This is a genomic window from Mycobacterium saskatchewanense, from assembly GCF_010729105.1.
GTDB classification, from domain to species: Bacteria; Actinomycetota; Actinomycetes; order Mycobacteriales; family Mycobacteriaceae; genus Mycobacterium; species Mycobacterium saskatchewanense.
The window spans coordinates 2453067-2568409 of record NZ_AP022573.1 but is presented as its reverse complement, the minus strand read 5'-3'; the positions used below and the strand labels follow the sequence as shown (position 1 = coordinate 2568409).

Sequence of the window (115343 nt, the reverse complement as noted above, 5' to 3'; positions counted from 1 at the left end):
CGCTCGACTGACGAAATCATCTACGAGCAAAATGATTTAGATGATGTTGACGCAGCGATCGACTACGTTGTGAGGACGATCAGGGAAGATCCAACAGGGTAGTGTCGCCCGTGTGTCACCCCGCTAAACGTGAGAGTCGTTGCGCGACAGTGCTCCACGGCACCTCATTGTTGAGGTGACTCCAGGAGAACCGGAGGGCACCGTCGATGCGCTCCTTCTGGAGCTCTGCGGCGACGAGAACGTGACTCGGTTCGTATTTCTGCGAGGTGCATGCCGACCCATTCGATACCGCGACGACATCCTTGAGGGCGACGATGGCCGCTTCAGCGTCGACGCCCGGCACAGAGAAGTTGAGAGTATGCGGGACCGTGCGCGCTTCGTCGCCGTTGATTTGAATTTGGAGTGGTGACAATGCGGCCAGTGCTTCGCGTTTGATTGCCGCAACCCGCTCTGAACGAGCGTCGCACTCGTCGAGCGCTAGTTCGGAGGCCAGCCCAAGCCCGGCAATCAGTGCGACCGGAAGCGTGCCGGGCCTGAGCCCTCGTTCCTGCCCACCGCCGAACATCAGTGGTTCCAATGGGATACGCCGGAAGCCGCGGCGTCGGGTTACGAGTGCGCCAATACCTTTGGGGGCAAAGACTTTGTGCCCGGAGACGCTGAGCATGTCGATCCGTGGAGACCGCAGGGGCTCACTGAGCTTGCCGAATGCCTGGGCCGCGTCCACGTGGAAGTAGGTGTCGTGCTGATCCAGCACAGCTGCAATGTCGGCGATTGGTTGAATGACGCCTGTCTCGTTGTTGACCGCCATCGCCGAGACCAAGAGCGTGTCTGGGCGGACGGCCTCTGCAATAGCGGCCGGATCGACCCAGCCGCCCCGAGTTGGCGGCACCAATGTGACTTCGAAACCGCGATCAACGAGTGCAGCCAGCGGCTCCAACACCGCTTTATGTTCGATTTGGGTCGACACGATGTGACGTCGATCAGAGGACTTACCTGCCGCCGCCAAGCCGAGGATCGCCAAATTGTTGCTCTCGGTTGCGCCGCTTGTGAACGTCACCTCATCCGGCCGGGCAGCGACCACTGCGGCTACCTGCTCGCGGGCGCGGGCAACCCGTTCTTTGGCGATCTGCCCGTATCCATGCGTGCGGCTGCCCGAATTGCCGAACTCATGGGCCATGTAGGTCATCACCTCGGCCACAACCCGCGGGTCTACCGGCGTCGTGGCATTGCAATCCAAATAGACGGGGCGGCCTTCGGTCCCTGGGACCGAAGATCCCAATTTGGCGGGTCTGTCGGTGGGCGTGTCTACCGTCATGGTCCAAGACGGTACGCGTAGGTTCTGACATGCGTTCGGAGAAACGCGGCCACGTGTACGGATTGTGTTTTCCGAACAAATACGGTAGGAGGGTGAGAGGTGACGCAAACTAACGCCGCCCCGCAACAATCACCCGAATCCGCAGGTCGCGCCCGCACCGCCGGGTTCGAGTATGTCTTCCCCGCTATCCGTGGAGTACAAGCCGGCCGCGAGTACTACGTGACGATGTGTCCGTTACGGCTCATTCCTCGGATGTTCCTGTTCGACGAAGAAGAGCTGACACCCGAGATGCGTGCGCAGCGCACCCTGAACAAGGGGCGGGTGCCCGAGATCGCCCGCTACATCGTTGACAACTCCGACAGCTACGTCTTCTCTGCCCTGACCGCGTCTGTCGATGCCGACGTGCACTTTGAACCGATTGCGAGCGATGGTCCCAGCGAGCGCGTTGGAACACTCACCATCCCGATGTCTGCTCGCTTCGTCATCAATGATGGCCAGCACCGGCGTGCGGCGATTCAGGCCGCGCTCGTCGAGAATCCAGCCCTCGGCGACGAGAGCATCGCTATCGTCATGTTCCTCGACGTCGGGCTCGAGCGATGCCAGCAGATGTTCGCCGACCTCAACCGCTACGCTGTGCGTCCCGCTAAGTCAATCGGTGTCCTCTATGACCATCGAGACGAGATATCCGCGCTCACAAGGCTTGTGGTGATGCGTTCTCCGTTTCTCCGTGATCTGACCGAGATGGAGACGTCGAATCTGGCGCAGCGCTCACGAAAACTGTTCACACTGTCGGCGCTCTACTCAGCCACCAAGGCGTTGCTCGACGGTGTCGAGGAAGACAACTTCGAGCGCCAGGTGGATCTGGCCGCGAAGTATTGGGAGCTGGTGGCAGATCAATTCCCGGAGTGGGAGCAAGTGTTCAACCGGGAGATCACGGCCGGCGAAGTGCGGCAGGACTTCATTCACACGCACGGCATCGTGCTCCATGCTCTGGGCAAGGTTGGCAACAGTCTTTTGGCTGAAGGCAAAGGCGTCCGTGCGTGGTCAACCGCCCTCAGGAAGCTGCGCAACCTGGACTGGCATCGGTCGAGCAGCATGTGGGAAGGCCGCGCGGTCATCGGGGGACGGGTTTCGAAGAGCGCCGCCAACGTTCTTCTAACCACTGCTGCGATGCGCACTGCGATGGGACTCCCACTGCCGCCGGACGAACAACGGGCAGAGGACGCATTTCAAGGAGGAAACAGATGAAGCGCAGCCTGCCTATCTCGCCGAAGCGGCGATCGGCGTTCGACGAAGTGGGGTTCGCTGCGACGATCGAAACGGTCGTCAATAAGACACAGGAGCTATATGCCGCCGATGACGTGCCGTGGGTCGTCGGCTACTCGGGTGGCAAGGACTCGACTGCCGTTCTGCAGATCGTATGGCTTGCTCTGCAAGGACTTCCGGAGAAGCAACGCCACAAGCCCGTCCATGTGATTAGCACAGACACGCTAGTCGAGAACCCGGTTGTCGCCGCGTGGGTAACGCACTCGTTGGAGGTAATGGAGGGGGCGGCGCGCGCCGGGGGACTTCCCATCGCGCCCCACCGATTGACGCCGGCGGTGGCGGATACGTTTTGGGTTAACCTGATCGGCCGTGGCTACCCAGCGCCCAGGCCAAAGTTTCGGTGGTGCACCGAACGGCTGAAAATCAAGCCATCCAACTCTTTCATCCGCGAGATGGTGAAAGCGCATGGCGAAGCAATACTGGTACTGGGAACGCGCAAGGCTGAAAGTTCGGGGCGGTCGCACCGAATGACGGAACTGCAAGCCCGGCGGGTCCGAGATCTCCTGAGCCCGAACAACTCTTTGCCGAACTGCCTCGTCTATTCGCCGATCGAGGACTGGTCCAACGATGACGTGTGGACTTTCCTGATGCAACAGGCCAATCCATGGGGGTACTCCAACAAAGAGCTACTCACGATGTACCAAGGCGCTTCGCCGGACGGCGAGTGCCCATTGGTTGTCGACTCCAGCACGCCGAGTTGCGGCGACAGTCGATTCGGGTGCTGGACGTGCACGCTCGTGGATAAGGACAAGTCGATGTCGGCCATGATTCAAAACGACGAGGAGAAGGAGTGGATGCTTCCGCTGCTTGATCTCCGCAATGCGCTCGACATCGCCGACGACCGGCATCTTCGGGACTTCCGTCGGATGAATGGTGCAGTTCAGCTATTCCATGGTAAGCCGATTCCTGGACCGTACACCCAAGCCTCACGCGAAGATTGGCTGCGCAGACTCCTTGAGGCACAGGCGTTCATCCGTGCAGAGGGACCCGATTACGTCCGGTCCCTCGATCTGATCACACAACCTGAGTTAGAAGAGATCCGTCGCATCTGGGTGGTGGAGAAACACGAGTTCGAGGATCACCTTCCGGGCATCTACGAGCAAGCGATGGGCACGACCTACCCCGGCGGCCCACTCGACGAGCATCTGCCACTGGGACCGGAACTGATTGAGACGCTGCGCGAAGTGGCCGATGGTGACCGGCTGCACTTTGAACTCGTCCGCGAACTACTCGACATCGAACAGCGATATCAGTCTCAGTCTCGCCGTGCCGGACTGTTTGACTCGCTCGAAGGTGCGATTCGACGAAACTTCTACGACGACGAGACCGACGCCACCCTCCGGGCACACCGACGCAAAGCCGCCATGGATCGAAACGCTGATCCGACAGACGAACCAGACCCTCTGGACATTATCGATGGGTACGTCCGGCAGAAATCAGGGGAGGAGGTCGTTCAGTGATTCTTGACTCGCTCGTCTTGGAAAACATCGGCACCTATCGAGGAAAGAACGAAATTCGGCTGACACCGCCATCTTCGAAGAAGCCTGTTGTTCTCATCGGGGGTTTGAACGGTGCCGGTAAGACGACGATCCTCGAGGCCATCCATCTAGCCCTCTACGGAGCGCTGTCGCAAGCGCGTCGCGGGCGCACCGGGAGCTATGACAGTTACCTCAGAAGCCTTATCCACCACGGTGTTCCCGCTTCCGAAGGCGCTGCCGTTGAGCTCACCTTCCATGTCTTCCAGCAGGGAATCAAGCACAGCTACCGCATCAGACGTCGGTGGCAAGGCGGCGGTGCCGCACTGCGTGAGTTCGTTCTGGTGTGGGTCGATGGGAAATTCGATGAATCCCTTGCATCGACATGGAGCGAGTATGTCGAGACCTTCATTCCCCGTGGTATCGCTGGCCTGTTTTTCTTCGATGGCGAGCAAATTGAAGCGCTGGCTGATTTGGAGCAGTCACAACGTGTGCTGCAATCCGCTCTTGCCGCTCTGCTTGGGCTGGAACTGATCGATCGTCTGGCAACGGACCTGGCCGTGATTCGTCGTCGCCACCGGGGCGCCGAGGTGCCCGAGGAACTGCGGCAACTTGTCGAGGCAAATCGCGCCGCGGTCACCTACGCGCGCCAGGCAGCGGAACTCGCCCAAGAGCAGGTCGGCACTGCGAAGGTGGAGGCTGAGCGGGCCGATAAGCGCCTCAATGCAGTCACCGAGCAGTATCGAGCCGCTGGCGGTGGGCTGCTCGAGCAACGTGAAGCGGCTGAGGCGCGGCTGGTGCTCGTTCGTCAGCAGATCACTGATGTTGACGAAGAGCTACGCGCCGAGGCGGCCGAAGCGGCTCCTCTTCTGCAGGCGACCCATCTGCTGGCTTCACTCGCGAATCAGGTTGCGTTGGAACGGGATGCACATCGTGAGTCGCTCGTACTCGATGTCGTTGCAGCACGAGATCAAGTATTGCTAGACCAATTGCAGAAAGCCAAAGTACGCGGGGCGGCGCTGACAGCGCTGGAATCATTCATGTCGACCGACGTTGCCGAGCGCCAGGAGGCATCGGCGCGGGTGCCGATGATCAGTGGGCTTACTGACGGTCGCACTATTGACGCGCTGCGGTCGAGCATCCTGCCTTCATCGCGCAAGCGGCTGCTATCGCTCGTGGACCGGCGGGACAAGCTCGCCGGAGAGTTGGAGCAGGCCGAGCGGACGCTTGTCGCAATTCCGGACCCGGAGGCGTTGACTTCGATCAAGCAAGAACTCGACGAGGCGTCGCAGCACGCGGTGCGCTGCCATGCATTGCTCGTGCAGGCTGAAGACCGGTTGGAGGCGGCGCGGCAGGAGCGTGCGCGTGCTGACACCGCTTACGAGGCAGCGATGGACCAGGCAGCGCGGGCCACACTCGACGCCGACGATGACCGTCGCCTCGTCGAGCATGCCGAACGGGCACGAAAAACCCTGGACGCATTGAAGGTCAAAGCGGCTGAACGTCACGTCGGCCAGATATCGCGGCTGGTGCTTGAAGCTCTCGGTCGGTTGCTGCGAAAGGACCGTCTGGTCACCGACATTCGGATTGATCCGACCACATACGCGGTGGAGCTCGTCGGCTCGGACGGTCAGAGTCTCGCGGCCACCGAGCTGTCGGCGGGTGAACGCCAACTACTCGCCGTCGCGTTGCTTTGGGGCCTTGCGCAAGCTGCTGGACAACCCCTACCGATGGTCATTGATACTCCGCTCGGGCGCCTTGACGGAGAACACCGCGGTCGACTCGTCGAGCGGTACTTCCCCCATGCTGCGCACCAAGTTGTGCTGCTCTCGACCGATACCGAGGTCGACGAAGCGGCGTTGAAGACGTTGCGGCCGTTTGTAGGGCGGATGTATCAGCTGGATTTCGATGGCGCCACCAACGCCACCACGATCCGACCCGGCTATTTCTGGGAGTAAGTATGGGTATCGAGCACATCAGGCTGACAACGACGGGCCGCGACCAGCTGGTCACTCTGAAGCGTCGTACAGGCATCACGCAATGGAATGTGTTGTGCCGGTGGGCGTTGTGCCGTTCGCTAGCCGAAGCAGCACCGCCCCCATCCGCGAAGCTAGTCTTCGACAGCAATGTCGAAATGACGTGGCGGGTGTTCGCCGGTGAGTATGGTGACGAGCTATTCGCGCTGGTGCGCTACCGCTGCCACGTCGACGGTCTCTCGACCGATGAGGACACCGTGGGCCAACAGCTGCGCCTCCACCTTCATCGCGGCATCGGGTACCTCGTCGGGGATCCCCGTGTCACCAACATCGCCGGGCTCGCGGCTGTCGCACTGGACCAACCGCCGGCCGCATGACCCAGCCGGTTGCGCGTCACCGAACGGCGATGACGCGCGCGGCGTTGTCCCGTCCGATTGCGTTGGCGGTGGCCGACGGTGTGCTGAATACCGCTTTGTCCGTGTTCGATTACGGCTGTGGGCGGGGCGATGACCTGCGGAACCTCAGTGCGCTGGGATATCGGAGCGACGGGTGGGACCCGAGCCACCGGCCGGGGACGGCCTTACGCCCCGCCGATGTCGTGAACCTGGGCTACGTCGTCAATGTCATTGAGGATCGGGCCGAGCGCCGCGAGACGTTACAGCGCGCGTGGAATCTCGCTGAGCAGGTGCTGATCGTCTCCGCCAGGCTGGTATGGGAGGCGAGAGACCTTGAAGGCCGACCCCATGCCGATGGGGTTGTAACGCGGACCGGCACGTTCCAAAAGTTCTATGAGCAAGCCGAATTGGCGACGTGGGTTGAAGAGGCGCTCGGTGTCAAACCGATCGCTGCGGCACCAGGTATATTCTACGTCTTCCGCGACACCACCCTCGCTCACGAGTTTCTTGCTACGCGGGCATACACCTACCGGCCTCGTGTGCACGTCGATCCGCACGCGGTGTACGAAGCCAATCAAGAGACTTTGGCACCGCTACTTGACTTCCTTCGCGTCCACGCTCGACCGCCCCGTGCGGACGAACTGGGGGAGGCCTCCGAGGCCGACATTCGGGAGCAGTTCACGAGTATTGCCCGCGCTACCAACCTTATTCGGCAGGTTACCGATGACGGCTACTGGGATCAGGTGGCGCTGCAGCGGCGCCAGGAGCTACTTGTCTACATCGCGATGTCACGATTTGGCCGGCGACCGCGATTCAGTGAACTCGCGAAAACCCTTGCGGCAGATATCAAAGCCCACTTCGGCACGTACAGCGACGCATGCCTCCAAGCCGACCGGCTGCTACTGGCGACCGGCGACCCGGCGATAGTGCTCGTCGCAGCACGCAGCAGCGGCGTCGGTAAGCAGACGCCGTCTGCGTTGTACGTGCACCGATCTGCCCTCGGGCTACTACCGCCGGTGTTACGCGTATACGAAGGTTGCGGCCGCATCCTGGCGGGAACCGTAGAGCATGCCAATATGGTGAAGCTGTCAGTGACCGAACCGCAGGTGTCCTACCTGACCTATCCCGCCTTCGATCGCGATCCCCACCCTACGCTGCGGTCGGCGGTCACCGTGAATTTGCGAAGGCTCAGCGTGGACTGGCGTGATTACAGCCGCTCAGAAAACCCGCCACTGCTCCACCGCAAGGAAGAATTCGTTGCGCCCGACGATCCGCGGCGACAGCTCTATGAGCGATTGACGCGAGCTGAGCGTCGCGCCGGCTTGTACGAACATCCTGAGCGCATTGGAACGCTGCGCGGCTGGCAGCAGGCACTAGCCGAGGCGAGGGTCGAGATTCGGGGTCATCGGCTGTCGTCAAGCCGGTGATGTCGGTATTGCGGCCATCTTGACGTTGAGGTCAACATCGACCATGACGTCTTGCAGCGTCGCCTTCTGCTGCGTGAAGCCCTCGCTACGCTGCAAGGTCGCTTTCAAGGCTCCCTTGTCCTGGAGCGCCGAGAGCCATAAGCGGATCGACTTGAAAACCAATCCCCATACCAGATCCTTCGTCCCGTCGGCGGGGTCCATCAGTCGGGTTCGGATGACTGCCGATCGGTAACCGGCGATAGTGCTATAACGCTTGGTCAGGACCACATGAGCCAGGGCGACTGCATGTGCGCAAGCTAATTTGTGGACGCGCCTGAGGGTCGCGATCTGAGTCGGTGCGCCTTCCTCGGAGGATATAGGCGTACTGAAGCCGGGGACGAGCGCGAGGAGCTGGTCCTGCTGACTTTCTCTCAACAAATCGTAAGCCTGTTTGTACAGGGTATCGGCAAGCATGTATACATGAGCCGACACTGAAGTGTCGAATGCTTCTGCTTCCAATTCCCCGAATATTGAATCCTTCTTTGCGATTGATTCGGCTGGTTTTCCGCGGAATGCGAGATACCGCTGTCCGATCTCTTCCTTGGTGACTTTTCGCGTTTGGTATCGCTGCTTTGATGCCGCATCCAACGAGTACCACTCGCCTCGGCGTCGCTCGTAGAACACCGGGCTGGGCAGCATGTCGAAGGCTTGTTGAAGCGTCTTATGTCGTCGATCGTTTGCGCGCAAATCCCCAGCGCGCACAGGACTTTGGCTGTTGGTGAACTCCGAAATCTTCTCGAGTCGTTTACGGCCATCCTCGTCTTTCGTGACCGCTATGATGCGAGCTTGAACCGATACGTCGCCAGGTTGAAGGTGGGCTCGCCGGTCTTTCAAAACCGAAGTCGTCTGCGCGCCGTTGACGATCTGTGGATTTTCTATTGCAATAACCGTCGTGCCGTTATTCGACTTAAATTCGAAGGTATCTGCGACGATGGTGAGGCCATTATTGTAGAGCCAGAAGGCGGATTTCCCGTCTGGAGTTTCTAGCGTGGTACGCATGGATTTATTAACTCGGTTGGTGCCTCTGAGATAGTACCGAACATTGCTATGAAATAGCCTGGCACCCACTCCGTCCGCGACATCAGCCAGAGATCGCCCGTCGATCGTTGCCACTGCCGCCTTCTCGACACCGCCGAGGGCAATGCTGTCACGCTCGAAGTGTTCATTTGGACCTGCAACAGCGAAGGTGACGGTCTCACCTGCGAGGTCAGCGATCGGCTCATCGGCAAGCCGCACGGACCATAGTCGACCGGTGTCGTAGAAAGTCGCGCTGAAATTCGGGCCAAGCGCGGAGGCCGCTTGCTCCAGCTCTAACTTGGTCTGGTCTGAGACCGATCCAGCGATCATGAAATCGAGCGACACGGCGACCTCATCCAGGAGAGCCTGTTGCAGGTCAATGGCGATACTGGTGAGTTTTGCCCGATGAGGACCTTCCTCGATCTTGCTGGGATCTTGCAGCAGAAGCGCTGCCCTGAGGAGCGGGTCCAGTGCGCCGCCACTGACCTGTCCGTTCGTCGGATCGTCAAGATACTTCGCCTGCATTAGATGGAAGACCCCGCTGTCGAGGTCGAAGTACCAACCGTCAAGCCCGGCGTCGCCCTGTGTGAGGGTGTCGGTTTGGTTGAAGGCGTCATCGTCTTCGACGTCGAACAGGAAGTGCAAACACCAGGCCGGGAATGCGCGCCTGCCGTCCACCCCATACTTATCCGCCCACTCGCCGACCTGTTGTTGCATCCACGGAACAAAATCAGGTCCAACTGCCATGCCTCACCCTCCTGAATGCCGGTCCTACCACGCGCTTGTGCTGAGGCTAATCGCTCAACCCGACAGCTCCGCCGGTCCTCGGCTACCGGGACGCAATATTTACTGTGCCCGGACCCCCTCCGTGAGTGCGGGGTACCGACCTCGTACGGGACGCGACTTACCGCATGGGAGCCGCCACTACGAAGGAGTACAAATTGTCCGATATAGATCTCGCGCGCTCACATGTCGAGCGCTGCCTACAGGACCTCTGGGACGTCCACCACGTGCAGCCTGACTGTGATGGTGACTACCCATACCGAAGTGGAACCGCTGCATGCTGGATCAGCTTGGACGCGCATGAGCCTCCGATTGTCAAGGCGGTCGCCTGCGCAGCTGTCGGCGTGAAGAAGACCTCGAAGCTGCTCGGTGAGCTGAATGAGATCAACATGCGGTGCCGAACAGCTCACGTCTTCTGGTCCGGTGGTTCTGTCATCGTGGAGCAGTCAATGCTTGCTCACGCGGTCGACCGCCGTGCGCTCGCGCAGGCTGGCCAATCAGTTGCAGGCGTGGCCAACGACATCGGTTCGATGATTGCTGCCGTTTTTGGTGGCCAGACGCCCTTGCAAGACCTGGAGGATGCCGCCGGCTAGGTGGTTCAGTCGGCTCGAGCGGCGCAAGTCCGCCCACGGATGCAATAACCGCGCCGCTCGAGCCCCCATAAGAAGTGAGCCTGCCACGGGGAGCTCGACATCAACGATTTGCTAGCTGATTGTCAGCCGCTCGCGGTAAACTCCAACCACAACTGAATATGAAGCTTCCATCCACGGACGTGACCTACCAGACGGGGGTCGCCTCCAGACCGCGAAGGAAACAAAATGCACAGCAATGCTTTGGCTGCCGTGGATCATCTCCAGCAGCGCGCTGCCCGGTTCTACGACATTTACGAGCTTGAACGGATTGACCGGGCTCTCGACGAAATCGTCGAAAACCTCCACCGTACGGATCCGGTGCCCTTCCAGTGCCGCAGTGCGCTGGCGAACGCCGCCAAGGTGATCCGCAAGCGTCGGACGATCCGGCGGTATGACTCCCTGGACAAGCCCTTTGCCGATGGCGCGTTCCCCGACGTTGGCGTGGTTGAGGGGGATCTTGCAGTCGTCGAACTCATCGAGTGGATCGACACGTCACCCTCGCTGAGCACGGGTGAGCGTCGGCTGCTACGTGATCTTGCCGCAGGCGAAGATGCCGAGTCGCTCGCACGCCGTGACGATGTCCCGGTGGCGCGGATGCGTGAACGGATCTCCCGCGCCCGGTCGGTAGGCATAGCCGGTTACCAAAGCGAGGTTCTGTCATGACGACGGATCGCCGATACCGCCTCACCAGCTGGTTGGTGCGGTGCCTGCTGCCGGATGACGTGATCGGTACCTACGTCTTGTGGGACCAAGAGCAGCCGGTCTACGCAGGTCGCAGCGATACGAGCCTCCGACGACGACTTATCGAACATGCACGCGTCTTCGCCGGAACGCACTTCACATTCAACGTGATTCACTCACCGGCGGCGGCCTTCGACCTCGAGTGCAGTTTGTATCACGCGCTTCCTTACACCATCCGAAACCAAATACATCCGGACCGGCCCGAGCGCGTGGCGGCAGAATGCAGCTTCTGCCGCACGGTGCTCGACCAGGTGCGTTCTGCGCGCCTGCCCGCCGGTTTCGGTCTAACCAACTAATCACCACCCACCACACGTCCGAGATGCACTGGGCACCTCCGGCAGATTGAAAGGAAAAGAAAGATGAACACAATCCCTACCTTCAGCGACAGCGACACCAAAGCGGTCGCCCCGCGCGCCGAGCTCATTGAAGTCGACCGTGCTCTTGAGAGCATGCGCGACGCCGGCTTCGATCTCACGGCGGCCGTTGGTGAACCCATCGACAACTCAATCGAGGCGAGCGCGAAGACCATCCGCGTCGCGCCCATCTACAGCAAGGACAAGAAGCACATCACGGCAATTGCGTTTGCCGATGATGGGCGCGGCATCGACTTCGACGGGTTGCCGTCCGTGCTCAAGATGGGCTACTCGACGCGGTACAACCAGCGGAAGGGTCTCGGTCGCTTTGGCGTTGGTCTCAAGCTGGCTGCGCTCAGCGTTGGTACGCGAATCGAGATCTACACCAAGCCAGCTGGTAGCAAGAACTACTACCACGCGTTCCTGGACCTCGACCTGATTAAGAAAGAGCAGCAGCACTTCATCGAAGCGACCGAGGTCTCCGGCTGGCCCGAGGAGTACGCGAACCTGATGGTCGACGAGAAGGGCGTCCCGTTCGAGAGCGGAACATTGGTCATCTGGGCAAATATCGATCGACTGTCAAGCGGCGGCACTTACGGGACATCACTCGAGAACAAGCTGACTGAGCTGCGCAAGTTCATCGCGCGGGCGTACCGAGAGTTTATTGACACCGGCGTGAAGGTGTTTCTTGAAGAGAAGCTCATCACTCTTCATGATCCGTTGTTCCAGAAGGACAACCCGCGGCTTCTGGCACGCTATCGCGGTCGACCCGAGTCCGAGATCAGGGGCCGGGTTATAGAGGAAACCGACATCGAGATCGAGGGCCACAAGGTCCATGTGACGGTGACCTTGGTACCTGAGCTTTTTCGGTACAAGGAGGGTGATGGCGGTGCGCGCGATGCAGACGGCAAAGACATTCGCGAGTTCCAGATCAATAAGGACATGGCCGGCAATATCAGCATCCTGCGTAACGGTCGAGAGATCTACTACGACATCGTTCCGCGCATGCTCCCTTCGGGCGTGGACAAGGTGGATCGATACGTCGGCATCGAGGTGACCTTTCCCGCGGACCTCGACGCCTACTTCCAGGTACGCCACGTCAAGCGAGGCGCCGAGCCCGTCAGCAAGTTGCGCGACGAACTTCGCAATTGGCTCAAGCGGCCGGTCGACAACGCCCGGAAAGAAATTCGGCGGTACTGGCGACAGAACGAAGTTCAAGATCGCGACCCTGAGGGTCGCAACGAGACAGTGATCGACGCGATCGACCGTGCAGAGCAGACCGCGCCTAAAGGGCAAGCGGGACTTGATGTCTCTGAGGAGCGGCAGGATGAGCTCATCTCAGAGCTTCTGGAAGATCTCGATATCGACCCTGAGGAAGACGGCGATAAGGCGGACCGCATCAGGACCTTGATTCAGCAACACCCGATGACGATCGTTGACGGGGCCTGGCCGGGCAAGGAACTCATGGAGATTGACCACCTAAACAATAAGGCGGTCGTCCGTCTCAATCATCGGCATCCGTTCATCCGGGATATCTATGACCGGCTACGCGATGCCGCTGGCAAGCTACCGGACGAGCAGGACGCTGGCGAGCTGTTCGACCTGATTCGGCAGACGTCGAACGCTCTTGATGTGCTATTCCTGGCTTACGCCAAGGCGGAGAACCTGCATCGAGATCCGTCGATCTTCGATGACCTCCGCAGCTACTGGGGACAGCACACGCAGGCGTACATGAAAGAGCTTGCAAAAGAGCAAAGTGCGTAAGGTGCAATGGCTTTCAGCAGTTGGGGTGGGGCGTTGTCCTCACCCCGACTGTTCTTGTTGGTAAGCACGTTATGAACCGCTATAACCGCGTTGAGCGTGCTGCCTTTTCGTAGGTTGCCATCAGTCGGACAACATCATGCGCGCCCACAAGCGAGTGCGCGCAGTGGGACGGGGGAAATATGAGGACCGAATTCTTCGGGCGGACGCCCGAGGAGTGGGATGAGTTGGTGACGGCCGGCATGGAGCTGCTGCTGGAGCACGGCACTCGGATCTACTACAAGCAACTCAACGACACGGTAGCTGAGCGAACTGGACTGCGTCCGTTCGACCTCGAGGACGTTCACGAACGATCGGCGCTTGGTCATGTGCTGGGCGACGTCAACCACCGCACCATTGACGACATCGAGTCCGTCATGGGAAAGCGGGCGATGCTCAGCGCGCTGGTGTGGTTGAAGCAAGGAAGAGACCAGTTCGGCACGGGCTTTTACAAGTGGGCCATAGATAATGGTCTGCTACCGCCGAATTCAGACGACGACGCGCGGCTCGTCTTTGCAGCCGAGCAAACCGGTCTTGCGCAAGGCTATTGCCGCGCCCGCAGGAGGCGGGGAAGAACCTAGCGGATAGTTGGAAAGGAGGTTGTAACTGTGACAACGAAGTTCAAATTCAACGATCTTGAGCCGAAGAACGAACACGGGTGTTGCGCGTCCATCCTGACTTGGCAGGGCCACTCCTACGTAATGGCACGGCTGGAGAACGGATGGTGGGCGGCCACCCACCAGTTCGAGGGTGGCCCGGTCACGGTGCTAACGCCGCCGGGCGGCGTCAAAAGCGGACACCGGGCTTACAACATCGCGCTCGACCACAAGAACGCGTTGCTCTAGCCGGACGGCAAAACGTCCGAGCGCATTTCATCGGCACAGCGCCAATTGACCCCCCGCCATCTTTCTCGCTAGCTCCGCATGAGGACCGGTATCGGTGCAGGCTTTGCAGTACTGAATTAAACAGGCCGACCTCTGTTTCGATGTGCCGATGGCGTTGTTAGAAACGCTATGGTACCTCTACCGTATCCGCGAATTCGATCTTTATTGACTTCGAACGATGATAAAATGATCACAGGCGTGAGATTCGACTTAGAGCGATTCTTTCGGCCCACTATATGGGGCTGTAGCTCATCGGTAGAGCAGGCGGCTCATAACCACTTGGCAGAAGGTTCGACCCCTTCCAGCCCCACCAGATCTTAAGTAATATATAAGCTCTATACCGACAGATGCCTGAATTGAGAACCAACAGTATGACTGATGCCTCCTCCGACGCTAAGCCTGAATATACTGATGCACAAAAAGAGCAGCTCAGGAAGGCGTATCAGAGTCTGACCGCCGGCATGCAGGCCGTCGACTTGTCGAAGCTCATGCCCTCGATCGCGGGGATCCAGCGTGACGCTATGCCGAATCTGGACGCGATAGCAAAATCACTGGCGTCAACGCAAAATTTCGGCGTCGACTTGGCCAAGTCGCTCCAGGCGAATATCCCGAAGTTCAAACTCGAGCTTCCGCCACTTCAACTCGATTACACGCGACTACTTGGCCCCGTGCTCAATTTTGAAAATCTCGGACTCAAAAACCTGATCGACGCATCGAGTCTGAAAGTTTTCGACAAGATTTATGCCGACCAGCGCACGCAATTCGAAGGAATTTTCGAGAAGTTCAGAAAATATATCGAGGGCATGCTTCCGCCAAATTGGCGTGGCGTTCGGGGTCTAAATCAGCTTGAAACGCTCCTGTTGGACGAGGGTCTTGCTCTGGCTTGGGTTCCTCCAGCCGATATTCTCGACGCGTTGTTGGCCGCCTCCTCAAAGCAGGCACGCCGTCGCATTCTCGGCAGACGCTGGAAGCGGGTCGTCGCGGCATGTCGCGAGTCGATCGAATCAGCGTCGGAGGCTGATGTCGCTCAGTACCGCGGGTTCGCGCTCAATGTCATCAAGATGTTGGAGGACGGCCATCCAGAAGGGGCGCAGGCGCTCGCCGCCAACCTGCTCGACACCATGTTGCGCGAAACGCTCGATGGACCCTCTCGTAGGGAAGTCACCGATCAGCGCAACCGACTGTCAATCGACGACCTGCCGATGCGGGCGGCCATGGTGTTCGGCGGGATATGGGGCTCTCACACGGAGTTCTGGCAGAGTCGCGGTGACTCCATCCCTCGTGAGTTCACCCGACATGGCAGCGCTCATGCCGTTTCGCGGATGCAGTATTCGCGGATCAATGCCGTGATCGCTCTGATGCACGTCACTGCATACATAATGCTTCTCGACAGCGGCGATCTGTCCTAGCTTGATAGCCCACCATCGTATGAAGGATCGCCTCAGCTGATTAGGTCGAGCGGCCATGGCTGTCGCGTAACCGCACGCCGGTCTTTCGAAGCGCCGCCCCAATGGTCGTGGAACTGACACCAAACTGCTTGCCAATGGTCGCGAGGGACTGCCCATCGTCATAGAGCTGGGCTGCCTCCTCGACGAGCTGTGGTGTTAGCTTCTGGCGCGACCGCAGCTGCACACCGCCGCGGCGCAAATGGCCAGTGATGGTGTGGCGATCGGTGCCGAACCGGCTCGCCAGCTTGTAGGTAGACAGACCGAGGCGGTAGAGCTCGAGGACTTGGTCGAGTTCATCAGGGGTGAGGCGGCGGGTCATACGGTACTGCGGTGGCGGTATGTCGCTGACCTGCGGTGATGTTGGGCGCGTCGTATCAACAGGGGTCATCGGCAACTTGACAAATGGCGTGTTTTGTTTTGAAAGCGCTTGACGAAAGACCACTCTGTGATGTCTCGACACACAAGTCCACGTGGGTCCACGCTTGGTGGCCGCCGGTGTCGCCTCAGGGGTTCGGCCAGCCCTCCAACGCCAGATCGGCGATCGCATGCAATTCCGCACGGCTGGCGCCGCTGCGGGCCTGGATCGCAATTCCCTGACAGATGGCGCTGATCCAGCGAGCCAGCAGCAGGGTGTCCACGTCGGGCAGTTCGCCCGCGGCCGCCGCCTGGTCGAACCGGCGTGCCAGCTCGCGCGCGGCCGCATCGCGAAAGTCGGCCAGCCCGGCCGCATTTCCGACCAGCAGGCAGCCGTGCGGGTCGCTCGAGGTTGTGTCGGCGGCCCCGTGCACCATGGCTTCGGCAACCTCGCGGGCGGTCGAACGAGCGAGCGCCGTTGCCATGTAGCCGCCCGGGCCGTTGATGTACCGCCGCTTGGCCCGCTCGAAAAGGCCCTCTTTCGAACCGAACTCGCCGTAAATGCTGCGGCGGTTCACGCCGGTCGCCTCGGTCAGATCGCTGATCGACACACCCTCGAAGCCACGATCCCAGAACAGCCTCATCGCGATGTCCTCGACCGTGTCGGGATCGAATTCCCGCGGCCGCCCTACCGCCATCTCCCACCTTCCATGATCCACGTCACACCGGCCGATTCGCACTCGACACGGGAGCTGACCTCATCATAATTTGTAACCAAACGGTTCGAAATAACCTAGAGGAGGAGCGGCATGAGCACCGGACCCCTAGCCGGACGCCGAGCACTGGTCACCGGAGGCTCGCGCGGAATCGGCGCGGGAATTGTGCGCCGGCTCGCCGGCGACGGCGCCGCGGTGGCGTTCACCTACTCGTCATCGGCCGGCGCAGCCGACAAGTTGGTCGCCGAGGTGACCGCCGACGGGGCCAAGGCGGTGGCCATCCGGGCCGACAGCGCCGATCCGGCACAGGTGGCCGCCGCTGTCGAGCGCGCGGTCGCCGAGTTGGGCGGGTTGGACATCCTGGTCAACAACGCCGGGACGGCACACTTGGCGCCGATCGACGAATTCCCCCAGGAGCAGTTCGACCGCGTGGTGGCGATCAACATCGGCGGCGTCTACTCGGCGATCCGCAGCGCGATCGGTCACCTCGGCGCAGGGTCACGGATCATCAACATCGGCAGCATCAACGCCGACCGCGTCCCGATGGCCGGACTGGCCGTGTACGCGATGACCAAAGGCGCGGTCGCGTCCCTGACCCGCGGGCTGGCCCGCGACCTGGGGCCGCGCGGGATCACCGTGAACAACGTGCAGCCCGGCCCGATTGACACCGACATGAATCCCGCCACCGGCGAATTCGCCGACGCCATGCGGCAAGTCATGGCACTTGGCCACTACGGACACACCGGCGATACCGCTGCCGTGGTGAGTTTCCTGGCCGGCCCGGAGTCGGGATTCGTTACGGGAGCGAACTGGAACGTCGACGGCGGGTACACCGCCTGACCCTCACCGGTTGACGGGCCGGATGAGCGGCGGACGGGACCAGGACGATGCCCGCACCTAGCGGGCCGGGCCAGGCCCGTCGTCAACTTCACCGCTTTGGCCGTCGAGTGCCTTGAGCGTCAAGGCAATCAGCCACAGCAGGACCGCGTACGAAAGGATGTAACTGGGCAGCAGCGCCCGGACGGAGTAGCCGCCGAACAGCAGGGCCGCCGCGCTGGCCAACATGTCGCCCACCCAGCCCGACACGACCACCCCGACCACGATGGCGATGTAAGCATGCTCGGGTTTCCGGGAAATCTTCCGCGGCCCCGCCGGGTGACGTACCAGATGCTCAGGGCGGCAACCACTATCGCCGAGGCGGCGAAGCCGGCCACCATCCATGCCGGGGCCGGGTGGCGGGCGCGCAAATGGGAGGCGTGGAATATCGCGTGATGCCGGCGGCGCCGCTGCGCGCAATCCCGGCCGCCTGGCGCAGCTGGTCGGCTTTGCCGCTGACAACGGGCAGGTCGGCGCTGGTCCGTTCCCGCAACCCGTCGCCGCCTGCGCCGTGCCAGGTCATCGCGTAGGACTGGTTGCGAATCTGGAGGAACGCTTCCTCCTAGCGGCCGGCTATCTGGTTCCAGTAGCCGCCAGCGTCGACCAGATGCTCGGTGCTCCACGCTTGGATTTTCGACAGGGTGGCCGGCATCTCACATCACCCGGATCTCCCCCACGGAGGCCATCTCATCTACTGCCGTGACCTCCTGCTGGCCGTAGCGCGCGACGGCCGCCGTCAACTCCGTCCATTGGCCGGCCGCACCGCCCAGCTGTTCGAGAAGTACCTGCAGCTCGTTTGCCCCCCATGGGGCGAGATTGTAGGCATCGCGCTCGATGGGGGGCTGTTCGCGTTGCTGCCGATACGAGATCTACGTCGTCCCGCGCCCGAGGGGTTGCTGTGCGATAACGCTCGCCGGCGCAACTCAATTCGCGTCCGAGCGTTACTGTCTCACGGCCTCGACGTTGATCGTGACAGAGACCTTGTCACCGATCACGGCGCCGCCGGACTGCATCGGCATGTCGATGTCGATCCCAAAGTCCTTGCGGCTCAGCACGACCGAAGCCTCGAATCCCGCGACGGGGCCGCCGCCCATGCCCTCGCTGACGCCGTAGAAGTCCAGGTCCAGGCTGATCGGCTTCGTCACGCCCTTGAGGGTGAATTGGCCGTCGAGCACGTAGCGCTCGCCCTCCGGCCGCAGCGCTGTCGAGATGAACGACGCCTTCGGGTACGCCCCGGCATCGAAGAACTGCGGCGACTTCAGGTGTTCGTCGCGCTGGGCGTTTCCGGTGTTGATCGAGGCGACGTCGATCTCAGCCTCCACCGATCCTGTGCCGTTCGCGCCGACGGTGATCGTTCCGCCGAAGGTCGGGAACAGTCCCCGAACCTTGCTCACGACCAGGTGGCGAACCCAGAACTCGATCGAGGAGTGAGCCGGGTCGATCGTCCACACCCCGGTCTCCAAAGCGGTCGCTGTAGTCATTGGTATGCCTTTCCCGCGCTTTCCCGGATCCGGCGGGATCGCCGGATCCCCGTTGATCAACCGGACCGAAGTCCGGTTGATGCCACATTAACAGGTAATCGGACCGCGGTCCGATTGGGCATGGGTCGTCCGGCACGAGTCGGCCGCGGGCAATCGGGGTACTGGTGTCGTAGCCGACCACGCGCGCCGGAGTGCCGGCCCTCGGAGAAACTGACCACGGAAGGGGCCTGATGGCGCACCGCGATGACGACTCCACCGAGGCGCTGCTGCAGGAACTGCTGCGGAGCTACGGGCCGTGCGGCCAGGAGGACGCGGTTCGTGCGGTGTGCGCGCGGGAGCTCGAACCCCTCGTCGACGACATGTGGGTCGACGCCGCGGGAAACCTGATCGGATACGTCGCCGCCGACGAATCCGCGATGACGGCCGGCCAACACCACCGGTCGACGGTCACGCCGGGGTTGGGCGCCGCGACGCGGGTCATGGCGCACATGGACGAGCTGTCCATGCTGGTCAAGCGGGTCGAGCCCGACGGCACCCTGCACCTGACGCAGCTGGGCACCATGTACCCGGGAAACTTCGGACTGGGCCCGGTCGCCGTGCTCGGGGATCACGAGACACTCACCGCGGTGCTCACGCTGGGCTCGGAGCACACCACCCAGGAGAGCCAGCGCATCTGGCAGACCAAGCCCGATCAAGGGGATAAGGCGCTCGACTGGAATCACGTCTACGTCTTCACCGGGCGCACTCGGGAAGAGCTGGACGCCGCCGGGGTGCGGCCCGGCACCCGGGTGTGCGTCGACCGCAGCAAGCGGTCGTTGGTCGAGATCGGCGACTACCTCGGCTGCTACTTCCTGGACGACCGCGCCGCGGTCACCGCGCTGCTGTGCGCCGCCAGGGCGCTGCGCGAGGGCGGGCAGCGCCCCGCCGAGGACGTCTACTTCGCGTTCACCACCAACGAGGAGATCGGCGGCGTGGGAGGCACCTATGCCAGCGCCACCCTGCCCGGAACGCTGACCCTCGCCCTCGAGGTCGGGCCCACCGAGCAGGAGTACGCGACCACCGTCAGCGGCGGGCCGATCGTCGGCTACAGCGACGCCCTGAGCGTCTACGACAAGGACGTCGCGGATCGGCTGATGCGAATCGCCGCCGACCGGGGATTGTCCCCGCAGGCAGCAGTGTTGGGCGCCTTCGAGTCGGACGCGTCGCACTCGAAGGCCGGCGGGCTGACGCCGCGCGCGGGACTGCTGTGCCTGCCCACCCTGAGCACCCACGGTTACGAGGTGGTGGCCCGCGGCGCGATCGAGGCCATGGCCGCGATCGTGGTCGACTTCGCGATGCGGCCCGCCCAGACTTAGTCGAATAGCCCCGCCCAATCGGACCGGGGGAATCGCGGTCGCACTCCTGTACCAGTCGATTTCGGCGTGTCAAGGAATTCGCACCAGTAATGTGGCGATGCTGGTCACACCGGATCACCACGTTGGAAACCGTTGCGCCGCAGTGCGCGACGCGCGCAGCCGTGCGTGGAGGCCATCCCGACCGATTTACTGATGCCAGCCGGAAAACTGCCTGAATATTGATTAAGACTGGCGTGGCGGGACCAATGTCGCGTCGCGCCGCTTCTACTGTCGGTTCATGCATACCGAGTACTTCTTGCAAAGAATTCCCGTCGAGTCCGTAGAGCCCGGATTTTCCCTCGCGATTCACCGCGACGGCGACTACCGGCTGTTCCAGGTGGAGTGCACGCAGATGTCTCAGCGGGCCGGTCACCCGGTGACGTTCACGCTCACCTCAGAGCCCGTGGACGGCGGCCAACCCTGGGTCTTCGAGTGCGAAGCGGGCACCCCGGTCGTCCGGATCCTCGGCGTCAGCAAGGCCGCCTCCTAACATCATCAGCCGGGCTTGGCCGCGGCGATGAACTGCAAGGCGCGCTGCGTCTGCTGGGCGACGTCGACCAGGCCGGCCGACGAGAAGAGGTCGACAAAGGCGTGTCGGTCGAACATCGTCAGCCCGATCAGGCGGGCGCCGGTGTCCAGCGCGAACCGGACCGGTGGCACGTCGGGGGTGTAGCTGGTGAGGACCGCCACCCGGCCCCCAGGCCGGAGCACCCGCACCATCTCCTGCGCGACGCGAAACGGCTCGGGCATGAGGTAGAGCGCGCCGAAACAGCAGACGGCGTCGAATGTCGCGTCCGCAAACGGCAGGCTGCGGGCGTCGCCGCGGACATAACAGATGCGCGGCGCGCTGTTGTCGTGAACGGCCCGCGTCAGCATCGGCTCAGAGATGTCGAATCCCACCGCCAGGCCGCCATGGGGAAGCCGCTCGGCCAGCGGCCGGGTGAAGTTGCCCGGCCCGCAGGCGACGTCGAGCAGACGTCGTGCGGTGGAAACCTGCAGGGCCGACGCCGCCCGGCGCTGCTCCGCGCCGGTGGTGACGCCGCTGGCCACGTAGAAGGACGTCGGGCGCCACAGCCGCTCGTAGACGGTCGCCACGAACGGGCTGTTCATGGCGCGCTGGGCGAAGGTCGGTGCCGGAGAGCTCATGGATTCGCCCAGCACGTCGAGGAAGCCGTGGCGCAGCACGGCCGGCTCGGTGAGGAGACCGCGGGTGGTCTCGACCGCATCCTGGCTCATGTCCCGGCTTTCGTCGGAGGAAACCGCGCCTGGTGCGCTGATGACCTTCGCAGGCTAGTGGATCGCGGGCCGTGGTCGCGGGCCGCTGGGCCGGGCGTCCAGTCGCGCGCCTCTGCCTATCACTGTCCGCACGTGTGACTGACGCAATCCCCTCGCCGGCCGCGTTGTCCGGCACTCTCGGCTCCGCCGAAGAAGGAGACCGACTTTCCTCTTCGGCCCCATGGCTGTTGGGTGCGGTGGCCTAACCGTTGTCCCCCGTTCTCGGGTGCGAATGATGCAATCCGGTGAGCCGCGGGCTGCGCTCCAACCGATGAGCATGCCGCAGGCCGCTGCTTGCCGAGGCCGGAACATGCGCCATAACCTGGGCAGCATCCGACCGCGTCCAGCAGTGGGGCTGGTGCGGTATACGACGGCAACGCAGGCGGGCGGTTCATGGCACAGCGGCCAGCGCGACGCGCGGACCCGTCCCGCAATTGCACGGTCGGCGGGCTGGTGCAGTGGCCGGAGTGACCGGCGCCCGGGCCGAAGAGCTGGCCGCGATGGACATCTTCGAGGGATGTCCCACAGAGGACTTGGCGCCGTTGGCATCCGCCGTCCAACCGCTGCGGGCCGAGGGCGGCCAGGTGCTGATGCAGCAGGGCGAGCGGGCACTGTCGTTCCTGCTCATCTCGTCGGGCACCGCCACCATCACCCACGTCGGCGAGGACGGTGTGGTGGTGGTCGAACAGGCCCTGCCCGGCATGATCGTCGGGGAGATCGCCCTGCTGCGTGACATCCCGCGGACCGCGACGGTCACCACTGCCGGACCACTGACCGGTTGGGTCGGCGACGGCGACGCCTTCGTCCGGTTGGCGCACGTCCCCGGGATCATGCCGCGGCTGGTCCGCATGGTGCGCCAACGTCTCGCCGCCTTCATCACGCCGATCCCAATCCGGGTGCGCGACGGGACCCATCTGATGCTGCGCCCGGTGCTCCCGGGTGACAGCGAGCGGACCGTGCACGGACACATTCACTTCTCCAGCGAGACGCTGTACCGGCGTTTCATGTCGGCCCGGATGCCCACGCCGGCGCTGATGCATTACCTGTCCGAGGTCGACTACGTGGATCACTTCGTCTGGGTGGTGACCGACGGAAGCGACCCCGTGGCCGACGCGCGCTTCGTTCGCGACGACACCGACCCGACCGTTGCCGAGGTCGCCTTCACCGTGGCCGATGCCTACCAGGGGCGCGGGATCGGGTCCTTCCTGATCGACGCCCTGTCCATCGCGGCCAGCGTCGACGGAGTCGAAAGGTTCTCGGCCCGAATGCTTTCCGATAACGCACCAATGCGCGCGATCATGGATCGCCACGGCGCGGTCTGGCAGCGCGAGGACGTCGGCGTCATCACCACCGTCATCGATGTGCCGCGCAGGAGCGACCTGAAGTTCCGGCGCGACACGGCCGAGCAGATCATGCGCGTCGCCCGTCAGGTGATCGAGGCGGTCGGCTGACTCGGGCGCGCTTGGCGCCGGTTCCCTGGTTCGCGTGGTATGAACGCCCGATGCGGCCATCCTGGCTTGCCTCGGCGGCATGTCTCGTGCTGGCGGCGGCGGTGGCCGCATGCAGCCATTCACCGGCGCCTCGGCCGCCCGTCACATCCACGAAATCGCCAGCGCCGCACGGCGTCGCGGTCAACCCCGCCAACATCAGGCGCGTCGTCGGTGACCTGCCGCCCGGATACGAGACGACCACCGGCATCCCCAGCGGGGTGTCGCCGAGGGCCATCTGGAGCCTGGCCGCCGGCGCGACGGCCGACCCGCCCCAATGCGCCCTGCTGGCCGACCCGGGTGACGGCCGAGACCAGTCCGCACAGGGCGTATCCGGCTCGGGTCCGGGCGGCATTGTTAACGCGGTGGTGGTAGCCGTGCCCGGGTCCGTGGTCCTGGCGCCCGAAGTCGTCGCCGCATGCGGACAGTGGTCTATGAGTTCCGGCCGCGACACCGCCACGGTGCGCCTTGTCGAAGCTCCCCACGTCGATGGCGCCAATACGGTCGGCATGGTGGGGGAAATCAAGTCGTCGGTCGAATCTGGAACCGAAATCGACTCGCGCATCTACACATTCGTTGCCTACCTAGGTTCTTATTACGCGTTCACCACGCTGAGTGCGGACCCAGGTTCGGCGCTGCCGGCGCTGCCGGCGCAGTTCGCCGCGGATTTGCTCGTGAAAACGGTGTCCACGTTGCGCGGGTGAGCGGGTGCCTTGGGTAGATTGGCCCCGGTGTTGAAGGTGTTGCTCGCGATCGCGTCCGGGTGCGCGCTCGCCGGGTGCTCATCGGGTGCGGACAATTCCGGGGCGAAGGCGGATATCGGCAAGGTTGCCGCCGTGAAGTCAAGCTTCGGGCCCGAGTTCAAGGTCACCGACATCGCCGAGCGTGGGATCGACCCCAAGCTGTTGGCCTCCCGCAGGTTGCCCGACGGGCTCACCTTCGATCCGGCGAACTGCGCGAAAGCGGCGGTGGGGCCGGACATGCCGCCGGACCTGCAGGGCAACATGGCCGCGGTGTCCGCCGAAGGTAAGGGCAACCGCTTCGTCATCATCGCTGTGGAGACCTCAAAAGCGCTGCCCTTCAACGATCCCGGGAAGGACTGCACGAAGGTGGCGTTCTCCGGAACGGGGGTGCGCGGCGGCATCGAGGTGGTGGACGCGCCACACATCGACGGGACGCAGACCCTAGGGGTGCACCGGGTGCTGCAGGCGATCGTGCCCGGCGGCGCCCGCACCGGCGAACTCTACGACTATTCCGCCCAATTCGGGGACTACCAGGTCATCGTCATCGCGAATCCGCTGGTGGTCCCCGACCAGCCCGTCGCTCCGGTCGACACCCAGCGCGCCCGCGACCTGCTGGTGAAGGCTGTCGGCGCGGTCCGCGGGTAGCGGGCCATCGGGCTAGCGCACGCCGCGGGGCCGGAACTGGATGCTAACGCGCGGACCCGTGGGCGCCGAGGTCTTGGGCACCGAATGTTCCCAGGTCCGTTGGCATGACCCGCCCATGACCAGCAGGTCGCCGTGGGCCTGCGGCAAGCGCAACGACGGGCCGCCGCCGCGGCGCCTCATGGCGAAGGTCCGGGTGGCGCCCAGGCTGACGATCGCGACCATGGTGTCCTCGGTGCTGCCGCGGCCGATGGTGTCACCGTGCCAGGCGACGCTGTCCGAGCCGTCACGGTAGCAACACAGCCCGACCGTGGTGAAGGGCTCGCCGAGCTCGCCCGCATAGATGTCGTTGAGCCGGCGGCGCAGGCGCGCCAGCATGGGATGCGGCGATTCTTCGACGGTCAGGTCGTGAAAGCTGACCAGCCGGGGCACGTCAACCACCCGGTCGTACATTTCGCGGCGCTCGGTCCGCCACGGCACCGTCGACAGCAGAGCTTCGAGGAACTCGTCGGCGTCGGTCAGCCAGCCGGCGCGCATCTCGATGAAGGCGCCGTCTCCGAGCTGCCGGCGCTCCGTGTGCTGAAACAGGGAGCCCTGGACCGCGATCTCCACACCGCCCAGTTTATCGCACACCCGTTCGATCGTCGGGGCGCGTGGGGTGAGCGGCTACCGTTTCTTGTGTGGGTCATGTCGAACTGGGCACCAATTCCGAAGTGGGCACGCTGCGCGGGGTCATCGTGCACCGCCCCGGGGCGGAGTTGCGACGACTCCACCCGCGCAACGTCGACCAACTGCTGTTCGACGGGCTGCCATGGGTGGCGCGGGCACAAGAAGAGCATGACCGGTTCGCCGCGCTGCTGCGTTCGCGCGGCGTCGAGGTGCTGTTGTTCTCGGATCTGCTGACCGAGGCGCTCAACCACAGCGGGGCCGCGCGGATGCAGGGCGTGGCCGCCGCTGTGGATGCACGTCGACTGGGAATGCCGCTGGCGCAAGAGCTTTCGACCTACTTGCGAAGTCTGGACCCGGTCCGGCTGGCGCAGGTGCTCATGGCGGGGATGACGTTCAACGAGCTGCCCCAGGGCGCCCGGACCGAGGTCTCGCTGGTGCTTCGGATGCACCACGGGGGCGATTTCGTCATCGAACCCCTACCCAACCTGGTGTTCACCCGCGACTCGTCGATCTGGATCGGGCCGCGCGTGGTGATCCCGACGCTGGCTCTGCGGGCGCGCGCCCGCGAGGCGTCGCTGACCGACCTCATCTACGCCCACCATCCCCGGTTCACCGGCGTGCGGCGCGCCTACGAATCGCGCACCGCGCCCGTCGAAGGCGGTGACGTGCTGCTGCTCGCACCCGGCGTGATCGCGGTCGGGGTCGGGGAGCGAACCACGCCCGCCGGTGCGGAGGCGTTGGCGCGCAGCCTTTTTGACGACGACTTGGCGCACACGGTGCTCGCGGTGCCGATCGCCCAGCGGCGCGCGCAGATGCACCTCGACACGGTCTGCACGATGGTCGACACGGATGCCGTGGTGATGTACGCGAACGTCGTCGACACGCTGACGGCGTTCACCATCGAGCGGACGCCGACCGGCGTGACCATCAGCGACGAAGCCCCCTTCCTCGAGGCCGCGGCCAAAGCGATGCGCATTGACAAGCTGCGGGTCATCGACACCGGTCTGGACCCCGTCATCGCCGAGCGTGAGCAGTGGGACGACGGGAACAACACGCTGGCGCTGGCACCCGGGGTCGTGGTCGCCTACGAGCGCAATGTGCAGACCAACACTCGCCTCGAGGAGGCCGGTATCGAGGTGCTGACCATCGCCGGCTCGGAACTGGGCACCGGTCGTGGCGGCCCCCGGTGTATGTCCTGCCCGGTCGCGCGCGATCCCTTGCCTTAATGGCTGTGGCGCTTTGGCGGCAATTTCGGCGCGTCGCGCGTCGCGCGTCGCGCGAGACGCGTGACGCACGAGACGCACCAGACGGGCAGGCGCGAGGTACTCAAACGAAAACGGCACACTCAGCGCCAGCTGGGCAGCCAGATCTCCATGTTCCACGTCTCCTGGGAGATGGGAAGGCCGGTGAGCACCGGAAAGAGCCACGCGAAGTTGGTGACCACCAGAGCCACATAGCAGCAGACGGCGATCAGCCCGAGCGTGCGCCGCTCGGAGTTCTGAGCGAGCCGCGGGCCCCCGGAATACAAGATGTCGCCGCAGATCAACGCGATGGCCATCGTGAGGAACGGCGCCATCGTCGCCGCATAGAAGAAGTACATCTGCCGGTCGATGTCGGCGAACCACGGTAACCACCCGGCGCAATATCCGGTCAGCACTGCCGCGTAGCGCCAGTCGCGGCGCACCAGCGTCCGCCAGGCCGCATACACCAGCACCGGCACCGCCAGCCACCACATGGCGGGGGTGCCGACCATCATCTCCGCTTTGACGCACGACTGCGCACCGCACCCCGGCACGTTCTGCTGATCGATGGCGTAGAGGACGGGCCGCAACGACATCGGCCAGCTCCACGGCTTGGATTCCCACGGGTGGTAGTTGCCGGCGGAATTCGTCAGTCCCGCGTGGAATTCGAACGCCTTGGCGGTGTAATGCCACAACGAGCGAATGGCGTCCGGCAAGGGGACCACGGAGTGGGGCCCGATGGACTGGCCCACCTCGTGCCGGTCGATGGCCGTCTCGGAGGCGAACCATGGCGCGTAGCTGGCCAGGTAGACCCCGAACGGGATCAGGGCCAGCGCGTACGCGGTGGGGACGAAGTCGCGCCGCAGCACCCCCAGCCACGGCCTGGTCACCTGGTACTGGCGCCGCGCCGCGGCGTCGAACGCCAACGACATGGCGCCGAAGAACACTATGAAGTAGAGCCCGGACCATTTGGTGCCACAAGCCAATCCGAGAAGGATGCCCGCCAGGAAACGCCACCAACGCACACCCAGCCGCGGGCCCCAGACGGTTTCGGCGTTGCGGCCCGCCATGAGCGCGACGTGCATCCGCCGGCGGACCTGATCCCGGTCGACGATCAGCGCCCCGAATGCGGCGACCACAAAGAAGGTGAGGATGCCGTCGAGCAAGGCGGTCCGGGCGGCAACAAAGCTCACCCCGTCACAGATCACCAGCACGCCGGCGATCGCGCCGACCAGCGTCGAGCGGCTGATCCGCCGCACGATGCGCATCACCAGCGTCACCATGACCACGCCCAGCAAGGCACCGGTGAACCGCCACCCCACACCGTCGTAGCCGAAGACCGCCTCCCCGAGCGCGATCAATTGCTTCCCCACCGGGGGATGCACGACCAGACCGAAACCGGGGTTGTCCTCGACTCCGTGGTTGTGCAGCACCTGCCAGGCCTGGGGCGCGTAGTGCTTCTCGTCGAAAATCGGGGTGCCGGCGTCGGTGGGGGAGCCGAGGTTGAGGAAACGGGTCACCGTGGCCAGCAGGGTGATCACACCCGTGACCACCCAGCCGCGGATGGTATCGGTGGGCCCGAAATCCGCCACCGGGACCAGCGGCCCGGGACTGACGACGGGCACGACGCGCTCCGCGACGGCATCCTCCGCGTGCACGGAGGTTTCGCTGGGCGGGGCGGTCATCACGTCGATCGTAGGCTGTCCGTCATGACCTCCGGTCGCCTATTGCTGGGCGCGACCCCGTTGGGCCAGCCGCTGGACGCGTCGCCGCGTCTCGTCGACGCCCTCGCCCGTGCCGATGTGGTGGCCGCTGAGGACACCCGCCGCGTCCGAACGCTGGCCAAGGCGCTGGAAGTGCGGATCTCGGGCCGGGTGGTCAGCCTGTTCGACAGCGTCGAGGCCGAGCGGGTGGCCCCCCTGGTCGAGGCGGTCCGCACGGGTGCGACCGTGCTGGTGGTCAGCGATGCCGGGATGCCGCTGATCAGCGACCCGGGCTACCGACTGGTCGCGGCCTGCGCGAATGCCGGCCTGCCGGTCCAATGCCTGCCGGGGCCGTCCGCGGTGACGACGGCGCTGGCCGTTTCCGGCATGCCGTCGGACCGGTTTTGTTTCGAGGGGTTCGCCCCGCGCAAGAAGTCCGCGCGCCGGGCGTGGCTGGCCTCGCTGGTCGACGAGCCCCGGACGTGCGTCTTCTTCGAATCGCCGCGCCGGTTGGACGCATGCCTGCGCGACGCCGTCGAGGAACTCGGCGGGACGCGCCGGGCGGCGGTGTGCCGGGAGCTGACCAAGGTGCACGAGGAGGTGGTGCGCGGTTCGCTCGACGAGCTCGCGGCCTGGGCGGCCGACGGCGTGCTCGGGGAGATCACGGTGGTGCTGGCCGGCGCGACGCCGCGCGCGGACGTGCCGTCCCTGGTGGCGCAGGTGGAGACCCTGGTGGCCGCGGGGGCTCGCGTCAAGGACGCCTGCGGCGAGGTCGCCGCGGCGCATCCCGGCATTCGGTCGCGACAGCTCTACGACGCGATTTTGCAGTCACGCCGCGAGTGAGCGCCGGTTCAGAAGTGGGGAAGGTTCAGCGGGTTCGGCAGCGACGGGAGCGCCGGCGGCGGCAAAGCCGGTAGCGCGGGCGGCGGTGGCAACGCCGGAAGCCCGACCGGGATAGCCGGCAGTGCGGGGGGCGGGGGCAGCGCCGGCAGACCCGGGGCGCCGGACGCGATCATCGGGAGGGCCGCCGCCGCCAGGATCGTGGGATCGATACCCGGCAACCCCGGAACTCCCGGCAGGCCGGGCAGACCCGGCAAGCCGGGAAGGCCGGGAAGACCCACGCCCGGCAATGCGGGCAGGCCAACCGCCGGGACACCGGGCAGGCCGACCGCGGGCAGGGCGGGCAAACCGACCGCGGGGAGACCCACCGCAGGCAGGCCGGGCATGGCCGCGGCTGCGGCCAGCGCGGGCATGCCCACCCCCGACAGGCCGGGCAGGCCCACCCCGGGGACCGTAGGCAGGCTCACGCCGAGGTTCCGCGGCAGGAACCCAATCTGTTGCAGGTAGGCGATCGCGATGGCGGCGCTGGTTACCGTGCCGACGGCGCCGCTCGCCACGCCGATGAGCGTGCCGCCCACGCCGACGACGCCGTTGACGATCGAGAATGCCGCGTTCGCACCGGTGGGGATGCCGGCGACGCCGGCCAGGCCGGGCAGGAGCATATTCGGGTCGAGCATGCCGAGGGCGCCGGCGTCGGGCAGGCCCAGCAGGCCGGGATCCGGCAGGCCGCCCAGGTCCGTGGGTCCGCCCGCGGCGGGCGCCCCGCCGCCCCCACCGCCGACGAAGCTGGGGCCGGCGGCAACGCCGGCCGAGGGGCCACCGGGCGTGGCGGGCTCGGGGGGCGTCACGTTGGCCGCCGGGGTGAACGGTGTCGGCGCCGGCGACACCAGGTCGCCGGACGGCTTCGGCGTCTCGGGCATGAGGACGGAAGCCACCCGCTCGCACTTTGCACCACCGCACGCTCCGCTGGCCTGGATCGGCGTACTGACCGAGGTCAGCGGCGTGACCGCCAGCGTTCCACCGACCAGGGCGGATGCCGCGGCGCCAAGGAGAGCGATTCTCATGACTGGGCCCCCTCTTGCAGTTGACTCGCGATCGGCACGGGTCAATGGTCAGAGCTTAAGCGCAACCTGGCGGTGATGCGGCCGTTATGCCGGAATCCGGCAGTCCGAATCGGCGCTATTCCGGTCGCTGGCCAGCTCAAATGACGCCGAGGTTGCCGCGCGGCGATCTGATCGAAAACATCCCGTCAACCGGGTGAGGCCACGGTCGCGATGCACCTCGCCCCGACGATCGGGGACGCCTTGTGCAGGCACTCGTCCCACTCGGCGTCGGGATCGGAGTCGGCGGTGATCCCGCCGCCCACACCCAGCACGGCTTTACCGGCGGTGTCGAACTCGATGGTGCGGATAGCGACGTTCAGTTCGCATCCTGCCACCGGGGACGCCAAACCGATCGTGCCGCAATAGACCCCGCGCCGATTCGGCTCCCACTGCGAGATCAGTTGGCGCGCCCTCATCTTGGGCGTCCCGGTGACCGACGCCGGCGGGAAAGTGGCGTTGAGCAGCGCCGACGTCGGCAGCTCGACAGGAACGTGCGCCGACACGGTCGACACCAGATGCCAGACGCCGGGCGCCCGCCGCACCACCAACAGCTCGGGCACGGTGACCGTGCCGGTGATCGCGACCCGTCCCAGGTCGTTGCGTACCAGGTCCACGATCATGATGTTTTCCGCGACGTCCTTCGCCGAGGCCCGCAGCGCCGACGGCCAGGCGTCCAGCGGCAACGTGCCCTTGATCGGGCTGGAGGTCACGACCTCGCCGCGGCGCCGCAGGAAGAGTTCCGGGGACAGTGACGCCACGGCGCCCCAGGATCCGGCCAGGTAGGCGGCCCGGGAAGGGGAGGTCCGCGCGACACCATCGGCGAAGAAATCGAGCGGGTCCCCGGTGGCGGTCCCGGTGAGTTGGGTGCACACGCAGGTCTGATAGACCTCGCCGGCCCCGATCGCCTCGAGGCACGCGAGGACTCCGGCGCGGTGGGCCGCGCGATCGGCGGCGCCCCAGTCGATCCGGCATTCGCGCCCCGGCGCCGGCCCGGCCGCGAGCGCGGAGCTGAGCCAGCCCGGCATCGGCGCACCGGACAGGCTTTCGTACCACCAGTCCCCGGCCGCGTCGCGGCGCAGTACGCAGTCGCTCCAACCGCCGGCGGCTTCGGGAATCCGGGCGGACCGCCCGTCCGCGCCCGGATCCGGGTAGGAGAGGTAGCCCAGCCAGCCGCCCCCCACGGCGCCGGCGTGGCGCGAGGTCATCTCAGCCGGGCCCGGCGCGACGGCGAAAACGTCGTCGACGCCCACCGGCCGCACCGCAAGGCTCGGGGCGATCACCGCCAGCGCGCCGAACCACTCGCCGGTCAGCGCGGCCGGCGGCGGGAGTCCGAGCCGGCCGGTCGCATCGCCGACGGCTCGCAGCACCGCGGGAGCGGCGCCGAGGTCACCAAGCCGGTCGATTCGCACTGCCCCAGCTTGACAGAGCACGGGATTTCCGCACGCTGGGCGGCCGACTTCAGCGGCGGCTGATCTCGCGCGCCGCCACCAGGTTGGTCAGCTTGTCCGGGTTGCGCGTCACATAGAAGTTGGTGATCTTGTCGTCGACGACCTCGACCGTGACCACCCCCTCGAGGCGCCCGTCGAGGATGAACAGGACCGCCGGTGCGCTGTTGCAGGTCACCGTCTTCAGGCGCAGGTTCGACCCGGCCTTGCGCAGCAGCCCGGTGACGGCGGCGGCCACCCGTGCGGCGCCGACGACGGGCCTGCGGGCGGCGCTGACCTTGCCGCCGCTGTCGGCCGTCCAGGTGGCGTCCGGGGCGAGCATCGCCATCAACGCCTCCACGTCACCGTCCGCGGCGGTACGTAGGAAACGCGCGGTGATTTCGGCATTGCGTTGCGGGTCCGTCGCGTCGAATCTCTTGCGCCGGGCCCGCACATGCTCGCGGGCCCGGTGCGCGACCTGCCGCACGGTCGGTGCCGGCTTGCCAACCGCGTCTGCGATCTCGCCGTAATCGAAGCCGAACACCTCGCGCAGGACGAACACCGCCCGTTCGTCGGGGCTGAGCGTCTCCAGCAGGACGAGCATCGCCATCGATACCGATTCCGCGAGAACGACATCGGCCGACAGGTCCTGCTCGTCGAGGAGCAGTGGCTCGGGCAGCCATGGCCCGACGTACTCCTCGCGGCGGCGGGCATCGGCCCGCAGCGCGTTGAGCGCCTGACGGGTGACGAGCTGGGCCAGGTAGGACTTGGTGTCGCGCACCGACGCCAGCTCGACGGCCGACCAGCGCAGGTAACTGTCCTGCAGCACGTCGTCGGCCTCGGTCGCCGAGCCCAGGATTTCGTAGGCGATGGTGAACAGCAGCGGCCGCAATACGGTGAACCGTTGGGCGTGTTCGTCGCCGGCCGGCTTCATCGGAGGGCGACCCGCCGGTCGGCCGGCTCGGGCGCGGGCCGGTTGCCTCCTTTGAGCCAGAAGTACGAGCCCGGTTTGGCCGCCTCCCGCCGAATGGACCAGACGGTGCCCTTGCAGATCGTCTCTTTGAGCGAGGCCGCGACGCGTCCGCCCAGAACAAGGTTCATCGGGGTGTCGTCGGTGTGGGCCAGTTGGTAAGCGGCGTCCGATCTGCCCAGGCTGATGCACTGGCCGACGAACGCCTGGTTCAGGGGCGCCGGCGTCCCTCCGGCGATGCGGCTGAGCACGGTGTTGGCGGCCTGGGCGCCCAGCGGCCCGGCGGCCTGGCAGCTCATCCGGAGCGGTCGGCCCGACGGCGCGGCCGCGTCACCCGCGGCGACGATCCGATCGTCGTCGATGCAGGTGAGCGTCTCGTCGGTGAGCAGCCGACCGATGGCGTCGGTCCGCAGCCCGCTGCGGGCGGCCAGGTCGGGCACCGCGAACCCGGCCGTCCACACGGTGACCGCGGCGGGCAGCACGGACCCGTCGCCGAGCACGACCGCGTCCCAGCGGACTTCGCCAGCGCTGACGGACTCGAGGACGTTAACGCCGAGCCGGCGCAGACGCTTGGCCACCGAGCGCCGGCCCCGGTCGCTCAAGGACGGGCCGAGGGTATCCCCGCAAACCAGGGTCACCAGGCGGCCCCGATCGGCCAGCTCGGCGGCCGTTTCGATGCCGGTCAGCCCGCCGCCGACCACGGCGACGGGCGTGCTTGACGGCAGGTCCGTCAGGGCGCTGCGCAGCCGCTGCGCGCTCTCGAGATCCGCCACGGAATAGGCGAATTCGGCCGCACCGGGGACCGCCGGCGGCACGACGCCGGTGCTGCCGACGGCGTAGATGAGGTAGTCGTAATGCAGCTCGGTGCCCGAGCCGAGCACGATCCGCCGGTCGCCGGCCGCGACGCGGGCGACCGTGTCGACCACCAGCCGGATCCCGTCGCCGAGCAGCGAGCCGAAGTCGGCCGTAGCGGCACCGGTGTCGGAGGCCAACTGGTGCAGGCGAATTCGCTCGACGAACACTGGCCGAGGGTTCACCAGCGTGATGTCGATGTCCGGATTCTGCCGCAGCCGGTTGGCGGCCAGGGTTCCGGCGTATCCCCCGCCGACGACGATGACGTGAGTTCTCGGGGCCACCTCGGTCATAGCTCTCTCCTACTCTCTTGGGGTGTGTGCCCTTGAGACACCGCGCGCCCCGCGAGCGTGACAACAGCGGAGGCGACTGTGATCCGTCTCACTGCGCCGTGCGGGTTCGGGGTGATCCTCTTGCAGTCCACCGCGCGGGACGGTGGATGCTACGCTGCGCTACACCGGTTCGGGGGCGTGTCCCCGGCGAGGACTGCCCGCCGGACATTCGCGAAAGACCGAGAAGACGACCATCCGCCTGATTGGGCCGGGCGCCCAGCCGGGACATGTGGCCCACCTGGGAGGAGCCCGTGCCGCGCAGCCTGGATCTCGTCGTCACCTCCGTGGCCACCCAGCTCATGGAAGCCACCGGAGCGACCGCCACGCGGGTGAGTGAACGGGTCCTGGCGCAACTGGTCGAGCAATTCGATCTGGACGCGAGTTTTCTGCGCCACCATGACCACGACATCCGGGCGTCGGTCCTCGTCGCCGAGTGGCCGCCGCGCGAGGACCTCCCCGATCCGGACCCGTTGGCCGTAGTCCACTTCACCAGCGCCGACCCGGTGCTCGCCGAGTGTGAGCACGGAAGAAAACCGGTGATCATCCGGTCCGATCAGCCGCACCGGCCCCTCCTGCGCTGGATGGGCAAGGGCAGGGGGGTGACCCCTCGCTCGGTCGCGGCCGCACCGCTGGTCTCCGGTGAGGTGACCACGGGCGTGCTGGGCTTCGTCAAGACCGGCGCGCGGAGGTGGAAGCAGGAAGAGATCAACACGCTCGAAGTCGTCGCCGCCTTGTTCGCCCAGCTGCAGGCGCGCATCGCGGCCGAGGAAAAGCTGCGCTACCTGGCCGAGCATGACGACCTGACCGGCCTGCACAACAGGCGGGCGCTGGTGGCGCACCTGACCGAGCGGCTCGCCCCGGGCAATCCCGGACCGGTCGCCGTCCTCTACCTGGACCTGGATCGGCTCAAGCCGATCAACGATTACCTCGGTCACACCGCCGGCGACTGGTTCATCCGGGTGTTCGCGCAACGCATTCGGACGTGCGCCGGGAGCGAGAGCATGATCGCCCGGCTGGGCGGTGACGAGTTCGTCGTGGTCCCGGACCAGTCCATGTCGACCGCGACGGCGGAGTCGTTCGCCCGGCGGCTGGGGACGATGCTGCGCGAGCGGCTGGCCATCGGCGGCCATATGATCACGCGCACCGTGAGCATCGGGCTGACGGTCGGCATGCCGGGGCGAGACAACAGCACCGACGTGTTGCGCCGGGCCGACGAGGCAGTCCTGACCGCCAAGCGCGCCGGCGGCAACCAGGTCGCGACGTCCACCGACGACATGTCGCTCAAGAGTGCCTTCCGCAACGACATCGAGCTGCATCTGCAGGGCGACATCGACAGTGAGGCGCTGCTGCTGCACTATCTGCCCGAGGTGGACCTGTGGACCGGCGCGGTGGTGGCGGCCGAAGCGCTCGTCCGTTGGCGGCACCCGATCTGGGGGCTGCTGCTGCCGGATTCGTTCATCGGGGTGGCCGAGTCGACCAACCTCGCCGGGGAGCTGGGCCGGTGGGTGATGCGCAGCGCCTGCGCCGAGTTCAGCCGCTGGCGATCCAACGGCGTGGGTCTAGGTGCCACCCTGCGGATCAACGTGTCACCCGTGCAGCTCATCACCCGGGGCTTCGTCCACAGCGTCGCCGCCACCATCGACGAGTTCGGCATCGACGCCGGGTCGGTCTGCCTGGAGATCACCGAGCGCGCCGTGGTACACGACATCGATACCACACGGAAGACGTTGGGAGAGCTCAAGGACGTCGGGGTCCAGCTCGCCATCGACGACTTCGGCACCGGGTATGCGGTCCTGTCGCATCTGAAGTCGCTGCCGGTCGACACGCTGAAGATCGACTCCGGCTTCGTGCGCGACCTGGGGAACAACGCCAGTGATTTGGCCATCGTCCGGGCGATCATCGGCCTCGCCGAGGCGTTCGGCCTGCAACTGGTCGCAGAAGGGGTCGAAACCCCCTCCGCCGCAATGACTTTGATGCAACACGGGTGTCACCGGGCGCAAGGATTCCTGTTGTCCCGGCCCGTGCCCGGCGACGCCATGGAAGCTCTGCTCGCCGCGCGTTGGATGCCGATGCCGTTCCTCGCTGACCGCGAGGCGTTGCCGTCAGGTGCGATCTAGTCCCGGTGACGATGCCCCGCCTATTGAGGAAAACCGCGCTGCTGGCTGCCTTGCTGCAGGCTGTGGTGTTGAGCGGATGCGGCGGCCACGCGAATCCCGGGCCGCTGTCGGCGATGGTCTTCCCGGCCATCCCGCCCACGGCGCAGGAAATACCCAATCCGCTGCGCGGCCAGTACGAGGACTCGCTGGATCCACTTTTCCCGCAAGGTAACGCGGCGCAGCAGCGGTACCCGGCTTGGCCCGCGTCCGACGATGCCAGCCTCCGCGTCTCGTGGCGGCAGCTGCAGCCGACCGACCCCCGCACGCTGCCCCCGGACGCCCCGGACGATCGCAGGTTCGACTTCGGTGTGATCGACGACGCGCTGACGAAGCTGGCGGACCGCAACATGCGGCTGACGCTTCGCGTATACGCCTACAGCTCCCGTGACTCCCGCTCCGACGACACGAACATCGCGGTCCCCGACTGGATGCGGCCGGCCACCTCCGCCTATCCCGCGCCGCCCAACGGCCGCGCCCCGGCCGTCACGCAGGTCGTTCCGAATTGGAATGACTCCGCCTATCTCAACGGTTTCGGCCAGCTGCTGGCCGCGCTCGGCCGCCGCTACGACGGCGACGAGCGGCTCAGCGTGTTCGAGTTCTCCGGTTACGGCGATTCGAGCGAAAACCAGATCGAGTACCTCCGCGACGTGTTGGGCGCGCCGGGCGCCGCACCCGACGACAGCGTCGCCAAGCTCGGCTACTACAGCCAGTTCCGCGACCAGAGCATCACCATCGCTTCCATCCGTCAGCTCGTCGCGGCCAACGTGGGCGCTTTTCCCCATACGCAGTTGGTGGTCACGCCGCAGAATCCGGAGATCGTGCGTGAGTTGCTCGCCGACGATGTGACCACCCGGCTGTCCGCCCCGGTGGGAATCCGCGCGGACTGCCTGGGGGTCCAGGCGCCGCTGCCCACATGGGCGGAATCCGCGGACTCGCACTTCGTGCGGTTCAACGATCCCGTCGTCAACGCGATCAAACAGCGATTGTCGTCGGCGCCGGTGATCACTGCATGGTGCCGGCCGCCCGACGGAACCGATCCCCGGGTCTACTACGAAAAGGGCCTACACGACGTCATCCGGTATCACGTCTCGATGACGTCGAGCACCGGCTTCCCGGACCGCGATGCGGGTTCGGCGATGGATCCGAAGCTGTATTCGCTGTGGTCCCACGCCAATATCTTCGCCGGCTATCGCTACTCGGCGGAGGCGAAACCGGGGTCGCAATCGATCCAGGGCTCGACCGCGGCGATCTCCGTCGTGTGGACCAACTACGGCTCGGCGGCGGCGACCGAGCACTGGGCGCCCGGCTACCGGCTGGTGGATTTCTCGGGCGCCGTGGTCCGGAGCGTGCCCGCCTCGGTCAATCTCCGGACGCTGGTCCACGACGACTCCAGCCAATCGCGCGACGAGGCGGTTCCGGAGTCGACGACGGAGTCCGTGCACGTCGACATCACCGGGCTGGCGCCCGGGCACTACACGCTGCGGGCGGCCGTGGACTGGCAACAGCACAAGCCCGGCGCCTCACGCGTGGTGAATTACGCGCCCATGGCGCTGGCCCGTGACGGCCGCGACGGATCGGGCTCGTATCCCATTGCCACCCTGGATATTCCGAGTGATTCGGGCCAAAACCAATGAGCCACTACGGGGCCCGATCGCAGCGCCAACGAGGGGAGTAGGACCCACCCTGCGCATGGTTCGACGGTTGCCATCCAGCGCGCGGTGGCCCCGCCGGCGGATGAAACGCTATGGCTCTCCTGACTGCTTCGGTCTTCCCGGAGCTCCGACCGGGGGTTTACTGGCAAACTGCCAGGAGCTAATCCCCGCAGTACGCAAACTGTTAGTTTGAGTCCAAGGCAGAACGCGCACAACAGGTATCGGCAACGGGCCGGGTTAAGTCACGCCGAGTGGCATGTGGGTGCTGATAACCTTGTACGCGGACTATTTGCCTGCCGGGGAACGTCCGAGGGGCTCTCCCTGAAATGGCTGATCGGTCGCAATGTTTGTGCCACGCTTAAAGAAAGACATTGTTGACGTGAAGGCGATCGAATGGACGCATCGCGTGTCGTCCGGAACGGCCCACCGCTTTGCCGCGGCTGAAACGGAGCGCCCCGGTGTTGTGCCGAATTCCGGGACCTCGACCGGAGAGGATCGTCTTCTTTCACCGAAGCGCTGTTCACAATTCCGATGACGCCACAATCCACAGATGGACGGGCGGACGCGACGCGGCGTCAAATTTTGCGCGCCGCGTGTCATCAGTTCGCCCGGCGGCCTTACCACGACGTCGGTCTCGACGATATCCTTGCCGACGCGGAGCTGACCAAAGGTGCGATGTATTTTCATTTCAGGTCGAAGCACGCGCTCGCGGTGGCGATTATTGACAAGCAAATCTCGGCCGGCACCGCCGCCGTTCAGGAACTGGTCACTCGCGGTTTGTCGGGTCTCGAGACCCTCATGGACTTCTCGTATCTGATCGCCGTTCAGGACATCACCACGGATGGTGTCCGGGCGGGATTGAACCTGCTTGGTTCCGTCGGTCGCTCAGAAGGGCTGCAGGAGAGGCTCTTAGACAGGTGGGCCAAGGGCCTGGGCGAGGTCGTCGGGCAGGCGATCGCGGAGGGTGACGTCGATCAGCGGTGCGACCCACGGGATGTGGGGCGCTTGATGGTGTCGCTCCATATGGGGCTGCGTCAGACGAGCAGCCTGGACGATCCGGAACGTTTCCTCCTCGACTTGGAGAACTGCTGGACGCTCATCCTCAACGGCATCCTGCAACCCGAGCGGTCGGATTACTTCAGGCAGTTCCTCAGGCGACGTGCGGCACTCGCCATCAACGCCGGCTCGACCGGTTCGCCGCCGCGGTGACGCACGCCGGACCTGTTCGGCCGGTCGAGGGTTCGGTCGAGCGGCCTGTTACTGTTGAAAGCCCTGTTGCGCAAGGTGACTCGGTACCGAGGAAGCTGCGTGTCAGACGAGGTCCGCGGAGGTGGGGCAGTGGCGCGCCAAGTCCGATCTGAAGCAACCCGGCGCAAGATTCTCGACGCCGCGATCGACGTGTTCGGCGAGGTCGGATATGCGGCCGCCGGATGGGGCACGATCATCGAGCGGACCGGCATGACCAAGGGTGCCCTCTACCACCACTTCGACTCGAAGGAATCTCTGGCGTCTGCCATCATCCAGGAGGGATCCGACACGATCCTCGACGCCGTCCGCAATGTGTGCAAATCATCGTCGCCGGCGCTGGAGAATATCGTGCACGGCACATTCACGATCGCGAAAGTCCTGAATTCGGAGAGATTCTCTCGCGCGGCCGAGCAGTTGACCCACACGTTGGGTGGATTCAATGACGCGGCCGCCCGTTTCTGCACCGGCTTGGTGGAAGTGCTGGCTGCCGAAGCGCGGCGAGCAACGGCTGAAGGAGACCTCCGGGAAGGCATAGACGCCGAAGTGCTGAGCGAGTCTATCGTTGCGGGAATTCTCGGAATCCAATTGCTCTCCAACGCGCTCTCTTCAGATGGCATAAGTGGCGGCGTCGATATCGCCGGGCGATTAAGCGAAATATGGGAACTCATGCTTCCCGGCATCGTTTGCGAAACGTCGCTGCCTTATTTCCAACAATTCCTGCGGCGCGAGGCGATGCGCCATTCTCACAGCGCGGTTCCGCGAGAAGATAACGGGACTCAGCCGGGAATCGGCTAGGGCCCGGTCAAGCTCCCGGGGCCGCGGGCCGAGCCGCCCGGCTCCGCTGGAGCCTCGGTTTCGGAGCCGGCGGCGCGCGCATTCAACACGTGCCTAGTATTCGCCCGGCGTACCGATGGAATGCATACTGTTTGGTTGATGCACCGAAAGTATTTCGTTCGAGGCCTCGCCCTTCTCGGACTTCGCTAACGCCCCTCTTGCCACAGCTGCTCGGTCAGGTCCTGGAACACCGCCAGGGCGAATTGGTCGTCCGCCCGCCGCACCGCCGACCTGCTCATCAGCGCCCGGACGACCGAACCGTCTTTGTGCAGCAACTCGACGACCATGTTCGCGAGGGCGTTGACGACCGACAGCAGCGATTCCGACTCGGGCGCCTCGTGGAAAATCTGCTCGAACCGCAGCGCCAGCACCTCGTCCGGTTCGCACCCGACCATCTCGGCGAAGGCCGAGTTGGTGAACAGGATGCTGCCGTCGTGACCGATGGCGAGCACGGGGACCGGAATCCGCTCCAATACGACCAGGGCGGGAAGCTCCTGCAACGCCGTCATCGGCGATTGAGCAGGCGGGGTTCGTCGACGGTCCACGGCCCGATTATCGCCTATTGCGAGGGCGGTACCGTGCGCCTTCTTATTAACAGACCCGTCGAAGTTCTTTGGGGCGCTTCGCTTGTCTCACCCCGCCTGAGGCTCGGCCGGCTGGTAGCGGGGGAACACGCCCGTCGGCGTGGGCAGCGCGGTGCCGGCGACCAGCCGCGTGCCGATGGCGGAGAAAGCGCGTTGGTCCGCGGCCTGGCCGAGCAGGTCGAGCAGCTTGCCCGCCGACTCCGGCATGACCGGCTGAACCAGCAGCGCCGCGATGCGCACCGCCTCGCATGTCGTGTAGAGGACCGTCCGGAACCGCGCCCGGTCCCGTTCGGACTCGCTCTTGCGCAGCACCCACGGCTGCTGCGCCGAGAAGTATTTGTTCGCGTCGCCCAGCATCAGCCAGACGGCTTCGAGGGCCAGGTGCAGCGCCTGCTCGTCGAAGCTGGCGCGTACCCGCTCCAGCAGCCCGTCGGCCGTCGCGAGCAGGTCGGCGTCGGCGTCGGTGAGCTCGCCCGGCTCGGGCACCACCCCGCCGAGGTTCTTGGCAACCATGGACAGCGACCGCTGCGCCAGGTTGCCCAGTTCGTTGGCCAGGTCGGTGTTGATCCGGGTGACGATGGCTTCCTCGGAGTAATTGCCGTCCTGGCCGAAGGGGACCTCGCGCAGCAGGAAGTAGCGGACCTGGTCGACCCCCAACGTCTCGGCAAGCGCCACGGGGTCGACCACGTTACCCAGCGACTTGCTCATCTTCTCGCCCCGGTGATGCAGGAACCCGTGCGCGAACACCCGGCGGGGCAGCTCGATGCCGGCCGACATCAGAAACGCCGGCCAGTAGACGGCGTGGAACCGAATGATGTCCTTGCCGATCATGTGCAGGTCGGCCGGCCAGAAGCGGCGGTACAGCTCCGAGTCCGTGTCCGGGAAGCCGGCCCCGGTCAGGTAATTGGTCAGCGCGTCCACCCAGACGTACATGACGTGCGCGGGGTCGTCGGGCACGGGGACGCCCCAGTCGAACGAGGTCCGCGAGATCGAGATGTCGGCCAGCCCGCCCGAGACGAAGCTGATCACCTCGTTGCGCCGCACCTCCGGGGCGATGAAGCCGGGGTTGGCGTCGTAGTGCGCGAGCAGCCTGTCCGCATAGGCCGATAGCCGGAAGAAGTAGGACTGCTCCTCGGTCCAGGTCACCGCGGCGCCGGTCTCGGTCGCCACCCGCGAGCCGTCGTCGAGGAGCTGGGTCTCCGACTCGAAGAAGAACCGCTCGTCGCGCACCGAGTACCACCCGGAGTAATTGTCGAGGTAGATGTCGCCGGCCGCCGCCATCCGCCGCCAGATCTCCTTGGACGCCTCGTAATGGTCGGGATCGGTGGTGCGGATGAAGCGGTCGAAGGAGATGTTGAGCGCCTCCTGGACGCGCTGGAACACGTCGGAGTTGCGCCTGGCCAGCTGGGCCGTCGGGACGCCCGCCACCGCGGCGGCCTGCGCGACCTTGAGGCCGTGCTCGTCCGTCCCGGTCAGGAAGCGCACGTCGAAGCCGTCCAGCCGCTTGAACCGGGCGATCGCATCGGTGGCGATGTATTCGTACGCGTGGCCCACGTGCGGCGCGGCGTTCGGATACGCGATCGCGGTGGTGACGTAATAGGGCTTCATGTCGGAGTCCACCCTATTGTGTCCGGGTGAGCTCTGACCGACGTGGTGAACGCGGGATGCCTCCGGCCCCCGAGCCGCTGGTGCCGCTGATCGACGCCCACACGCACCTCGACGCGTGCGGCGCACGGGACGCCGACGGGGTCAGGGCCATCGTGGACCGCGCCGAGGCGGTCGGCGTCGAAGCGGTGGTCACCATCGCCGACGACCTGGAATCGGCGCGCTGGGCGGCGGCCGCGACCGACTGGGATCCGCGCGTGTACGCCGCGGTCGCGCTACACCCGACCCGGGCCAACGCGCTGGACGAGGCCGCCCGCGCCGAGATCGAGCGGCTCGTCGCCGAACCGCGGGTGGTCGCTGTTGGTGAAACCGGCCTGGACCTCTATTGGCCGGGGCGCCTGGACGGCTGCGCCGAGCCAGGCGTGCAACGTGAGGCGTTCGCGTGGCACATCGACCTGGCCAAGCGCTGCCGCAAACCGCTGATGATCCACAACCGGGAGGCCGACGCCGAAGTGCTGGACGTGCTCGCGGCCGAGGGCCCGCCGGAGGCCGTGATCTTCCACTGCTTCTCGTCGGACGCCGCGATGGCCCGCCGCTGCGTCGACGCGGGCTGGTTGCTCAGCCTGTCCGGGACGGCGAGCTTCCGCAACGCCCGCGCCCTGCGCGAAGCCATCCCGCTGATCCCGGCCGAGCTGCTGCTGGTCGAGACCGACGCACCTTTTCTGACGCCGCATCCCTACCGCGGCGCAGCGAACGAGCCATATTGCCTGCCCTACACCGTGCGGGCGGTCGCTGAACTGGTCGATCGTCGTGCGGAGGAATTGGCCGCGATCACCACCAGCAATGCGCGCAGGGTCTATGGGCTGCCGCCGGCGGACCCGTGATTTCCTTAACACCACCGCGCCGGAGTTGCTCAACATTGGCCGGTTCGTTACCGTCTTGTGATCGTACTGCGGGCCCCCGGGCCCATTTGTCTTTTTGCTACCGAATGATTCGTTGACGTGGTTGCTGAGGTCGGGGTAGACGCGCTTTGAATGTATTGACAAAACTTCATCAGACCCCATCTGCATCGTTGCGGCTCGTCGTCGGAGGGCTGCTGTTGGTGCTGGCCTTCGCCGGTGGGTTCGCCGTGTCGGTTAGCAAGACGGTGACTTTGACCGTCGACGGCATCGCGATGCGGGTGACCACGATGAAGTCGCGGGTGATCGACATCGTCCAGGAAAACGGCTTCACCATCGACGAGCGCGACGACCTGTACCCGGCCGCCGACGTCCAGGTCCGCGACGCCGCCAATATCGTGCTGCGGCGCAGCCGGCCCCTGCAGATCTCGCTGGACGGCCACGGCTCCAAGCAGGTATGGACGACGGCGTCGACCGTGGACGAGGCGCTGGCGCAGCTCGCCATGACCGACACCGCGCCGGCCGCGGCCTCACGCGGCAGCCGCGTGCCGCTGGCGGGGATGGCGCTGCCGGTCGTCAGCGCCAAGACGGTCCAGATCAACGACGGCGGCGCCGTGCGGACGGTGCACATGCCGGCGCCGAATGTCGGCGCGCTGCTGAGCGCGGTCGGCGCGCCGCTGCAGGAGAGCGATCAGGCGGTCCCCAGCGCGACGGCGCCCATCGTGGACGGCATGCAGATCCAGGTGACGCGCAACCGGATCCAGCAGGTGACCGAGCGCATTCCGCTGCCACCGAACTCCCGGCGCGTCGAGGATCCGGACATGAACATGAGCCGTCAGGTCGTCGAGGACGCGGGCAGCCCGGGGACGCAGGACGTGACCTTCGCGGTGGCGACCGTCAACGGCATCGAGACCGGACGGCTGCCGATCGCCAACACCGTGATCGCGCCGGCCCGTGATGCCGTGGTACGCGTGGGCACCAAGCCGGGCACCGACGTGCCCCCGGTGACCAACGGGTCGATCTGGGACGCGATCGCCGGCTGCGAGGCCGGTGGGAACTGGGCGGTCAACACCGGCAACGGGTATTACGGCGGTGTGCAGTTCGACCAGGGCACGTGGGAGCGCAACGGTGGGCTGCGGTTCGCCCCGCGCGCAGACCTCGCCACCCGCGAAGAGCAGATCACCGTCGCCGAGGTGACCCGGGAGCGCCAGGGCTGGGGCGCCTGGCCGGTGTGCAGCGGAAGGGCCGGGGCGAGCTGACCATCCGGCTGCTCGGTCGCACCGAGATCAGGCAGCTGGCCAAGGAGCTCGATTTCCGGCCACGCAAGTCGCTCGGACAGAACTTCGTCCACGACGCCAACACCGTTCGGCGGATCGTCACCACCTCAGGGGTGAGCCGGTCCGACCACGTCCTGGAGGTCGGCCCCGGACTCGGGTCGCTCACGTTGGCGCTGCTCGACCGCGGCGCCACTGTCACGGCCATCGAGATCGACCCGGTGCTCGCCGGACGGCTGCCGCAGACTATTGCCGAGCACTCGAACAGCGAGGGCAACCGGCTGGGGGTGGTCAATCGCGACGTGCTGACCCTGCGCCGCGACGAACTCCCCGCCGAGCCGACTGCCCTGGTCGCGAACCTGCCCTACAACGTCGCCGTGCCCGCGCTGCTGCACCTGCTGGCCGAATTCCCGTCGATCCGGGTCGTGACGGTCATGGTGCAGGCCGAGGTCGCCGAGCGTCTCGCGGCGGAGCCGGGCGGCAAGGAGTACGGGGTGCCGAGCGTCAAGGTCCGCTTCTTCGGAAGGGTGCGTCGCTGCGGCATGGTGTCGCCCACCGTCTTCTGGCCGATCCCGCGCGTCTACTCGGGACTGGTGCGCATCGATCGGTACGAGACCTCGCCGTGGCCAACCGACGACGACTTCCGCCGGCGGGTGTTCGCGCTGGTGGACATCGCGTTCGCGCAGCGGCGCAAGACCTGTCGCAACGCGTTCGCCGAATGGGCGGGTTCGGGGAACGCGTCGGCGAATCGGTTGCTGGCCGCCAGCATCGACCCCGCCCGGCGCGGCGAGACGCTGTCCGTCGACGACTTCGTGCGGCTCCTGCAGCGGTCCACCGCGGGTACCGACGGCCCGGACGGTTCGCGTTCGCAGGCGTCCGCGGGCTGACGTGTCGTCGGGCGCCGTTGCATGTGGTCCGGTTGGCGCGGCGATAGTCTGCTGCGGTGGCTGACAGGGCTGACAGGGGCCGATCGTGACTGACGGCAACACCGCCGCGCAGTGGGTGCCCACCGGGTCGGTCACCGTGCGGGTGCCCGGCAAGGTCAACCTCTACCTGGCCGTCGATGACCGCCGCCAGGACGGCTATCACGACCTGACGACGGTGTTCCAGGCCGTCTCGCTCCTGGACGAGGTGACGGTCCGCAACGCCGACGTGCTGTCGCTGGAACTCGTCGGCGAGGGCGCCGACAAGCTGCCCACCGACGAACGCAACCTCGCCTGGCGGGCCGCCGAACTGATGGCCGACCACGTCGGCCGGGCGCCCGACGTCTCGATCTTCATCGACAAGTCCATCCCGGTGGCCGGCGGCATGGCCGGCGGCAGCGCCGACGCCGCGGCCGTGCTGGTGGCGATGAATTCGCTCTGGGAGCTCAACGTGCCGCGGCGCGACCTGCGCATGCTCGCGGCGCGGCTGGGCAGCGACGTGCCGTTCGCGTTGCACGGCGGTACCGCGCTGGGCACCGGGCGGGGCGAGGAGCTGGCGACCGTATTGTCGCGCAACACCTTCCACTGGGTGCTGGCGTTCGCCGACGGCGAGCTGCTCACGCCCAAGGTCTTCGCCGAGCTGGACCGGTTGCGGGAGGCGGGGGACCCGCCACGGCTCGGCGGGCCCGGCCCGGTGCTGGCGGCCCTGGCCGCGGGCGACGCCCAGCAGTTGGCATCGCTGCTGGGCAATGAGCTGCAGGCCGCCGCGGTCAGCCTGCAGCCATCGCTGCGGCGCGCGCTGCGCGCGGGAGTCGACGCCGGCGCACTGGCGGGCATCGTGTCCGGGTCCGGCCCGACCTGTGCCTTCCTGTGTTCCTCGGCCGCCGCGGCGGTGGATGTCGGCACCGAGTTGTCGGGTGCGGGAGTCTGCCGTACTGTGCGGGTCGCCACCGGACCGGTGGCCGGCGCGCGCGTCGTGTCGGCCCCCACCGAGGTGTGAAAATTCGAACTCGGCGCCGCGAAAGTTTGGCGGTTACTTAAGAGGAGTTTAAGATGGCTCGCGGTGACGAATAGCGAAAAGCGGGACCACCCGACTTCGTCCGCCGGGAGTGCCGGGGGGCGGCTGTTTCGTGGGCGGTCGACCACGGTTTTCGCTGAGCCCGCGGTCGCCGACGGGCCGCCGATTCGAGATCTAACCGCCGCCCAACTGTGCTCGCGCGCCTGCTACCACGTGGCAGCCGGCGAGCGGAACATGAGACTTACGGGCCTTGGGACAGCGCCGAAACCGAGGAGGTTTTTGTGAGCAGGTTTACCGAGAAGATGTACCGAAATGCCCGCAACACGACGGCGGGCATGGTCACCGGTGAACCCCACAACCCCGTCCGGCACACGTGGGGCGAGGTCCACGAGCGCGCGCGACGCATCGCGGGCGGTCTCGCCGCCGCGGGCATCGGCCTCGGTGACGCGGTCGGCGTGCTCGCCGGCCTGCCGGTGGAGATCGCGCCGACGGCGCAGGGTCTGTGGATGCGCGGCGCCAGCCTGACGATGCTGCACCAGCCGACGCCCCGCACCGACCTCGTCGTCTGGGCCGAGGACACCATGACCGTCATCGGCATGATCGAGGCCAAGGCCGTCATCGTCTCCGAACCGTTCCTGGTGGCGATCCCCGTGCTCGAGGAGAAGGGCATCAAGGTCCTCACCGTCGGCGACCTGCTGGCGGCGGAGCCGATCGACCCCGTCGAGGTCGGCGAGGACGACCTGGCACTGATGCAGCTGACGTCCGGTTCCACCGGGTCGCCCAAGGCGGTCCAGATCACCCACCGCAACATCTACTCCAACGCCGAGGCGATGTTCATCGGCGCACAATACGACGTCGAGAGCGACGTCATGGTCAGCTGGCTGCCGTGCTTCCACGACATGGGCATGGTCGGCTTCCTGACCATCCCGATGTACTTCGGCGCCGAGCTGGTCAAGGTCACGCCGATGGACTTCCTGCGCGACACGCTGCTGTGGGCCAAGCTCATCGACAAGTACAAGGGCACCATGACCGCGGCGCCCAACTTCGCGTACGCGCTGCTGGCCAAGCGGTTGCGTCGCAACGCCAAGCCGGGTGACTTCGACCTGTCGACGCTGCGCTTCGCGCTGTCCGGCGCCGAGCCCGTCGAGCCCGCCGACGTCGAGGACCTGCTGGACGCGGGCAGGCCGTTCGGGTTGAAGCCCTCGGCGATCCTGCCGGCCTATGGCATGGCCGAGACGACGCTGGCCGTGTCGTTCTCCGAGTGCAACGCCGGCCTGGTCGTCGACGAGGTCGACGCCGACCTGCTGGCCGCGCTGCGGCGTGCGGTGCCGGCCACCAAGGGCAACACCCGCCGGCTGGCGACGCTCGGTCCGCTGCTCAAGGACCTCGAGGCCCGCATCATCGACGAGAACGGCAACGTGATGCCGCCCCGCGGCGTCGGCGTCATCGAATTGCGCGGCGAGTCGCTGACTCCCGGCTACCTCACCATGGGCGGCTTCATCCCGGCGCAGGACGAGCACGGCTGGTACGACACGGGTGACCTCGGCTACCTCACCGAGGATGGCCACGTGGTGGTGTGCGGCCGCGTCAAGGACGTCATCATCATGGCCGGGCGCAATATCTACCCCACCGACATCGAGCGGGCGGCCGGTCGCGTGGAGGGGGTGCGGCCGGGCTGCGCCGTCGCGGTGCGCCTGGACGCCGGACACTCCCGCGAGACGTTCGCCGTCGCCGTCGAGTCCAACGCCTGGCAGGACCCCGCCGAGGTGCGGCGCATCGAGCACCAGGTCGCCCACGAGGTGGTGGCCGAGGTCGACGTGCGGCCGCGCAACGTCGTGGTGCTGGGGCCCGGGACGATCCCCAAGACGCCGTCGGGCAAGCTGCGCCGGTCGAATTCGATCACGCTGGTCAGCTAGGGTCCGTCGGCGCGAGCGTCCGCAAACTGCCGCATTCCGCGGCGTGTCCCCGTACAGACACGGTCGCTCGCCGGGGCTTTACCAGGCGTGGACGCGGTTCTGCGCCGGCTCCAGCCCCAGCTCGATGAGCAGTTCGGTCGCGTCGGCGGCCTGCTCGCAGATGGCCGGAACCTCGGTGCGCTCGGCCGCGGTGAAGTTCTCCAGCACGAACGCCGCGGGGTCCTTGCGTCCGGGCGGACGGCCGATCCCGATGCGGACGCGTTGGAAGTCCTTGCTACCCAACGCCGCGGCTATCGACCGCAGCCCGTTGTGGCCGCCCTCGCCGCCGCCGATCTTGAGCCGGATGCGGCCGAAGTCGAGGTCCAGGTCGTCGTGCAGGACGATGAGGTCGCCCGGCGCCACCGAATAGAACTTCGCCAGCGGCCCGACCTGGCGGCCGGACTCGTTCATGTAGCAGCGCGGTTTGGCCAGCACCACGGCTCGCCCGGCCAGTCGGCCGCCGACGATCTCGGCACCGGACTTCTTGTGCGCCTTGAATTTCGAGCCCAGCCGCGCGGCGAGCAGGTCGGCCACCATGAAGCCGACGTTGTGCCGGGTGCGGGCGTAGTTGTCCCCGGGGTTGCCCAGGCCGACCACCAGCAACGGCTCGGCCATGTCGCGAGCCGCCTACTCGGACTCTTCGGGTGCGCCGGCCTCTTCCGCCTCCGCGGTCTCGGCTTCCTCCGTCGCCGCCTCGCCTTCCAGGTCTTCCGCGGTCGGCGAGGTCACGACGTTCACCACCAGCGTCTCGGGGTCGGAGATGAGGTTGACACCCCGCGGCAGCTCGATCTGGCCCGCGGTGATCTGGGTGCCTTCCGGGGCGCCCTCGACCGATACCGTCAGCTGCTCGGGAATCGACAGGGCCTCGGCCTCGATCTCGATGGCGTTCGTCTCCTGGGTGACCATGGTGCCGGGTGCCGCGTCGCCCTCGACGACGACGCTGACCTCGACGACCACCTTCTCGCCGCGGCGCACGACCAGCAGGTCGGCGTGCTGGATGGTGCGGCGGATCGGGTGGATGTCGAGCGCCTTGGTCAGGGCCAGCTGTTCCTTGCCGTCGATGTCCAGGGTCAGCACCGCGTTGGTGCCCGCGTGCCGGAGGACGGCCGCGAAGTCGTGGCCCGGCAACTCGAGGTGCTGCGGCTCGGAGCCGTGGCCGTAGAGGACGGCGGGAATCTTGCCCTCGCGGCGGGCGCGCCGCGAGGCGCCCTTGCCGGTTTCGGTACGCACCGACGCCTGCAATTGGTTGACTGCTGACTTGGCCATTTGTCGCTCCTGTGTGCTCGATTCGGGGGGCACGGTGAGGTCGCGACGAGAAGTCGGTCTCCGTCGATAACGGTTGCCAGCATGCTGGCCACCCTCGCCGTGACGCCCGGTCAGGGTAACGCATGGGCGCCTTGCGGGAGAAATCGGTCGTCGAGTGTGCATTCCGGGCGTCGGGTGTGCACACACGGCGGCGGATCCGCGAAAATCCCGCCCTGGACGCACAACGAACGCCCAAGCCGCACACTCGAGCGGCCTGGCCGACTCAGAGCGGAAACTTGACGCCGGTCAGGTGCTCGGACAGGTCCCACAGCGTCGCGGCCGTCGCCTCGTCCTGGGCCCGCCGGCTGCGCCCGATCGGCTGTGTGCGCCCGACGTATCCGAACCGCGGCCCGACGAACGTGTCACCCGGCAGGTCCTGCGACGCCGCGTACAGGGTTTGCCGGGCGCCGTAGTCGGCGTCCGTGGCCATCACCCGGGTCGCGGCCGACACCACCGCGTCGGTGAGCTTCCCCGATCGGTGAGTTTGGGCAAGGCGCCCGTCACGACCATGGTGGCAATCTCGCCGAGACGCCTCACGTCCCGGGCCGCCTGACGACGTCGCAATCCCGGGGTTCCACCTGACCGTCGCCCATCACTTCCTCGCGACGACGAATCCCTTGATGATCGCCTCGATGTCGGAGGACTGCGCGACGGCCTGGTCGGCCAGGCCGGTGATGGTCAACTGAACCAGGTACCGCTGGTTGGCGGGCGGCGACCCGGTGGGGATGACCATCCGGTTCCAGCTGTGCAGCCGGGTGCCGTCGAGGTCGTAGCTGCCCTGGATCTCCGACGACGGGAAACCGTTGTAGTCCGCCGTCGAGGCATCCAATTGCCGGAAATTCTCGAACAATTGGGCGTCGTCGTTGCCGTGCTTGATGACCTGCGCCGGGTCGAAATCGCCCTGCAGCTTGAACACGACCAGCCGCGCGGTCGGGTATTTGCCGCCCTTCGAGATCATCACCGTCTCCGGTTTGATGTTCGGGTTGCTCGCCACCGACCAGCCCGGTGGCGTCGGCATCGACACCGTGAGGTCAGGCAGGGCGGACGGCGCCACCTGCTGGCCGGTGACGCCGAGGTCGCGCAGGTACTGCGATAGCGGGACGGGCTTCGCGGTGGTCGTGGGGGTCGCGCTGGTGGTCGAGGTCTTCGACCAAATCGACTGGTAGTCAGGCGCCTTCGGGCCGCAGCCGGCGGCCGAGAGCGCGGCTGCAGCGGCAACGGCCGCCCACGCCCGTCTCACAGAATTTCGCGGACCGCATCGACCGGCCGCGCCAGCCGGGTGCCCTTCGGGGTGATGACGAACGGCCGCTCGATCAGGATCGGGTGCTCGGCCATGGCATCGAGCAGTTGGTCATCGGTCGCGTCGGCGAGCCCGAGTTCGGCATACAGCGGCTCATGCTTGCGCACCGCGGCACGCACGTCGATGCCGGCGTCGCGGATCAGCCGGGCCAACTCGTCACGCGACGGCGGGGTCTTGAGGTACTGGACAACCTTGGGCTGGATCCCGTTGTCCCGCAACAATTCCAGGGTCTTGCGCGAGGTGCTGCATTTCGGGTTGTGGTAGATGACCGAGCCAACAGCCATCTAGGCGTCCCCGTCGAACAGTCCCGTGACGGAGCCGTTTTCGAAGACGGCCCGGATGGTGCTGGCCAGCAGCGGCGCGATCGACAGGACGGTCAGCTGGGGGAAGCGCTTCTCCTCGCCGATCGGGAGCGTGTTCGTGACGATCACTTCCCGGGCGCCGCACGCCGCCAGCCGCTCGGCGGCCGGGTCCGAGAGCACGCCGTGCGTCGCGGCGATGATCACGTCCTTGGCGCCGGCGTCGTGCAGCAGCTTCACCGCGCCGGCGATGGTGCCGCCGGTGTCGATCATGTCGTCGATCAGCACACACGTCCGGCCCGCGACTTCGCCGACGACGCGGTTGGAGACCACCTGGTTGGGCACCCGCGGGTCGCGCGTCTTGTGGATGAACGCCAGCGGGACGCCATCCAGGGCGTCGGCCCATTTCTCGGCGACGCGCACCCGGCCGGAGTCGGGCGAGACCACGACCATGTTGCCGTCGGGGTAGTTGTCGCGGATGTAGCCGGTCAGCAGGTTCTGGCCGCGCATGTGGTCGACCGGCCCGTCGAAGAAGCCCTGGATCTGATCGGTGTGCAGGTCGACGGTGACGATCCGGTCGGCGCCGGCGGTCTTGAGCAGGTCGGCGACCAGCCGCGCGGAGATCGGTTCGCGGCCGCGGTGCTTCTTGTCCTGCCGCGCGTAGGGATAGAAGGGCATGACGGCGGTGATCCGCTTGGCGCTGCCCCGCTTGAGCGCGTCGATCATGATGAGCTGTTCCATCAGCCACTGGTTGACCGGCGCCGGGGCCGACTGCAGCACGAACGCGTCGCACCCGCGCACCGACTCTTGGAAGCGCACGAAGATCTCGCCGTTGGCGAAATCGCGCGCCGTCTGCGCGGTGACGTGGACGTCGAGCTCTTTCGCCACCTGCTCGGCGAGCTCGGGATGCGCCCGGCCGCTGAACAGCATCAGGTTTTTGCGGTTGTCGGTCCAGTCGTGGCTCAACGCACTGCCCTCGCCGTATCGGATCGAAATGGACGCCTCATGGTACGCGACCGGCCTTGATGTGCTCGCGCGCCGACGGTCACGGCGCCGGATCGCCGGATCGCTCGGAGGCCTGCTGGGCCGCCTGGGCGGCCGCGCTGCCCGGCCGCTTGCGCTGCACCCAGCCCTCGATGTTGCGTTGCGGGCCCGCCGACACGGCGAGCGCGCCCGGGGGAACGTCCTCGCGCACGACGGTGCCGGCGCCGGTGTAGGCCCCGTCGCCGACGGTGACGGGGGCCACGAACATGGTGTCCGAGCCGGTCCGCACGTGCGAGCCGATGGTGGTGCGTCGTTTGGATTCGCCGTCGTAGTTGACGAACACGCTCGACGCCCCGATGTTGCTGTGCTCGCCGATGTCCGCATCGCCGACGTAGGTCAGATGCGGAACCTTGGTGCCGGCGCCGATGGTGGCGTTCTTGGTCTCGACGAACGCGCCCAGCTTGCCGTCGGCGCCCAGCTCGGTGCCGGGCCGCAGGTAGGCGAACGGGCCGACCGTGGCGCCGGCCCCGATCGACGACGAGGTGGCGTGGGTGCGGACGACGGACGCGCCGTCACCGACCGCGACGTCGGTGAGCGTCGTGTCCGGCCCGACGTCGCAGCGTCCGCCGATGCGGGTGCGTCCCAGCAGCTGGGTTCCCGGCCGGATCACGGTGTCGCGGCCGATCGTCACGTCGACGTCGATCCAGGTGGTGGCGGGATCGACGACGGTGACGCCGGATAGCTGGTGGGCGGCGACGATCCGCCGGTTGAGCTCTGCGCCCAGCTGGGCCAGTTGCAGGCGGTTGTTGACCCCGGCCACCAGCGCGCTGTCGTCGACGTGCCGCGCGTGGACCGTGAGGCCGTCGCCGCGCAGGATCGCGATGACGTCGGTGAGGTAGAGCTCCTGCTGGGCGTTGTCGGAGCTCAGCCGGCTCAGCGCCGAGCGCAGCGCGGCGACGTCGAAGGCGTAGACACCGGCGTTGACCTCCCGGATCTCGCGCTGCGAGGGCGTCGCGTCGGTGTGTTCGACGATCGCCGTGACTTCGTCGTCCTGCGTGCGCAGGATGCGCCCGTAACCCGCGGGATCGTCGAGCGTGGTGGTCAGCACGGTGGCCGCCGGCCCGGCGGCGGTGTGGCTGGCGACCAGGGCCGCCAGGGTGTCGGCGTCCAGCAGCGGCGTGTCACCCGAGGCGACCACGACGGTGCCGGCATAGTCGTCGGGCAGCGCGGACAGCCCGCAGCGGACCGCGTGGCCGGTGCCCATCGGCCGATCCTGCAACGCGACGTCGATCCCGCGCCCGAGGGTGTCGGCGAGCTCGGCGACCAGCGGCGCGATGCGTTGGTGGTCGTGGCCGAGGACGACGATCAGGTGCTGGGGGGCGACTTTGGCGATGGCGTGCAGCGAGTGCGACAGCATGCTGCGGCCGGCGATGGTATGCAGCACCTTCGGGGTGTCGGACCGCATTCGGGTGCCGGGTCCGGCCGCGAGCACCAGGACCGCGGTATCACCACGAAACGACATTCAACTCTCCTATTGCCCTCGGGGGCGTACGTGCGTGTCGGTACGCCGACACGCCGTTAAGCGTGTCATTTCACGCACGCTCGCGGCAAAGGGCGGTGCCGTTCGGACGCTCCGTCGCCAGGACTCGAACCTGAACTCTCAGAACCAAAATCTGATGTGCTGCCGATTACACCACGACGGATTGCGCCAACAAGACTTTAGACGGTGCGCGGGCCGTCGGCGGCGTCAGGGAAAGCCCGCCCGAGCGGATACCCTGATGGACGTGGCTGCGCTGGACAAGGAGCCGGACAAGGAGGCGCGGGCCCCCCGCGCCCGGATGACCGGGACCGAACGCCGGCAGCAACTCATCGGCATCGCGCGCTCGCTGTTCGCCGAGCGCGGGTACGAGGGCACCTCGATCGAGGAGATCGCGCAGCGCGCCAACGTCTCCAAGCCCGTCGTCTACGAGCACTTCGGCGGCAAGGAGGGTCTCTACGCCGTCGTCGTCGACCGCGAGATGTCGGCGCTGCTCGACGGCATCACCTCGTCGCTGACCAACAACCGCTCCCGCGTGCGGGTCGAGCTGGTTGCGCTGGCGCTGCTCACCTACGTCGAGGAACGCACCGACGGGTTCCGGATCATGATCCGCGACTCGCCGGCCGCGATCAGCTCCGGCACCTACTCCAGCCTGCTCAACGACGCCGTCAGCCAGGTCAGTTCCATCCTCGCCGGCGACTTCGCCCGTCGCGGCCTGGACCCGGAGCTGGCGCCGCTCTACGCGCAGGCGCTGGTCGGCTCGGTGTCGATGACGGCCCAGTGGTGGCTGGACACGCGCGAACCCAAGAAAGAAGTGGTCGCAGCCCACCTGGTCAACCTGATGTGGAATGGCCTGGCCCACCTCGAGGCCGACCCCCGGCTGCAGGACGAATGACGGGCGCTAACCGAGGTCGCGGGCCAGCAGGTCCGCGATCGTTTCGCGGCGGACCAGCTCGCGGGCCCGCCCGTCCCTGACCGCCACCACGGGCGGCCGGCCGACCAGGTTGTAGTTCGACGCCATGCTGTGGTGATAGGCGCCGGTGCAGGCCACCGCCAGCACGTCGCCGGGATTCACGTCGGCAGGCAGCTCGATGTCGCGGGCGATCTCGTCGCCCGCCTCGCAGTGCCGGCCGGCCACGGTGACGCGCTGGCGGGCCGCCCGGGAATGCCGGTTCGCCAGCGCGACGGTGTACCGGGAGCCGTATATCGCTACGCGGGGGTTGTCGCTCATGCCGCCGTCGACGGCCACGAAACTGCGGTCACCCGGCTGCGTCCTCACCGAGCACACCCGATACAGCGTCACCCCGGCCCGGCCGCCGATCGCGCGGCCGGGCTCCACCACGACCGTCGGCCGCGGGAAGTGCTCGGCCGCGCAGGCCTCGTCCAGCGCGTCCTCGATGACGCGTCCCAGCTCGTCGAGGTCGAGCTCCGGATCCCCGGGCATGTAGGGGATGGCGTGCCCGCCGCCGATGTTCAGCTCGGTGAGGATGACGCCGTGCCGGGCGCGGATGTCGGCCATGGCGGCGACCACCCGGCGAATCGCCTCGCCGTAGGGCGCGGCGTCGCTGACCTGCGAACCGAGATGGCAGTGCAGGCCCGCCAGATCGAGGCTGGGATGCGCCAGCACGCGGTTCACGGCCTCGGCGGCGTGGCCGGCAGCCAGTGAGAACCCGAATTTCTGGTCGGCGATGCCGGTCGTGACCGCGCGATGGCCGTGGATGTCGACGTCGGGCGTCACCCGGACGAGCACCGGCTGGCGCCGGCGCGCCGCCCCCGCGAGGTAGGCGATCTCGATCCACGAGTCCACCACGATCCGCCCGACGCCGGCGCGCACCGCGTCGCGCAACTCGTCGGGCGATTTCGCATTGCCGTGCATGACGATGCGCGCCGGGTCCACCCCGCCGGCCACGGCGACGGCCAGCTCACCACTCGAGCAGACGTCGACCCCGAGGCACTCCTCGCGGGCCCAGCGCGCCACCGCGGTCGTCAGCAGCGCCTTTCCGGCGTAGACCACGTCGATGCCGCGCAGCGCCTTGCGGTAATGGCGGGCGCGCCGCCGAAAGTCGGTCTCGTCCAGGACGTAGGCGGGCGTTCCGAACTCGTTCGCGATATCGACCAGGGGTACACCGCCGACGCAGAGGCGGCCCTCGTCGTCGGAGTGGGTGGTGACCGGCCAGACCGCAGGATCGAACCGCCGGGGCACCGCCCGACCCAGGGGCCGCACGAAATCCAGCAATGTCATGGTTACACCGTGCGCCCGAGGAGGACCGGGTGCCGCCCCCCTTGACGAACCTTTGACGGCGCCGGGCCCGATATTGACGTCCTTCGGCGCACCTAGAATGGATTCATCATGACCGCACCGGGGACTGCTCATCCAGAAACCCCGATCGCGGGTCTCGTCGACCTGGCGCTCACCGCGCCGACCTTCCAGCAGCTCATCGATGCGGCGGCGGCCCGGCCCCCCGAGCTGCACCTGGTCGGTCCAGCCAGCGCGCGGCTGTTCGTCGCCAGCGCGCTGGCGCGGTTGGGCCCTTTGCTCGTCGTGACCGCGACCGGGCGCGAAGCCGACGACCTGACCGCCGAGCTGCGGGGCGTCTTCGGTGACGCCGTGGCCGCCTTCCCCTCGTGGGAGACGCTGCCGCACGAGCGACTTTCGCCGGGCATAGACACCGTCGGCACCCGGCTGACCGTGCTGCGCCGGCTGGCCCACCCCGACGACGCCCGGCTGGGTCCGCCTCTGAAGGTCGTGGTGACCGCGGTGCGCTCGCTGCTGCAGCCGATGACGCCGGAGCTGGGCCTGGTCGAGCCGGTCACGCTGACGGTCGGCCAGGAGGTCGCCTTCTCCGACGTGATCGCCCGGCTGGTCGAGCTGGCCTACAGCCGCGTCGACATGGTCGGCCGCCGCGGCGAATTCGCCGTCCGCGGCGGCATTCTCGACGTCTTCCCGCCGACCGCCGAACACCCGGTGCGCATCGAGTTCTGGGGCGACGAGGTCAGCGAGATGCGGATGTTCGCCGTCGCCGACCAGCGGTCGATACCGGAGATCCACGTCGACACGGTCATCGCGGTGGCCTGCCGCGAACTGCTGATAACCGACGACGTGCGGGAGCGGGCGGCCGCGCTGGCCGCCCGGCACTCCGGCGCCGAGCCCGCCATCACCGGGAGCGTCAGCGACATGCTGGCCAAGCTGGGCGAGGGCATCGCGGTCGACGGCATGGAGGCGCTGCTTCCCGTGCTGCGGCCGGGCGAGCACGTGCTGCTGACCGACCAGCTGGCCGAGGGCACGCCGGTGCTGCTGTGCGATCCCGAAAAGGTGCGCACCCGGGCCGCCGACCTGATCAAGACGGGCAGCGAGTTCTTGGAGGCGTCGTGGTCCGTGGCGGCGTTGGGCACCGACGCGCCCGTCGACGTGGCGCAGTTCGGGGGATCCGGGTTCGCCGAGCTGGACGACGTGCGCGCGGCCGCGGCCGGCGCCGGTCACCCGTGGTGGACGCTGAGCCAGCTGTCCGACGAGTCGGCGACCGAGCTCGACATCCGGCCGTCGCCGTCGGCCCGGGGACACCAGCAAGACATCGACGGCATCTTCGCGATGCTGCGCGCGCACGTCACGACCGGCGGCTACGCGGCCGTCGTCGCGCCGGGCACCGGAACCGCGCACCGCGTCGTCGAGCGGCTCGCCGAATTCGAGACACCCGCGGCCATGCTCGAATGTGCCGCGGCGCCCCGCCCGGGCATCGTCGGCGTGCTCAAGGGCCCATTGCACGACGGCGTCGTGATCCCCGGCGCCAACCTGGTCGTCATCACCGAGACCGACCTCACCGGCAGCCGGGCCACCGCCGTCGAGGGCAAGCGGCTGGCGGCCAAGCGCCGCAACACTGTCGACCCCCTGGCGCTGACCGCCGGCGACCTGGTGGTGCACGACCAGCACGGCATCGGGCGGTTCGTGGAGATGGTCGAGCGCACCGTCGGCGGCGCGCGGCGCGAGTACCTGGTGCTGGAGTACGCGTCCAGCAAAAGGGGCGGTGGTTCCGACAAGCTGTACGTCCCGATGGATTCGCTGGACCAGCTGTCGCGGTATGTCGGCGGGCAGGCGCCGGCGCTGTCCAAGCTCGGCGGCAGCGACTGGGCCAACACCAAGACCAAGGCCCGCCGCGCGGTGCGCGAGATCGCCGGCGAGCTGGTGGCGCTGTACGCCAAGCGGCAGGCCAGCCCCGGCCACGCGTTCGCGCCGGACACCCCGTGGCAGGCCGAGATGGAGGACGCGTTCGGGTTCACCGAGACCGTCGACCAGCTCACCGCCATCACCGAGGTCAAGGCCGACATGGAGAAGCCGATCCCGATGGACCGGGTGATCTGCGGCGACGTCGGCTACGGCAAGACCGAGATCGCGGTCCGGGCGGCGTTCAAGGCGGTGCAGGACGGCAAGCAGGTCGCCGTCCTGGTGCCCACCACGCTGCTCGCCGACCAGCACCTGCAGACGTTCACCGACCGGATGGCCGGGTTCCCGGTGACGGTCAAGGGCCTGTCCCGGTTCACCGACCCCGCCGAGTCGCGCGCCGTGCTCGAGGGCATGGCCGACGGCTCGGTGGACATCGTGATCGGCACCCACCGGCTGTTGCAGACCGGTGTGCGCTGGAAGGACCTCGGCCTGGTCATCGTCGACGAGGAGCAGCGCTTCGGCGTCGAGCACAAGGAGCACATCAAGTCGCTGCGCACCCACGTCGACGTGCTCACCATGAGCGCCACCCCCATCCCGCGCACGCTCGAGATGAGCCTGGCCGGGATCCGCGAGATGTCGACGATCCTGACGCCGCCCGAGGAGCGGTACCCCGTGCTGACCTACGTCGGTCCGCACGACGACAAGCAGGTTGCAGCCGCCTTGCGGCGCGAGCTGCTGCGTGACGGGCAGGTCTTCTACGTGCATAACCGGGTCAGCTCGATCGACCGGGCGGCGGCGCACGTCCGCGAGCTGGTTCCGGAGGCGCGGGTGGTCGTCGCGCACGGGCAGATGCCCGAGGAACGGCTGGAACGCACCGTGCAGGGGTTCTGGAATCGCGAGTACGACATCCTGGTGTGCACCACGATCGTGGAGACCGGCCTGGACATCTCCAATGCCAACACGCTCATCGTCGAGCGCGCCGACACCTTCGGGCTCTCGCAGCTGCACCAGCTGCGGGGCCGGGTCGGGCGCAGCCGCGAACGTGGTTACGCCTACTTCCTGTATCCGCCGGACGCGCCGCTGACCGAGACGGCCTACGACCGGCTGGCCACGATCGCGCAGAACAACGAGCTGGGCGCGGGCATGGCGGTCGCGCTGAAGGACCTGGAGATCCGCGGGGCCGGCAACGTGCTGGGCGTCGAGCAGTCGGGGCACGTCGCGGGGGTCGGTTTCGACCTGTACGTCCGGTTGGTGGGCGAGGCCGTGGAGGCCTACCGGGCCGCGGCGGACGGCCAGACGGTCACCACGGCCGAGGAGCCCAAGGACGTGCGGATCGACCTGCCGGTCGACGCACACCTGCCGCCGGACTACATCGCCAGCGACCGGTTGCGGCTCGAGGCGTACCGGCGACTGGCCGCGGCCGCGGACGACGCGGCGGTCGACGCCGTCATCGAAGAACTCATCGACCGCTACGGTCCGCTGCCCGAACCGGCCCTGCGGCTGGTGGCGGTGGCGCGGCTGCGGCTGCTGTGCCGCGCCGCCGGCATCACCGAGGTGTCGTCCGCGTCGGAGTCGACGGTGAAGCTCTCGCCGATGACGCTGCCCGATTCCGCCCAGGTGCGGTTGAAGCGGATGTACCCGGCCGCGCGGTACCGCGCCACGACGGCCACGGTGCAGGTCCCCATTCCCCGGGACGGGGGTGTCGGCGCGCCGCGCATTCGCGACGTCGAGTTGGTGCAGATGGTGGCCAATTTGGTGACAGCATTGCAAGGTGAACCGCAGAAGGACATCGGCATAACTAGTACGGCAACCGCGGCGGCGGGCAGCGAGGGGCGGCGAGCGCCATGATCCGCGGGGGCGACGAGGCAGAACGGAGCGATGAGGTGGAGCGGCGCCGATGATTGTCGTCCTGTTCGACCCCCGCCGCCCGTCGCTGGTCCCCGTCGAAGCCGTCGAGCACCTCGGCGGCGAGGTGGAGTACACCGAGGAGATGCCGGTCGCGGTGCCGTGGTCGCTGCCGGCGGCACGCCTGGTGCACTCCGGGGACCCCGGGTCCCCGGCGCCGGTGCTGCTGTCCTCGGATCCCGAACACCCCGCGGTCACCGCCCGGCTGGCCGCGGGCGCGCGGCTCATCTCGGCGCCGGACACGCCGCGCGGCGACAAGCTGGTCGACGCCGTCGCGATGATGGACAAGCTTCGCACCGCCGGCCCCTGGGAAAGTGAGCAAACTCACGACTCGTTGCGCCGCTTCCTCCTGGAGGAAACGTATGAGCTCCTGGACGCGGTCCGCAGTGGTGACGCCGACCAACTGCGGGAGGAACTCGGAGATGTGTTGCTGCAGGTGCTATTCCACGCCCGCATCGCCGAGGAGGCGCCCCAGCACCCGTTCACCATCGACGACGTCGCCGCCGCGCTGATGCGCAAGCTGGGCAACCGGGTGCCGGGAGTCCTTGCCGGTCAGACCATTTCGCTCGAGGAACAGTTGGCGCAGTGGGAGGAGCGCAAGGCGGCCGAAAAGCCCCGAAACTCGGCCATGGACGACGTCCACACCGGTCAGCCGGCACTGGCGCTGGCGCAGAAGGTGATTGCGCGCGCCGAAAAAGCCGGCATACCCGCCGACCTCATTCCCGCCGACATGACGTCGATCTCGGTGTCCGCCGACGTGGACGCGGAAAGCGCGCTGCGCACAGCCGTTCTGGAGTTCGTCGACACGGTCCGCAACGCGGAGCGGGCGATCGCCGCCGAGCGCCGCGGCGGCGGCGTGCCCGAGGAGTTCGACCTGGCGCCGCGCGGCGCGGTGAGTGAGGAGGAGTGGCGCGCGCACTGGCCGATCGAGAACCAGCGTCCGGTCGACGCAGCGGATGAGGACGGCGCTGCCCCGGGCGAGGAAGCGGATTAAATTGACGGCCCGCGTAACGGTGTGGCAGCGATCAGCGGAATGTTTGCCGCGTTTATGGCACGTCGACGGGTAATATCGCCGGCGAAGTCGGAAATCCAAGCGGTAGAGACCGGTTTGGTTTGCTAGCCAAGGTTGCTGGCAGCTAATCGGCGAGCGGCGCGGGGCGGGGTTCCACCGACGCCTCAGGACCCCGAAGGCGCCGGGCAGGCCCAAATCTCGTGGGACGATGGCGTAGTTGGTGTAGGGGCAGTTTAGGGGAGCTTCAGACAAGCATGGTGTCGCCGAGGCGTTGGTTGCGGGCGGCCGCCGTGGTCGGCGCTACCGCGATGCTGCTGGCCTCCAGTTGCACCTGGCAGCTCAGCCTGTTCATCCCGGAAGGGGTTCCCCCGCCGGCCGGGGATCCTGTGCCGGCCGTGGACACGCACGCCAGCGGCCGGCCCGCGGACCAGCTGCTTGGCTGGGCTCAGCAGCGGTCGACGGCGCTCGAGATTCCGGTCATCGCGCTGGAGGCCTACGCGTACGCTGCCCGGGTGGCCGAGGTGGAGAACCCGAAATGCCACATCGCCTGGACCACGCTGGCCGGCATCGGGCAGGTCGAGAGCCACCACGGCACCTACCGGGGCGCGAAGTTGTCGCCGAACGGAGACGTGAGCCCGCCCATCCGGGGCGTACGCCTGGACGGCAGCGGCGGAACGCTACGCATCGTCGACAGCGAGCAAGAAGTCACCGACACCGACGGTGTGACGCGCGCCATGGGCCCGATGCAATTCATTCCGGAGACCTGGCGGTTGTACGGCGTCGACGCCCACAACGACGGCCGGGTCAGCCCGGACAACATCGACGACGCGGCGCTCGCGGCAGCCGGTTACCTGTGTTGGCGCGGAAAGGATCTCGGGACCGCTAGGGGATGGATAACCGCGCTGCGGGCCTACAACAACTCCGGTGTCTACGCGCGCGCGGTTCGCGACTGGGCGACCGCCTATGCGGCGGGTCACCCGCTGTAGCAGGATGTACCAGGCTTTACGCTAAGGGCGGCCTCGAGGCCGGGACCCAGCTACCAGGCAACTTAGGCAAGGAGAACCCAGTGCCGATTATCGAGCAGGTGGGAGCCCGCGAAATCCTGGATTCCCGCGGTAACCCGACGGTCGAGGTGGAGATAGCCCTGATCGACGGGACGTTTGCCCGCGCGGCGGTTCCCTCCGGCGCGTCGACGGGCGAGCACGAGGCCGTGGAGTTGCGCGACGGCGGCGACCGGTACGGCGGCAAGGGCGTCCGCAAGGCGGTCCAGGCGGTGCTCGACGAGATCGGTCCGGCCGTCATCGGCCTCAACGCCGACGATCAGCGGCTCGTCGACCAGGCCCTGGTGGACCTCGACGGCACCCCCGACAAGTCTCGGCTCGGTGGCAACGCGATCCTGGGTGTCTCGCTGGCCGTCGCCAGGGCGGCCGCCGACTCCGCCGAACTGCCGCTCTTCCGCTACCTGGGCGGGCCGAACGCCCACATCCTGCCCGTGCCGATGATGAACATCCTCAACGGTGGGGCGCACGCCGACACGGCGGTGGACATCCAGGAGTTCATGGTGGCCCCGATCGGGGCGCCCAGCTTCGCCGAGGCGCTGCGCTGGGGCGCCGAGGTGTATCACGCGCTCAAGTCGGTGTTGAAGAAGCAGGGTCTGAGCACCGGTCTGGGCGACGAGGGCGGTTTCGCCCCCGACGTCGCCGGCACGACCGCGGCGCTGGACCTGATCGGTAAGGCCATCGAATCGACGGGTCTGAGGCTGGGCACCGACGTTGCGCTGGCGCTCGACGCGGCGGCCACCGAGTTCTACACCGATGGCACCGGATACAAGTTCGAGGGCTCGACCCGCAGCGCCGAGCAGATGGCCGAGTTCTACGCCGGCCTGCTCGGTTCCTACCCGTTGGTCTCCATCGAAGATCCGCTGTCCGAGGACGATTGGGACGGCTGGGTGGCGCTCACGGCATCGGTGGGTGACCGCGTGCAGATCGTCGGTGACGACATCTTCGTCACCAACCCCGAGCGTCTCGAGGAAGGCATCGAGAAGGGCGTGGCAAACGCGTTGCTGGTCAAGGTCAATCAGATCGGTACGCTGACCGAGACGCTCGACGCCGTGGCGCTGGCCCACCACAGTGGATACCGCACGATGATGAGCCACCGCAGCGGCGAGACCGAAGACACCACGATCGCCGACCTCGCCGTGGCGGTCGGCAGCGGACAGATCAAGACCGGCGCGCCCGCCCGCAGCGAGCGCGTCGCCAAATACAATCAGCTGCTGCGCATCGAGGAAGCGCTCGGCGACGCCGCCCGCTACGCCGGCGACCTCGCCTTTCCGCGCTTCGCTGTGGACGCGAAATAGGGTTGAAATAGCTTGGCGGCCAAGCCCGATCCAAAGCGGCGCTCCCCCGCATCGCGTCCGGGGAAGGGCGGCGACTCGGTTCGGCGCCCGCGTTCGGCCAAGCCGTCGTCGTCGAAGCCCTCGCAGACGGGCGGTCGCGCTCCGACGCGCTCGCTGCAGGAGCATGTCGTCGAGCCCATCAAGCGTCAGGTCGCCGAGTCGGTGGAGCAGCGGTCCGACCAACGGCTGGGCTTCACCGCCCGGCGCGCGGCGGTGCTGGCGGCGGTGGTCTGTGTGCTGACGCTGACCATCGCGGGCCCGGTGCGCACGTACTTCGCGCAGCGCACCGAGATGCAGCAGCTGTCCGCCAGCGAAGCGTCGCTGCGCCGTCAGATCTCCGAACTCGAACAGAAGAAGGGCAAACTCGGCGATCCGGCTTATATCGCGGCCCAGGCCCGCGAGCGGCTGGGTTTCGTGATGCCCGGGGACATTCCATTTCAGGTCCAGCTGCCCCCGACCGCGGCCGTGCCGGCCCAACCCGGTTCGGAGCCGGGCAAACCCACGAAGAACGACCCGTGGTACACCGCCCTGTGGCACACGGTCGCCGACGCGCCGCACCTGCCGCCGGCCCCTCCCGGGGTCCCACCCGCGCCGGCCGAACCGGGCACGCCCGGTTCCGCGCCGCCCGCCGCCCCCGCGCCTGCGGGTCCCGGTGGTTGACCGTGCCGACCTGGAGGCGGTGGCGCGCCAGCTGGGGCGCGAGCCGCGCGGTGTCCTCGACATCGCCTACCGCTGCCCCAATGGCGAACCCGCCGTGGTGAAGACCGCGCCGAGACTACCCGACGGGACGCCGTTCCCCACGCTGTACTACTTGACGCATCCGGTGTTGACGGCGGCCGCGAGCCGCCTGGAGACGACGGGACTGATGCGGGAGATGACCGAAAGGCTGGGCCGGGACGCCGATTTGGCGGCCGCGTATCGGCGCGCCCACGAGTCTTACCTGGCTGAGCGCGACACGATCGAACCGCTGGGTACCACGTTCTCGGGCGGCGGCATGCCGGACCGGGTCAAGTGTCTGCACGTGCTGATCGCCCATTCCCTGGCCAGGGGCCCGGGGTGCAACCCGCTCGGCGACGAGGTGCTGGCAGTGCTGGCCCTTGACCCGGCGATGGACGGGATTCTGGTGCCGGGGCAATGGCGAGCGTGACCAGGCTCGCCGGAATCGATTGCGGCACCAACTCGATTCGGTTGCTGATCGCCGACGCCAGCGACGGGCGGCTGACCGATGTGCATCGCGAGACGCGGATCGTGCGGCTCGGTCAGGGTGTCGATGCGACCGGTCAGTTCGCGCCCGAGGCGATTGAGCGGACCCGCGTGGCGTTGGCCGACTACGCCGGTCTGCTCCGGGTGCACAGCGTCGAACGGGCGCGCATGGTGGCCACGTCCGCCGCGCGTGACGTCGCCAACCGGGACGAGTTCTTCGCGATGACCGCGGACGTGCTGGGTGCGGTGCTGCCCGGGACGGTGGCGGAGGTGATCACCGGTGCCGAGGAGGCCTCGCTTTCGTTCCGCGGGGCCGTCGGCGAATTGAGCGGTGCGGCCGCACCTTTCGTGGTGGTCGACCTGGGCGGCGGCTCGACCGAGATCGTGGTCGGTGGCGATGCCGTGGTGGCGAGCTACTCGGCCGACATCGGCTGCGTCCGGTTGACCGAACGCTGCCTGCACTCCGACCCGCCGACGTCGGACGAGGTGGCGGCCGCACGCGCGGTGGTGCGCGAGCGTCTCGACGTCGCGCTGCGGGTGGTGCCCGTCGAACGAGCACGCACCTGGGTGGGAGTGGCCGGGACGATGACCACGCTGTCGGCGCTGGCCCACAACATGGCGACTTACGACTCTGCGGCGATTCACCTTTCGCGTGTGCCCGGCGGTGACTTGCTGGCGGTGTGCGAGCGGCTGATCGGCATGACGCGGGCCCAGCGTGCCGCTCTGGGACCGATGCACGAGGGGCGGGCCGACGTCATCGCCGGGGGAGCGATCGTGGTCGAGGAATTGGCGCGCGAGTTACGCGACCGCGCCGGCATCGACGAGCTGACCGTCAGCGAACACGACATCCTGGACGGCATCGTGCTGTCTATCTGCGATTAACTGCTCAAGCCCCGGCATACCCCGTGGCGTCCAGCGCCGAGTAGTTGCGCCGACTAGCCACGTCTTGCCGCAACCACTCGACATTCGGCGGGTTCACCTCACGCTTCGAAGCGATATCCCATGCCGGACTCGGTCAGCAGATGCTGGGGATGCGACGGGTCGTCCTCGAGTTTGCGCCGCAGCTGGGCCAAATAAACTCGCAGGTAATGGGTTTCGGTCGCGTACGCCGGGCCCCACACCTCTTTGAGCAGCTCCTCGCGGCCGACCAGCTTGCCGCGATTGCGGACCAACACCTCGAGCATGCCCCACTCGGTCGGGGTGAGGTGCACCTCCACACCGTCCTTGGTGACCTTCTTGGCGGCCAGGTCGACGGTGAACGCGTCGGTTTCCACGACCGGTTCGTCCGTGTCCGACGCGGCCGCGTTGCGCCGCACCGCGGCGCGCAGCCTGGCCAGAAACTCGTCCATCCCAAAGGGTTTGGTGACATAGTCGTCGGCGCCGGCGTCGAGGGCCTCGACTTTGTCCGAAGAGTCGGAGCGCGCCGACAACACGATCACCGGTGCGCTGAGCCAACCACGCAGGCCCGCCAGCACTTCGATGCCCGAAATGTCGGGCAGCCCGAGGTCGAGGATCACCACGTCCGGCTTGTGTTCGGCCGCGGCCCGCAACGCCCCCGCCCCGGTCGCGGCGGTGACGACCTCGTACCCCCGGACGGACAGGTTGATGCGCAGCGCACGCAGGATGTGCGGCTCGTCATCGATCACCAGTACGCGGGTCATGGCGTCCCCTGCGGCGCGGCCAGTTCCACCACCACGGTCAGCCCACCGCCCGGGGTGTCACCGGCCGCGATCGTGCCGCCCATCGCTTCGACAAAGCCCCGCGCAACCGACATGCCCAGCCCGACGCCGGTCGTGTTGTCGTGATCGCCCAGCCGCTGGAACGCCTCGAAGATCTGGTCCTCGGTGCCGTGCGGGATTCCGGGGCCCTCGTCGATGACGTTGATGAGCACGCGATCGCCCACCCGCCCGGCGTTCACCCGCACAACGCAATTGGGGGCGTAGCGCAGCGCGTTGTCGATCAGGTTGGCGAAGACTCGTTCGAGCAGGCCGGGATCGGCCAGCGCCACGGCGTCGCCGACGTCGACCTTGACGCGGTCGATGGCGGACCGGTAGAAGCCGGTGGCGCCCTTGCCGATGCTGACCAACGCGCGCTGCACGGCCTCCTCGAGGTAAACCCGCCGCAGCTCCGGCTGCACGACGCCGGCCGCCAGGCGTGAGGAGTCGAGCAGGTTGCCGACCAGCGCCGTCAGCTGGTCGATCGATTCCTCGATGGTGGCCAGCAGCTCCGCGGTGTCCTCGGCGGAGAAGGCGACGTCCTCGGCCCGCAGGCTGGATACTGCGACCTTGGCCGCCGCCAGCGGCGTCCGAAGGTCGTGGCTCACCGCCGACAGCAGGGAGCGCCGCAGCTCGTCGGCCTGCACGATCGCCTGAGAGCGACTGGCTTCCTTGGCGAGTTCCTCCTGCCTGATCAGACCCGCCGCCTGCTTGGCGACCGCGCTGAGCACCCGCCGGTCACGCGCGAACAGCTTCCGGCCGGCCAACAGCATCCAGAACTCGTCGTCCCCGACCTCGATCGCGGTGTCGGCCGAATCGACGGTGTCGCACGGATCGTTGCCCACGCAGGCGACGACGTAGCTCTTCTGCCCGTTGGCCCGCTCCTCCTCGCTGGGCTCGCGCAGCATGGAAACGGCCCGCTGCGAGTACGTCTCCCGCACCCGCTCGAGAAGCGTCTCGAGGTCGGCGCCGCGCAGCACGGACCCCGCGAACAGCGTTAGCAGTTCGGCCTCCTGCGAGGCACGGCGGGCCTCCCGCGTGCGTTTGGATGCGCCGTCGACCAGGACGGCGACCGCGACCGCGATGAGCAGCAGGACGACTTCGGTCACGGCGGCGTCGGGTTCGGCGATCGTGAAGGTGTATCTCGGGGCGGTCAGGAAGTAGTTCAACAGCAGGCTGGACAGCACCGCCGAAAGGATCGCCGGCGCAACGCCTCCCAGGAGCCCCACGAGCAGCACTCCGACAAAGAACAATGCGCTCTCGCCGGCCGTTTGCAGATACGGATCCAGCAGGGTCACCGCGACGGCGCAGATCGCGGACGGCACGACGACGGCCGCCACCCACGAAACCACCCGCCGCTCATGGGGGGACGGCGCCGCCGCCCTGAACCCGCGCTTGGATTCCTCGTGGGTGACCATGTGCACGTCGATCTTCCCCGACCGCTCGACGATGGTCTGGCCGATGCCCTCCTCGAAGATGCGCGCCCACCGGGGCCGGCGGGAGGTGCCGATCACCAGCTGGGTCGCGTTGTTCTCACGCGCGAAATCCAGCAGGGCGGCGGGCACGTCGTCGCCGACGACGGTGTGCAGTGAAGCGTCGAGGCTATTGGCCAGCTCGCGGATCTTGCTCATCCTGCGTTCGGACAGCCCCGCCAGGCCGTCGCCGCGGACCACGTGCACCACCATCAGTTCGGCGCTGGACTTCGACGCGATGCGAGAAGCGCGCCGCACCAACGTTTCCGACTCAGGCCCGCCGGTGACGGCGACCACGACGCGTTCGCGAGCCTCCCAGACGTCGGTGATCTTGTTCTCCGCGCGATACTTCGACAGCGCGGTATCGACCTGGTCGGCCAGCCACAGCAGCGCCAATTCCCGCAGCGCGGTGAGGTTCCCGCGACGGAAGTAGTTCGACAGGGCCGCATCGATGCGCTCGGGAGCATAAACGTTGCCGTGAGATAGCCTGCGGCGCAACGCCTCGGGCGTGATGTCGATGAGCTCGACCTGGGCCGCCTGGCGGACGATCGAGTCGGGGATCGTCTCCTTCTGCTCGATGCCGGTGATCTGCGCGACGACGTCGTTGAGGCTTTCCAGATGCTGGACATTGACGGTGGAGATGACCGTGATGCCGGCGTCGAGCAGCTCCTCGACATCCTGCCAGCGCTTGGCGTTCTTGCTTCCGGGGGTGTTCGTGTGGGCCAGCTCGTCGACCAGGACGACCTGGGGGTGGCGCGCCAGCACGGCCGGCACGTCGAGTTCGCGGAAGGTGCTGCCCCGATAATCGATGAAACGCGGCGGGATGATCTCGATACCCTCAAGCAGCTCAGCGGTTTTCGTCCGCCCGTGGGTTTCGATGACGCCCGCCACCAGGTCGGTGCCGCGCTCCAGCCGTCGGTGCGCCTCGCCCAGCATCGCGTACGTCTTGCCGACACCCGGAGCCGCACCGAGGTAGATGCGCAGCTCGCCGCGCTTGGGATGGTGGTCGATGGGGCTCACGTCAACCATCATCCACCCTCGCGTCAGCCGGTAACCGGATACTGATGGTCGAGTTGCAGGTTGAGCTGCAGCACGTTGACCGTCGGCTCGCCCAAGAATCCCAGCGCGCGGCCGGTGCGGTACTGAGCCACGACCGCCCGGATCTGATCGGGGCTGACGTGCCGGGCCTTGGCGACGCGGGCGACCTGGATGTCGGCATAGGCCGGTGAGATGTTCGGATCCAGGCCGCTGCCGCTGGTGGTGACCGCGTCGGCGGGCACGGCCGGGTTGGCCGGTGCGGCGCCGCGGATCGGTACGATTTGGCCGATCGAGTAGTCGTCGCCGTACTTGGCGCACTCGACCCGCACTCCCTCGTAGATCGCCAGGAACGGCGTTTGTGTCGACTGGCACGGCTCGTTGACGCTCACAACGCGGGTGGGGGCGACGACGTTGCCGCGGGAGTCGCGGGTGCCGATCACCGACAGCACCGCGCCCACGCCGCCACCGGTGCAGAACGGCCGTGACCCGCTGACGCCCTCGAGTTGTCCCACGGCCGCGCTGCGCGTGCACACCTGCGTCAGCAGGCTCGGCTTGAAGCCCGCGTCCGACGCGGACTTGCCGGCGGCCAATTGCGCCGGGTCGGCGGCGGTGTCGACGATGTTCTCCGGACCCAGGTTGCTCGCGCTCGAGGACAGCGGGTCATAGCCGGTGCCGGCGGCCGACGGACGGCTCTGGAAGTACTGCGGCAGCGGGTTGCCGCTGGAGTCGGTGAACAGCTGGCCGATCAGCCGGCTGCCTACCGGCTTACCGTTGGCCGTCAGCATCGATCCCTCGGCCTTGTCATGCAGGCCCGGCAGCTGCGCGACCAGCCAGATCACCAGCGGGTAGCCAAGCCCGGTGACCACGGTCAGCACCAGCAGGGCGCGCAACGCCGCCCAGTGCAGGCGAATGAAATTGGAATACTTCATGTCAGGACATCCCGGGGACGAATTGGACGATGAGGTCAATGAGCTTGATGCCCACGAACGGGGCGACGATGCCGCCCAGACCGTAGATGTAGAGGTTGCGGCTCAACAGTTTTGACGCGCTGCTCGGGGTGTAGCGTACGCCGCGCAGCGACAGCGGGATCAACAGGACGATGATGATGGCGTTGAAAATCACCGCCGACAGGATCGCCGACTGCGGGCTGTGCAACCGCATGATGTTGATCATGTCCAGCCCGGGGAACAGCGCGACGAACATCGCCGGGATGATCGCGAAGTATTTCGCGATGTCGTTGGCGATCGAAAACGTGGTCAGCGCACCGCGGGTGATCAGCAACTGCTTGCCGATCTCGACGATCTCGATGAGCTTGGTGGGGTCGGAGTCGAGGTCGACCATGTTGCCGGCCTCCTTGGCGGCCGACGTGCCGGTGTTCATCGCCACGCCGACGTCGGCCTGGGCCAGGGCCGGGGCGTCGTTGGTCCCGTCTCCGGTCATCGCGACCAGCTTGCCGCCCTCCTGCTCGCGCTTGATCAGCGCCAGCTTGTCCTCGGGTGTGGCCTCGGCGAGGAAGTCGTCGACTCCGGCCTCGTCGGCGATCGCCTTGGCGGTCAAGGGGTTGTCGCCGGTGATCATCACGGTCCGGATGCCCATCTTCCGCATCTCGTCGAAGCGCTCCCGCATGCCCTGCTTGACGACGTCCTTGAGGTGGATGACGCCGAGCACGGCCGCCTTGCCGCCGCGGGTCTCGCCCACGACGAGTGGGGTGCCCCCGCCCGCGGAGATGCCGTCGACGATCTCGCCCAATTGCATGGGGACGTCACTGCCTTGCCCGCGTACCCATTCGGCGACCGAACTGGCCGCGCCTTTGCGCAGCAGGTGGCCGTCGAGGTCGACACCAGACATCCGGGTCGTGGCGGAGAATTCCACCCAATGGGCATGCGCGAGTTCGCCCGGCGTGCGGGCGCGCAGCCCGAAATGTTGCTTGGCGAAGACGACCACCGATCGCCCTTCCGGTGTTTCGTCGGCGAGGCTTGACAGCTGAGCGGCGTCGGCGAGCTGCTCGGGGGAGACGCCGTCGAGAGGGATGAAGGCGGCAGCCTGCCGGTTGCCCAGGGTGATGGTGCCCGTCTTGTCGAGCAGCAACGTGTTCACGTCGCCGGCGGCCTCCACCGCGCGCCCCGACATCGCGAGCACGTTGCGCTGCACCAGCCGATCCATGCCGGCGATGCCGATGGCCGACAAGAGCGCCCCGATGGTGGTGGGTATGAGGCAGACGAGAAGGGAGACCATGACGATCCCGGTGACCCCATTTGCGTTGAGCGCCTGGGTGTCCGGGACGCCGGGGTTGTTGAGCTTGGAGTAGATCGCCAACGGCTGCAGGGTCGCGACGGCGAACACGAAGATGATGGTCAACGCGGCCAGCAGGATGTTCAGCGCGATCTCGTTGGGGGTCTTCTGCCGGTTGGCGCCCTCGACCAACGCGATCATCCGGTCGATGAAGCTTTCTCCAGGCTTCTGCGTGATCTTCACGACGATCCGGTCGCTGAGCACGGTGGTGCCACCGGTGACCGCCGAACGGTCGCCGCCGGACTCGCGGATCACCGGCGCCGACTCCCCGGTGATGGCCGACTCGTCCACGGAGGCAATGCCTTCCACCACGTCACCGTCGCCCGGGATCACTTGGCCGGCCTCGACCACGACGACGTCGCCCTGTTGCAGCAGCGGCGCCGCTACCTCGTCCTCGACGACCGGGCCGCCCGGTTTCCAGTCCTTGAGCCGCCGAGCCAGGGTTTGAGTCTTGGCTCTACGCAGCGTTTCCGCCTGGGCTTTGCCGCGCCCTTCGGCCACCGCCTCCGCGAGGTTCGCGAAGAGCACCGTCAGCCACAACCACACGACGATCAGCCACGCGAACCATGTTTCGTTGATGATCGCCAACGCGGTGCTCCAGGCGGCGCCGATCTCGACGATGAACATGACCGGGTTGCGCCACAGGGTGCGCGGATCGAGTTTGCGCAGCGCGTCCGGCGTCGACTTCCACAGCATCTTCGGGTCGAGCAAGCCGCCCTGCACGCGTTTGGCGCTGGAAGCGGCTTCCGGCTGCAGCGTCTGCTCAGCCGGATCGATGGTGGTTGCGGTCATGAGTGGATTCCTTCAGCGAGAGGCCCCAGCGCGAGCATGGGCAGGAACGTCAGGGCAACAAGAATCACCGTGACGCCGGCGACCATGCCCACGAACTGCGGCCGATGGGTGGGCAGGGTGCCCGCAGATTCCGGCGTGTGCCCTTGCTTGGCGAGTGAACCGGCCAGGGCCAGCGCGAGGACGATCGGCAGGAACCGGCCGAAGACCATGGCCAGCCCGAGGGCGGTGTTGTACCAGTTGGTGTTCACGCTGATCCCCGCGAAGGCGGAACCGTTGTTGTTGGCCGCGGAGGTGAACGCGTACAGCACCTCCGACAGTCCGTGCGGACCGGTGTTCAGCATCCCCGCTCGCTCGCCGGGCAGCGCCATCGCTATCGCGGTGCCGGTCAACACGATGAGCGGCGTGACCAGGAAATAACTGCCGGCAAGCTTGATTTCGCGGGGATTGATCTTCTTGCCGAGGTATTCGGGCGTGCGCCCGACCATCAGTCCGGCGACGAAAACGGTTATTACAGCGAGGATCAGCATGCCGTAGAGGCCGGAACCGGTACCGCCGGGGGCGACCTCGCCGAGTTGCATGTTGAACAACGCCATCATCCCGCCGAGGCTGGTGTACGAGTCGTGGAACGAGTCGACGGCCCCGGTGGACGTGAGCGTCGTGGAGTCGGCGAACACCGCGGAGTCCGCGATGCCGAACCGCTGCTCGACTCCCTCCATCGCCGAGCCGATCGACGTGGGCACCGTGCCGTGGTGTTGCAGCTGGAACCAAAGCATGCACGTCACGCTGATCGCATAAAGCGTCGCCATGACCGACGCGATTGCGTAGCCCTGCTTGGTGTTGCCGACCATGCGCCCGAACGTCCGCGGCAGCGAGAAGCTGATCACCAAAAGCAGGAAGATTTCCAGCCAGTTGGTCCATCTCGTCGGGTTCTCGAACGGATGCGCCGAGTTCGCGTTGTAGAACCCGCCACCGTTGGTGCCGAGCTCCTTGATGACCTCCTGGCTGGCTACCGGACCGCCGGTGATCGTCTGTTGGGAACCCCCCAGGGTCGTGACGACCTGGTCGTGCAGATGGAAGTTCTGAATGGCGCCACCGGCGACCAGAACGATCGCGCCGATGACTGCAATCGGCAGCAGGATCCGGAAAGTGCCGCGGACCAGGTCGACCCAGAAGTTGCCCAGGTCGCCGGTGCGCTTCCTGACAAACCCGCGCACCAGTGCGATGGCCACGGCGATGCCGACGGCCGCCGAAACGAAGTTCTGCACCGCCAGGCCGGCCATCTGCACGAGGTGGCCCTCCGTCGATTCACCGGAGTACGCCTGCCAGTTGGTGTTGGTGACGAAGCTGACCGCGGTGTTCCACGCCAGCCCGGGCGTCATCTGCGTAGCCGGATCGTGCAGATGCAACGGCAACTTGCCCTGTACCAGCTGCAAGCCGAACAGGAACAGGATGCTGATCGATGAGAACGCCAGGACGCTTCGGGCGTAGGCGCCCCACGTCTGCTCGGAGCGCGCATCGACACCGATCAGTCGGTAGATCGTCCGCTCGACATAGGAGTCCTTCTCCGACGTGTAGACGCGGTACATGTAATCGCCGAGGGGCACATGGACCGCGGCCAGCGCCAAGACGAGAGCGGCGAGGAAGACGATCCCCGCTGTGGTTGTGCTCACTAGAACCTCTCCGGGAACAGCAGGGCGCCCGCCAGGTACAGCGCGAGAACGATGGAAAGCGCCAAGCCGACAATGTTTTCGTAGCTCACAGCCGCTCGACCAACTTCTGAGCCAGCCCGAGCACGGCGAACACCGCGATCGTGAGCACGATGTACACCAACACGCCCATCTTGTCTCCGTTCCGTGCAAGTGGCGGTATACGAAAAGGCCTCGTCGAGTCAGGCCACAGTGCCGTACTCGGAGGCAAGGTCAGCTTGAAACTAGACACGGTTTGTCGGATAGGGCCATTGGTTGACAGTTTCCTAACGGCGGCGACGTGTGCATTTACGCTTCCTTTACGCCTTAGTCGCCGGTCCCGCGGCCGGCCGGTTGAGTCGTTCGTAGAGGGCACGCAACGCGGTGTGCCGACGATCGACGTCGGCGCGATCCGAGTGCTCGGGAACCGATTCAACATTCGCCCGGTGGTTCATGGCCGCTTGATGGATCGGAACCCGCCCGCGTTGGGGATCCGTCGTCTGTTCCATGCTGGTCGTCGAGGCTTCGGGCTGACGGATCATCATCGCCGGCACACCACTGCTGGCTTGGCGAACCTTTTCGCAAGCTCGCTGAACCAGCCGGTCATGGCTGACTTGGTCGGAGCTGACGCCGGTTATGCCGCGATGGTCGCGATGGACTGGGTGGGCGTCCAGACCGGGCGCCATTTTGCGAAGGCAGTCGCCGAGCCAGTCGATGCACGTTAGCGCGGTGAAGGTGTCGTTGTCGGCCGGCGACGGCACCAGAATGGTGATCTCGACGAGTTGGTCTCGAAGGCCACGTCCTGTGTCAGGATGCGGTGCGGTCCGGTCGCCTGGGCGGCGGCCAGATAGTTGGCTACCCGCTCGGCGGCGGTGGCAGGCGGGATCACCGCGTGGGCCTGGGTGGCGACGCGGACCGGCGTCTGATGTCTAATGAACTGCAACTAACCGGTTTTGGAGCCCGGGCGACGGGCCTCGGGTGGCCCCATGGGATATCCGACTGATCGGCACTGATTAGCACGACTGTTTCTGCTGATCGGGTCAGCTGGGACGCCCCGCTCATGGCCGCCGTGTCGACAAGGTGACGTAAATGGTCGGCCGTGGAGCGTATAGATGTTGTTTGGATTAGTTCCGTGCGTCGTGAATCGGGCGTAGACCCAGATTTGTGCGAATAATTGTGCCGCGACACCGTGAACCGGTTGTCCGACAGCCCACCAAGACCCTACCGGCGCTCCCCCGGTGGTGGTCGCGGCTGCTCGACGGCGCCTATCAGTGGGGATCCTTCGATGCCACGGTTGGCAGATACGATGTTCGGCACTACCGGTTGATCGTTTATCCCCCGGGAACCACGACCGCCGATCGGCGGCTGGCGCGGATGTGGCGGGGATGGCCGGCAACCGGCGCCGCGCTGGGATTGCTGGCGATCCTGCTCCTTGGCGGCGCCGCGGCCCCTCCCGATACGGTGCTGAGGTATGCCGTGCTCACCTACATCTCGATTGGGGCGCTGCTCTTCCTGCGGGCCGGGCCACCCCGCGTGCACGTCAGATCCTTGTCGGCCATCCTCTTGCCCGGCAGCGCCGACGCCGGCGAGCGACGCAAATACGCCGAATGGACGCTCGTAGTCAGCATGCTGACCCAAGCCGACCGTGCTCTTAGCAATGGTGCGATTTCGTTGGTCGAACGTGAGGCCGTCTGGTGGGAGGCGTACGACCGTCTCGGGAGGATCGCGCGCGGCTGAAGGGCTTTTCCAGATTCGGCGGGCGCGCAGCACGGCAGCGATTCTGCTGAACATTTGTTCCTACGACGTCGAGATACGGCGCGTCATCTGCAGCACAATGCCGTGGAGTCGATCAATGCCCGCTACCGCCGCGCCCGCGGGCACTTCCCGACTGAACAGGCCCCGATGCAATGCCTGTATCTGGTCACCCGGTCCCTGGACCCGACCGGACGAGGTAAGCCACGATGGGCAATGAGGTGGAAGCCTGCCCTAAACGCGTTCGCGATCACCTTCGCCGACCGATTCCCGGCAGCCGAAACCTACTGATGGAAACCGCCGGAAACACCGTTAGCGAGATAGTCCCGACAGCGGGGTTGACGGCGGCTCAAGTCGAGTGAGGTCTTCGGTCGGACCGTCCGAAATCTATTCATAGCAGTCCAAGTCGGTGCAGGTTGGTGATGTATTTGATGATGATCGCTGCTGTGATGTGCGGGATGTCTTTGTCGGGGCCGATTTTCGCGTCGCGTACGGCGGCGCGGAATCGTTCGGTGGGTGCTAGAGATCCGCACAACGGCTGTTCGGGGCGCCGGTAGTTGTGTAGCAGCGGCAGAAGCGAATGCTGACGTTGACGATCCGGCAGGGCACGCAGTGCGGTCTCGAAGCGTTGCAGCCAGGTTTGATAGTCGGGGATCCGCTGGATCGGGTAGCCGGCGTCGACTATCCAGTCGACGTACTGGTCGAGGCCGATCCCATCGTCGTGGGGGTTCATCGTGTGGAAGGTTTCGTAGTTGCGGTCGATTACTCGTGCGCCGAGGGTCGCGATCGATTCGGCGATGAAATCGACGGGCAGGCCGTCGTAGTGGGCGCGCTGGGGCTTGCCGTCGGCGCCGAGTTGGTAGAACGAGGCGGGCGCGATGCCCGTGGCGACTAGGCTGAGCATTAACCGGGTAAACATGTCGGGGACGTTGAGCTGACCGGTGTAGCGCGTGTCGGCCAGGATCATGCTGCAGCGGAAGACCGCCACGGGCAGCCCGCACAAGTCGTTGGCCTCGCGCAGTAGCACTTCGCTGGCCCATTTGCTGGTGGAGTAGCCGTTGGCGTAGCTGTCATCGAGTTTGCGGGTTGGGCTGATCCGGCGGATGTCGGCGTCCTCGATGAATGCCGCCGGGTCGATCTGGGTGCCCACCCCGATGGTCGAGACGTAGTTGTAGGGCTTGAGCTTGGTAGTGAGGGCGATGCGGATCAGCTCGGCGGTGCCGGCTACGTTGGGGCTGAAGAGCTGGCGGTAGGGAAGGACGTGGTTGACCAGGGCTGCGGGGTCAACGATCAGGTCGACGGTGTCGGCTAGGCGTTGCCAGGTGCGTTGATCGAGCCCGAGGTTGGCCTTGTCCTTATCGCCGATCAGGACTTCGAGATGAGTGCTGGCCAGCTGCTGGTAGTGGGCCAGGAGCTGCGGATCTCCGCTGTCGAAGGTGTTGTCGAGCCTTCGCCGCGCGTCCTCGTTGGATTTGGCTCGTACCAGGCAGATCAGTCTGCCGTTCGCGCGGCCCAGTCGGTCGAGCCATTCCAGGGCCAAAAATCGGCCCAGGAAGCCGGTCGCGCCGGTCAACAACACCGTGCGTGCGTCAGCGCTGGGGCGGGGTAGCGTGGACGCCGCGGCCAGGGTCTTCTCGTCGATGAGCTTCTCTAGTGTCAGGTCGCTGGCGGATACCTCGATGACTTCGCCATTGTGAGGGCCGCCGTGCACCGATTCGAATGTTGGCCGTTTGGTCGTCGCCCTTCGGGCGGTTTCGATGTAGTCGGTGAGGCCCTGCAGGTCGGTCGCCGGACTAATGATGACCCCGACGGGCACGTCGATGTCGAAGATGTCGCGCAGCAGGTTGGCAAACGTCAACGCCGACAGCGAGTCTCCGCCCAGGGCCGTGAAATGCGCCTCGGGCCTCAGATCGGTAGTGGGTGCACCCAAGATCGCACCGGCGGCCCGGCCGATCGTCTCCAGCACTGGGCGTTGGGCACCGGTCTGGCGCAGCATGCGTAGCTGGTTGGCCTGGTTTTCGGCCAGCCCCGTGTAGAGCTGCTCAAGACGTTGGCCGTAGTGCGCCTTGAGTTTTGGGCGGGCCAGCTTGCCGACGTCGGTGAGTAGGCCGTTCTCGGGAGTGAACGGCTTCGTTTCGACGATGAAGTCGCGCGGGATCTCATAGGACTGTAGACCCGCGGCTTTGGCGACGTTTCGCAGCGATTGGCCGATCAGCGTCTTCATCGCCTCACCGCCGAGGCTGCGCGACAACGCGTCTTCGGTGGGCACGACGACCGCCAACAGGTAGGAGCGTTGGCTATTGCCGTAGATGTAGATCTGTTGGATCAGCGGGCTTTGAACGAATACCGTCTCCAATTTGGAGACAGTGACGAATTCACCTTGGGAGAGCTTGAGCACGAAATTGCGCCGGTCCAGATAGGCGAGCCGATCCGGGCCGAGCTCGGCCACAATGTCTCCGGTGCGGTAGTAGCCATCGGGGTCGAACACCTCGGCGGTGACCTCGGGGCGTTTGTAGTACCCGGCAAAAATATCGGCGGACTTGACCAGTAGCTCCCCCCTCGGATGCGGCCGGTCGGTGTGAAAGTAGCCCAGCTCGGGGACGTCGGCGAGTTTGTAGTCGATCACCGGCGGCCGCTGCACCTGGCCATCGACGAACAGCGAGCCAGCCTCGGTCGAGCCGTAGCCGTCGACTAAATGCATCCCGACAAGGGACTCCACCCAGGCCTTCATCTCATCCGACATCGGCGCGGCGCCCGTCGTCGCCGAAATGAACCGCCCACCAAGCACATTCTGGCGCAGCTCGGCCATAACCTGCGCTTCCAGCGCCGCCCGGTCGATATTCTCTGAGGCCCGTCCGTCCAGTCGGCTGCGAAACTCCTGAAACAGCATCTCCCAGATCCGCGGCACGAAGTTCAACTCGGTGGGCCGCACCAACGCCAAGTCGTCCAGGAAGGTTGACAGGTCAGCGCGGGCCACGAAATAGACCGTGCCACCGTTGCCCAACGCTCCATACACGCTACCGCGGCCCATCGCATGGCTCATCGGCGCGAAGCTCAGGATGATCGACGGGCCGGCGCTGTGCTGGCCCCACCTGGCCCTCGTTGACCTGCGCCACGAGTTGGCCACCAAACGTTCGGGATGCATGGCTCCCTTCGGGGCGCCGGTGCTGCCGGAAGTGTAGACGAGCAGCATCAAGGGGTCGTCCTGAGCGGAGATGAACGCCGGCGCGACTGGCAGCAACCGCCCGCGTTCAAGCACGTCGGCCATTGTCTCCACGTTCACCGCCGTGCCTGCCCGCGCCAAGGCCCCCTTCGCGGTGTCAAACGCCTCGCGCTGGTCGTCGACCTGCGGCTGGTAGTCAAATACCACCAGCCTCGTCGGCGCGTGTCCCGTCAACACCAATTCGACGGCCTCCGTTAAGTTTTCCACACTCGAGGCGATCACCGCCGGCTCGGTTTCGGCGACAATCGGTCGAAGCTGGGCCACCGGAGCGCCGGCCTGTAACGGAACCGCTACCGCACCCAGGCGGATCAACGCCAGATCGACGGTGATGAAGTCGGCACTGGCAAAACCCAGGACGCACACCCGATCACCAGGGCACACGGGGTCGCCCGCCAAGGCGCTAGCAACCAGGATGGCGCGGTCCCACAACTGGGCGTAAGTGATGGTCTGGAATTTAGGCAGCAATTGCGCCGAGGTGCGCCCGGTCTGCGCATCACGCACGAACTCAACGGCACGTTGCCCCAACGCCGGCCGGTCGGCGTAGCCCTCCATCACGGTCTGCACGAGCTGCGGCAGCCGCAACCCAGGCGTATCAATCGCCTCGGTGATGGCGTCATCGCGACGGGCAGCAGCGAACTGCTCGTCGGCGCCATACAACTGCACGATTCGGCGCTGCACCAAAGATTCACACGCATGGCTCGACATACCTGATCCTTCACATGATGACTAGAAGCCCCACGGCCCAGCCTTTTCGTGATCGCCGCCGACTCTGCTCTTACTCGTCCGATCCGATCACTTCAGATCAGCAAAAAGTAGGGACCGAAGTCACACTCGACCCTGCCACTAGCCCCTGCGGTAGCATCCGACCGGTATCGCTGCATCAATCGTCACCAATAGTGGTGGCGAATCTTCTTACCCGCCAACTCTTTTGCATTTCATTGCTCCGTTTTGTCACCCCGGCTATGCAAGGGGGCTGTCTGATTAACGGTGGATCCGACCTTGGCATTGGTTAGTTGCCGGTCGGGGTGATCCGGCCGTTGAAGGTGATCGCGAACGCATTCAGGGCAGGCTTCCACCTCATTGCCCATCGTGGCTTACCTCGTCCGGTCGGGTCCAGGGACCGGGTGACCAGATACAGGCATTGCATCGGGGCCTGCTCGGAGGGGAAATGCCCGCGGGCTTAATCGCTCGTCGGTAGCGGGCGGTGAGTGACTCAATGGAATTCGTTGAGCAGATGACCCGGCGGATCTCGGTGTCGTAAGCCTGGCGATACGACGCAATCCCGCTCCGATCGTCACGACGACCCGTACCAAAGCGGCGCGCCGCTCTGGTCGAGAACCCGCGCGCTCGTGGCTGACTGCAAAAACTCAACTCGTCGGGTCGGCGCTGCAAATGATCGAGGAAAAGCCGCACTCGATGTCGAAACGAGCGGAGACGAAGCGGGCTCGTCGGAATAAGAACGCCAACCAGGCAAGCGGCCGGCTTCCGGCAAGCGCGCGAATACGACCAAGGGCTAGCCTGCGTCCGCCGGTCCGTCGATCATTGGTAACCGCACTCGGAAAGTCGTTCTGCCAGGAATCGATTCGGCAGTGACGGAACCCTCGTGCGCCTTGACGATCGAGCTCACGATGGCCAGACCCAACCCAATGCCCGAACCGTTGGAGCGCGACGCGTCTGCCCGGACGAACCGTTCGAACAACCGGGGGAGGAGGGCGGCATCGATCCCGGGCCCGTCGTCGGCGACCGTCAGCTCCGCGCAGGGCGCTTCGGGCCCGGCGCGGTGGCAGGTGATCCCGGTGGTCACGGTCACCCCGGGCGGGGTGTGCAGGCGGGCATTGCTGAGCAGATTGCTGACGAGCTGGTGCAGCCGGGCATGGTCACCGCGGACCCACACGGGTGTGTCCGGCAGCTTCTTCAACCAGTGGTGTGTCGGCGCCGCGACCGCAGCGTCGTTCACCGCGTTGTCGACGACGTCGGTCAGGTCGACGTCCTCGGTTTCCAGATCCTGTCCCTCGCCCAGGCGCGACAGCAGCAAGAGTTCGTCGACCAGCAACGTCATCCGACGTGCCTCGGATTCGATTCGGGCCAGGGCGTATTCGGTGGTCGGTGGCAGCGCTTCGCTGTCCTGGCGGGTCAATTCGGCATAACCCTGGATCGCTGCCAGCGGGGTACGCAGCTCGTGACTGGCGTCGGTGATGAATTGGCGCATGCGCAGGTCGGATTCGGCACGATGCGCCAGCGCGCTGTCCACGTTGTTCAGCAGCCGGTTCAGCGTGTGTCCGACGATCCCGACCTCGTTGTCGGGGTCGGTGTCCGGCGGCCGGACCCGGACACTGATTCGCTGGTCACCGTCGGTCAGCGGCATCGCGGCCACTTCGGCGGCGGTCGCGGCGAGCCGGCGTAACGGCCGCAGGGTGTACCCGACGACCCACACGGTGAGCGCGGCCGTGACGGTCAGGGCCGCCGCGATGAGCACCGTGGTGGTGATCTGCTTACGGACGATGATCTGGTCGGCGAGGTTCAGCGAGACCCCGACGACCAGCAGATCGCTTCCGGCGGCGCGGCTCTGCACGCGGTAAGAACCCAGGCTGCCGAGGCGTTCGGTTCGCGGAGGGCCGTCGCCCCAGCGCTGGTCCTGGATGGCGCGGACGACGTCGGCCGGGGCGGGTTTCGGTTGATCCTCCGAGAACACCGCCGAACCGATCACCGCGCCGTCGTGCAGCACGGCGATGAGGTTGCCCGGCGTCTGTTCGGTGAACTCCAGCATCGCCTGGGCGATCGGCGGCGTGGTGCCGCGATCCGCCGACTTGTGCTCACCGTTGCGATATCGCGTGTACGAATTGCTCAGCGCGTCAAGCGATTGGGCGACGTCGACGTCGCTCATCGCGGTGACGTAGCCGCGCAGGCTGAGCACCGAGACGAACCCCACCGTCACCAGCACGACGCTGACGACGGCCAGCACGCCCAGCAGCAGCTGGCGTCGCAACGAATGGGGAAGCCAGCGCGGGCGGTCCTTTGAGGCGGAAGGGGTCTCGCCGGTCATTCCGGCGGCCGCAGCATGTACCCGACACCGCGAACGGTGTGGATCATCGGCTCTCGGCCCGAGTCGATCTTCTTCCTCAGGTAGGAGATGTAGAGGTCGACGATGCTGGTCCGCCCCGCGAAGTCGTAGTTCCACACCCGGTCGAGGATCTCCGTGCGGCTCAGCGCGCGGCGGGGGTTCCGCATGAGGAAGCGGAGCAGCTCGAACTCGGTCGAGGACAGCGATATCGGCGTGCCGCCACGGTTCACCTCCCGGCTGGCCGTGTCGACCCGCAAGTCGCCGACCTTGAGCGTCTCGGCGGCGGCCGGTGGCGTCTGCTGGCCGGAGCGGCGCAGCAATCCCCGCAGCCGGGCGACCAGCTCCTCGAGGCTGAACGGCTTCGTCATGTAGTCGTCGGCCCCCGCGGTGAGCCCGGTCACCCGGTCCATGACCGAGTCGCGCGCGGTCAGGAACAGCGTGGGCGTGTAGGAGTCCGAGCCGCGGACCCGCTCCAGGATCCGCAGGCCGTCCACGTCGGGAAGCATGATGTCGAGGACGAGGACGTCGGGGCAGACCTTTTCGAACTTTGCGAGGGCCTCGCGTCCGTTGTGCGCGATGTCGACGACCCAGCCCTCGTAGTGCAGCGCCATCTTGACCAGGTTGGTGAGCGCCGGTTCGTCATCGACCAGCAAAACCCGGATCGGCGATCCATCGGCGCGATAGATGCGGGGCAGCTGCCCCAGGATGGCTTGGCGTGGCCGCTGGTTTCCCGCGTATCCCGACATTGCAGTCATGTTCCTACATTCTCTCAAGCCCACATGGAGTTGTCACGAAGCTCATAGACACCTCAAATGTTTGGTTGTTTTTTTCCTCACAATCGGGGCTGCACATATATGCGTCTTATATGATTTTGATGAGTGAAGTTGATGTGCGTTGAATTGCGAAAAATACTGGACTGCAGCCGTCTTGCACTGGACGAGCTGACTTAAAAGAGGTTAGGCAATCCAAATCGACGGCCTGAAAACAATTTTCGTTATCGGAGGGCCGCGGCACATCGGCGGATGCCGTCGGGGCTGGACACGTACGCACGGCGGCGGGGGGACAACGGCGTCCCAGAGCCGGTCGACGGCAAGTTACGTGATGTTACGAATGTCGGTGTCTTGAAATGTGCCTGGTGGCACTATCAGTGGCGCCGTTCGGTCGCGTGCCGCGGGGCGGTTCGTCGCCCGCACCGGCCGCCTCGCGCGGCGGCGAACGCGCCCCCAGCACGGTCGTTCACGCGAATGCCGACACTCGCGTCGGCTCGGGTCGGCCGCCGGCCGGGACCCGTGGGCGCCGCCCCCGAATAAGTCCCGCTCCGGCGCCCATCGGGTTCCCTTGGCTCGGCCGCCGGTGCCCCGCGCCGTGCCGGGGATCGCCGGCCGCATTCACCGGCTCGTCGTTGTCCGGCCGCTCCGGCTCGCCGGTTATCGCGGTGTCAGCAAACATTCACGAAGAAGGAAGACAATGGATTTTGGTGCGTTGCCGCCGGAGGTCAATTCCGGTCGGATGTACATGGGTCCGGGGCCGGCGACGATGTTGGCCGCGTCCGCCGGGTGGGAGTCACTGGCCGCCGAATTGAGCACCGCCGCCGGCGGCTACCAGTCGGCGATCACGGAGTTGACCCAGGAGTGGCAGGGCCCGACCTCGATGTCGATGGCCGCCGCGGTGGCGCCGTACGTGGTGTGGATGCGCGTGACCGCCGAGCAGTGCGAGCAGGCGGCCCAGCAGGCCACCGCCGCGGCGGGCGCTTACGAAGTGGCGTACGCCATGACGGTGCCCCCGCCGCTCATCGCGGTCAACCGGGCTCGGTTGATGGCGTTGGTCGCGACGAACCTGTTCGGACAGAACACGCCGGCCATCATGGCGACCGAGGCCGAGTACAGCGAGATGTGGGCGCAGGACGCCACGGCGATGTACACCTACGCGGCCAATTCGGCGTCGGCGTCGACGTTCAGCACCTTCTCCGCGCCGCCGCAGACGACCAATCCCGGCGGGGTCACTGGTCAGGCCGGCGCGGCCGCGCAGGCGACCGGCGGCAATGTCCAATCGACGTCGACGCAATTGATGTCCTCTGTGCCGCAAGCCCTGCAGAGCCTGGCGACTCCCGGATCGACGTCGGTATCCGCGGCCTCGCCTACGGCGGTGGGCGGTGCCGCCGCCTCACTGGGCTCGTCGGGCATCTCGGCTCCGCTCAGTGCCCTGTCGAGCGTGACCGGGACGTCCAAGACCGCCACCAAGAGTGCCAGCGCGGGGGCTGGGGCACTGTCGGGCCTGAGCTCGAGTCTTGGCGCTCTGTTGAGCGGAAACGCTGCCGGGACCCTGCTTGACACATTCGGGTTGGGCTCCGACGTGGCCGGCTTGGGCGCCGACGGTGCGGGCTTGGGCGCCGACGGCGCCGGACTGGGTTTCGACGGGTACGGCCTGTCGCTGGATTTCGCCGGGGTGGACACGATCACGGGGGCCGCTGGGGCCGAAGGCCTCCCGCACCTCGGAGACCTGGGTGGCCTGGGAGCCCTCGGGCCCGCGGGCCTGGGGGAGGGCGCGTCGGCGGGCGTGGGCCAGGCGGCCTCGTTGGGAACGTTGTCGGTGCCGCCGACGTGGGCCGAGGCGGTCTCGTCGGTGACGCCGCTGCCGGCTATGGACGCGAACACCATGCCGGGCGGGTGGGGTGCTGCGCCGTCGGCGCCCAGCACGGCGGGTGTTTCCAAGTTGCCGCTGGGCGGCATGGTCGGCCGGGAGTCCGAGGGCTCGGTCCAGCGGATCGGGTTCCGCTCCTCGCTGATTCCCCGCTCGCCGGTCGCCGGCTGATCACCTTTCGTGTCGCGAGGGTCCGCAAATGTACGCGCTCGGCGGCGTGTCGTTGTACAGACACGCGCGCTCGCGGCGTTCACGCGGGTTGGTGCCGGGATGAGCAAAAACGCCGGGGCCGCACACCGATCGGTGTGCGGCCCCGGGTTCGAGAAAGCGGTGCGTCAGGCCCAGCTGGACCCGACGGCGCTGTCGGTGCTCGCCATGTTGCTGCCGGCGGTCTGCACCTTCTGGCCGTGGGAGTTGGCCTGCTCGTAGATCACCTGGAAGTTACGACCCAACTGGGTGATGAACTCCTGGCAGGCGACCGAACCGGCGCCGCCCCAGAAGTCACCGGCGGCCAGCACATCGCGAACGATGGCCTGGTGCTCGGCCTCCAGCGAGGCGGCCTGCGCGCGGATCAGGGCGCCGTGGGAGTCCACATCGCCGAACTGGTAGTTAATGGTCATGTCTAGCTCCTTTTCAAGTAGTGGACGGTAGCCGGTACTAGCTGCCGAGGATCTGCTGCGAAGCCTGCTCTTGCTGCTCGTAGTTGTTCGCGTCGCGGATCAGTCCGTCGCGAACCCCGTGCAGCATGTTCACGATGTTGCGGAAGGCCTGGTTGACCTGGCCCATGGTGTCGTAGGAGGTCGCCTGGGCCTGGCCGCTCCAGCCGGCACCGGCGATGTTCATCGACGACGCCCACATCTTGCGGGCCTCGTCCTCAACGGTCTGCGCGTGGACCTCGAAACGTCCCGCCATCGCCCGCATTTCGTGCGGGTCAGTCATAAAACGTGTAGCCATGTTGCCTTTCTCCTTTTTCTTGTTTGTGTCGACGCTCGACAGGCTGTCGAAAGTCTTATTCAGGTGGATTTTGGTGCGGTGATGGCCGCAACACGGAATAGATTACGGCCTACCGGTTAATTGCTCGCCTCAAATGGATGACATATCCCGCTTGTTTCCCGTTGTCAGACGACAACCTGCTTGGGCATGACGGTCGGCTTGAACCCGTACCGCGGTCCCGCGTAGGCGCCCGCGGCGCCCTTGGCGGCCCCCGCCATTCCCGGCATGCCGGGCATCGCCGCGACGGGCTCGCCGGCCTCGGAGGCGACCGTCCAGCCCGAGCCCTCCAGCGGGGCGGTCGAGGAGGCGAGGGTTGCCGGGGCGGCCGCAGACCAGCCGGCCGGCACCGAGAGGCCACCGACCGCGGAGGCCTCGCCCAGCGTTCCCGCGACCCCAGCTCCACTGACCGAGTTCACCAGCGCCCCTTCGCCGATGATCGCGCCACCGGCCAACGGGGTGACGGAGTCGGCGGCGGCGGCGGCCGGTGCGGCCGCGGCGAGCGTGTGGCCCAGCGATACCGAGGTCGGGATGGCGTTCATGACGAACCAGGCCGCGGTGTTGACGGCGCCGTTGATGCCGTTGAACAACATCGGCGTGCCGAGCAGGCCGTCGATGCTGGTCTCGAGAGGCGTCAGGCCGAGCGTGTCGATCACGGTTTGAATGCCCTGGCCGATGTACCCACCGTTCAGCACCGAGGTCAGGTTGCTGATCAGCCCGTCCAGGACCGACGCCGCCGGCGTGGCCGCGGCGTTGGTGAACGCCGCGGAGACCGCACCGCCCTGGGTGGCGGCCGCGGCCGGGCTGGCGGTCGGCGCCGCCGGCAGCAACGGCTGCAGCACCCCCGAGGCCGTCGACGCAGCCGCGTAGGTGTACATCGTGATCGCGTCCTGGACCCACATCTCCGCGTACTGCGCCTCGGTGGCCGCGATCGCGGGCGTGTTGATGCCCAGGAAGTTGGTCGCGACCAGCGCCGACAGCAGCGCCCGGTTCGCAGCGATGACCGGCGGCGGCACCGTCGCCGTGAACGCCGCCTCGTAAGCGGCCGCCGACGCCGAGGCCTGGGCGCCCGCCTGCTCGGCCGCCGCGGCGGTGGTGGTCAGCCAGCTCACGTAGGGCTGGGCCGCGGCGGCCGCCGCGGTCGACCCCGCGCCGGTCCACTGCTCACCGGTCAGCGTGCCGATGATCGAGTCCCAGGAGGTCGCCGTGGTGCTCAGCTCCGCGGCCAGGTTGTTCCAGGCCGTCGCCGCCGCCATCAGCGGGCCCGAGCCGGCACCGGCGTACATCAGTCCGGAGTTGATCTCGGGGGGCAGACCTGCAAAATCTAAAACCATTGGTATCAGTCCTTTTCGTCCGAATCCGCTGTTTGCTGTACCTGCGCGCGCCGGCCGCCTAGACGGCCTTGACCTTCGGCATGACGATGGGCTTGACGCCGTAGCGCGGCGCACCGAAGCCGGCGCTGTTGCGCGCAGCGGCACCCATTCCGGGCATGCCGGGCACGATGGTGCCCGGGCCGGCCTGCGGGGCGGCGGCCGTCCAACCGACCGTCTGCGCCGCGGTGGCGGGGCTGACGCTCGAGGTGAGGGTGCCGGCCCAGCTCGGCGGGGCGGACAACTTGCCGACCATGGTCGCCTGGCCCATGCCGGCGACCGGCATCGCGCCCATGCCGCCGGCGGGCGCCGTGTAGCCCACGGCGTCCGCGGCGCCGGCGGCGCCGGCGACGTCACCCGCGGCCGCGGCGGCATCGCCGGAGTCGGCGGGCAGCAGACCGCCACCGGCCATGCCGAGCAGGTCGGAGGCCGCCGAGGTCCAGTTGCCACCGCCGATGTTGAACAGGTTGGCCGTGTTGCTGGACAGGCTGGTCGCCAAGCCGTTGGTGCTGGTGAGCGGGCCGCCGAAGAGCGTGCCGAGCTGGTTGATCACGTCGACCGGGGTGGCCGCGACGACGTTGGCGGCCTCCGTGTCCGTGTAGGTGCCGGAGCTCAATCCCAGGGTGGTGACGAACTGCTGCTGGATGGCCTGCGCTTCGGCGGCGATCTGCTGGTACATGCTGCCGTAGCCCGAGAAGAGCGCCGCCTGCAGGGCCGAGACCGAGTCGGCGGCAGCGGGGGCAACACCCGTTGTCGGCGCGGCGATGCCCGCATTCTGCGCGGTCAGCGAAGTGCCGATTGCCTCCAGTTGCTGCGCTGCGGCGAGCAACTCTGCAGGGATGGCTGTCAGAAATGACATCTACTGCTCCTAGTGTTCGGAAAATGCCGGTCCACCTGCGGTGGATCGACCCTGTGCGTTGGCGTAACGGGCCCTGTGCGTTGGCGGTAAGGCTAATGAGCCACGGCTCCACATTCCCGACGGAAAAGGCTAGGGTGACGGGCGTTTACGGCTTCTTAACGAAGCGGTCGATAGTTTTAACGAGCTCCTGCCGGCCGACATAGTGTTGTCATCTGAGATCGGGCGGCAATGGGCCCACTGGGCTGCGGCGCGCGCATCTTAGGCCAGGGCCAGCCGGGACGCATCCCCAGAATTTTGGGACCTTTCACGCGGGATGCGGTGACCCGAATCCCGTCTGCGCGCGCTACATTCGCCGCCGGGCCCCCATAGCCCAATTGGCAGAGGCAGCGGACTTAAAATCCGCCAAGTGTCGGTTCGAGTCCGACTGGGGGCACGGGGCGTGGGCCCCGCCCGCCGGTCCCGTCGCGGAGCCCGCCGCAAACCCTCGGGGCGCAGTAAGTTGGTCGATCAGCACGCGCACGCCCACCGCGAAGGAGCCGACGCCGAAGTGACCGACGATCCGCGCGGTGACGGCGTCTCCCGCCAATACGACCGGTGGCAATACCCGCCCCCGGTGACCGACCTCGAGAGGTGGACCAAGAACCACTGGGACTGGTTCGACCCCTTTTGGGCCCATCGGGTCCTGTGGCCCGACCGGGACTATCGACCGAACCTGGACATCCTGATCGCGGGATGCGGCACGTATCAGGCGGCGGTGTACGCGTTCATGAACCGCACCGCCAAGGTGGTGGCCATCGACGTCAGCCGCACGGCGCTAGACCACCAGCAATACCTGAAGGACAAACACGGGCTGGGAAACCTCGAGTTGCGCCTGCTGCCGATCGAGGAGGCCGCGGCGCTGGGCAGCGACTTTGATCTCATCGTGTCCAGCGGCGTCCTCCACCACTTGGCCGACCCCCTGGCCGGCCTCACGGCGCTCGGCGGCCTCCTGCGGCCGGACGGCGCGATGGGCCTCATGCTGTACGCCAAGTACGGCCGCATCGGGGTGGAAATCCTCGCGTCGGTGTTTCGCGACCTCGGACTGTCGCAGGACGAGGCGTCGGTCCAAGTGGTCAAAGACACGATCGCCGCGCTACCCGCCGAGCACCCGGTTCGCGGCTACCTCAAGGTGGCGCGCGACCTGCTGACCGACGGCGCGGTTGTCGACACGTTCCTGCACGCACGCGAACGCAGCTACACCGTCGGGGAGTGTCTGGACCTCGTAAGCTCCGCCGGGCTCGCCTTCCAGGGCTGGTTCCACAAGACGCCGTACTACCCCCACGACCTGCTCACGCCCGCGAGCGGGCTGCACGCCGCGCTGGATCGCCTGCCCGACTCCAAGCTGTGGTCGGTGATGGAACGCCTGCAGACGGTCAACGCCACGCACTTCTTCATGGCCTGCCGCCCCGAACGTCCCGAGGCGGGCTACACGATCGATTTCTCGACGGCCGAATCGCTCGATTACGTGCCACTGACGCGCACGGCGTGCCTGCTGTCGGGCGACGAGATCTTTCTGCCCGGCGCCAAGCTGAAGCTGAACCAGGCCCAGCTGCCCTTCGTCCGGCACGTCGACGGCCGCCGGACCATCCGGGAGATCGTTGAATGTGTGACAGGCGAAGCTGCCGATGCGCCGGACAGCCGCACCGAACCGGTGGAATTCGCGCGCAAGCTGTTCCGGGAGCTATGGCGCCTGGACTTCCTGGCGGTGGCGCTCAGGGGGAGCGTCACCGGTTAGCTCACTTCGTGTTCGGCGCCGCCTCGGGCCCCGGTCGCTCCGTTTCTTCCGCCTCGACCTCCTCGTGCCTGCGCTCGTGCCTGCGGAAATAGGTCTCGGCGCTGAGCAGCCGCTTGATGGCGTCGAGGTAGCGGTCAGTGTCCATCGTCAACTCCTTCCGGGTGCCCGCCGACCGCGGCCGGTCAGGCCCTCGCCCAGCGCCACAATTGTCTGCCGGGCTTGCCGGGCCGAGGCCGTGTAGCGCTCACTGTCGCCTGCGGCGCCTGGCCTTTCGGCCAGCTGGAGGGACAGTCTCGCCTTCTCCTTGAGAATCCGGATCACCATCCAGACGGCGTCTTCAACCTCGTCGTCGAGCGCGGACAACAACGCCTCGGCCGTCCAGCCGTGACCGACCTGGCAGCGGTAGCTGTTGTCGGAGACGGCTATGAGCGGACTGTGGCAGTTCGGGCACGTATAGCCCGTCGGGCGGCCCAGCTCGTCGGCGCCGACGGAGGCTGCGAACTGGCTGCCCATCGCGATCCGGTTCTCCAACTCGAGCCGGCCGTCCGGGTCGGCCTCGGGCGCTTCGACACCCCGCTCGACCAGCTGCCCGAGGAGGCCGCCGATCTCCCTGGCGGCGACGGCGTGGTCGGCCACGCCGGCCCGCAGGGCGTTTCGCGGCAGGTCGGGGAACAGCGCGTCGGTGGGTTCCTGGACCACGGTCACTCCTCCCTTGGACTTGATCGCCTGTAACCCGGCCACCCCGTCGTCCAGCATCCCCGACATCAGGACACCGATCGCCCGTGGCCCGTAATCCAGTGCGACGGAACGGAAGAGGACATCGATCGAGGGCCTGTGACCGCTTTCCCACGGCCCGTCCGACAGGACCACCCGGTGGCCTCGCGCGAGCAGGTGATGGTCGGGCACCGCGGCGTAGATCCGGCCGCGCTCCAGGACGGCCCCGTCGACCGCCGTGGTGGCCGGCAACGTGCCGCTGCGATCGATGATCCGCGCCAAGACGGACGGCGCATTACGGCCCATGTGGGTCACGACCATGACCGCGAACGGGAACCCGGCCGGCATGCTCGCCGCCAGGTCGGACAGCGCCTCGATACCGCCGGCGGATGCGCCGATCGCGACGACCCCGTCAGCGGGCGTTGCCGTAGGACCCATGCCCTGCCCAGCCTCCCGCTCGTCCGCTCATCCCGGGTGTATGGCCTTCAACACTCGCCTCGCCCGGGGCGCGACGCCAAGGGCCTTAAGCCCCCGGCTCGGGTGCCCTTCGTCGCGCGCCGGGCGGCCCGCGGGCCGACTCTTACGAAACCCCTTGAACGCGTGCGCATTACACCAAAGTTTCCGCGCTCGGGCCTGCCGCCGCAGACGCGCGGCGGCGGCACTCCTACACTGGCCAATCGTGGGCATGCTGGCTGGTCTCGCGCCGTGGATCGTCTATTGGGTGCTGGTCGGAAACGTTCCCCTCCGCGTCGCCGCGCTGGTCGCGCTGGCGATCGCCGTCGCCGCCCTCGCCATGGGCGACGACGCGTCGAAGGGCGGCGGCGAGAAGCCGGAGCGAACGTTCGAACTCGGTTCGCTGGCAATTCTTTTCGTGCTAACCGTGCTGACTTTCAGCCTCGGCGGGTCCTTCCTTCGGCAGTGGATCCTGCCGCTCGGCAACGCCGGGCTTTTGCTGGTGGCGCTCGCCGGCGCGCTCACCGGGCGGCCGTTCGTGCGCGCGTTCGCGGCCGCCGGGCAGCCCGCCGACGTCCTCAAGACCGAACTCTTCGGCCGGCTCGTCACGGTGCTGGGCTGGCTCTGGGTCGCGACGTTCGCCGGCATGACGGTGGCGTCGGTAATCCCGCCGATCGCACTCCGTTCGAGTCTCACGGAGGCCAGCCTGCTCGACACGAAGACCCCGGTGTCGTTCGTCTGCTACTGGGTGATCCCGTTCGTCCTGTTCGGGCTGGCGGCTCTCGCATCGCGATTGCTGCCCGACCGGATGCTTGCCGGAATCGACGACGTGGCGCGCGAAACATCGTTCGTCGCCTACGACGAGGCCACCATCGACGAGCTGTATTACCTGGCGCAGGAACACGCCAACCGCGAGGTGGGCCCGGGCAAGGAGGCGTACAACGTCAAGGTCGGGGGCATGGGGACCCCCCTGACCGGCGACGAGTCCCGCAAGTCCTGGCCCTCCACCTACAAAGTCCGCGATAAGCGGCGCTGACGGATACGTTGGTTTCGGGGGGGCGAGTCCTGGAGGGGCCGCACGCGCTCCGCCTCCGTCGCGGCCAGATCAAGGAGCAGGAGTGAACGCAGTCAGCCCGGACGCCATCCGAGCCGAGACGGTCAGCATGACCGGCTACGGCGGCGACGACATCGAGGCATATCAGGCGACACCACTGGCGAACGGATCCCGCGGCGGGATCGTCTGGATCCACCACATGCCCGGCTACGACCGCGAGACCAAGGAGTTCGTCCGGCGGCTTGCCGACAGCGGCTACCACGTGGTCGCCCCGAACCTGTATTCCCGCGAGGCCCCGGGCGCCTCGCCCGACGACGCCGCCGCGGCGGCGCGCGCGGCCGGCGGGGTGCCCGACGAGCGGCTGGTCGGGGACGTCGCGGGCGCCGTCGAGCAGCTGCGTTCGCTGCCCGGGGCGAACGGGAAGGTCGGGGTGATCGGCCACTGCTCCGGCGGCCGGCACGCGTTCCTGGCGGCGTGCTCGCTGCCGATGGACGCCGCGGTGGACTGCTACGGCGGCTTTGTCGTCGAGCAGCCGCCCGAGCAGGTGCCTCGCGCCATCAAGCCGATCCTGCACCTCGCGCCCAAGCTCAGCTGCCCGCTGCTGGGCCTGTTCGGCGTCGAGGACAAGTTCCCCGCTCCCGACGCGGTGGCGACGCTGGACGCGGAATTGACCAAGCTGGGCAAGCCGCACGAGTTCCACTCGTACGACGGCGCGGGCCACGCGTTCTTCTCCGTCGACCGGCCGGTGTACCGCGTCGAGGCGGCGGTGGACGGCTGGCGCCGCATCGACGAGTTCTTCGCCACCCACCTGAAAGGCTAGGCATCGCCCATGTGCACCCATCTGAGCGAGCACGTCGACATCGAGGGCAGCGGCAAAGGCGCGACGGGCTGGTTCGGGGCCAGCCGCGCGACGGTGTACGTCGACCATCCCGTCCACGCCCCCTACGCCCACACCGTGAACATCGACGTGATCAACCCGCAGCTCGGCCCGTCGGCGCGGGTGGCTCTCGAACTCACCGAGGAAAGCGCCCTCGCGCTGGCCGACGCCATCCGCAACGCCATCGGCCATGCGCCGGCCGGGCTGGCGTCCAGGGACCAGTAGGGGGTTCGCGATGACCGCCGACTACCCCCAGGCGGCCGCCGCCCGCGGCCGGATCGAGCCCGCGCCCCGGCGGGTACGCGGCTATCTCGGTGACGCGCTCGTCTTCGACACCGTCGCGGCCCGCTACGTGTGGGAGGTGCCCTACTACCCGCAGTACTACGTTCCGCTGGCCGACGTCCGGCGGGAGTTTCTGCGCGACGAGAACCACCCGCAGAAAGTCCAATTCGGTCCGTCGCGGCTGCACTCCCTGGTGGGCGCGGCCGGAACCTACGAATCCGCGGCGCGGGTGTTCGACGCCGACGGCGGCGGCCCGCTGGCCGGCACCGTGCGGTTCGACTGGGAGCCGTTGCGGTGGTTCGAGGAAGACGAGCCGGTCTACGGCCACCCGCGCAACCCGTATTCGCGGGTCGACGCCCTGCGTTCGCACCGGCACATCCGGGTAGAGCTCGACGGTGTCACCTTGGCCGACACCGGATCTCCCGTTTTGCTATTCGAAACGGGCTTGCCGACAAGGTATTACATCGACCCGACCGACGTCGCTTTCGAGCACCTGGAGCCCAGCCCGACGCAGACGCTGTGCCCGTACAAGGGGGTCACGTCGGGATACTGGTCGGTGCGGACGGGCGCGACCGTGCAGCCGGATCTGGCGTGGACCTATCACTATCCGCTGCCGGCGGTCGGCCAGATCGCCGGCCTGGTGGCGTTTTACAACGAAAAGGTCGACATCACCGTCGACGGTGTCGCACTGCCGCGACCGCAAACGCATTTCGGTTAGCGGCTCGTGGGCTCGTCTCCGGGGGCCGATTTACCCGGAGGTGTCGCGGACGAGGGGCGCGGCGCCGGAGCCCGAACCGGCGAACTGTCGCAACCAGTCGAACCAGTCGGACATGCCGTCGCCGGTGCGGGCGCTGACGGGGAACACCGTCGCGGCCGGATTGATCTTGCGGACCTGCTCGATGTATCGGTCGACGTCGGCATCGAGGTAGGGGACCAGGTCGACCTTGTTGAGCAGCACGAGGTCGACCGAGCGGAACATCACCGGGTATTTCAGCGGTTTGTCTTCACCCTCGGTGACCGAATACACCATTACCTTGGCGTGCTCCCCGACGTCGAACTCGGCGGGGCATACCAGGTTCCCGACGTTCTCGATGATCACCATGTCCAGTTCCGGCAGCTCGAGGTCCTGTAGCGCCCGATTGACCATCGGGGCGTCCAGGTGGCACTCGCCGCCGAACCCGTTGCCGGTGTTCAACAGTGCCACCTGCGCGCCCCGGCCGTGCAGCTTGACCGCATCGAGATCGGTGGCGATGTCGCCTTCGACGACTCCGATCGCCAGTTCGCCCGCAAGCTCGTCCAGGGTGGCGGCCAGGATCGTCGTTTTGCCGGATCCCGGCGAGCTCATCAGGTTCAGGGCGCGGATGCCGTTGCTTTCGAACGCAAGCCGGTTGATGCCCGCGCGCAGGTCGTTCTCGGCGAAAATCGACTCCAGCACCTCGACGCGCTGTGGACCCGTGGTGTACCCGCTGTGGTCACCGTGCCCGTGGCCGTGGCCCTCGTCGTCGAGATCGTGCTCGTGTACCGTGCCGTCGTCGTGGCGGTGGAATCTGCCCATCAAACTCGACCTTTCGCGGACTGCGGAGAAGTCACGACACCTCGACCGAGGTGACTAGGAACTCGTTGCCGCGCACCACGTGGACGTCCGCGCTGTCGCATCCCGGGCAGCACACCGACCACCGGGACTCGATCCGCGCCTGCCGGGCGCAGGCGCGGCACATCACCTCGGCGGGTACCAGATCGAGTTCCAGCTTGGTGTCGGTCATGTTGTCGTCCAGGTGCTGACAGACCAGCCCCCAGCAAAATTCCAGGGACTCGGGCACCACCTGGCGCAGAGCGCCCACCTGGACATGGATGACGTCGACGTGACGGCCGGCCGCATGGGGCTTCACCACACCAGCAATGGCATGGCACAGCGACAACTCGTGCACCCCACCATGCTGCACCGCCAACGACTTCGGCGTCACGAAACGTGAGCGTGGAAAAGCGCAGAATATGTGTGCGAAATTGTGATTGTCGCCGCATCGCGGGCGGTCTAGCCTGAGCGAGACCGCCCGCGCCGCCCGGCCCATAGGCGTGAGGGTCGATCGCTGCTCAGGAGGTTCGCGGTGGGCAGTCGGCATGACGCGGTGACGACCGTGCGGCTGCGCCTCGACATCGCGGGCGTGGTCCAAGGCGTCGGATTTCGTCCGGCAGTCGCCCGTATCGCCGCACGTCACGGCCTGGCCGGCTGCGTCTACAACGACTCCGGGTCGGTGCATTGCGAACTCGAGGGTGCGCCGGACGCGGTCGAAGCCGCGATATCCGCGATCAGCGCCGACCGGCCGCCGATGGCCCGCATCGACTCCATCGCGGCCATTCCGCTACCGCCCAGCGGGGAGCCCGGGTTCCGGATCGTCGACAGCCGGGCGGGCGACGCCCGTCGCACCCTGGTGCCGCCGGACATCGCCGTCTGCGCCGACTGTCTGCGCGAACTCCGTGATCCCGCCGATCGCCGGCACGGCCATCCCTTCATCACCTGCACCAACTGCGGCCCGCGCTACACGGTGATCACCGACCTGCCCTACGACCGGCCATCGACCACCATGGCGCACTTCCCGATGTGCGCATCGTGCGCGGCCGAATACGCCGATCCCACCGATCGGCGGTTCCACGCGCAGACCATCGCCTGCCCCGACTGCGGGCCAAGGTTGACTTGGCACGGTCCCGGGGACGGGGCCGACCCGATCGCGGCCGCCGCTCGGGCCCTCGATGACGGTCTCATCGTCGCGGTGAAGGGCATCGGAGGGTTCCACCTGGCCTGCCGGGCCGACAACCCCACGGCGGTGGCAGCCCTTCGCGACCGAAAGTGTCGCCCCGCCAAGCCTTTCGCGTTGATGGTTGCCGATCTTGCCGCGGCGCGGAGCATTGGTCGCATCGATGCCGCTGCGGCAGACCTACTGCGGTCACCGGCTGCGCCGATCGTCCTGGTGCCCGCTCGTGACGACGCGGCGCTGCCTGGCGTGGCGCCCGGTCTGTCCGAGTTCGGGGTGATGCTGGCGTATTCGCCCGCGCACCATCTTCTGTTCGACAGACTCGGCGCGACGCCGCTGGTCATGACTTCCGCCAACAGCGGCGGATCCCCCATCGTCTTTCGCGATGCCGATCTGACCTGGGTCGACGGCCTGGCTGACGCGGTGCTCACCCACGACCGGCCCATCCATGTGCCCTGTGAAGATTCGGTGGTCACCGTCGACCGCGACGGTGCCGTGGTGCCGATTCGACGGTCTCGGGGCTACGCACCCCTGCCGGTATCGGTCGACACCGGCGACGGTGAGGTGATCCTGGCCACCGGCGGTGACCTCAAGACCACGTTTTGCCTGATGGGCACCGACGGCCACGCCCACCTGTCCGCGCACCTGGGTGATATGGCCGACCCGCGCACCCAGACCAGCTTCGAATCCGCCCTGCACCACCTGGCTTTCATGACCGACCGCCATGCCGCCGCCGTCGCGTGTGACCTGCATCCTTCGTACGCCACCAGCGGCTGGGCCCGCCGACGCGGCCAGCCCGTGATGCGGGTGCAGCACCATCACGCGCACGCGGTGTCGCTCCTGGCCGAACACGGACGGCTCGGCACCCCGATGCTTGCGGTCGCCTTCGATGGCACGGGCTACGGCACCGACGGCACCATCTGGGGCGGCGAGCTATTGCTGGTGACCGACCCCGCGGCGTTCACCAGGGCCGGGCATCTGAAACCGTTCGCTCTGCCCGGCGGCGAGGGTGCGGTGCGCCACCCCGGCCGGATCGCGCTCGACCTGCTGCACCGGGCCGGCCTCGAATGGGAGGGGGACATTCCGGCGGTCCGCCACCTCGGCGAGCAGGCGCGTCAGGTCCTCGCCCAACAGATACCGCGCGGCATCGGATGCGTCACCACCAGCAGCATGGGTCGCCTCTTCGACGCGGTCGCCAGCCTGCTCGACGTGTGCCACACCGTCACCTACGAGGGGCAGGCGGCCGTGGAACTCGAGCACCTCGCGCGCCGCGGTCGCGCCGTGCCGCTGGACTTCGAGGTGGCCCAGGGGGTGCTCGATCCGGCGCCGCTGATCACCGAACTGGTGCGGGGCCTGCGGGCGGGCACAGCGCAAGAGAATTTGGCGGCGGGCTTCCACGACGCCGTCGTGAGAGCCACGGCGCGGGCGGTCCGTCAGGCGGCGGTTGGCATCGGAACCATCGGGCTGACGGGGGGCGTCTTCGTCAACCGGCTGCTGCTCGACGGTCTTCGCAAAGAGTTGACCGGCAACGGTTTCGAAGTGCTGACCCATGGAGTGTTGCCGTGCAACGACGGCGGCCTGGCGCTCGGTCAGGCCGTCATCGCGGCGCGGATGCGCCAGAAGCTTCACGAGAGAGGAGACGCCGGATGTGTCTCGGAATTCCCGGCAGGATAGTCGACACGTGGGATGAGGCGGGCACACGAATGTGCACCGCCGATTTCGGCGGTACCACCAAGACCGTATGCCTCGCCTACCTTCCGGACATGCAAGTCGGGGAGTACACGATCGTCCACGCGGGATTCGCCATCACTCGGCTCGACGAAGCATCGGCGAACGAAACCCTGCGGATGTTCCACGAGCTGGGCGTGCTGGACGAGGAACTGGCCGGTGACGAGGGCCAGGGCAGCAGGGAGCCGGCGTGAAGTACCTCGACGAATTCCGTGACCCGACGGCCGCGCACACCTTGGTCGATCACATCAAGAAGCGCGCAACCCGGACGTGGACCGTGATGGAAGTCTGTGGCGGGCAGACCCATTCGATCATCCGCAACGGCATCGACCAACTGCTGGACGGCGCGGTGGAATTCATCCACGGCCCCGGATGCCCGGTCTGTGTGACCCCATTGCAGATGATCGACCGTGCGCTGGACATCGCGGCTCGCGACAACGTGATCTTCTGTTCCTTCGGCGACATGCTCCGGGTGCCCGGAAGCCAGCATGACCTCTTCAGCGTCCGCGCCCGCGGAGGAGACGTGCGGATCGTCTATTCGCCCTTGGATGCCACCCGGGTGGCCGCCGACAACCCCGACAAGGAGGTTGTGTTCTTCGGCGTTGGCTTCGAAACGACCGCACCGGCCAACGCGATGGCCGTTATCCACGCCGAGCGGCTCGGGCTCACCAACTTCTCGATGCTGGTCTCCCATGTTCTGGTGCCGCCCGCCATGACGGCGATTCTGAGTTCGCCGAGCAACCGGGTCCAGGGCTTCCTGGCCGCCGGGCACGTGTGCACGGTGATGGGCACCGGTGAATACGGCCCGCTGGTCGACGAATTCCAGATACCCATCGTGGTCACCGGCTTCGAACCCCTCGACTTGCTCGAGGGCGTCCGGCAGGTCGTCGAACTCCTCGAAGCCGGGACGCCGGAACTGCGCAACGCTTATCCCCGCGCGGTGACCGCCGCCGGCAATGCCGTCGCGCAGCAGACGCTCGCCGAGGTGTTCGTGGTCACCGATCGACAGTGGCGCGGCATCGGCATGATCCCGAAATCCGGATGGTCGCTCTCGCCCCGTTATGCACAGTTCGACGCCGAATCCAGGTTCGGGGTCGGCCACCTGCAGGTCTCCGAATCCGCGGAATGCCGCAGCGGCGAGGTCCTGCAGGGCCTGCTGAAACCCAACGAATGTCCGGCGTTCGGGAAGTCGTGCACGCCCCGCAACCCGCTGGGCGCGACCATGGTGTCCAGCGAGGGCGCCTGCGCGGCCTACTACCAGTTCCGTCGGCTTGAAGCGACCGCTCGTGCCTGAGCGACCCAGCGGCATCGACCCGGCCGACTGGGTGTGCCCGCTGCCGCTGCGCGACACGAAACGGGTCGTGCTGGGCCATGGCGGCGGCGGCGTCCTGTCAGAAGAGCTCATCGAGAACCTCTTCCTCCCCGCGCTCGGCGCGCCTGCCGGGCCCGCCCGCGATTCGGCACTGCTCGACATCACCGGCGGGCGTGTCGCACTGACCACCGATTCCTACGTGGTGCAGCCGTTGTTCTTTCCCGGCGGCAACATCGGCGACCTGGCGGTCAACGGCACCATCAACGACCTGGCATGCAGTGGCGCCCAACCGCTCGCGCTGACGGCCGGGTTCATCCTCGAAGAGGGGCTCGAATTAGACGTGCTCGGCGCGATCGCCGAGACCATGGGTAAGGCGGCCGCGAACGCCGGCGTCGCCGTCGTCACCGGCGACACCAAAGTCGTGGCGAAAGGCGGTGCGGACCAGCTCTTCATCAACACCGCCGGGGTCGGCGTGGTACCCGCCGGTGTGCACATCGGCCCGGAGCGCGCACGGCCGGGCGACCACATCGTCGTGTCGGGCAATCTCGGCGAACACGGCGTGGCGGTCATGAGTCTGCGCGAGGGCATCGACTTCGGCACCGTGGTCACCAGTGACAGCGCACCGCTGCACCGGCTGGTCGGCGCCATGCTCGCCGCCGGCGGCCCCGCGGTGCATGCGCTGCGGGACCCCACCCGGGGCGGGCTCGTCGCATCCGTTGCCGAGATCGCGCGCGCCGCCTCGGTCGGCGTCGAGCTCGAGGAGGCGAGAATTCCTATCCCCGAGACGGTTTCCTCGGCATGCTCGTTTCTGGGGTTGGATCCGCTCCAGGTGGCCAACGAGGGCAAGATTGTGGCATTCGTCGACCCCGGGCGCAGCGAGGCGGTGCTCGACGCGATGCGGTCACGGCCCGAGGGAACGAATGCCGCGATCATCGGTCGAGTGGTGGCCGAGCATCCCGGCATGGTCGTCGGAAAGACACCGTTCGGAACCGCGCACGTCATCGAACGTCAACTCGGCGAACAACTTCCGCGCATCTGCTGATCCGTCGCTGATGTCGGGTCGGGCGGGCGGGCCGGTTGTCAACTGCGCGCGGCGCCGTCGATCACCTTCGATGCCGGCGCGATACTGCGCAACGCCGCCGCGGCGACCGCCGCCGCCGTCAGACCCAGGTGCGCGGCCACCTCGCGGCCCGGCCCGCTCTCACCGAAACGCTCGACGCCGATCACCGCGTCCCAGGGCCTGGCGATTGCCCGCCAGCCGGTGGTCACCCCCGCCTCGATCCACACGACCGGCAGGTCGGGCAGCTCGGTGTCGTCGGCGTCGAGCGCGGCCGCGATGCGTTCGCGCCACATCACGGAGATCACGATCGACGATATCCCATGCTGCTCAAGCAAATCGGCCGCTTCGAGGGCGAGCGCGACCTCCGAGCCGCTGGCCGCCAGCACCACCTGAGCGGCGCCCGTGACCGGCCGCACGACCCGCATGCCGTAGTGGCGGGTGTCGTCCAATCCGGCACCGCCGAGTGTCGGCAGGTCCTGTCGGCTCAGCACCAAGGCCGTCGGCCCGTCGGTGTTGAGGGCGGCCAGTTGCCAGGCCAGCGCGGTCTCCGCGGCGTCGGCCGGGCGCAACACGGTGAGGCCCGGAATCAGGCGCAACGACTCCAGCTGTTCGATCGGCTGATGCGTGGGGCCATCCTCGCCGACGTGCACCGAGTCGTGCGTGAACACATACACCACGGGCAATCTCATCAGCGCCGAAAGACGCAGGGCCGGCCGCAGGTAATCGGCGAACACCAAGAAGGTGCTACCGAACGGCCTTAACCCTCCGTGCACGGCGATGCCGTTCATGACGGCCGCCATCGCGTGCTCGCGGATTCCGAAGTGAATATTCCGTCCGCCGAAGTCACCCGGCCCGACGTCGCCGCCCGGAATCGTGGTGTTGGTCGAGGCCGCCAGGTCGGCCGACCCGCCCACCAACCCCGGATAGACGGCGGCGAGCGCTGTCAGAGCCGACCCAGATGCCTTGCGGGTAGCCGACTTTCCGCCCGGAGCCAGGCCGTCGGCCAGGGGCGTCAGCACCGACGGGTCGTCGCACTCGGGAATGGTGTCGAGCGGAAAGTCAGCCGACAGCTGCGGATGGTCGACCTGCCACGCGGCGTGCGTCCGGGCCCATCGGGTGTGCGCCACGGCGCCCCTCGCCGCCACCACTGCCGCCGTCGCCCGGACGGCGAGTGGCACGTGGAACTGCTCGTCGGGCCAGTCCAGGCGTGCGCGCATGGCAGCGAGCACCTCGGCACCCAGCGGGCTGCCGTGTGCGCGCGGGGTTCCTTCGACACCGGGCGCGCCAAAGCCGATGGTGGTCTTCACCCTGATGAAGGTGGGCCTGCCGTCCCCGCTGACGGCCTCGGTGAACGCCCCGTCCAGGGCAGGCACATCGTTGCCGTCGTCGACACTGAGCACCCGCCAGCCGTAGGCAGCGAACCGGCCCTCGACGTCGTCGGCGCAGCTTTGTGAGGCGGGCCCGTCGATGGTGATGTCGTTGTCGTCGAAGACGACGATCAGCTTGCCCAGCCGCAGCCGCCCGGCGAGCGATGCGGCCTCGTGGCTGATGCCCTCCATCAGGTCGCCGTCGCCGGCGAGCACCCAGGTGCGGTGGTCGACCACGGTGTGTTCGTCGGTGTTGCACCTGGCGGCGAGCAGCTCCTCGGCCAGGGCCATCCCGACGGCGTTCGCAATCCCTTGCCCCAGAGGGCCGGTGGTGGTTTCGACGCCCGGCGTGTGACCGTACTCGGGGTGCCCGGGGGTCAGGGAACCGAGTTGGCGGAATCTGCGCAGTTGGCCGAGCGGTAGGTCGTAGCCGAAGAGGTGAAGCAGCCCATACAGCAGCATCGACCCGTGGCCGGCGGACAACACGAAGCGGTCGCGGTCCGGCCAGCGCGGGTCCGCCGGGTCGTGGCGCAGGTGGCGCGACCACAACGTCCACGCGATCGCGCTGGTGCCCAGTGGCAGGCCGGGATGTCCGCTGTTGGCGGCCTCGACGCCGTCGGCGGCAAGGAACCGCAATGTATTGATGGCGAGCCGGTCCAGTTCGTCGGTGCGGGCGGGCGGGCCTGCCGAGGACGACAGGTCCGCGTTGGGGCCGGTCGTCGTTCTGGGTGCGACGCTCACTGTGGCACCAGCCTTTCGTTGGTCTCGCGGGCGGCCGCGCGCAGTGCGTTCGCGCGGTCGGTCATGCTCGGCCCGGCGAACAGAGCCGAACCGGCGCAGAACACGTCGGCCCCGGCCGCCGCGGCACCGGTGATGGTCTCGGGCCCGATGCCGCCGTCCACCTCGAGCTCGACAGGCATTGCGCGACGGTCGATTTCGGCTCGGGCCGCCGCTATCTTCGGTTCCATGCCGGCCAGGTAGCGCTGGCCGCCGAATCCCGGGTTGACCGTCATGATGAGCAGCAGGTCGGTGAGGTCCAGGACGTCGAGGACCGCGGCCAGCGGGGTAGCCGGGTTGAGCGCCACACCGGCGCGGGCGCCGAGGTCCCGGATGCTCGACAGGGTGCGGTGTAGGTGTCGACACGCCTCGGCGTGCACGATCACCACCTCACAACCCGCATCGACCCACCGCGGCAACATGGCGTCGGGATCTTCGACCATCAGGTGGGCCTCGAAGCCGATCGCGACCCGGTCGCGGCAGGCCGCGATCACGTCGGGACCGAAGGTGAGGTTGGGGACGAACTTGCCGTCCATGACATCCCACTGGATGCGGTCGACGCCGGCCCGCTCGATCTCCGCGACGTCGCGACCTAGTTCGGCGAAGTCGGCCGGCAGCACCGACGCGACCAATAGTGGGGTCACCGCTGAGCACCTTCCTTCAGGACCTGGCCGCCAGGTTAGGGGCGTTAAAGCGAATTTCGATCCCCCAACGCGGGGAAATTCGGGGGGACGCCCATGATCGATGAAACGAGATGACTGCGTACGGCATCGCCATTATCGTGTTCGCATGATTGGGGTCACCGCAGCGCCGATTACCGGACCCGTTCGAGTGGTATTGGTCGACGACCACGAAATGGTCATCGAGGGTCTCAAAGCCATGCTTGCGTCGTTCAAGAACCGGGTGCGGGTTGTCGGTGAGGCGGTGGGCGCCGAAAACGCCCTCACGGTGATCGGGGCCCTCCAGCCGGACATCGTCCTGTGCGACGTGCGGATGCAGGGCGCGAGCGGACTGGACCTCTGCCGCACCATCCGCGAACGCAATCGGACCAGCAAGGTGATCCTGCTTTCGGTGTACGAGGACGAGCAGTACTTGTTCCAGGCCCTGCGGGTCGGCGCCTCCGGCTATCTGCTGAAAGGCATCAGCAGCGACGAGCTGGTGCGGCAGCTCGAGTACGTCCACGGGGGGTCGACGGCCATCGATGCCGGCCTGGCGGCGCGGGCCGTCGACACCGCCGCGCGGCTGCAGCGCGACGAGTTCTGGCCGGGCGCCAGGCAGGGGCTGAGCCAACGCGAGAGCGAAATCCTCTCGTTCGTGGTCGCCGGACTGTCCAACCGGGGCATCGCGAGCAAACTCATCATCGGCGACGAAACGGTCAAGAGTCACTTGCGTTCCATTTACCGCAAACTGGGCGTGAGCGACCGCACCGCCGCGGTGGCCGTGGCGCTGCGCGAGGGAATCTATCGGTGACGGGGTCGGTGCGGGGTCTGGTGGACGCCGACCGCGAAGTCGCGCTGCTGCTCGACATCATCGCCGCCACCGGCAGCGGACCGGCCGTCGAGCCGGTGGCCGCCGCGGTGGCCCGGCTGATCACTGCGGCGACGGCATCCGACGTCTGTTTCGTGCACGTGCTCGACGACTCCGGCGCCTCGCTGACCCTGGCCGGCGCGACGCCGCCCTTCGATCAATACATCGGCCAGGTGCACCTGGGACTTGGTGAGGGCGTGTCGGGCTGGGTGGCCCGGCAGCGCGAACCCGTCGTCATCACCAGCGGCAAAGACGAGGACCCGCGCTATCTGCCGATCGCGGCGTTGCGCGGCTCCGACTTCACGTCAATGGCGTCGGTACCCATGGAGGCCGGGTCGGGCCGCCTCGTGGGCGTGCTCAACGTGCACACCGTGGCCCGCCGCGACTTCACCGAGCGCGACATTCAGCTGTTGTTGGCCATCGGGCGGCTGACGGCGGGCGCGGTGGATCAGGCCCGCGTGCACCGGCAACTGGCGGCCCGGGAGCGGGTGCACGGAAACTTCGCCGAACAGGTGATCGCCGCGCAGGAATCCGAGCGCAGGCGGCTGGCCGGCGACATCCACGACGGCATCTCCCAGCGGCTGGTCAGCCTGAGCTATCGGCTCGACGCCGCGGCCCGCGCGGTTGACATCGACGACTCCGCCGAGGCCGGTCAACAGCTCGAAAAGGCCCGCGACTTGGTCGACCTCACCCTGGCGGAGGCCCGTTCGGCCATCGGTGGCCTGCGGCCGCCCGTGCTCGACGACCTTGGCCTGGCGGGCGGCCTGGCCAGCCTGGCGGCAACGATTCCCGAGGTGGACCTGCACCTGGAGTTGGCCGACGACCGGTTGTCCGAGCACGTCGAGGTGGCCCTGTACCGCATCGCGCAGGAGTGCCTGCAGAACGTTGTCAAGCATTCGCGCGCGATGACGGCGACCGTGCGGTTCGCCGTCGATGCCGGGACGGCCCGGCTCGAAGTGGCCGACGACGGAATCGGCATCCGTGGATTCGATGCGTCGTCGAGCCCGGCGCCCACCAGCTACGGAATGCTCTCGATGACGGAACGCGCGGAGCTGGTGGGCGGTCGGCTGACCGTGCGGTCGGCGACGTCGGGGCCCGCGTCGGGAACCACGGTCGTGGTGACCATCCCGTTGGGCGGCCCGGGTTGTGCGGGTCAGGCCGGCTGAAGCTGGTGCCGCAGGCGCACGGCGGCGGCGTTGGCCGACAGGTGGCTCGACAGCGCTTCGTGCGCCGCCCCGATGTTCGTCTCGTCGCCGCGCCACGCCGCCAGCGCGGGTGACACCAGGGCCCTCCCGAACGAGAACGTCAACGGCCACGGTGTGCGGTGCGCCTGCAGTGCCGTGAGGTTCGTGGTGGCACGTGCCGGCGATTGCCCGCCCGAGAGAAAGGCGACGCCGGCGAGGTTGGCCGGCCACGCCCGCAGCACCGAGACCGTGGCCTTGGCGACCTCTTCGGCCGTCGCCGGGCTCGGGTGGTCTTCGCCCTCGATCACCATGTTCGGTTTGAGCACGATGCCGGCCAGGTCCACATGTAGCAAGCCCAGCTGCTGACGCACCGCGGCGTGCACGTCGGCGGTCACTTCCGCGCAGCGGGCGAGGCTGTGGTCGCCGGTCATGAGGACCTCGGGTTCGACGATCGGCACGATGCCCGCCTCCTGGCAGGCCGCCGCGTAGCGGGCCAGCGAGTTGGCGTTGCACGCGATCGCACCCCAGCTCGGCGTGGAGCCGGTGACGGTGAACACCGCCCGCCACTTGGCGAAGGCCGCGCCCATCTCCACGTACCGGGCCAAACGGGAGGGCAGCCCGTCCAGCCCCTCCGTGACGGTCTCACCCGGCAGGCCGGGGCACGGCTTGGCGCCGATGTCCACCTTGACGCCCGGCAGCATGCCCAACTCGCGTACGGCCTGGGCGAACGGTCTTCCATCGCTCAAGACCTGCCCCAGGGTCTCCTCGCAGAAGATGATCCCTGAGACGCCGTCGGCCAGCTTGGGCGTGGTCACCAGGATTTCGCGGTAGGTGCGCCGCCCGTCCGCGGTCGGAGTGACGCCCGCTTTCTTCAGACGGGCGGACATGGTCGCGACGCTCTCGTCGGCGGCCAAGATGCCTTTGCCGGGCGCGGTCATGGCCGCGGCGATCTCTCTGCATGCGTGCACGTGTGGGTCCCTCCGGTTCGTGTTTGCGAGTGCGCACACGGTATGGGCGGCGCGGACGCGTCGGCCTCACCCGCAAGGTGGATCCGCGGGGTAACCGCAATGCTGAACCAATTGGTTCAGAGTTCGCGCTTTATTGTCGATAGACAACTTCAGTATCGGCTGTCACGATTCCAGCCATGACAGACAGATGGAACGCGGGAGTGATCCCCTACGCGGAGATGGGTTATTGGCAACCTGACTACGTCCCCAAGGACACCGACGTGTTGTGCGCCTTCCGGATCACCCCGCAGCAGGGGGTGCCCCCGGAGGAGGCGGGCGCGGCGGTCGCCGGCGAGTCGAGCACCGCGACCTGGACGGTGGTGTGGACGGATCGCCTCACCACGTTCGAGCATTACCAGGCCAAGTGCTACCGCGTCGATGCGGTACCCAACGCCGCCGGCCAGTGGATCGCCTGGATCGCCTACGACCTCGACCTGTTCGAAGAGGGCTCGATTGCGAACCTGACCAGCTCGATCATCGGCAACGTGTTCGGGTTCAAACCGCTCAAGGCGCTCCGCCTGGAGGACATGCGGATTCCGACCCACTACGCCAAGACCTTCCAGGGCCCCGCCCACGGCATCGTCATGGAGCGCGAACATCTCAACAAGTTCGGCCGGCCGCTGCTGGGCGCCACCACCAAACCGAAGCTCGGGCTCTCCGCGCGAAACTACGGCCGCGTCGTCTACGAGGCACTGCGCGGTGGGCTGGACTTCACCAAGGACGACGAGAACATCAACTCGCAGCCGTTCATGCGGTGGCGAGACCGCTTCCTGTTCTGCATGGAGGCCGTCAACCGCGCGCAGGCCGCGACGGGGGAGATCAAGGGCCACTATCTCAACGTCACCGCCGGAACGATGGAGGAAATGTACGAGCGGGCCAACTTCGCCGCCGAGCTGGGTTCGGTGGTCGTGATGATCGATCTGACGATCGGCTACACCGCCATCCAATCGATGGCCAAGTGGGCTCGCGACAACAGCGTCCTCCTGCACCTGCACCGTGCCGGTCACGGCACCTACACCCGGCAGAAGACCCATGGCGTCAGTTTCCGCGTCATCTCGAAGTGGATGCGGCTCGCCGGCGTCGACCACATTCACGCCGGAACCGTGGTCGGCAAGCTCGAGGGTGACCCCAACACCACCGCCGGCTTCTACGACACGCTGCGGCTCAACAGCGTCGCCGCCGACCCGGTCAAGGGCCTGTACTTCGACCAGGAGTGGGCGTCCATGCCCGGCGTCATGCCGGTCGCGTCCGGCGGCATCCACGCAGGCCAGATGCATCAACTCATCCACTACCTGGGCGAGGACGTCGTGCTTCAGTTCGGCGGCGGCACGATCGGTCACCCGATGGGAATCGCCGCGGGCGCCGAGGCGAACCGCGTCGCGCTGGAGGCCATGATCAAGGCGCGCAACGAGGGCCGCGACTACTTCAAGGAGGGCGCCGACATCCTCAAGAAGGCGGCATCGCGCAACCGGGCGCTCGACACCGCCCTGGCCACCTGGGGCGACATCACCTTCAACTACGAATCCACCGACACCCCCGACGTCGTCGCGACGCCGACCCGCGTTTGACCCGCGCCGTCCGCGTGGCGATCGCGGGCGATGCGGCTCGCCACATTCTCAAGAGGAGCACCATGCGAATCACCCAGGGCACCTTTTCCTACCTGCCCGACTTCACCGACGAGGAAATCACCGCGCAGATCGACTACGCGCTCGGGCACGGGTGGCCGCTGTCGGTGGAGTTCACCGACGACCCGCACCCGCGGAACATCTATTGGGAGATGTGGGGCCTGCCGATGTTCGACCTCAAGGACGCGGCCGGGGTCTTGCTGGAGGTGAACGCCTGCCGGGCGGCCAATCCCAACAGCTACGTGCGGCTTAACGCGTATGACGCCAGCCTGGGCCGGCAGACCACCGCGTTGTCGTTCATCGTGAACCGGCCCGCCGAAGAGCCCGGCTTCCGGCTGGACCGCGCCGAGCGGGCCGACCGCCGGATCGGCTACACCACCTCGGCCTACGCCACCGAGCGGCCCGTCGGCCGGCGGTACGGGTCGCCGTGACCCGTACCGCGTTCGGCGACCGCCCGGGAACCGAGTCGGGGACTGCCAAGGAGTGTGAGCGCCTTCCCGACGAAGCGGTCGTCGACCTGGGGGCGGCGCGGGCCGATTCGGGTGTCGACGAGGTGTTGTCCGCGCTGGACCACGACCTCGTCGGTTTGGCACCCGTTAAGACCCGCGTGGCCGAGATCGGGGCGCTGCTGTTGGTGGATCGCGCGCGTGCGCGCTTCGGGTTGCGGGCGCCGAAACCCACCCTGCACATGTGCTTTACCGGCAACCCCGGCACCGGGAAGACCACCGTCGCGATGCGGATGGCCGATCTGCTGCACCGGCTTGGCTACCTGCGGCGCGGCCATCTGGTCTCGGTCACCCGCGACGACCTGGTCGGCGAGTACGTGGGCCACACCGCCCCCAAGACCAAGGACGTCATCAAACGGGCGATGGGGGGCGTGCTCTTCATCGACGAGGCGTATTACCTCTACAAGGCCGAGAACGAGCGGGACTACGGCGGCGAGGCCATCGAGATCCTGCTGCAGGTCATGGAGAACAACCGCGACGACCTGGTGGTGATCCTGGCCGGCTACGCCGACAAGATGGACCAGTTCTTCTCGGCCAACCCCGGGATGCAGAGCCGCATCGCCCACCACATCTCGTTCCCGGACTACACGACCCGCGAACTCGAGGACATCGCCGGGCTGATGATCGCCGCCCTGGGCTACCGATTTTCCGATGAAGCCCGCGGCGCGCTGCGCCAGTACCTGCACCGGCGGCGCGACCAGCCGTGGTTCGCCAACGCGCGCAGCGTGCGCAACGCCCTGGAGCGTGCGCGCCTTCGGCACGCGCGGCGACTGCTGGAGCAGGCCGACACGCCCGTCGGGCTGTCGGCCCTGACCACTATCGAGGCGGTAGACCTGTTGGCGAGTCGGGTGTTCGACACACGGGAGAGCGCATGACAACGAACGCCCGCCTGCGCGCGCTGGTCGAGGTGGCCGATACCGGTTCCGTGCGCGGCGCCGCGGAACGCCTGGTCGTCAGTGAATCGTCGATCTCCTCGGCGCTGCGGGCGCTCAGCAACGACATCGGCATCACGCTGGTGGACCGGCACGGCAGGGGAGTGCGGTTGACGCCCGCGGGGTTGCGGTATGTCGAGTACGCCCGCCGAATCCTCGGCTTGCACGACGAGGCCATCGTGGCCGCGCGCGGCGAGGCGGATCCCGAGAACGGCTCGATCCGGCTCGCGGCGGTGACCTCGGCCGGAGAATTGCTGATCCCGGCGGCGCTGGCGTCGTTTCGCGAGGAGCATCCCGGGGTGGTGCTGCACGTTGAGGTGGCCGCCCGCAATGCGGTCTGGCCGATGTTGTCGCGACACGAGGTCGACCTGGTGTTCGCGGGTCGGCCGCCCGAGGACTTGCGCACGAAGGTCCGGGTCCGCGCGGTCAGCCCGAACACCCTGATCGTGGTCGGGCGGCCCGACCTCGCCGACGGCTTCATTCCGGCGTCGGCGACCTGGCTGCAGCGGGAACCTGGTTCGGGGACTCGGTCGACGTTGATGACGCTGCTCGACGACCTGGACGTCGTACCGCCGCAACTGGTGCTGGGATCCCATGGCGCGGTCGTGGCCGCGGCGGTGGCGGGCCTGGGCGTCACGCTGGTGTCGCGGCAGGCGGTGCGGCGCGAGCTGGAGACGGGGACCCTGGTGGCGCTCCCCGTGCCGGGGACGCCGATCAAGCGCCCGTGGCACGTGGTGAGCCAGCCCACCCCGCCCATGGCCACCGAGCTGCTGATCCGGCATCTGGTGTCGCATCGGGAGCTCGGCTGGCGCCAGGTGAGCGCGGTGCGCCGCGCCTCGTAGGCCGGCGTCAACGCCGCAACGTGTCCGACGGCGACTCGCCCCACCGTTTTCGGTATTCCACCGCGAAGCTGCCGAGGTGGTTGAAACCCCATCGCTCGGCGACGGCGGTGACGGTGACCCCGTCGGCGGGCATCGCGTCCATGAGTTCCTCGTGCACCCGCTCCAGCCGGCGCTCGCGAACGTACGTCATGGGCGTCATGTTCAGCTCCTCGCGGAAACCCTGCTGGATGGACCGAACGCTCATGTGCACCGCCTTGGCGAGGCGTTCCATCGTGATGCGCTCGGCCAGATGGTCGTCGATGTAGTCCATGGCGTCGTGCACAACAGCCCGCCGCGGATCGGGTTGGGCCGGTTGCAGGATCTCCTCGTGATAGTTGGACGGTTGTAGCTGCAACAGGGTGCTCATCACCAGTTCCTCGATCGCGCCGATGCCCTGGCCCCGCTGGATCAGCGATCCGGGGTGGAACACCTCGCTGTGGATCAGTTGAACGGCGGTGTGCCACCGCATCGCGGCCTCGCTCGCCAGGTCGAAATCGGGCTCGAACTCCAGTGGCTTGTTGAGGCTGCGACCCAGCAACCGCGTCAGGTGGGCGGCCATCGCCCGCTGTTCGATCCGGATCAGTAGGTGTGGGGAGTCGTGGTCGAACGCCACCCGCAACGCCTCGCCGGGGCTGGTCACCAACGCCCGGATCGTGTTGGCTTCGAAGGCGCGGCCACGGTGATTGACGAACGCGCGGCCGTTCATCGGCATGTGCACGCCGAAGTACTGCCCGAGCATGGGCACGTCGACGGTGGCTGCGACGTGCAGGTCGAGGTACAGCATGCTGACGTTCCGCAGCCGGACGCCGTGCATGGTGGCAGCAAACCCCGCGACGTCGTCGTGCCCGATCTGTAACGACAACGGTGCCAGGGCCTTGGCGAGCAGTCGCATGGCCTCGGTCGGGTTCTCGGTATAGAAAATCTCGTTGTCCGCCAACGCCGGCGGGACGCCACGCGAGCGCACCTTGCGCCGCACCGGATTCGCCGTCCGGCGGATGTCGATGTAGCCCAACCGAGTCAGTCGCGACACAGCGGATGCCCTGCTCCCGGCCGCGCGTGGGGCGCCCCGAACGATGAGAATGATGAGGTGCCTGCTAAAGAATCCGCGGCGATCATGCAAGTCTCCCACTGACCGAGCGCGCGCCAACGCGCCTAACTCTTCGCAATCGTGACAGCTGGTGCGCGAAAGCGATAGGCACAGTTCAAACTTGCCGATAGCTTGTGAGCGGGCCCACAGCGTGGCCCGCTCCCGTCGGGACAGCCCCCCGATGGCATAGGAGGTCCCATGTCGGCAAACGGTCACGTCGTCGAACTGTCGCCGGCCGACCGACTCCGCGAGCGGCTCGACGATCCGGCGGTCGCCGCGTCGCTCAACAGCCTGCTCGACCACGCCGATCTGCTGGCGATCCTGCTCACCGGCCTTGACGGCTTCACGCGCCGCGGTGACGAGATCACCGAATCGCTGGCATCGGCCGTGAACGAGCTCCGCGGCGCGTCCCTGGCTGCCAACGCGCCCCTGTTCGACCAGGTCAAGTCCGAGCTGGGGTCCATCGATGTGCAGGCACTCGCCGCGAGCGTGGCATCGCTGGCATCGGTGCTGGTGGCGGCGACACCGGCGTTGAACAACGTCCTGAGATCACCGCTGCTCGACCCCGAGTCGGTCGACGTCGTGTCGGGACTGGGTCAGGCGTTGATCGAAGGAAAGGCCGCCGCGGCGGCGGACCCCGGTGGTCCGAAGGGACTGTTCGGGCTGTGGCGAGTCACCAAGGACAAGGACGTCAGCCGGGGTCTCGGCTTCCTGATCCAGGTCGCGCGGGCATTCGGGAAACACCTCCCGCAATAAGCAACGATCTTCAGCCCAATTTCGAGAGGAGTTCGAATGGCTTCGGTCTTATGGTTTCAGGGTGGCGCATGTAGTGGAAATACGATGTCTTTTCTCAATGCTGAAGAGCCTAATGTTGTCGACTTGATTGTCGATTTCGGACTTGATCTGCTCTGGCACCCGTCATTAGGCCTCGAGCTCGGAAAGAATGCGCAGAAGGTTTTCTGGGATTGCGCCAACGGTGACCGGGCCCTGGACATCTTCGTGTTCGAGGGCACGGTCATCGAGGCGCCCAACGGCACGGGCCGGATGGACATGTTTGCCGACCGTCCGATGAAGGACTGGGTCACCGACCTGGCGGCCGCCGCGCAGATCGTGGTGGCCATCGGTGACTGCGCGTGCTTCGGGGGGATCCCGGCCATGGAGCCCAACCCGTCGGCATCGACGGGCCTGCAGTTTCACAAGCGGGACAGGGGCGGCTTCCTGGGTCCCGACTTCCGCTCCAAGATGGGGCTGCCGGTGATCAACATCCCGGGCTGCCCGGCCCACCCGGACTGGATCACCCAGATCATCGTCGCGTTGGCCACCGGTCGCGCCGGCGACATCACGCTGGACGAACTGCACCGGCCCGAGACCTTCTTCAAGACGTTCACCCAAACCGGTTGCACCCGCGTGCAGTTCTTCGAGTACAAGCAATCGACGATGTCGTTCGGCGAGGGCACTCGCACCGGCTGCCTGTTCTACGAGTTCGGGTGCCGCGGACCCATGACCCATTCGCCGTGCAACCGGATCCTGTGGAATCGCCAGTCGTCGAAGACCCGCGCCGGCATGCCGTGCCTGGGCTGCACCGAACCGGAATTCCCGCACTTCGATCTCGCGCCCGGGACCGTGTTCAAGACGCAGAAGGTCAGCGGCATGATCCCCAGGGAGGTCCCGGAGGGCTCGGACCACCTCACTTACATGGCGCACGCCGCGGCCGCGCGCATCGCCGCGCCGCAGTGGTCCAAGGAAGACATGTTCGTCGTCTGACGACGACGGCACCCACTAGACAGCCATAGCCCCGGTAATGCAACAAGTTTCGGCAAGCCCCAGGAAGGACCATTCATGACAGCGCTCGACCTCTATGTCAGCCCATTGGGCCGCGTCGAGGGAGACCTCGACGTTCGCGTCACCGTCGAGGACGGCGTCGTCACGTCGGCCTGGACCGAGGCCGCGATGTTCCGTGGCTTCGAAATCATCCTGCGTGGCAAGGATCCGCAGGCCGGCCTGATCGTGTGTCCGCGCATTTGCGGCATCTGCGGGGGCAGCCACCTGTACAAGTCGGCGTATGCGCTCGACACCGCGTGGCGAACACACATGCCGCCCAACGCCACATTGGTGCGCAACATCTGCCAGGCGTGCGAGACGTTGCAATCCATCCCGCGCTACTTCTACGCGCTGTTCGCGATCGACCTGACCAACAAGAACTACGCCAAGTCCACGCTCTACGACGAGGCGGTGCGCCGGTTCGCTCCCTATGTCGGCACGAGTTACCAACCGGGCGTGGTCCTTTCGAACAAGCCCGTCGAGGTGTATGCCATCTTCGGTGGCCAGTGGCCGCACTCGAGTTTCATGGTGCCCGGCGGAGTGATGTGCGCGCCGACGCTGTCCGACGTCACCCGCTCGATCGCGATTCTGGAGCACTGGAAGGACAACTGGCTGGAGGCCCGCTGGCTCGGCTGCACCATCGACCGCTGGCTGGAGAACAAGACCTGGGAGGACGTGCTCGCCTGGGTGGACGAGAACGAATCCCAATACAACAGCGACTGCGGCTTCTTCATCCGCTACTGCCTGGACGTCGGCCTGGACAAGTACGGCGCCGGCGTGGGCAACTACATCTCCACCGGCACCTACTTCGACCCGTCGCTGTATGAGAACCCGACCATCGCCGGGCGCAATGCCGCGCTCATCGGCCGTTCCGGCGTGTACGCCAAGGGCCAGTGGTACGAGTTCGATCAGGCCAACGTCCGCGAGGACGTCACGCACTCGTTCTACGAGGGCAGCCGTCCGCTGCATCCCTTCGACGGCGAAACCATTCCGATCGACCCCGAGCAGGGCCGCAAGCAGGGCAAGTACAGCTGGGCCAAGTCGCCCCGGTACGCCGTGGGCGACCTGGGCAACATCCCGCTGGAAGCCGGCCCCCTGGCCCGCCGCATGGCGGCCGCCGGCCCCAACGCCGCCCCACACCAGGACAACGACCCGCTGTTCGTAGACGTCATGAACAAGATCGGGCCCAGTGTCATGGTCCGCCAGCTTGCCCGCATGCACGAGGCCCCCAAGTACTACAAGTGGACCCGGGACTGGCTCGACCAGCTCAACCTCAAGGAAAGCTTCTACTCCAAGCCGATCGAACACGCCGAGGGCATGGGCTTCGGTTCGACCGAGGCCGCCCGTGGTGCGCTCTCGGACTGGATTGTGATCGAGGACAACAAGATCAAGAACTACCAGGTGGTGACTCCCACCGCCTGGAACATCGGCCCACGCGACAGCGGGCAGGTGCTCGGCCCGATCGAGAGCGCCCTGGTCGGTTCTCCGATTGTCGACCCCGAAGACCCGGTGGAGCTCGGTCACGTGGCGCGCAGTTTCGATTCCTGTCTGGTGTGCACCGTGCACGCGTACGACGGCAAGACGGGTAAAGAGTTGTCCCAGTTCGTCATCAACGGGATGGTCTGACCCTGACCGCGTACGATTGCGGCTTGGGATCCGCCAAAGCCCCCGACGACCTCGAACCCCGCGGGTGCGCGGTCCTGGTAGTCGGCTGCGGCAACCTTCTGCGCGGCGACGACGGAGTGGGGCCCGTCCTGGTCCGCCACCTCTGGGAACGCGGCGTGCCCGAGGGGGCCCGGCTGGTCGACGGCGGAACCGCGGGCATGGACGTGGCGTTCCAGATGCGCGGCGCGCAGCGGGTGGTCATCGTCGACGCGGCGGCCACCAGCTCCGCGCCGGGCACCATTTTCAAGGTGCCGGGCGCGGAATTGGCGGACCTGCCGCCGTTGCAGGGCCTGCATACCCATTCATTTCGCTGGGACCACGCCATCGCGTTCGCCCGCTGGGCGCTCGGCGACGACTGCCCGACCGATATCACCGTCTACCTGATCGAGGTCGAGGGCGTGGAGTTGGGTGCCGACCTGTCCGCGCCGGTACTGGCCGCTCTGGAGCTGGTCATCGACCGGATCGAGGCTGACCACCTGGCCGCGTTGAGGCCGGCCGCCGCTTCGGAGACCACCGTCGAATTCACCGCCGACGGCTACCTGCGGCTGGATGCCGCGTTGGCGGCCAGTCGATTCCCTTCCGACGCGGTGGCCGCCGTCGTCCGCGACGGCGACCTGTGGCTGATCCCGCTGCGAGGCCCGCGCAGCGGCGGACTGCTGCTGAAACAGCGCAACCCGGCGGGTGACCGTTCGCTGCTGATCCGCGAGGTGATCGCCGACCGCGCAATTTCGGGCGTCGCTGGTGCATCCTGGGACGATGCAACCAAGTCGCTACGGATTTCGTTGCGTGGCCGGCGGGAGCCGCCGGGGTGATACTGATGGCTGAGCGGCCGACGGACGGCGGGCGACCGGAGCGGCCCCCGACGGTCGTACGCGCCGACAGCTCGGCCGACGAGGCGCTGGACGTTCAGACCGTCGTGGTCGAGGAACGCGGCCGTTGGTTCGTCGAGATCGTCGTGGTGTTCGCCGACGGCGTGGTGCGCAAGCGGATCGACGGTCACCCCACCAAACGCCGTGCCGAGCTTTCGGCTGGCCTGATCAAGCGCGCCGCCGAACGCAATATCCGAGGACCACTCAATGGATGAGACCCATGACCACCGCCGCTGAGGTCAACCCCATCGCCGCGGTGGCCGCCAGACCGCAGCCGCTCGGCGCGTTCCCCCTGCCGCTGGGGTATCTGCTGATCCCCGCCGGCGAGGAGAACGACGCGGTGCGTTCGACGCTGCTGGAGGGGAACGAACCCGCCGCCTGGCCGGAAGGGCTGCGTGCGCACGAGCTCGCCCTTTCCGGCGACGTCGACGCGGCGTTGGCTCAGCTGAGCGCCGACGACCCCGTCACCCGATACAACCGGTTCGTGCTGCAGCCCGACGGCGTCGACACGGACCGGCTGCGCGCCGATCTCGGCGAATTCGGTGTGCTGGTAGACCTCGTGTTGTTCACCATCGGCGCACGCGACATGCCGCCCGAGGCCGACGACGCCACCGGGGAGCTTGCCGCCGTCGCGCTATCCGCGCAAGCCAGTCACGCTGTGGCGCAGGGGAACCCAGCGACCGCGGTCGCCCTGCTGATGCGTGCCGCCGAAGCTGCCGCCGAAGTGTCGTCATGCCTTGAAGGTGTGCTGATCGGGGCGGCCGGATCGATCGGCCGCGACACCGATGACGCGTCGGCCCAGCCGCGCCTGGAACGAGCGCTGCGTCTGCTCGACGGCGCCGACGGTCTGCGCGTCGCCCGGGCGGAGCTGCATCTCACCATTGCGGGGCTGATACACGAACGCGCCCAAGACAATCCGGGAGTCTTGGCGCAGGCGATACCGCACTATCACTCCGCGCTCCAGCTGGTGTTGCGGGAGGAGGCGCCGCTGCTGTGGGCGTCGGCGCATGCCAACCTGGCGACGGCATACCTGACCATGCCGATGGTGGAGGCGTCCGGCCAGTTGCGTCTCGGGGTTGCCGCGCAATCGCTGCGCTCGGCGCTGAAGGTCTACACCCCCGAGCGTTACCCCGAGCAGTGGGCGAGCGTCCAGCTGAATCTCGCGAACTCGCTGGTGTACACGCCGTCCAAGCACCAGGCCGACAACCTCGTGGAAGCGGTGGAACTCTACGAGGGCGTGCT

107 protein-coding genes, 3 tRNA genes and 4 pseudogenes (2 of these 114 cut by a window edge) are annotated in these 115343 nt (G+C 67.1%); 65 read left to right on the top strand and 49 right to left on the bottom strand.

The genetic code is table 11. The features are described from left to right. Positions 1-102, top strand: the 3' portion of a protein-coding gene (locus G6N56_RS11810) for a hypothetical protein (RefSeq protein WP_158090732.1). Its footprint begins 72 nt before the window's first position; only the last 102 of its 174 coding nucleotides appear in the window; its start codon lies beyond the left edge, outside the window; the stop codon is at positions 100-102. A 13-nt stretch (positions 103-115) separates the two neighbouring features. Here the strand turns inward: G6N56_RS11810 and dndA are convergent, their stop codons facing one another. Beyond that, positions 116-1315, bottom strand: coding sequence for a cysteine desulfurase DndA (gene dndA, locus G6N56_RS11805; RefSeq protein WP_085256599.1), 1200 nt, complete (start codon positions 1313-1315; stop codon positions 116-118). Positions 1316-1414: 99 nt separating this feature from the next. Here dndA and dndB point away from each other — a divergent pair, with 99 nt between their 5' ends. The 5 genes from dndB to G6N56_RS11780 are packed head-to-tail and all read left to right on the top strand — an operon-like array spanning position 1415 to position 7914. Continuing rightward, positions 1415-2563 carry a DNA sulfur modification protein DndB gene (gene dndB, locus G6N56_RS11800; protein ID WP_085256600.1) on the top strand — a complete coding sequence of 383 codons (1149 nt, stop codon included), beginning with the start codon at positions 1415-1417 and terminating at the stop codon, positions 2561-2563. Further along, entirely contained in the window at positions 2560-4101 is a 1542-nt protein-coding gene (gene dndC, locus G6N56_RS11795) for a DNA phosphorothioation system sulfurtransferase DndC (RefSeq protein WP_085256601.1), read from the top strand. Before dndB ends, dndC begins: the two co-directional genes overlap by 4 nt. After that, a complete protein-coding gene (gene dndD / locus G6N56_RS11790; protein ID WP_085256602.1) occupies positions 4098-6074 on the top strand; it encodes a DNA sulfur modification protein DndD in 1977 nt (658 codons plus the stop codon). The genes dndC and dndD overlap by 4 nt, the downstream gene beginning before the upstream one ends. A gap of 2 nt (positions 6075-6076) precedes the next feature. Next, positions 6077-6469 carry a DNA sulfur modification protein DndE gene (gene dndE, locus G6N56_RS11785; protein WP_085256603.1) on the top strand — a complete coding sequence of 131 codons (393 nt, stop codon included), beginning with the start codon at positions 6077-6079 and terminating at the stop codon, positions 6467-6469. Continuing rightward, positions 6466-7914 carry a DNA phosphorothioation-associated putative methyltransferase gene (locus G6N56_RS11780; protein ID WP_085256604.1) on the top strand — a complete coding sequence of 483 codons (1449 nt, stop codon included), beginning with the start codon at positions 6466-6468 and terminating at the stop codon, positions 7912-7914. The genes dndE and G6N56_RS11780 overlap by 4 nt, the downstream gene beginning before the upstream one ends. Here G6N56_RS11780 and G6N56_RS11775 read toward each other — a convergent pair. Beyond that, entirely contained in the window at positions 7903-9717 is a 1815-nt protein-coding gene (locus G6N56_RS11775) for an AIPR family protein (protein WP_085256605.1), read from the bottom strand. The genes G6N56_RS11780 and G6N56_RS11775 overlap by 12 nt on opposite strands. A 164-nt stretch (positions 9718-9881) precedes the next feature. Here G6N56_RS11775 and G6N56_RS11770 point away from each other — a divergent pair, with 164 nt between their 5' ends. The 8 genes from G6N56_RS11770 to G6N56_RS11735 all read left to right on the top strand — a co-directional run bounded on the left by G6N56_RS11770 (position 9882) and on the right by G6N56_RS11735 (position 15572). After that, positions 9882-10346, top strand: a complete 465-nt coding sequence (locus G6N56_RS11770) for a T3SS (YopN, CesT) and YbjN peptide-binding chaperone 1 (protein WP_085256606.1) — start codon at positions 9882-9884, stop codon at positions 10344-10346. Positions 10347-10571: 225 nt separating this feature from the next. Further along, positions 10572-11048: a hypothetical protein gene (locus tag G6N56_RS11765; RefSeq protein ID WP_142280672.1), complete on the top strand. Its 477-nt coding sequence runs from the start codon at positions 10572-10574 to the stop codon at positions 11046-11048. Continuing rightward, entirely contained in the window at positions 11045-11422 is a 378-nt protein-coding gene (locus G6N56_RS11760) for a hypothetical protein (protein WP_085256608.1), read from the top strand. Before G6N56_RS11765 ends, G6N56_RS11760 begins: the two co-directional genes overlap by 4 nt. Before the next feature lie 63 nt (positions 11423-11485). Continuing rightward, positions 11486-13243, top strand: a complete 1758-nt coding sequence (locus tag G6N56_RS11755) for an ATP-binding protein (protein ID WP_085256609.1) — start codon at positions 11486-11488, stop codon at positions 13241-13243. A 179-nt stretch (positions 13244-13422) separates the two neighbouring features. Further along, positions 13423-13860 (top strand): hypothetical protein, encoded by a 438-nt coding sequence (locus tag G6N56_RS11750; RefSeq protein WP_085256610.1) that lies wholly within the window; start codon positions 13423-13425, stop codon positions 13858-13860. 27 nt (positions 13861-13887) lie between these two features. Continuing rightward, on the top strand, positions 13888-14124 hold the full coding sequence (locus G6N56_RS11745) for a hypothetical protein (RefSeq protein WP_085256611.1): 237 nt from the start codon (positions 13888-13890) through the stop codon (positions 14122-14124). A 277-nt stretch (positions 14125-14401) separates the two neighbouring features. Further along, a tRNA-Ile gene (locus tag G6N56_RS11740) sits at positions 14402-14476 on the top strand. A gap of 34 nt (positions 14477-14510) precedes the next feature. Further along, a complete protein-coding gene (locus tag G6N56_RS11735) occupies positions 14511-15572 on the top strand; it encodes a hypothetical protein (RefSeq protein ID WP_142280673.1) in 1062 nt (353 codons plus the stop codon). Between the two features lie 40 nt (positions 15573-15612). On the opposite strand, the gene G6N56_RS11730 is transcribed toward G6N56_RS11735, so the two are convergent. Continuing rightward, positions 15613-16053, bottom strand: coding sequence for a helix-turn-helix domain-containing protein (locus G6N56_RS11730; RefSeq protein WP_158090734.1), 441 nt, complete (start codon positions 16051-16053; stop codon positions 15613-15615). Between the two features lie 61 nt (positions 16054-16114). Next, positions 16115-16663 carry a TetR/AcrR family transcriptional regulator gene (locus G6N56_RS11725; protein WP_085256614.1) on the bottom strand — a complete coding sequence of 183 codons (549 nt, stop codon included), beginning with the start codon at positions 16661-16663 and terminating at the stop codon, positions 16115-16117. A 111-nt stretch (positions 16664-16774) separates the two neighbouring features. Between G6N56_RS11725 and G6N56_RS11720 the strand changes: the two genes are divergently transcribed. Further along, on the top strand, positions 16775-17521 hold the full coding sequence (locus G6N56_RS11720) for an SDR family oxidoreductase (protein WP_085256615.1): 747 nt from the start codon (positions 16775-16777) through the stop codon (positions 17519-17521). A gap of 57 nt (positions 17522-17578) precedes the next feature. Here the strand turns inward: G6N56_RS11720 and G6N56_RS11715 are convergent, their stop codons facing one another. Beyond that, on the bottom strand, positions 17579-17782 hold the full coding sequence (locus G6N56_RS11715; protein ID WP_085256616.1) for a hypothetical protein: 204 nt from the start codon (positions 17780-17782) through the stop codon (positions 17579-17581). A 15-nt stretch (positions 17783-17797) separates the two neighbouring features. Between G6N56_RS11715 and G6N56_RS11710 the strand changes: the two genes are divergently transcribed. Next, entirely contained in the window at positions 17798-17953 is a 156-nt protein-coding gene (locus tag G6N56_RS11710) for a hypothetical protein (RefSeq protein ID WP_158090735.1), read from the top strand. On the opposite strand, the pseudogene G6N56_RS29050 reads toward G6N56_RS11710, so the two are convergent. Together G6N56_RS29050 and G6N56_RS11705 are read right to left on the bottom strand one after the other, a co-directional pair. After that, a pseudogene (locus tag G6N56_RS29050) lies at positions 17952-18209 on the bottom strand (hypothetical protein); the annotation flags it as partial. The gene G6N56_RS11710 and the pseudogene G6N56_RS29050 sit on opposite strands and share 2 nt — an antisense overlap. 289 nt (positions 18210-18498) lie before the next feature. Further along, positions 18499-19038, bottom strand: a complete 540-nt coding sequence (locus G6N56_RS11705) for a YceI family protein (RefSeq protein WP_085256665.1) — start codon at positions 19036-19038, stop codon at positions 18499-18501. 230 nt (positions 19039-19268) lie between these two features. On the opposite strand from G6N56_RS11705, the gene G6N56_RS11700 reads away from it, so the two are divergent. Continuing rightward, complete coding sequence (locus G6N56_RS11700; protein WP_085256617.1) at positions 19269-20393, top strand: M42 family metallopeptidase; 1125 nt, start codon at positions 19269-19271, stop codon at positions 20391-20393. A gap of 277 nt (positions 20394-20670) precedes the next feature. Continuing rightward, positions 20671-20922 (top strand): hypothetical protein, encoded by a 252-nt coding sequence (locus tag G6N56_RS11695; protein ID WP_085256618.1) that lies wholly within the window; start codon positions 20671-20673, stop codon positions 20920-20922. A 5-nt stretch (positions 20923-20927) separates the two neighbouring features. Here G6N56_RS11695 and G6N56_RS11690 read toward each other — a convergent pair whose 3' ends face one another. Beyond that, a complete protein-coding gene (locus G6N56_RS11690; RefSeq protein WP_085256619.1) occupies positions 20928-21668 on the bottom strand; it encodes a class I SAM-dependent methyltransferase in 741 nt (246 codons plus the stop codon). A 539-nt stretch (positions 21669-22207) separates the two neighbouring features. Here G6N56_RS11690 and G6N56_RS11685 point away from each other — a divergent pair. The 3 genes from G6N56_RS11685 to G6N56_RS28410 are packed head-to-tail and all read left to right on the top strand — an operon-like array spanning position 22208 to position 24582. Then, a complete protein-coding gene (locus G6N56_RS11685) occupies positions 22208-23158 on the top strand; it encodes an acetyltransferase Pat (RefSeq protein ID WP_142280677.1) in 951 nt (316 codons plus the stop codon). A 50-nt stretch (positions 23159-23208) separates the two neighbouring features. After that, entirely contained in the window at positions 23209-23898 is a 690-nt protein-coding gene (locus tag G6N56_RS28415) for a DUF5642 family protein (RefSeq protein WP_085256666.1), read from the top strand. A gap of 27 nt (positions 23899-23925) precedes the next feature. Then, on the top strand, positions 23926-24582 hold the full coding sequence (locus G6N56_RS28410; protein WP_085256621.1) for a DUF5642 family protein: 657 nt from the start codon (positions 23926-23928) through the stop codon (positions 24580-24582). Positions 24583-24594: 12 nt separating this feature from the next. On the opposite strand, the gene G6N56_RS11675 is transcribed toward G6N56_RS28410, so the two are convergent. After that, positions 24595-25191, bottom strand: a complete 597-nt coding sequence (locus G6N56_RS11675) for an alpha-ketoglutarate-dependent dioxygenase AlkB (RefSeq protein ID WP_180150561.1) — start codon at positions 25189-25191, stop codon at positions 24595-24597. 68 nt (positions 25192-25259) lie between these two features. Here G6N56_RS11675 and arcA point away from each other — a divergent pair, with 68 nt between their 5' ends. After that, on the top strand, positions 25260-26474 hold the full coding sequence (arcA, locus tag G6N56_RS11670) for an arginine deiminase (RefSeq protein WP_085256623.1): 1215 nt from the start codon (positions 25260-25262) through the stop codon (positions 26472-26474). 119 nt (positions 26475-26593) lie between these two features. Here the strand turns inward: arcA and G6N56_RS11665 are convergent, their stop codons facing one another. Then, positions 26594-28174, bottom strand: a complete 1581-nt coding sequence (locus G6N56_RS11665; RefSeq protein WP_085256624.1) for a dolichyl-phosphate-mannose--protein mannosyltransferase — start codon at positions 28172-28174, stop codon at positions 26594-26596. A 24-nt stretch (positions 28175-28198) separates the two neighbouring features. Between G6N56_RS11665 and rsmI the strand changes: the two genes are divergently transcribed. Then, positions 28199-29035, top strand: a complete 837-nt coding sequence (gene rsmI / locus G6N56_RS11660) for a 16S rRNA (cytidine(1402)-2'-O)-methyltransferase (RefSeq protein WP_085256625.1) — start codon at positions 28199-28201, stop codon at positions 29033-29035. A gap of 8 nt (positions 29036-29043) precedes the next feature. Here the strand turns inward: rsmI and G6N56_RS11655 are convergent, their stop codons facing one another. From G6N56_RS11655 to G6N56_RS11640, 4 genes are all read right to left on the bottom strand, one after another. Further along, positions 29044-30096 (bottom strand): hypothetical protein, encoded by a 1053-nt coding sequence (locus G6N56_RS11655; RefSeq protein WP_085256626.1) that lies wholly within the window; start codon positions 30094-30096, stop codon positions 29044-29046. A 185-nt stretch (positions 30097-30281) separates the two neighbouring features. Beyond that, complete coding sequence (locus tag G6N56_RS11650) at positions 30282-31544, bottom strand: aminodeoxychorismate synthase component I (RefSeq protein WP_085256627.1); 1263 nt, start codon at positions 31542-31544, stop codon at positions 30282-30284. A gap of 49 nt (positions 31545-31593) precedes the next feature. Beyond that, complete coding sequence (locus tag G6N56_RS11645) at positions 31594-32493, bottom strand: RNA polymerase sigma-70 factor (protein ID WP_085256628.1); 900 nt, start codon at positions 32491-32493, stop codon at positions 31594-31596. Continuing rightward, positions 32490-33674: an NAD(P)/FAD-dependent oxidoreductase gene (locus G6N56_RS11640; protein ID WP_085256629.1), complete on the bottom strand. Its 1185-nt coding sequence runs from the start codon at positions 33672-33674 to the stop codon at positions 32490-32492. Before G6N56_RS11640 ends, G6N56_RS11645 begins: the two co-directional genes overlap by 4 nt. Before the next feature lie 290 nt (positions 33675-33964). On the opposite strand from G6N56_RS11640, the gene G6N56_RS11635 reads away from it, so the two are divergent. The 4 genes from G6N56_RS11635 to G6N56_RS11620 all read left to right on the top strand — a co-directional run bounded on the left by G6N56_RS11635 (position 33965) and on the right by G6N56_RS11620 (position 39564). Next, complete coding sequence (locus G6N56_RS11635) at positions 33965-35830, top strand: putative bifunctional diguanylate cyclase/phosphodiesterase (protein ID WP_085256667.1); 1866 nt, start codon at positions 33965-33967, stop codon at positions 35828-35830. Positions 35831-35841: 11 nt separating this feature from the next. Next, the gene (locus G6N56_RS11630; RefSeq protein ID WP_085256668.1) at positions 35842-37503 is read left to right on the top strand and encodes a hypothetical protein; all 1662 of its coding nucleotides are present in this window, start codon (positions 35842-35844) and stop codon (positions 37501-37503) included. A 549-nt stretch (positions 37504-38052) separates the two neighbouring features. Further along, positions 38053-38730, top strand: a complete 678-nt coding sequence (locus tag G6N56_RS11625) for a TetR family transcriptional regulator (protein ID WP_085256630.1) — start codon at positions 38053-38055, stop codon at positions 38728-38730. Positions 38731-38859: 129 nt separating this feature from the next. Next, on the top strand, positions 38860-39564 hold the full coding sequence (locus G6N56_RS11620; RefSeq protein ID WP_085256631.1) for a TetR family transcriptional regulator: 705 nt from the start codon (positions 38860-38862) through the stop codon (positions 39562-39564). 185 nt (positions 39565-39749) lie between these two features. Here G6N56_RS11620 and G6N56_RS11615 read toward each other — a convergent pair whose 3' ends face one another. Next, the gene (locus G6N56_RS11615) at positions 39750-40112 is read right to left on the bottom strand and encodes a PAS domain S-box protein (protein ID WP_085256632.1); all 363 of its coding nucleotides are present in this window, start codon (positions 40110-40112) and stop codon (positions 39750-39752) included. A gap of 123 nt (positions 40113-40235) precedes the next feature. After that, positions 40236-41795, bottom strand: coding sequence for a methionine--tRNA ligase (gene metG, locus G6N56_RS11610; RefSeq protein ID WP_085256669.1), 1560 nt, complete (start codon positions 41793-41795; stop codon positions 40236-40238). Positions 41796-41851: 56 nt separating this feature from the next. Here metG and G6N56_RS11605 point away from each other — a divergent pair, with 56 nt between their 5' ends. From G6N56_RS11605 to G6N56_RS11585, 5 genes are all read left to right on the top strand, one after another. Then, positions 41852-42676 (top strand): TatD family hydrolase, encoded by an 825-nt coding sequence (locus G6N56_RS11605; RefSeq protein ID WP_085256633.1) that lies wholly within the window; start codon positions 41852-41854, stop codon positions 42674-42676. Positions 42677-42822: 146 nt separating this feature from the next. Then, complete coding sequence (locus tag G6N56_RS11600) at positions 42823-43950, top strand: resuscitation-promoting factor (RefSeq protein WP_085256634.1); 1128 nt, start codon at positions 42823-42825, stop codon at positions 43948-43950. Next, positions 43914-44852 (top strand): 16S rRNA (adenine(1518)-N(6)/adenine(1519)-N(6))-dimethyltransferase RsmA, encoded by a 939-nt coding sequence (gene rsmA / locus G6N56_RS11595; protein ID WP_085256670.1) that lies wholly within the window; start codon positions 43914-43916, stop codon positions 44850-44852. Before G6N56_RS11600 ends, rsmA begins: the two co-directional genes overlap by 37 nt. Before the next feature lie 85 nt (positions 44853-44937). Beyond that, positions 44938-45888, top strand: coding sequence for a 4-(cytidine 5'-diphospho)-2-C-methyl-D-erythritol kinase (locus tag G6N56_RS11590; protein WP_085256635.1), 951 nt, complete (start codon positions 44938-44940; stop codon positions 45886-45888). 299 nt (positions 45889-46187) lie between these two features. Further along, a complete protein-coding gene (locus G6N56_RS11585; protein WP_085256636.1) occupies positions 46188-47822 on the top strand; it encodes a fatty acyl-AMP ligase in 1635 nt (544 codons plus the stop codon). Between the two features lie 78 nt (positions 47823-47900). On the opposite strand, the gene pth is transcribed toward G6N56_RS11585, so the two are convergent. The 8 genes and pseudogenes from pth to G6N56_RS11545 form a co-directional block, all read right to left on the bottom strand. Further along, a complete protein-coding gene (gene pth, locus G6N56_RS11580) occupies positions 47901-48476 on the bottom strand; it encodes an aminoacyl-tRNA hydrolase (RefSeq protein WP_085256637.1) in 576 nt (191 codons plus the stop codon). A gap of 12 nt (positions 48477-48488) precedes the next feature. Then, positions 48489-49127, bottom strand: coding sequence for a 50S ribosomal protein L25/general stress protein Ctc (locus G6N56_RS11575; RefSeq protein WP_085256638.1), 639 nt, complete (start codon positions 49125-49127; stop codon positions 48489-48491). 262 nt (positions 49128-49389) lie between these two features. Further along, positions 49390-49635, bottom strand: a pseudogene (locus tag G6N56_RS11570) (oxidoreductase); the annotation flags it as partial. Positions 49636-49758: 123 nt separating this feature from the next. Continuing rightward, a complete protein-coding gene (locus tag G6N56_RS11565) occupies positions 49759-50406 on the bottom strand; it encodes an LpqN/LpqT family lipoprotein (protein WP_085256639.1) in 648 nt (215 codons plus the stop codon). Then, a complete protein-coding gene (gene arsC, locus G6N56_RS11560) occupies positions 50403-50750 on the bottom strand; it encodes an arsenate reductase (glutaredoxin) (protein ID WP_085256640.1) in 348 nt (115 codons plus the stop codon). Before arsC ends, G6N56_RS11565 begins: the two co-directional genes overlap by 4 nt. Further along, positions 50751-51731 carry a ribose-phosphate diphosphokinase gene (locus G6N56_RS11555; protein WP_085256641.1) on the bottom strand — a complete coding sequence of 327 codons (981 nt, stop codon included), beginning with the start codon at positions 51729-51731 and terminating at the stop codon, positions 50751-50753. A gap of 79 nt (positions 51732-51810) precedes the next feature. After that, positions 51811-53271 (bottom strand): bifunctional UDP-N-acetylglucosamine diphosphorylase/glucosamine-1-phosphate N-acetyltransferase GlmU, encoded by a 1461-nt coding sequence (gene glmU / locus G6N56_RS11550; RefSeq protein ID WP_085256642.1) that lies wholly within the window; start codon positions 53269-53271, stop codon positions 51811-51813. Between the two features lie 109 nt (positions 53272-53380). Continuing rightward, a tRNA-Gln gene (locus G6N56_RS11545) sits at positions 53381-53452 on the bottom strand. 135 nt (positions 53453-53587) lie between these two features. On the opposite strand from G6N56_RS11545, the gene G6N56_RS11540 reads away from it, so the two are divergent. Beyond that, positions 53588-54181, top strand: a complete 594-nt coding sequence (locus tag G6N56_RS11540) for a TetR/AcrR family transcriptional regulator (protein WP_142280680.1) — start codon at positions 53588-53590, stop codon at positions 54179-54181. Positions 54182-54187: 6 nt separating this feature from the next. On the opposite strand, the gene lysA is transcribed toward G6N56_RS11540, so the two are convergent. Then, positions 54188-55528, bottom strand: coding sequence for a diaminopimelate decarboxylase (lysA, locus tag G6N56_RS11535; protein ID WP_085256644.1), 1341 nt, complete (start codon positions 55526-55528; stop codon positions 54188-54190). Positions 55529-55636: 108 nt separating this feature from the next. Between lysA and mfd the strand changes: the two genes are divergently transcribed. From mfd to G6N56_RS11500, 7 genes are all read left to right on the top strand, one after another. Continuing rightward, complete coding sequence (mfd, locus tag G6N56_RS11530) at positions 55637-59293, top strand: transcription-repair coupling factor (RefSeq protein ID WP_085256645.1); 3657 nt, start codon at positions 55637-55639, stop codon at positions 59291-59293. A 49-nt stretch (positions 59294-59342) separates the two neighbouring features. Further along, complete coding sequence (locus G6N56_RS11525; RefSeq protein ID WP_085256646.1) at positions 59343-60344, top strand: nucleoside triphosphate pyrophosphohydrolase; 1002 nt, start codon at positions 59343-59345, stop codon at positions 60342-60344. 275 nt (positions 60345-60619) lie between these two features. After that, positions 60620-61348, top strand: a complete 729-nt coding sequence (locus G6N56_RS11520; RefSeq protein ID WP_142280681.1) for a lytic transglycosylase domain-containing protein — start codon at positions 60620-60622, stop codon at positions 61346-61348. 80 nt (positions 61349-61428) lie between these two features. Next, on the top strand, positions 61429-62718 hold the full coding sequence (gene eno, locus G6N56_RS11515; RefSeq protein WP_085256648.1) for a phosphopyruvate hydratase: 1290 nt from the start codon (positions 61429-61431) through the stop codon (positions 62716-62718). A gap of 12 nt (positions 62719-62730) precedes the next feature. After that, positions 62731-63417 carry an FtsB family cell division protein gene (locus tag G6N56_RS11510; protein WP_085256649.1) on the top strand — a complete coding sequence of 229 codons (687 nt, stop codon included), beginning with the start codon at positions 62731-62733 and terminating at the stop codon, positions 63415-63417. Beyond that, positions 63410-63904 carry a DUF501 domain-containing protein gene (locus tag G6N56_RS11505; protein WP_085256650.1) on the top strand — a complete coding sequence of 165 codons (495 nt, stop codon included), beginning with the start codon at positions 63410-63412 and terminating at the stop codon, positions 63902-63904. The genes G6N56_RS11510 and G6N56_RS11505 overlap by 8 nt, the downstream gene beginning before the upstream one ends. Continuing rightward, positions 63892-64842: a Ppx/GppA phosphatase family protein gene (locus tag G6N56_RS11500; protein ID WP_085256651.1), complete on the top strand. Its 951-nt coding sequence runs from the start codon at positions 63892-63894 to the stop codon at positions 64840-64842. Before G6N56_RS11505 ends, G6N56_RS11500 begins: the two co-directional genes overlap by 13 nt. Before the next feature lie 98 nt (positions 64843-64940). Here G6N56_RS11500 and G6N56_RS11495 read toward each other — a convergent pair whose 3' ends face one another. From G6N56_RS11495 to G6N56_RS29765, 8 genes are all read right to left on the bottom strand, one after another. After that, positions 64941-65621: a response regulator gene (locus G6N56_RS11495; RefSeq protein WP_085256652.1), complete on the bottom strand. Its 681-nt coding sequence runs from the start codon at positions 65619-65621 to the stop codon at positions 64941-64943. Then, positions 65618-68179 carry a DUF4118 domain-containing protein gene (locus tag G6N56_RS11490; RefSeq protein ID WP_085256653.1) on the bottom strand — a complete coding sequence of 854 codons (2562 nt, stop codon included), beginning with the start codon at positions 68177-68179 and terminating at the stop codon, positions 65618-65620. The genes G6N56_RS11495 and G6N56_RS11490 overlap by 4 nt, the downstream gene beginning before the upstream one ends. A gap of 11 nt (positions 68180-68190) precedes the next feature. Then, on the bottom strand, positions 68191-69114 hold the full coding sequence (locus G6N56_RS11485; RefSeq protein ID WP_085256654.1) for a potassium-transporting ATPase subunit C: 924 nt from the start codon (positions 69112-69114) through the stop codon (positions 68191-68193). A gap of 1 nt (position 69115) precedes the next feature. Then, positions 69116-71269, bottom strand: a complete 2154-nt coding sequence (gene kdpB / locus G6N56_RS11480) for a potassium-transporting ATPase subunit KdpB (RefSeq protein ID WP_163645112.1) — start codon at positions 71267-71269, stop codon at positions 69116-69118. Further along, positions 71266-72939, bottom strand: a complete 1674-nt coding sequence (gene kdpA / locus G6N56_RS11475; RefSeq protein WP_085256656.1) for a potassium-transporting ATPase subunit KdpA — start codon at positions 72937-72939, stop codon at positions 71266-71268. The genes kdpB and kdpA overlap by 4 nt, the downstream gene beginning before the upstream one ends. After that, positions 72939-73028, bottom strand: a complete 90-nt coding sequence (locus G6N56_RS11470; protein WP_142280675.1) for a potassium-transporting ATPase subunit F — start codon at positions 73026-73028, stop codon at positions 72939-72941. Before G6N56_RS11470 ends, kdpA begins: the two co-directional genes overlap by 1 nt. Then, positions 73025-73207, bottom strand: coding sequence for a hypothetical protein (locus G6N56_RS29045; RefSeq protein ID WP_211287400.1), 183 nt, complete (start codon positions 73205-73207; stop codon positions 73025-73027). Before G6N56_RS29045 ends, G6N56_RS11470 begins: the two co-directional genes overlap by 4 nt. Before the next feature lie 67 nt (positions 73208-73274). Then, complete coding sequence (locus G6N56_RS29765; protein ID WP_085256657.1) at positions 73275-73715, bottom strand: DUF2254 family protein; 441 nt, start codon at positions 73713-73715, stop codon at positions 73275-73277. A 403-nt stretch (positions 73716-74118) separates the two neighbouring features. On the opposite strand from G6N56_RS29765, the gene G6N56_RS11455 reads away from it, so the two are divergent. Next, positions 74119-74691, top strand: a complete 573-nt coding sequence (locus G6N56_RS11455; RefSeq protein ID WP_332103357.1) for a DUF6611 family protein — start codon at positions 74119-74121, stop codon at positions 74689-74691. Between the two features lie 61 nt (positions 74692-74752). After that, positions 74753-74997 (top strand): annotated as a pseudogene (locus G6N56_RS11450) (transposase); the annotation flags it as partial. A gap of 100 nt (positions 74998-75097) precedes the next feature. On the opposite strand, the gene car reads toward G6N56_RS11450, so the two are convergent. From car to G6N56_RS11430, 4 genes and pseudogenes are all read right to left on the bottom strand, one after another. Beyond that, positions 75098-78634 carry a carboxylic acid reductase gene (car, locus tag G6N56_RS29470; RefSeq protein WP_085256659.1) on the bottom strand — a complete coding sequence of 1179 codons (3537 nt, stop codon included), beginning with the start codon at positions 78632-78634 and terminating at the stop codon, positions 75098-75100. 304 nt (positions 78635-78938) lie between these two features. Then, positions 78939-79189 (bottom strand): annotated as a pseudogene (locus G6N56_RS11440) (transposase); the annotation flags it as partial. A gap of 253 nt (positions 79190-79442) precedes the next feature. Next, a complete protein-coding gene (locus tag G6N56_RS11435) occupies positions 79443-80972 on the bottom strand; it encodes a sensor histidine kinase (protein WP_085256660.1) in 1530 nt (509 codons plus the stop codon). Continuing rightward, positions 80969-81745, bottom strand: a complete 777-nt coding sequence (locus G6N56_RS11430) for a response regulator transcription factor (protein WP_085256661.1) — start codon at positions 81743-81745, stop codon at positions 80969-80971. Before G6N56_RS11430 ends, G6N56_RS11435 begins: the two co-directional genes overlap by 4 nt. A 712-nt stretch (positions 81746-82457) precedes the next feature. Between G6N56_RS11430 and G6N56_RS11425 the strand changes: the two genes are divergently transcribed. Further along, a complete protein-coding gene (locus G6N56_RS11425) occupies positions 82458-83801 on the top strand; it encodes a PPE family protein (RefSeq protein ID WP_085256662.1) in 1344 nt (447 codons plus the stop codon). 164 nt (positions 83802-83965) lie between these two features. On the opposite strand, the gene G6N56_RS11420 is transcribed toward G6N56_RS11425, so the two are convergent. The 4 genes from G6N56_RS11420 to G6N56_RS11405 form a co-directional block, all read right to left on the bottom strand. After that, on the bottom strand, positions 83966-84250 hold the full coding sequence (locus G6N56_RS11420; protein ID WP_085254792.1) for a WXG100 family type VII secretion target: 285 nt from the start codon (positions 84248-84250) through the stop codon (positions 83966-83968). Between the two features lie 37 nt (positions 84251-84287). Continuing rightward, positions 84288-84584 (bottom strand): WXG100 family type VII secretion target, encoded by a 297-nt coding sequence (locus G6N56_RS11415; RefSeq protein ID WP_067929734.1) that lies wholly within the window; start codon positions 84582-84584, stop codon positions 84288-84290. Between the two features lie 164 nt (positions 84585-84748). Next, complete coding sequence (locus tag G6N56_RS11410) at positions 84749-85954, bottom strand: PPE family protein (RefSeq protein WP_085254571.1); 1206 nt, start codon at positions 85952-85954, stop codon at positions 84749-84751. Positions 85955-86012: 58 nt separating this feature from the next. Then, the gene (locus G6N56_RS11405; RefSeq protein WP_085254570.1) at positions 86013-86849 is read right to left on the bottom strand and encodes a PPE family protein, SVP subgroup; all 837 of its coding nucleotides are present in this window, start codon (positions 86847-86849) and stop codon (positions 86013-86015) included. A gap of 359 nt (positions 86850-87208) precedes the next feature. On the opposite strand from G6N56_RS11405, the gene G6N56_RS11400 reads away from it, so the two are divergent. Together G6N56_RS11400 and G6N56_RS11395 are read left to right on the top strand one after the other, a co-directional pair. After that, positions 87209-87282: transfer RNA gene (locus G6N56_RS11400), tRNA-Leu, on the top strand. A gap of 114 nt (positions 87283-87396) precedes the next feature. Next, a complete protein-coding gene (locus G6N56_RS11395) occupies positions 87397-88623 on the top strand; it encodes a class I SAM-dependent methyltransferase (protein ID WP_085254575.1) in 1227 nt (408 codons plus the stop codon). Position 88624: 1 nt separating this feature from the next. Here the strand turns inward: G6N56_RS11395 and G6N56_RS11390 are convergent, their stop codons facing one another. After that, positions 88625-88768: a hypothetical protein gene (locus G6N56_RS11390; RefSeq protein WP_158090689.1), complete on the bottom strand. Its 144-nt coding sequence runs from the start codon at positions 88766-88768 to the stop codon at positions 88625-88627. A 2-nt stretch (positions 88769-88770) separates the two neighbouring features. Then, complete coding sequence (locus tag G6N56_RS11385) at positions 88771-89775, bottom strand: chemotaxis protein CheB (RefSeq protein ID WP_085254569.1); 1005 nt, start codon at positions 89773-89775, stop codon at positions 88771-88773. 241 nt (positions 89776-90016) lie between these two features. Between G6N56_RS11385 and G6N56_RS11380 the strand changes: the two genes are divergently transcribed. The 4 genes from G6N56_RS11380 to G6N56_RS11365 all read left to right on the top strand — a co-directional run bounded on the left by G6N56_RS11380 (position 90017) and on the right by G6N56_RS11365 (position 92721). Continuing rightward, entirely contained in the window at positions 90017-90826 is an 810-nt protein-coding gene (locus G6N56_RS11380; RefSeq protein WP_085254568.1) for a hypothetical protein, read from the top strand. Between the two features lie 82 nt (positions 90827-90908). After that, positions 90909-91664 carry a dienelactone hydrolase family protein gene (locus G6N56_RS11375; protein WP_197746666.1) on the top strand — a complete coding sequence of 252 codons (756 nt, stop codon included), beginning with the start codon at positions 90909-90911 and terminating at the stop codon, positions 91662-91664. A gap of 9 nt (positions 91665-91673) precedes the next feature. Beyond that, positions 91674-91946 (top strand): DUF6295 family protein, encoded by a 273-nt coding sequence (locus G6N56_RS11370; RefSeq protein WP_085254567.1) that lies wholly within the window; start codon positions 91674-91676, stop codon positions 91944-91946. A 10-nt stretch (positions 91947-91956) separates the two neighbouring features. Further along, positions 91957-92721, top strand: coding sequence for a DUF427 domain-containing protein (locus G6N56_RS11365; RefSeq protein ID WP_085254566.1), 765 nt, complete (start codon positions 91957-91959; stop codon positions 92719-92721). 30 nt (positions 92722-92751) lie between these two features. Here G6N56_RS11365 and hypB read toward each other — a convergent pair whose 3' ends face one another. Further along, on the bottom strand, positions 92752-93558 hold the full coding sequence (gene hypB, locus G6N56_RS11360) for a hydrogenase nickel incorporation protein HypB (protein ID WP_085254565.1): 807 nt from the start codon (positions 93556-93558) through the stop codon (positions 92752-92754). 31 nt (positions 93559-93589) lie between these two features. Continuing rightward, positions 93590-93931 carry a hydrogenase maturation nickel metallochaperone HypA gene (locus G6N56_RS11355; protein ID WP_085254573.1) on the bottom strand — a complete coding sequence of 114 codons (342 nt, stop codon included), beginning with the start codon at positions 93929-93931 and terminating at the stop codon, positions 93590-93592. 177 nt (positions 93932-94108) lie between these two features. Between G6N56_RS11355 and hypF the strand changes: the two genes are divergently transcribed. The 4 genes from hypF to hypE are packed head-to-tail and all read left to right on the top strand — an operon-like array spanning position 94109 to position 98835. Continuing rightward, the gene (hypF, locus tag G6N56_RS11350; RefSeq protein ID WP_232069276.1) at positions 94109-96427 is read left to right on the top strand and encodes a carbamoyltransferase HypF; all 2319 of its coding nucleotides are present in this window, start codon (positions 94109-94111) and stop codon (positions 96425-96427) included. After that, positions 96400-96675: a HypC/HybG/HupF family hydrogenase formation chaperone gene (locus tag G6N56_RS11345; protein ID WP_085254564.1), complete on the top strand. Its 276-nt coding sequence runs from the start codon at positions 96400-96402 to the stop codon at positions 96673-96675. The genes hypF and G6N56_RS11345 overlap by 28 nt, the downstream gene beginning before the upstream one ends. After that, on the top strand, positions 96672-97775 hold the full coding sequence (gene hypD, locus G6N56_RS11340; RefSeq protein ID WP_085254563.1) for a hydrogenase formation protein HypD: 1104 nt from the start codon (positions 96672-96674) through the stop codon (positions 97773-97775). Before G6N56_RS11345 ends, hypD begins: the two co-directional genes overlap by 4 nt. Next, the gene (hypE, locus tag G6N56_RS11335; protein WP_085254562.1) at positions 97768-98835 is read left to right on the top strand and encodes a hydrogenase expression/formation protein HypE; all 1068 of its coding nucleotides are present in this window, start codon (positions 97768-97770) and stop codon (positions 98833-98835) included. Before hypD ends, hypE begins: the two co-directional genes overlap by 8 nt. Before the next feature lie 38 nt (positions 98836-98873). Here the strand turns inward: hypE and tkt are convergent, their stop codons facing one another. Both tkt and rpe read right to left on the bottom strand, forming a co-directional pair. Then, complete coding sequence (gene tkt / locus G6N56_RS11330) at positions 98874-100961, bottom strand: transketolase (protein ID WP_085257838.1); 2088 nt, start codon at positions 100959-100961, stop codon at positions 98874-98876. Further along, positions 100958-101641 (bottom strand): ribulose-phosphate 3-epimerase, encoded by a 684-nt coding sequence (rpe, locus tag G6N56_RS11325; RefSeq protein ID WP_085257837.1) that lies wholly within the window; start codon positions 101639-101641, stop codon positions 100958-100960. Before rpe ends, tkt begins: the two co-directional genes overlap by 4 nt. A gap of 145 nt (positions 101642-101786) precedes the next feature. Between rpe and G6N56_RS11320 the strand changes: the two genes are divergently transcribed. After that, the gene (locus tag G6N56_RS11320; RefSeq protein ID WP_085257836.1) at positions 101787-102467 is read left to right on the top strand and encodes a response regulator; all 681 of its coding nucleotides are present in this window, start codon (positions 101787-101789) and stop codon (positions 102465-102467) included. Next, positions 102464-103690 (top strand): GAF domain-containing sensor histidine kinase, encoded by a 1227-nt coding sequence (locus tag G6N56_RS11315; protein ID WP_232069275.1) that lies wholly within the window; start codon positions 102464-102466, stop codon positions 103688-103690. Before G6N56_RS11320 ends, G6N56_RS11315 begins: the two co-directional genes overlap by 4 nt. Here the strand turns inward: G6N56_RS11315 and G6N56_RS11310 are convergent. Beyond that, complete coding sequence (locus tag G6N56_RS11310) at positions 103678-104676, bottom strand: class I fructose-bisphosphate aldolase (protein WP_085257834.1); 999 nt, start codon at positions 104674-104676, stop codon at positions 103678-103680. The two genes, G6N56_RS11315 and G6N56_RS11310, sit on opposite strands and share 13 nt — an antisense overlap. 176 nt (positions 104677-104852) lie before the next feature. On the opposite strand from G6N56_RS11310, the gene G6N56_RS11305 reads away from it, so the two are divergent. The 4 genes from G6N56_RS11305 to G6N56_RS11290 all read left to right on the top strand — a co-directional run bounded on the left by G6N56_RS11305 (position 104853) and on the right by G6N56_RS11290 (position 108620). Beyond that, on the top strand, positions 104853-106283 hold the full coding sequence (locus tag G6N56_RS11305; protein ID WP_085256115.1) for a form I ribulose bisphosphate carboxylase large subunit: 1431 nt from the start codon (positions 104853-104855) through the stop codon (positions 106281-106283). Positions 106284-106345: 62 nt separating this feature from the next. Continuing rightward, complete coding sequence (locus G6N56_RS11300; protein ID WP_085256118.1) at positions 106346-106771, top strand: ribulose bisphosphate carboxylase small subunit; 426 nt, start codon at positions 106346-106348, stop codon at positions 106769-106771. Next, positions 106768-107721, top strand: coding sequence for a CbbX protein (gene cbbX / locus G6N56_RS11295; RefSeq protein ID WP_085256114.1), 954 nt, complete (start codon positions 106768-106770; stop codon positions 107719-107721). The genes G6N56_RS11300 and cbbX overlap by 4 nt, the downstream gene beginning before the upstream one ends. Continuing rightward, positions 107718-108620: a LysR family transcriptional regulator gene (locus tag G6N56_RS11290; RefSeq protein WP_085256113.1), complete on the top strand. Its 903-nt coding sequence runs from the start codon at positions 107718-107720 to the stop codon at positions 108618-108620. The genes cbbX and G6N56_RS11290 overlap by 4 nt, the downstream gene beginning before the upstream one ends. Before the next feature lie 7 nt (positions 108621-108627). Here G6N56_RS11290 and G6N56_RS11285 read toward each other — a convergent pair whose 3' ends face one another. Then, complete coding sequence (locus tag G6N56_RS11285; RefSeq protein ID WP_085256112.1) at positions 108628-109689, bottom strand: AraC family transcriptional regulator; 1062 nt, start codon at positions 109687-109689, stop codon at positions 108628-108630. A gap of 255 nt (positions 109690-109944) precedes the next feature. Between G6N56_RS11285 and G6N56_RS11280 the strand changes: the two genes are divergently transcribed. From G6N56_RS11280 to G6N56_RS11255, 6 genes are all read left to right on the top strand, one after another. After that, positions 109945-110502: a DUF1641 domain-containing protein gene (locus G6N56_RS11280; protein WP_085256111.1), complete on the top strand. Its 558-nt coding sequence runs from the start codon at positions 109945-109947 to the stop codon at positions 110500-110502. Positions 110503-110538: 36 nt separating this feature from the next. Then, entirely contained in the window at positions 110539-111510 is a 972-nt protein-coding gene (locus tag G6N56_RS11275; protein ID WP_085256110.1) for an NADH-quinone oxidoreductase subunit B family protein, read from the top strand. 75 nt (positions 111511-111585) lie between these two features. Next, positions 111586-113193 (top strand): nickel-dependent hydrogenase large subunit, encoded by a 1608-nt coding sequence (locus tag G6N56_RS11270; protein ID WP_085256109.1) that lies wholly within the window; start codon positions 111586-111588, stop codon positions 113191-113193. A 23-nt stretch (positions 113194-113216) separates the two neighbouring features. Then, positions 113217-114044 carry a hydrogenase maturation protease gene (locus G6N56_RS11265; protein ID WP_085256108.1) on the top strand — a complete coding sequence of 276 codons (828 nt, stop codon included), beginning with the start codon at positions 113217-113219 and terminating at the stop codon, positions 114042-114044. A 5-nt stretch (positions 114045-114049) separates the two neighbouring features. Continuing rightward, positions 114050-114316, top strand: a complete 267-nt coding sequence (locus tag G6N56_RS11260; RefSeq protein WP_085256117.1) for a hypothetical protein — start codon at positions 114050-114052, stop codon at positions 114314-114316. A 5-nt stretch (positions 114317-114321) separates the two neighbouring features. Continuing rightward, positions 114322-115343: the 5' portion of a tetratricopeptide repeat protein gene (locus G6N56_RS11255; RefSeq protein ID WP_085256107.1), read on the top strand. The gene runs 229 nt beyond the window's last position; the window shows 1022 of its 1251 coding nt (coding positions 1-1022); its start codon is at positions 114322-114324; its stop codon lies beyond the right edge, outside the window.

Coding starts and splice junctions, on each gene's coding strand:
- dndC (WP_085256601.1), top strand. CDS start 2,560: ATGAAGCGCAGCCTGCCTATCTCGCCGAAGCGGCGATCGGCGTTCGAC.
- car (WP_085256659.1), bottom strand. CDS start 78,634: ATGTCGAGCCATGCGTGTGAATCTTTGGTGCAGCGCCGAATCGTGCAG.
- G6N56_RS11405 (WP_085254570.1), bottom strand. CDS start 86,849: ATGTCATTTCTGACAGCCATCCCTGCAGAGTTGCTCGCCGCAGCGCAG.
- G6N56_RS11385 (WP_085254569.1), bottom strand. CDS start 89,775: ATGGGTCCTACGGCAACGCCCGCTGACGGGGTCGTCGCGATCGGCGCA.
- G6N56_RS11630 (WP_085256668.1), top strand. CDS start 35,842: ATGCCCCGCCTATTGAGGAAAACCGCGCTGCTGGCTGCCTTGCTGCAG.
- G6N56_RS11755 (WP_085256609.1), top strand. CDS start 11,486: ATGAACACAATCCCTACCTTCAGCGACAGCGACACCAAAGCGGTCGCC.
- lysA (WP_085256644.1), bottom strand. CDS start 55,528: ATGACATTGCTGGATTTCGTGCGGCCCCTGGGTCGGGCGGTGCCCCGG.
- G6N56_RS11410 (WP_085254571.1), bottom strand. CDS start 85,954: ATGGTTTTAGATTTTGCAGGTCTGCCCCCCGAGATCAACTCCGGACTG.
- G6N56_RS11275 (WP_085256110.1), top strand. CDS start 110,539: ATGGCTTCGGTCTTATGGTTTCAGGGTGGCGCATGTAGTGGAAATACG.
- G6N56_RS11700 (WP_085256617.1), top strand. CDS start 19,269: ATGGCGCACCGCGATGACGACTCCACCGAGGCGCTGCTGCAGGAACTG.
- pth (WP_085256637.1), bottom strand. CDS start 48,476: ATGGCCGAGCCGTTGCTGGTGGTCGGCCTGGGCAACCCCGGGGACAAC.
- G6N56_RS11780 (WP_085256604.1), top strand. CDS start 6,466: ATGACCCAGCCGGTTGCGCGTCACCGAACGGCGATGACGCGCGCGGCG.
- dndE (WP_085256603.1), top strand. CDS start 6,077: ATGGGTATCGAGCACATCAGGCTGACAACGACGGGCCGCGACCAGCTG.
- metG (WP_085256669.1), bottom strand. CDS start 41,795: ATGAAGCCCTATTACGTCACCACCGCGATCGCGTATCCGAACGCCGCG.
- kdpB (WP_163645112.1), bottom strand. CDS start 71,269: ATGACCGCAACCACCATCGATCCGGCTGAGCAGACGCTGCAGCCGGAA.
- G6N56_RS11725 (WP_085256614.1), bottom strand. CDS start 16,663: ATGGCGGTAGGGCGGCCGCGGGAATTCGATCCCGACACGGTCGAGGAC.
- G6N56_RS11430 (WP_085256661.1), bottom strand. CDS start 81,745: ATGACTGCAATGTCGGGATACGCGGGAAACCAGCGGCCACGCCAAGCC.
- G6N56_RS11575 (WP_085256638.1), bottom strand. CDS start 49,127: ATGGCCAAGTCAGCAGTCAACCAATTGCAGGCGTCGGTGCGTACCGAA.
- G6N56_RS11300 (WP_085256118.1), top strand. CDS start 106,346: ATGCGAATCACCCAGGGCACCTTTTCCTACCTGCCCGACTTCACCGAC.
- G6N56_RS11435 (WP_085256660.1), bottom strand. CDS start 80,972: ATGACCGGCGAGACCCCTTCCGCCTCAAAGGACCGCCCGCGCTGGCTT.
- glmU (WP_085256642.1), bottom strand. CDS start 53,271: ATGTCGTTTCGTGGTGATACCGCGGTCCTGGTGCTCGCGGCCGGACCC.
- G6N56_RS11765 (WP_142280672.1), top strand. CDS start 10,572: ATGCACAGCAATGCTTTGGCTGCCGTGGATCATCTCCAGCAGCGCGCT.
- G6N56_RS11775 (WP_085256605.1), bottom strand. CDS start 9,717: ATGGCAGTTGGACCTGATTTTGTTCCGTGGATGCAACAACAGGTCGGC.
- G6N56_RS11280 (WP_085256111.1), top strand. CDS start 109,945: ATGTCGGCAAACGGTCACGTCGTCGAACTGTCGCCGGCCGACCGACTC.
- G6N56_RS11320 (WP_085257836.1), top strand. CDS start 101,787: ATGATTGGGGTCACCGCAGCGCCGATTACCGGACCCGTTCGAGTGGTA.
- mfd (WP_085256645.1), top strand. CDS start 55,637: ATGACCGCACCGGGGACTGCTCATCCAGAAACCCCGATCGCGGGTCTC.
- G6N56_RS11290 (WP_085256113.1), top strand. CDS start 107,718: ATGACAACGAACGCCCGCCTGCGCGCGCTGGTCGAGGTGGCCGATACC.
- G6N56_RS11490 (WP_085256653.1), bottom strand. CDS start 68,179: ATGATGGTTGACGTGAGCCCCATCGACCACCATCCCAAGCGCGGCGAG.
- G6N56_RS11495 (WP_085256652.1), bottom strand. CDS start 65,621: ATGACCCGCGTACTGGTGATCGATGACGAGCCGCACATCCTGCGTGCG.
- G6N56_RS11420 (WP_085254792.1), bottom strand. CDS start 84,250: ATGACCATTAACTACCAGTTCGGCGATGTGGACTCCCACGGCGCCCTG.
- G6N56_RS11685 (WP_142280677.1), top strand. CDS start 22,208: ATGGACATCTTCGAGGGATGTCCCACAGAGGACTTGGCGCCGTTGGCA.
- G6N56_RS11645 (WP_085256628.1), bottom strand. CDS start 32,493: ATGAAGCCGGCCGGCGACGAACACGCCCAACGGTTCACCGTATTGCGG.
- G6N56_RS11695 (WP_085256618.1), top strand. CDS start 20,671: ATGCATACCGAGTACTTCTTGCAAAGAATTCCCGTCGAGTCCGTAGAG.
- G6N56_RS11605 (WP_085256633.1), top strand. CDS start 41,852: ATGCCTCCGGCCCCCGAGCCGCTGGTGCCGCTGATCGACGCCCACACG.
- G6N56_RS11260 (WP_085256117.1), top strand. CDS start 114,050: ATGGCTGAGCGGCCGACGGACGGCGGGCGACCGGAGCGGCCCCCGACG.
- rsmI (WP_085256625.1), top strand. CDS start 28,199: ATGACCTCCGGTCGCCTATTGCTGGGCGCGACCCCGTTGGGCCAGCCG.
- G6N56_RS11500 (WP_085256651.1), top strand. CDS start 63,892: ATGGCGAGCGTGACCAGGCTCGCCGGAATCGATTGCGGCACCAACTCG.
- G6N56_RS11370 (WP_085254567.1), top strand. CDS start 91,674: ATGTGCACCCATCTGAGCGAGCACGTCGACATCGAGGGCAGCGGCAAA.
- G6N56_RS11770 (WP_085256606.1), top strand. CDS start 9,882: ATGGGAGCCGCCACTACGAAGGAGTACAAATTGTCCGATATAGATCTC.
- G6N56_RS11540 (WP_142280680.1), top strand. CDS start 53,588: ATGACCGGGACCGAACGCCGGCAGCAACTCATCGGCATCGCGCGCTCG.
- G6N56_RS11760 (WP_085256608.1), top strand. CDS start 11,045: ATGACGACGGATCGCCGATACCGCCTCACCAGCTGGTTGGTGCGGTGC.
- G6N56_RS11690 (WP_085256619.1), bottom strand. CDS start 21,668: ATGAGCCAGGATGCGGTCGAGACCACCCGCGGTCTCCTCACCGAGCCG.
- G6N56_RS11365 (WP_085254566.1), top strand. CDS start 91,957: ATGACCGCCGACTACCCCCAGGCGGCCGCCGCCCGCGGCCGGATCGAG.
- G6N56_RS28415 (WP_085256666.1), top strand. CDS start 23,209: ATGCGGCCATCCTGGCTTGCCTCGGCGGCATGTCTCGTGCTGGCGGCG.
- G6N56_RS11415 (WP_067929734.1), bottom strand. CDS start 84,584: ATGGCTACACGTTTTATGACTGACCCGCACGAAATGCGGGCGATGGCG.
- G6N56_RS11665 (WP_085256624.1), bottom strand. CDS start 28,174: ATGACCGCCCCGCCCAGCGAAACCTCCGTGCACGCGGAGGATGCCGTC.
- G6N56_RS11625 (WP_085256630.1), top strand. CDS start 38,053: ATGACGCCACAATCCACAGATGGACGGGCGGACGCGACGCGGCGTCAA.
- G6N56_RS11525 (WP_085256646.1), top strand. CDS start 59,343: ATGATTGTCGTCCTGTTCGACCCCCGCCGCCCGTCGCTGGTCCCCGTC.
- G6N56_RS11345 (WP_085254564.1), top strand. CDS start 96,400: ATGTGTCTCGGAATTCCCGGCAGGATAGTCGACACGTGGGATGAGGCG.
- dndA (WP_085256599.1), bottom strand. CDS start 1,315: ATGACGGTAGACACGCCCACCGACAGACCCGCCAAATTGGGATCTTCG.
- G6N56_RS11710 (WP_158090735.1), top strand. CDS start 17,798: ATGCTCGGGTTTCCGGGAAATCTTCCGCGGCCCCGCCGGGTGACGTAC.
- G6N56_RS11390 (WP_158090689.1), bottom strand. CDS start 88,768: ATGGACACTGACCGCTACCTCGACGCCATCAAGCGGCTGCTCAGCGCC.
- G6N56_RS11485 (WP_085256654.1), bottom strand. CDS start 69,114: ATGAAGTATTCCAATTTCATTCGCCTGCACTGGGCGGCGTTGCGCGCC.
- G6N56_RS11720 (WP_085256615.1), top strand. CDS start 16,775: ATGAGCACCGGACCCCTAGCCGGACGCCGAGCACTGGTCACCGGAGGC.
- G6N56_RS11705 (WP_085256665.1), bottom strand. CDS start 19,038: ATGACTACAGCGACCGCTTTGGAGACCGGGGTGTGGACGATCGACCCG.
- G6N56_RS11640 (WP_085256629.1), bottom strand. CDS start 33,674: ATGACCGAGGTGGCCCCGAGAACTCACGTCATCGTCGTCGGCGGGGGA.
- G6N56_RS11270 (WP_085256109.1), top strand. CDS start 111,586: ATGACAGCGCTCGACCTCTATGTCAGCCCATTGGGCCGCGTCGAGGGA.
- G6N56_RS11655 (WP_085256626.1), bottom strand. CDS start 30,096: ATGAGAATCGCTCTCCTTGGCGCCGCGGCATCCGCCCTGGTCGGTGGA.
- G6N56_RS11305 (WP_085256115.1), top strand. CDS start 104,853: ATGACAGACAGATGGAACGCGGGAGTGATCCCCTACGCGGAGATGGGT.
- G6N56_RS11615 (WP_085256632.1), bottom strand. CDS start 40,112: ATGACGGCGTTGCAGGAGCTTCCCGCCCTGGTCGTATTGGAGCGGATT.
- hypB (WP_085254565.1), bottom strand. CDS start 93,558: ATGGGCAGATTCCACCGCCACGACGACGGCACGGTACACGAGCACGAT.
- arsC (WP_085256640.1), bottom strand. CDS start 50,750: ATGGCTGTTGGCTCGGTCATCTACCACAACCCGAAATGCAGCACCTCG.
- G6N56_RS11425 (WP_085256662.1), top strand. CDS start 82,458: ATGGATTTTGGTGCGTTGCCGCCGGAGGTCAATTCCGGTCGGATGTAC.
- G6N56_RS11750 (WP_085256610.1), top strand. CDS start 13,423: ATGAGGACCGAATTCTTCGGGCGGACGCCCGAGGAGTGGGATGAGTTG.
- G6N56_RS11735 (WP_142280673.1), top strand. CDS start 14,511: ATGCCTGAATTGAGAACCAACAGTATGACTGATGCCTCCTCCGACGCT.